Below are 115,343 nucleotides of genomic sequence, written 5' to 3' on the forward strand. Positions count from 1 at the left end.
TAGCGCGGTGGTCCCACCTGACCCCATGCCGAACTCAGAAGTGAAACGCCGTAGCGCCGATGGTAGTGTGGGGTCTCCCCATGTGAGAGTAGGGAACTGCCAGGCATCAATCAAGAAGAACCCCGTACCGTAAGGTGCGGGGTTTTTTGCTTTGGATTCCGGAAACGCTGGCCTTTCTCTTAATCCCTTATCCTGCTAATAAAATGTGTGATCCCTGTCTCAATGTTATTTATAACAAAATTATAACATTTCATTTACGAGGTAATTGAGTCTGCTAGCTCAATACGCCGCTGTATATGGCAGGAGCATAATCACAATGACAGAAAGCATTGCATCAAACGGGACGCTGGCTAACAGCGATACCCGAAGAAGGGTATGGGCAATCGTCAGTGCCTCTTCAGGGAACCTGGTAGAATGGTTCGACTTTTACGTCTACTCATTCTGTTCACTCTACTTCGCACATATTTTCTTCCCCTCCGGCAACACCACGACGCAGCTTCTACAAACGGCAGGAGTATTTGCCGCAGGATTCTTAATGCGCCCCATCGGTGGCTGGCTGTTTGGCCGCATTGCGGATCGCCGCGGGCGTAAGGCCTCCATGCTGATCTCCGTGTGTATGATGTGCTTTGGTTCTCTGGTGATCGCCTGTTTACCGGGATATGAATCGATTGGCACCTGGGCTCCGGCGCTACTTTTGCTGGCCCGCTTATTTCAGGGGCTATCGGTCGGTGGCGAATACGGCACCAGTGCGACCTATATGAGTGAAATTGCGCTGGAAGGCCGTAAAGGCTTTTACGCCTCATTCCAGTATGTAACGCTTATTGGTGGACAACTGCTGGCGATTCTCGTGGTGGTGATCCTGCAGCAAATCCTGACAGATGAACAACTCCACGCCTGGGGATGGCGAATTCCTTTTGCGATGGGGGCCGTGCTGGCAGTAGTTGCACTTTGGCTACGTCGTCAGCTGGATGAAACCTCGCAGAAAGAGGTCAGAACGCTGAAGGAGGCGGGAACCTTTAAAGGGTTATGGCGTAACCGCAAGGCTTTCCTGATGGTGCTGGGCTTTACTGCGGGCGGCTCCCTCAGCTTTTACACATTCACCACCTATATGCAGAAGTACCTGGTGAACACCACCGGGATGCACGCAAATGTCGCCAGCGTTATTATGACTGTGGCGCTATTTGTCTTTATGCTCATCCAACCGATTATCGGAGCGCTTTCGGATAAAATTGGCCGACGTACGTCAATGCTGATCTTTGGCGGGCTGTCGGCGTTGTGTACCGTGCCTGTTCTGTCTGCGCTCCAGCACGTATCATCGCCATATGCCGCATTTGCGCTGGTCATGCTGGCGATGGTGATTGTCAGTTTCTATACCTCTATCAGCGGGATACTGAAAGCCGAAATGTTCCCGGCACAGGTGCGTGCGCTGGGGGTTGGGCTTTCTTATGCAGTAGCCAACGCGTTGTTTGGTGGTTCGGCGGAGTACGTTGCGCTGTCGCTTAAATCATGGGGAAGTGAAACGACATTCTTCTGGTACGTGACGGTAATGGGGGCGCTGGCCTTTGTTGTCTCCCTGATGCTGCATCGCAAAGGGAAAGGTATTCGTCTTTAATAATGCGCCATCTGCCACACGGCATAGCCGGTCGTTGCGCCGGCGACATCCCAGGCGAAATCTTTCCAGCTCCAGCCGCTCCCTGAGGGGCGGCTATCCCACAGTTCTTTTGATGCCCCAAGGCCCACAGAGAACATCAACCCTATCCCCGCGCTACGGTCACGGCTGTATCCCTGATGCTGCGCGTACTCATTACCCACTGCGGAAAGCATAGCGGAAGCGAGGAAATGCTGTGCTTTATCCTGACCGGACCAGCTATCGTTGGCCATATGACTGCAGCCACTCAGAAAGAGGACGCTCAGTAACAGGAGGATGCGCATTTTAGGGCTCCATAAAAAAGCCCTGCGGGTGGCAGGGCCTGGACATTACAGAATACGGCTGATAAGTCGATCAATACGGATACGACGCAAGCGGCGAATCAGCTTGCGGACTTTCACCGGATAATCGGCAATGCTCTGCAGCTCGCGGTAATGATTAACCACCGTGGTATGCGTGCGAATCAACTCCAGTTCACGCTCACGCTGTGCGGCTAACTCATGCTGAGGGTCATGGATCAGGATCGCGTTTTCCAGATCCAGTCGCCACGCGCGCGGGTTCAGATTGTTACCGGTCAGCAGCATCCACTCATCGTCAACCCATATGCCTTTCAGATGGTAACTGTTGTCTTCATCTTTCCAGAGACGTACAACCAGCTGGTCAGTGTTTACGTAATATTGTAAACGGCTCAGGAAACGGCGCAGGTTAATCTCATAAAGATAAGGCAGCGCGCCGATGATTTTGAACGGCTGATCTTCAGGAATGAAGAAGTCGTTTGCCGTTTTATCCCCGACGATAATTTCCACTTTTTTACCATCGCGCAGTAGCTGAATAATGTTACGTACCAGTACGGCGGGAAGGTTAAAGTACGGCGTGCAGATGGTAAGTTTCTGCTCCGCGCACGGCATCAGATGGAAGATCGTTTTATTCAGCAGGCTTGATTTGCCGAGCCCAACCAGCGGGGTAACGGATAACTCTTCGTTATTCGCATCGCCCTGAAAATGGTAGACCGCATCGCGCAGCTCCTGGCGGAAGGCGCGAACATCATTTTTGATCTCCGGGCTTTTAGGGCGCTCAGGATCGTCAAGGCGATTAACGCCACGGCCGTGTACCAGGTTTTTATCAACCCAGTTAAACATAATATCGGCCATCTGCGGATTACGGATCAGATGGTAACGATCGTAGCGATATTTATCGAGCTGATGAAGGTAAACGTCATTCAGACTTGCGCCGCTGTACAGGACGCTGTCATCAATGATAAACCCTTTAAAATGGAGAACGCCGAGCGCTTCACGGGTATTCACCGGTACGCCATAAACAGGCACATCGACGCCAGGATTTTCCTGCGCCGTGCGGCAATACCAGTCTGCATTGGTATTTGAAGCGGCCGCGCCAATACGGCCACGCTGGGCGCGATGCCAGTCAACCAGTACGCGAACATCCAGCTCTGGACGCTGACGCTTGGCTTCATAGAGCGCGTTCAGGATCGCGCGCCCGCCTTCATCTTGTTCAAGATACAGGGCCACAATGCAAATGCGTCGCGTGGCACTGGCAATCTTTTCCAGAAGCGTCTCCCGAAAATGAGCGGGAGCGTAAAAGAACTCTACATCATCAACTGACTGAGAAATCTTCGGTAGTTGAGCAAGGTGTTGTTGATGTTTATTACGCTTAAATTTTGACAACATCACAGTGCGTTTCTTCTCTGTTCATTGAAGGGTTGTCTGTACCATGCAAACAACATAAGCGGACAATGATACCACCAGTCCCGTCCAAAGTGGGTAACATTTCCAGTAGCTTACTCGGGTTTGTCTGCTGATGTTAGGCCGAGGGATAAGGCGACAATACCTTCGTCCAGCTGAATATCAACGTCAAATCCGAGTTTTCGCGCCAGGGTCACCATACCGCGATTGTTCGGCATAGTAATGCCATTCAGACGTAACAATCCGTGATCTCGCGTATAACTGATGAGTTTTTCCAGCAGCCGTCTGCCCAGACCCAGGCCTTTAAGATCGGAGCGTACCAGGACGGCAAACTCCGCGTCGACGTTATCCGGGTCAGAAATAGCGCGCGTCACGCCCAGGATCTCATCGCCCCGATCGGAACGCCGAACAGCGACAAATGCCATTTCTCGATCGTAGTCGATCTGGGTCATATTGGCTAAATCATCATGGGTAAATTCGTTGATTTCGCTAAAGTAGCGGTAATAAAGATCCTCTTTCGTGACCTGAGAGATAAAGGCCCGCAGCTGAGGTTCATCTTCCGGCAGAATAGGGCGGAACAAAGTGCGTTCCCCATTCTTCATCTCAACCCACTCTTCCAGCTGCAGAGGATACGGACGGATCGCCAGGCGGCTCTCTCTGTCCCCTTCGAATGGCGCGATATCCAGCGTCACGTCCAGCGCCGTAAATTCAGTGCCGGAAGCGAGCAGCGGATGGATATCCAGCCTCTGGATCTCCGCACAATCTACGATCAGGTTAGACACCAGCACCAGGAACTGACTCAACCCGGCAATATCGAGCGGACGCAGGGCACTGCGGCCTCGGATCTTTTTGCTTTTAATCGCCTGAATGATGAGATAGCGCGCCAGATTCATGTTCAGCGGTGGTAATGCCACCGCGGCCTGCTCTTCCGGACGCCACTCAACGCCGCCTTCTCCCAGCATAATGAGCGGGCCAAAGACGGGATCGTGTTCAACCACTACCCGCAGTTCCTGAGCGCCCGCGCGGTTAGCCATGCTCTGCACCAGCAGCCCGTGGATCCGCGCCTGCGGCCAGGCCATTTTGACGCGATCGAAAATGGCATCGGCTGCCTGCTGCACCTCCGTTGCCGTACGCAGGTACAGCATGACTCCCTGAACGTCCGACTTATGCGGAATATCGGGGGAACGCAGCTTAAGTGCGACCGGGTAGCCAATTTGTTCGGCTATATGTACGGCCTCAGCGCTGTCGCTGGCGATCCAGGTTGGCAGAGTTTGCATCCCGTAGCTGCCCAGAATGGGCTGCACTTCATGCGTATCAAGCGAGGTCGCGCCTTCTTCGATAGCTTGCTGCAACAGCCGGTGAACGTCGACGGTGTTCGCCGTCAGATTACCCGGCAAAGCCGGCGTCTCACGCAGCTGTTTCTGGTTGCGTCGATATTCCACCATATGCATAAATGCCGTGATGGTGCCTTCCGGCGTGCGGTAGGTTGGCAGTCCGGCTTCACTGAACAGGCGTCGTGCCTCCTGAGAGGAAAACTCACCGCACCAGTTGGTCAGTAGGGTGACGTATTTGCCGCGCGGATGGTTTCGTACTGCCTCAATCATCGCCCGCGCGCTTTCACTGCCCGGCGCGACCGCACTAGGGGAGTGGATAATCATCAGCGCATCGAAATCCTGGCTGTCCAACAAAATGGAGATTGCCCTGATATAGCGATCGCTGCTGGCGTCATCGCGCAAATCAAGCGGATTGTCGGGCGTCACGCTTGCGGGAAGCGCCTCTCTGAGGCGTTGCAGCGTCTCTTCACCCAACGTGGCCAGTTTGCCGTTACGCAGCCAAAGCTCATCCAGCGCGAGTGCGGCAGGGGCGGCACCATTACTGACGATCATCAACTTCTCACCGCGCAGCGGTCGCATATGGCTTAGCGTCTCAACGGCGGAAAAAAGTTCATGCGTATCCTGCACCCGCAGTAACCCCGCGCGCTGAATGGCGGCATCCCAGGCGGGATCCATGCCGGAATGGGACTGCAGCAGACGCTGAGCCGCAGGACTGCGACCGCTTTTGATAACGAGGATCGGCTTATTGCGGGAAGCACTTCGTGAAGCCGATACAAAACGACGGGCGTCGCTCAGATGCTCAAGGTAAAGGAGGATTGCGCTGGTTTTGCTGTCTCTCGCCAGGAAATCCAGCAGCTCGTCAACGTCGATATCCATGCTGTCGCCCAGGGCAATGAAGTAGGAAAATCCCATCTCACGCTGCTGAGCCCAGTCGAGGATAGTGTTCGATACGGCTGCCGACTGCGAGATAAAGGCGAGTTTGCCTTTGCGAATTGGCACCGGGGAGAAGCTGGCGTTCAGCCCCTGCCAGGGTGCGAGCAGACCCAGGCTGTTCGGCCCAAGAATGCGCATCTGATAACGGCTGGCGCAGGCCAGCAGTTCGGGTTGCTGTTCAGGCGGCGACGAGAGAATAATGCAGGTTTTACACCCTTTCTTGCCGAGTGACTCCAGCAGTTCCGGATTGCGTTTGGCGTTTGTACACAGAACGGCGAGATCCGGTACGAAAGGCAGGCTCTCCACGTCCGGCCACGCAAGCACGCCCTGAACGGCCTTATAAGCCGGCGTGACGGGCATAACGGGACCGTTGAATCCCCCGGCCAGCAGGTTACGCATCATCAGATAGCCTGCACGATCGGGTTTCATTGATGCGCCGATGACGGCAATGGATTTAGGTCGGAGTAGCGCTTCTAACCCTCTTTGGCTCATGCAGGCCTCCTGTAAATGCAAGCGACCTGATGATTTTAAACGCTTTCTGTCTCCGTTGCTGTGATGCTGCCCTTATGAACGGTTTTTCCCGCCAGATAGCGCTCCCGGAAACATGAGAAATGGTTGCCCAGGGCGCCGGCCGCTGCGGTATCTCCTGCTAAATCCAGCAGCGCAATGGCCACTTCGGCGGTGCAGTATTGGCCGTCAGCATGGGCTTCGCGCAGGCGGTAGGCCGAGACGCGGGAAAGATCGACAGAAATCACCGGCAGCGCGTCAAGATAGGGGCTTTTGCGAAACATTTTCCGCGCTTCGGTCCAGGTTCCGTCCAGCATAATAAACAGTGGCGGTTTCCCGGATGGCGGCGCGGTAAGGACCTGACGCTGTTCTCCCGCATAAGACGCCGGGAAAACCACCATCGGCTGGTAGTTCGGGCTTGCCACCAGGTCGAGCAGAGCCTGAGGCGGTGCCGTACGGGACCACTGAAACGCGGCGGTATCCGGCAGAATATCGGCGATAAGACGCCCCGTATTGCTGGGTTTCATCGGCTCGGTATCGAACATGACCAGACAAAAGCGGCTCTCCGCCGAACTCGGGGCCAGCGTCTCGCACAGACAAACCTTCAGCGGCAGCAGGCAGCGCTGACAGCGGCGAATACGGTTGCCGCGGGCGAGGAACGGTCGGGTAGCGCGCGCAAGGCGCTCGGCGCGTAATGTAAGGACAGCGTTATCAGTCATGGGCGAAATGGAGGAAAAACCCTATTTTCGCAGAGGCGGGAACGGGGCACAAGATGTGCCCCGGGAATGTTACAGCGATTCGTTTAACCAGCTGTCAAAGGGGGCTTTTGGAACCGCACCGTTGAGCATATCGATCACTTCACCATTTTTGAAAATCATGATGGTCGGGATACTGCGAATACGAAAACGTGCGCTCAGCTCGCGTTCGGCTTCGGTATTGACCTTCACGAACCGCATTTTCCCGCTGCGCTCTTCGGCCACATCTTCGAAGATTGGCGCAAAGCTGCGGCACGGACCGCACCAGGGCGCCCAGAAATCGACCACCACCGGGAGATCGTCCTTGAGGAGTTTGTCCAGCGTAGCACCCGTCGCGTTAATGACATCGCCATCAAACAATTCATGGCCACAACGTCCGCATTTCGCACCATCTTCAATCCGATCGTCCGGAATGCGATTAAGAGCCTGACAGTTGGCACATACGGTATTCATAACTAACCTCTGATAGAGCCGTGGGACAGCGGCAGAACGCCGATAATGTTTCTAATATGTTACATATTATCAATGAGCCTGTTTGAAACAACAATGCGTTTTATTCAATGAGAACAATAGTCACAGGCTTTTGTACGAAATTATGGCTATGCGCTGGCACATCGGGTAATCTGCGCGCTTCGCGCAGCGCTGGTGGAGAAAAGCATGAACGACGAAATGAAAAACAAAAGCGGCAAGGTCAAAGTGATGTATGTCCGCAGTGATGATGACTCTGATAAACGCACCCAAAATCCGCGTACCGGAAAAGGGGGCGGGCGTCCGGCGTCCTCTCGTGCAGACGGTGGCCGTCGCCCCGCCCGCGATGACAAAAATACCCGCGGTGATGACCGCAAACGTGACGATCGCAAACGCGATGACCGTCCGCGTTCCGACCGCCCACGCAGTGACCGTCCACGCGACGATCGTCCGCGTGATGACTTCTCACGCGATAACGCCTCACCGTGGCGCACCGTTTCTCGCGCCCCTGGCGATGAGACGCCGGAAAAACCAGATCACGGCGGTATCAGCGGTAAAAGCTTTATTGACCCGGAAGTACTGCGCCGTCAGCGCGCGGAAGAGACCCGCGTATATGGCGAGAACGCCTGCCAGGCGCTGTTCCAGAGCCGTCCTGAGTGTATCGTCCGCGCCTGGTTCATCCAGAGCGTGACCCCGCGCTTTAAAGAAGCGCTGCGCTGGATGGCCGCGAACCGCAAAGCCTACCACGTTGTGGATGATGCAGAGCTGACCAAAGCCTCCGGTACTGAACACCACGGTGGCGTCTGCTTCCTGATCAAAAAACGTAACGGCACGACCGTGCAGCAGTGGGTCAGCCAGGCGGATGCCGATGACTGCGTGCTGGCGCTGGAAGACGTGGGCAACCCGCATAATCTGGGCGCAATGATGCGCAGCTGCGCGCACTTTGGCGTGAAAGGCGTGCTGCTGCAGGATGCCGCGCTACTGGAATCCGGCGCCGCGATCCGTACTGCGGAAGGCGGGGCCGAGCACGTACAGCCTATCACCGGCGACAGCGTTCTGGATGCCCTTGAGCAGTTCCGTAAAGCGGGCTATTCCATCGTAACCACATCGAGCCATGCCGGCACGCCGCTGTTTAAAGCGACGCTGCCGCGTAAAATGGTGCTGGTATTAGGTCAGGAACGCGATGGTCTGTCTGACGCGGCGCTCTCCAGTGCAGATCTGAGCGTCTCTATCGACGGAACAGGCAATGTGGAAAGTCTGAACGTATCCGTTGCGACCGGCGTGCTGCTAGCCGAGTGGTGGCGTCAGAACAAGGCATAAGCCTCTTAATGTGCCGGGCCTGACCCGGCACATTCAAATCCTACTCGCTCTCTGCCGGTAACACAGGCATCCAGTCAATTGGCGTTTCGCCACGTTTTTCCAGCCATTCATTTGCCAGAACAAAATGATTACTCCCAAAGAAGCCGCGATGCGCAGACAGCGGTGACGGGTGCGGTGCTTTCAACACGTGATGACGCTGACGATCGATAATCGCACCTTTCTTCTGCGCATGCGATCCCCAGAGTAAAAACACGACCCCTTCACGATGCTCGTTGATAAGGCTGATGACTTTATCGGTAAAGGTTTCCCACCCAAGGCTGGCGTGCGAATGCGCCTGACCTGCCCGTACGGTGAGCACCGTATTCAGTAACAGCACGCCCTGGCGCGCCCAGCTTTCCAGATAACCGTGGTTGGGGCGGGTAAACCCGGGCACGGTTCCCTCAAGCTCTTTATACATGTTGAGCAGAGAAGGGGGGATAGCCACGCCCGGACGAACGGAAAACGCCAGCCCGTGCGCCTGCCCAGGGCCGTGATAGGGATCCTGGCCCAGTATGACCACTTTCACATCGCTCAGCTCGGTATAGCGAAACGCGTTGAACACATCTTTTTGCGGCGGATAAATCGTCTGCCCGGACTGACGCTCAGCGGCAACGGTGCTGAGCGTGTTGATAAAATAAGGCTGCTGCTTTTCTTCTGCCAGCACGTCATGCCAGGTTAAAGGTGTCGTCATGTCGCTCTCCTGCGAATCTCAATCTGTGACTAGCTTACCTGTTTAACTCCGGTGAGCAAAATTACGCGCTGAAATGCGTGCTAAGCAATTAAATTTATTTTGAAATGATGCAGGTTAAGTTTAATTGGCAGGGGTGTGAAATTGATCTTAAACAATAAATTCAAACCACACTCTTTATGTGGTTGGTGTTTTTGTTGATTTAAATCAATAAATCACCGAGGTGTGAATGATATATATACACACAAGAAACAATGGTTTTACCAATTGGCCGCGTAAGGCCAGCATCAGTTAATGTAGCCTAAGGGAGGCAACACATGATTACAGGTATCCAGATTACCAAAGCGGCAAATGACGATCTGCTCAACTCTTTCTGGCTGCTGGACAGCGAGAAAAATGAAGCGCGCTGTGTAGTAGCGAAAGCGGGTTTTGCTGAAGATGAAATCGTACCGGTGAACAAACTGGGCGAAATCGAATACCGTGAAATCCCAATGGAAGTGCAGCCGGAAGTGCGCGTTGAAGGGGGTCAGCACCTGAACGTTAACGTGCTGCGCCGCGAAACGCTGATGGATGCCGTTGAGCACCCAGAAAAATACCCGCAGCTGACTATCCGTGTGTCTGGCTACGCGGTTCGCTTTAACTCACTGACTCCAGAACAGCAGCGCGACGTTATCGCCCGTACCTTTACTGAAAGCCTGTAAGGTTTCAGCCACGGGGGTGGAATAAAAAAGCCGGGAAATGTCCCGGCTTTTTTTACTCTTCAGTTTTGGTCTCTGGCGCAGCAGAGCTTGGCTTACGGCGCTTACCAATGTTTTTGGTGTCGCGGTGGCGTTGCTTCACGCGCGGCTTCTCTTTTTCTTTCTCTTTTCTCTCAGCACGTTTCGCCAGCGCTTTCTTGGACGGTTTACCCGTCATTTTTTCACTCGGCGCACGTGTGGTTGGGCGCAATCCATCAATAACGCGCGCTTTCAGCGGCTCGTCAACATAGCGGCCAATTTTCTGCAGCAGCAGGTGGTCATGCGCTTCAACCAGTGAAATCGCAATCCCTTTGCGGCCCGCGCGACCGGTACGGCCAATGCGGTGCAGATAGGTATCTCCGCTACGCGGCATATCGAAGTTAATGACATGGCTTACGTCAGGGATGTCGATCCCGCGTGCGGCAACGTCTGTTGCGACCAGCACGTTAACGCGGCCATCGGTCAGACGCTTAATGCCTTCGGTACGCTTGATCTGCGCCATCTCACCTTCAAGATAGCAGTTGTTGATCCCGGCGTTACGCAGCATTTCAGCCAGCTCGTGCACGCGCTCGCGCTTACGCACAAACACGATGGTGCGGGTGGCGTCTTCCTGCTTAAGCAGGTGCTTGAGCAGCTCAACCTTGTGCTCAAGATTGTCCGCACGGTAATACCACTGGTGGATCTTCTTACGCTCTCGCGTGGACGGCGTCGCAGAGACTTCCACCGGATCTTCCAGCAGACGCTCTGCGAAGTCCTTGATCGCATCCCCTTCAAGGGTGGCAGAGAACAGCATCGTCTGGTTACGCCAGCGCGTTTCACCTGCAATATGCTCGATATCCTGCGCAAAGCCCATGTCCAGCATGCGGTCGGCTTCGTCGAGGATCAGCGTCTCTACCGCGCGGCAGTCGAAGTTCTCTTCTTTAATGTACTGCAGCAGGCGGCCCGTCGTCGCGACGACGATGTCCTGGTTTTCGCTGAACACTTCGGCGTGGTTCATATACGCAACGCCGCCGGTGATGGTGGCAATATCCAGATGTGTATTCGCCGCGAGTTCACGCGCGTGATCGGCAACCTGCATAGCCAGTTCGCGCGTAGGCGTCAGGATCAAAATACGCGGCGGGCCAGATTTTTTACGTGGAAAGTCGAGCAGGTGCTGCAACACAGGCAGCAAATAGGCTGCTGTCTTCCCCGTGCCGGTTGGCGCAGAACCGAGCACATCGCGGCCCTCAAGCGCAGGCGGAATGGCCGCTGCCTGAATGGCGGTCGGGCGTGTAAAGCCTTTGCTCTCAAGTGCATTGAGCAGGCTTTCATCGAGTTCAAGTTCGGAAAAAGTCGTTACAGTCATGTTCTACCTCTGTGTGGGGCGCTGATTATAGACGTTACGGCTGTAATCTTCATCTGTTTGTATGGATATCGCTTTGCGGCCACTTCGCTTTCCCCTATGCTACTCCAGTTTCACTTAGAAGGTTGTCCTGACATGTCTCAACTCAAAGCGCAGCTGCGCCGCGATGGTTTTACGTTTAAACAATTTTTTGTCGCCCACGATCGCTGTGCCATGAAAGTCGGTACAGACGGCATTTTACTGGGAGCATGGGCACCTGTCGCAGGCGTTAAGCGTATTCTTGATATCGGTACCGGCAGCGGGCTGGTGGCGTTGATGCTTGCGCAGCGTACGGAAGAACATGTCACCATTGATGCCGTCGAACTGGATGCGCAGGCCGCAGAGCAGGCGAGTGACAATATGGCCGAATCTCCCTGGGCAGCCCGAATGAAAGTGGAATGCGCAGATGTGCTCGCCTGGGCGCCTGAACAAACCGCGCGTTACGATCTGATTGTCAGCAACCCTCCCTACTACGAGCCCGGCGTTGAGTGCGGGACACCCGAGCGTGAACAGGCGCGTTATACCGGCTCCCTCGATCATAAAGCGCTGCTCACCAGTGCGGCAGAACTCATCTCCGAAGAAGGTTTTTTCTGTGTGGTCCTGCCCGAGAGTACCGGCAACACGTTCATTGGTATCGCGCAGGAGATCGGCTGGACGTTACGTCTGCGAACTGACATCTCTGATACGGAAGGCCGGTTGCCGCACCGCGTGCTGCTGGCGCTCTCGCCAAAAGAGGGTGAATGCTTTAATGACCGAATGGTGATCCGTGGGCCAGACCAGCGTTATTCCGAAGATTACACGGCTCTGACCCAGGCGTTTTATCTGTTTATGTAAACCTGCGGGGCGAGTATCGACGGGCCGGACTCAGGAAGCTGATCCGGGTAGTCGAGGGTGTAGTGCAGCCCGCGGCTCTCTTTACGCATCATCGCGCAACGAACAATAAGCTCGGCAACCTGCACCAGATTGCGCAGCTCCAGCAGATTATTGGAAACGCGGAAATGGGCATAATATTCATCAATTTCCTGTTGCAGCATCGTAATGCGGCGCAACGCCCGTTCCAGACGTTTCGTGGTGCGCACAATCCCAACGTAGTCCCACATAAATAGCCGTAGCTCGTGCCAGTTGTGCTGGATCACGACCCGCTCGTCCGGGTTATCCACGCGGCTTTCATCCCAGGCAGGCAACTGCTCTGTCTCGCGGGCGTAAGGCATTCGCCTGGTGATGTCTTCCGCTGCTGACCAGCCGTACACCAGACATTCAAGCAACGAGTTAGAGGCCATACGGTTCGCGCCGTGAAGTCCGGTATAGCTGACCTCACCAATAGCATACAGTCCGTCTACGTCAGTGCGTCCATGATCGTCAACCATGACGCCACCGCAGGTATAGTGTGCCGCAGGCACAATGGGCACTGGATCGCGGGTCAAATCAATCCCCAGGCTCAGCAGTTTTTCGTAAATCATCGGAAAATGCTGGCGAATGAACTCTGCTGGCTTATGGCTGATATCAAGATACATGCAGTCCACGCCAAGACGCTTCATTTCATGGTCGATGGCGCGCGCGACGATATCGCGCGGGGCCAGCTCACCCCGGGCGTCGAAGTCGGGCATAAAGCGGGAGCCATCAGGGCGTTTCAAATAAGCGCCTTCGCCACGCAGGGCTTCCGTCAGCAGGAAGTTGCGCGCCTGAGGATGGAACAGGGCGGTGGGGTGAAACTGATTAAATTCGAGATTTGCCACGCGGCAGCCGGCGCGCCAGGCCATGGCGATACCGTCCCCGGAAGCGATATCCGGGTTCGTGGTGTACTGGTACACCTTGGAGGCGCCACCTGTAGCCAGCACGACGGCCTTTGCCTGACAGGTTTCCACCTTCTCTTTATTACGGTTCCAGACCCACGCCCCCACCACGCGACGCGTGCCGGGCAAGCCAATCTTGTCGGAAATGATCAGATCAACGGCGTTGCTCCGCTCAAGGACACGGATATTAGGATGGTTCAGCGCTTTGCTGACCAGCGTGGTTTCCACTTCTTTTCCGGTAGCATCCGCGGCGTGCAGGATGCGGCGGTGGCTGTGGCCGCCTTCACGGGTCAGGTGGTAGCTCTCTTCACCGTTAGGCTGAACCTGGGTATCAAATAATACGCCCTGATCGATGAGCCACTGAACGCAATGGCGGGCATTGCTTGCGACAAACTCTGCGGCGTGCGCATCCACGATCCCGGCTCCGGCAATCAGCGTATCTTCCACATGCGACGCAATGCTGTCGGTCTCGTCAAACACCGCGGCAATACCGCCCTGGGCATAAAATGTTGAGCCTTCACTTATCGGACCTTTGCTCAGGACAATAACGTTCTGATGTTCGGCCAGACGAAGCGCCAGAGAAAGACCGGCAGCACCGCTGCCGATGATCAGTACATCACAATGAAGTTCAGGTGTTGTGTTCATGATTTTTTGTTTAATTTACTAAACAGTGTTTGGGCAGAATAGCACCTGAATGCGAGATATCGCACGTTTTTTTTAGTGGGTGTTGCAATTGCTAAACGCGTAAGCAGGGGTAAACGAGAGGTAAATGAATGAAATTATTTTGCGAAGCAGATCGTTAGCGTCAGATTTTGTGATGAAATAAAGCCCGTGTTGCGTTACTCTTCTGGCGGGAAAAAGATGTTTCTTGTCAGAAAGTGGTGCGTATCGTGAACAGACTTATAATGAGAGAAAATGAACGGTCTGCGGCGCGATGAACAAAAACAAAGGCGTTACGGAACTTATTGAAGATCAAACACTCTAAGCTGGTGCTTGCTCAAAGTGCGGTAGTTGTAGAGTGGCGTTTCGATAACGCGTGGAATTTAGGTTTGGGGAGACATTACCTCGGATGAGCGAGCAGTTAACGGACCAGGTCCTGGTTGAACGGGTCCAGAAGGGAGATCAGAAAGCCTTTAACTTACTGGTGGTGCGCTACCAGCATAAGGTGGCGAGTCTGGTGTCCCGTTATGTACCGTCAGGTGATGTACCTGACGTGGTGCAAGAGTCTTTTATTAAGGCCTATCGCGCGCTGGATTCGTTCCGGGGAGATAGTGCTTTTTATACCTGGCTGTACCGTATTGCTGTCAATACGGCAAAGAATTATCTGGTTGCTCAGGGCCGTCGTCCGCCGTCCAGTGATGTAGACGCTATCGACGCCGAAAACTTCGAAAGTGGCGGTGCGCTGAAAGAAATTTCGAACCCTGAGAACTTAATGTTGTCAGAAGAACTGAGACAAATTGTTTTTCGCACGATCGAGTCGCTCCCGGAAGATTTACGCATGGCAATTACGTTACGGGAGCTTGATGGTCTGAGCTATGAAGAGATAGCCGCTATCATGGATTGCCCGGTCGGCACGGTGCGTTCACGAATTTTCCGTGCGCGAGAAGCTATTGATAATAAAGTTCAACCGCTTATCAGGCGTTGACGATAGCGGGATACTGGAAAAGGTATTAGGCATGCAGAAAGAAAAACTTTCCGCTTTAATGGATGGTGAGACGCTGGATAGTGAGCTGCTCAACGAGCTGTCTCATTCTCCCGAAATGCAAGAGACCTGGGAGAGTTACCATCTCATCCGTGACACGCTGCGCGGTGATACCGGAGAGGTTCTCCATTTCGATATCTCAGCCCGCGTGATGGCGGCCATCGAGAATGAGCCTGTTCATCAGACCACTCCGCTGATTCCTGAAGCTCAACCTGCGCCTCACCAGTGGCAGAAAATGCCGTTCTGGCAAAAGGTGCGTCCATGGGCCAGCCAGCTCACCCAAATGGGGGTGGCTGCATGCGTATCGCTTGCAGTTATCGTTGGCGTCCAGCACTATAATACTCAGTCTGAAACTAATCAGCAGCCAGAAGCGCCAGTGTTCAACACACTGCCGATGATGGGCAAAGCCAGCCCGGTAAGTCTGGGCGTACCGGCTGATGCCTCCGCCAGCGGCGGTCAGCAACAGCAGGTGCAGGAGCAGCGCCGTCGCATTAATGCGATGTTGCAGGATTACGAGTTGCAGCGTCGTCTGCACTCTGAACAGCTTCAGTTTGAGCAGGCCCAAACTCAGCAAGCTGCTGTGCAGGTGCCCGGAAACCAAACTTTAGGAACGCAATCGCAGTAATGAAGCAACTTTGGTTCGCCATGTCTCTGATGGCGGGTAGCCTGTTCTTCTCTGCTAACGCCTCGGCTGATGTTTCATCCGGGGCGTTGTTGCAGCAAATGAATCTGGCCAGCCAGTCACTCAATTACGAGTTGGCATTTATCAGCATCAACAAGCAGGGCGTCGAGTCGTTACGCTATCGCCATGCCCGTCTTGATAACCAGCCGCTCGCCCAGCTTTTACAGATGGATGGTCCGCGTCGGGAAGTTGTCCAGCGTGGCAACGAAATCAGCTATTTCGAACCCGGTCTGGAGCCTTTCACGCTGAATGGCGACTATATCGTTGATTCTCTGCCGTCGCTTATCTATACCGACTTCAAACGGCTTGCCCCTTACTATGATTTTATTTCGGTAGGGCGTACCCGTATTGCAGACAGACTGTGTGAAGTGATTCGCGTGGTTGCGCGCGATGGCACGCGCTACAGCTATATCGTCTGGATTGATGCGGAAACCAAGCTGCCGATGCGTGTGGATCTGCTCGACCGCGACGGTGAGACGCTTGAACAGTTCCGCGTCATCTCCTTCAGCGTGAACAATCAGGTTGGCAACAGCATGCAGAATCTGGCGAAGGCCAGCCTGCCGCCGCTGCTTTCTGTTCCGGCAGGGGACTCCGCTAATTTCAACTGGGTTCCTTCATGGATCCCGCAAGGCTTTAGCGAAGTGTCCAGCAGCCGCCGTCAGTTGCCCACTATTGATACGCCAGTTGAATCACGCCTCTATTCCGATGGCTTGTTCAGCTTCTCGGTGAACATCAACCGCGCAACGGCAAATAGCGCTGAACAAATGCTTCGTACCGGGCGTCGTACGGTCAGCACAACGGTACGCGATAACGCAGAGATCACGATTGTGGGGGAATTACCTCCGCAGACGGCGAAGCGCATTTCAGACAGCATTAAATTCAGGGCCGCACAATGATTAAAGAGTGGGCTACCGTCGTCTCATGGCAGAATGGTATTGCGCTGGTCAGCTGTGATGTTAAAGCCTCATGCAATAGCTGTGCATCCCGAGCCGGTTGTGGCAGCCGCGTGCTGAATAAGTTAGGGCCACAGACATCGCATACGATTTCCGTGCCGAGCGAACAGCCGCTGGTGGCGGGTCAGAAGGTGGAACTGGGGATTGCGGAAGGTAGCCTGCTCAGTTCCGCGATGCTGGTCTATCTCTCTCCGCTGGTGGGGCTGTTTGTCATGGGAGGCCTTTTTCAGATGCTGTTTGGTACCGACGTGGCCGCCATGTGCGGTGCCGCGCTGGGGGGCGTGGGAGGATTTTGGCTTGCCAAAGGTCTCTCGCCGAAGCTCGCCGCGCGCGAAGAGTGGCAGCCTGTCATTCTCAGCGTCGGGCTTGCGCCAGACCAGCTTCGTGTTGAGACGCTCTCTTCTGAGGCCCGGTGATCCATCGGGCTTTATCATTTTTTACGACCTAATACAGAAAACGCCCTCTCTTCACGCTATACCTGTCTCTAAGTGCATTTCCAGGTAGCGAGGATGTAGTGTAGAATGCTGCGTTTTCGCACTGAAAAACGTCAGGCTAAGAACAGCGGCCTCCAGGAATTCGTAAGGCATAATTATTTAACTATATGAAGAACATACGTAACTTTTCGATCATTGCTCACATTGACCACGGTAAGTCGACGCTGTCTGACCGTATTATCCAGATTTGCGGTGGCCTGTCTGATCGTGAAATGGAAGCCCAGGTTCTGGACTCCATGGACCTGGAACGCGAACGCGGTATTACCATTAAGGCGCAAAGCGTTACGCTGGATTACAAAGCGGCTGATGGTGAAACCTATCAACTGAACTTTATCGACACCCCAGGCCACGTTGACTTCTCCTATGAAGTATCACGCTCGCTGGCGGCCTGTGAAGGCGCGCTGCTGGTTGTCGATGCCGGGCAGGGCGTTGAAGCCCAGACCCTGGCAAACTGCTATACCGCGATGGAGATGGATCTCGAGGTTGTGCCGGTTCTGAATAAGATCGACCTGCCGGCCGCCGATCCTGAGCGCGTCGCGGAAGAGATTGAAGACATTGTCGGCATTGACGCGACCGACGCCGTCCGCTGCTCTGCCAAAACCGGTGTGGGCGTGACCGACGTGCTGGAACGCCTGGTACGTGATATTCCGGCACCTGAAGGTGACCCGGATGGTCCGCTGCAGGCGCTGATCATCGACTCCTGGTTCGATAACTACCTGGGCGTTGTTTCACTGGTGCGTATTAAAAATGGCACCATGCGTAAAGGCGACAAAATCAAGGTCATGAGTACCGGGCAGGTCTACAACGCAGACCGTCTGGGTATCTTTACGCCAAAACAGGTTGACCGTACCGAACTTAAATGCGGCGAGGTAGGTTGGCTGGTCTGCGCCATTAAAGACATCCTCGGCGCGCCAGTGGGCGATACCCTGACCGGCGCGCGTAACCCGGCAGACAAAGCGCTGCCAGGCTTTAAAAAGGTGAAACCGCAGGTTTACGCGGGCCTGTTCCCGGTCAGCTCTGACGACTACGAAAACTTCCGTGATGCGCTTGGCAAACTGAGCCTGAACGATGCCTCCCTGTTCTACGAGCCAGAAAGCTCAACGGCGCTGGGCTTCGGCTTCCGCTGCGGCTTCCTCGGCCTGCTGCACATGGAGATCATTCAGGAACGTCTGGAGCGTGAATACGATCTGGATCTGATCACTACCGCACCGACCGTAGTCTACGAAGTGGAAACCACCTCGAAAGAAGTGATCTACGTCGACAGCCCGTCTAAGCTGCCGCCGCTGAACAATATTCACGAGCTGCGCGAGCCTATCGCAGAGTGTCACATGCTGCTGCCGCAGGAGTTCCTGGGCAACGTTATCACGCTCTGTATTGAGAAGCGTGGCGTGCAGACCAACATGGTTTATCACGGTAACCAGGTGGCGCTGACCTATGAAATCCCGATGGCGGAAGTGGTACTCGACTTCTTCGACCGTCTGAAGTCTACCTCCCGTGGCTATGCGTCACTGGATTACAACTTCAAACGTTTCCAGGCCTCCAACATGGTCCGTGTAGACGTGCTGATCAACGGCGAGCGTGTGGACGCGCTGGCGCTGATCACCCACAACGACAATGCGCCGTACCGTGGCCGCGAGCTGGTTGAGAAGATGAAAGATTTAATCCCGCGTCAGCAGTTCGACATTGCGATTCAGGCAGCGATTGGCAACCACATCATCGCGCGTTCTACAGTGAAACAGCTGCGTAAAAACGTTCTGGCGAAGTGCTACGGCGGTGACGTCAGCCGTAAGAAAAAGCTGCTGCAGAAGCAGAAAGAGGGTAAGAAGCGTATGAAGCAGGTCGGTAACGTTGAGCTGCCGCAGGAAGCATTCCTTGCCATTCTTCATGTTGGTAAAGACGGCAAATAACCTTTAAGGAGTTGGCATGGCGAACATGTTTGCCCTGATCCTGGTCATCGCTACGCTGGTGACAGGTCTGCTGTGGTGTCTGGATAAGTTTATCTTCGCCCCAAAACGCCGTGAACGTCAGGCTGCCGCGCAGGCGGCCACTGGCGACCAGCTGGATGCGAAAACCCTCAAGAAAGTTGGCCCGAAACCGGGCTGGCTGGAAACGGGCGCGTCGGTATTCCCGGTGCTGGCGATTGTGCTGGTGGTACGTTCGTTTATTTACGAGCCGTTCCAGATCCCATCAGGTTCAATGATGCCAACGCTGCTGATTGGTGATTTTATTCTGGTGGAGAAATTTGCCTACGGCATTAAAGATCCTATCTACCAGAAAACGTTGATTGAAACCGGTCATCCAAAACGTGGCGACATTGTGGTGTTTAAATATCCGGAAGATCCGCGTCTGGACTACATCAAGCGTGCGGTAGGCCTGCCGGGTGATAAGGTGACCTACGATCCGGTTGCGAAGGAAGTCACCGTTCAGCCGGGCTGCAGCTCCGGTACCGCCTGTGAAAACGCGCTGCCAATCACCTACTCCAACGTCGAGCCAAGTGATTTTGTGCAGACCTTTGCCCGTCGTAACGGCGGTGAGGCGACCAGCGGGTTCTTCCAGGTGCCGAAAGGCGAAACCAAAGAGAACGGTATCCGCCTGGTCGAGCGTAAAGAGACGCTGGGTGACGTGACGCACCGCATTCTGACCGTGCCAATCGCGCAGGATCAGGTGGGGATGTATTACAAACAGCCGGGTCAGCAGCTGGCCAGTTGGATCGTACCGCCGGGACACTACTTCATGATGGGTGATAACCGCGATAACTCCGCGGACAGCCGTTACTGGGGCTTTGTGCCGGAAGCGAATCTGGTGGGTAAAGCAACTGCGATCTGGATGAGTTTTGAGAAGCAGGAAGGCGAATGGCCGACCGGCGTACGCCTGAATCGTATTGGCGGAATCCATTAATTCTCAGGAAAAGAACACGTAGCCGCGTTATTTCGCGGCTACGTGAATTATTTCCTCGATAAATCTCTTTGAACTAACGACATCCCCTGTCGTTGTGTATAGAATATTCCCCCGAAGTTTAAGGTTGGCCCTGCAAGGGTGCCACGGCACACGAAACCGCGTTGGTTTTCTCAGGTCGGTTTCGTGTGCTGCATTTTTGACGCATTCATTTATTGGTATCGCATGAACCCCATCGTAATTAATCGGCTTCAACGGAAGCTGGGCTACACTTTTCATCATCAGGAGTTGTTGCAACAGGCATTAACCCACCGCAGTGCCAGCAGCAAACATAATGAGCGTCTCGAGTTTCTGGGTGACTCTATTTTAAGTTTCGTGATTGCGAATGCGCTTTATCATCGTTTCCCGCGCGTGGACGAAGGTGATATGAGCCGCATGCGTGCCACGCTGGTTCGGGGTAATACCCTTGCGGAAATCGCGCGCGAATTTGAACTGGGCGAATGTCTGCGTCTTGGGCCGGGTGAACTGAAAAGCGGCGGCTTCCGTCGTGAATCTATTCTTGCCGATACGGTCGAAGCATTAATTGGTGGCGTGTTCCTGGACAGCGATATCCAGACCGTAGAAAAGCTGATCCTTAACTGGTATCAGACCCGTCTGGACGAAATCAGCCCGGGCGATAAACAAAAAGATCCGAAAACGCGCCTGCAGGAATATCTGCAGGGTCGTCATCTGCCGCTGCCATCCTATCTGGTGGTGCAGGTCCGTGGCGAAGCGCACGATCAGGAATTTACCATCCATTGCCAGGTCAGTGGCCTGAGTGAACCGGTGGTGGGCACAGGTTCAAGCCGCCGTAAGGCTGAACAGGCTGCCGCCGAACAGGCGTTAAAAATGCTGGAGCTGGAATGAGCATCGACAAAACCTATTGCGGATTTATTGCCATCGTCGGACGTCCGAACGTTGGTAAATCCACCCTGCTGAATAATCTGCTCGGGCAGAAGATTTCTATCACCTCGCGTAAGGCGCAGACCACGCGTCACCGCATCGTCGGCATCCATACTGAAGGCGCGTATCAGGCGATCTACGTCGATACCCCGGGCCTGCACATGGAAGAGAAGCGCGCCATCAACCGCCTGATGAACAAGGCGGCGAGCAGCTCCATCGGCGACGTAGAGCTGGTGATTTTCGTTGTGGAAGGCACCCGCTGGACGCCGGACGACGAGATGGTGCTGAACAAGCTGCGTGACGGTAAAACGCCGGTCATCCTCGCGGTCAACAAAGTTGACAACGTGCAGGAAAAAGCTGACCTGCTGCCGCATCTGCAGTGGCTCGGTAGCCAGATGAACTTCCTCGACATCGTTCCGCTGTCTGCTGAGACCGGCCTGAACGTGGATACCATCGCGGGCATCGTGCGTAAGCATTTGCCGGAAGCGATTCATCACTTCCCGGAAGACTACATCACCGATCGCTCTCAGCGCTTTATGGCGTCTGAAATCATCCGTGAAAAGCTGATGCGTTTCCTGGGCGCTGAACTGCCGTACTCTGTGACGGTGGAGATCGAGCGTTTCCAGAGCAACGAGCGCGGTGGCTACGACATCAACGGCCTGATCCTCGTTGAGCGTGAAGGGCAGAAGAAGATGGTGATCGGCAACAAAGGCGCCAAGATCAAAACCATCGGTATCGAAGCTCGCAAAGACATGCAGGAGATGTTCGAAGCACCGGTTCACCTGGAGCTGTGGGTGAAGGTGAAATCTGGCTGGGCCGATGATGAGCGTGCTCTGCGCAGCCTCGGTTACGGCGAAGACCAGTAAACAAAGACGGCGAGTATATGGAAGGTTGGCAGCGCGCCTTCGTTCTGCATAGTCGTCCCTGGAGCGAAACCAGCCTGATGCTGGACGTCTTCACGGAAGAGTCCGGTCGCGTGCGCCTTGTTGCGAAAGGCGCACGTTCCAAACGTTCTAACCTGAAGGGTGCTCTACAGCCCTTCACGCCGCTGCTGGTCCGCTTTGGTGGGCGAGGGGAAGTCAAAACCCTGCGCAGTGCCGAAGCCGTTTCCCTGGCGCTTCCTCTTTCTGGTATCACTCTGTACAGCGGTCTGTACGTCAACGAACTTATCTCACGGGTTCTTGAACATGAGACTCGCTTCTCTGAACTTTTCTTTGATTATCTGCACTGTATCCAGGCCCTGGCTGGTGCGACCGGCACGCCCGAGCCCGCCCTGCGTCGTTTTGAACTGGCGCTGCTGGGGCACCTGGGTTACGGGGTTGATTTTCTGCACTGCGCGGGAAGCGGAGACGAGGTTGAAGACGCGATGACCTACCGCTATCGGGAAGAAAAAGGATTTATCGCCAGCGTCGTGATAGACAACAGTACCTTTACCGGGCGCCAGCTGCGGGCGCTATATGAGCGTGAGTTTCCCGATCGGGATACCCTGCGCGCAGCAAAACGCTTTACCCGGATTGCCCTCAAGCCGTATCTTGGCGGCAAGCCCTTAAAGAGCCGCGAATTATTCAGGCAGTTTATGCCGAAACGTTAGACCACAGAATCGAAAAGAAAACCGAGGATTGTCATGGCTGAATTACTGTTAGGCGTCAACATCGACCACATCGCCACGCTGCGTAATGCGCGCGGCACGGCGTATCCCGATCCGGTTCAGGCGGCGTTTATCGCTGAACAGGCTGGCGCCGACGGTATTACCGTGCACCTGCGTGAAGACCGCCGCCACATTACCGACCGCGACGTGCGCATTCTTCGCCAGACGCTGGACACCCGCATGAATCTGGAGATGGCGGTCACCGAAGAGATGCTGGCGATTGCCTGCGAGACCAAACCGCACTTCTGCTGTCTGGTGCCGGAAAAACGCCAGGAAGTGACCACCGAAGGCGGGCTGGACGTGGCGGGGCAGCAGGACAAAATGCGCGATGCCTGTAAACGCCTGGCGGATGCCGGTATCCTGGTTTCTCTGTTTATCGACGCCGATTTCGCCCAGATTAAAGCGGCGGCCGACGTGGGCGCGCCGTATATCGAAATCCACACCGGCTGCTATGCCGATGCCAAAAACGATGCCGAGCAGGCCAAAGAGCTGGAGCGTATCGCCAAAGCGGCCACCTACGCCGCAAGCCTGGGACTGAAGGTTAACGCCGGTCACGGCCTGACCTACCATAACGTGAAGGCCATTGCCGCCCTGCCAGAAATGCACGAGCTGAACATCGGCCACGCCATTATTGGCCGCGCGGTGATGAGCGGCCTGAAAGAGGCGGTTTCTGAGATGAAACGCCTGATGCTGGAAGCGCGTCAGTAATGGCCATTCTGGGCTTAGGCACCGATATCGTCGAAATAGCCCGCATAGAAGCGGTGATCGCCCGGAGCGGCGATCGCCTCGCAAGACGCGTGCTGAGCGATAACGAATGGGCCATCTGGGAAGCGCACCAGCAGCCGGTGCGTTTTCTGGCAAAGCGCTTTGCGGTAAAAGAGGCTGCGGCCAAAGCCTTCGGGACCGGCATTCGTAACGGCCTGGCATTTAACCAGTTTGAAGTATTTAACGATGAGCTGGGCAAACCGCGCCTGCGGTTATGGGGCGAGGCTGAAAAGCTGGCTGAGAAGCTGGGGGTGAATCACATGCACGTGACGATCGCGGATGAACGCCACTATGCCAGCGCGACGGTGATTATCGAAAGCTAAATTTTGTCCGCGTGATGCAGCAGGACAAATTTATCCCACAGCTGTTCTTCGCTCTCGACGTGTGCCGGATCCTTCAGGATAGTGTTGGGGATCGGGCACACCTTCTGGCAGGTCGGCGTTTCATAGTGGCCGATGCATTCCGTGCAGCGGTCGCTGTTAATCTCGTAAATGCTGTCGCCCATCGAAATCGCCTGGTTCGGGCATTCGGGTTCGCACATATCGCAATTGATGCATTTTTTGGTAATTAACAGCGCCATCAGGAAATTCTCAGAAACAACACAAACTGGGCGGGCATTATACGCGTCAAACCAGTTTCTTTACCAGTTCTTCGCTGTGACGAATGCGCTCGGGCGCGCGCTCCAGATCCTGCTGTACCAGCGCCATAAACAGCAGGTCCGTCAGCATCATTTGCGCGCTGGTGGACGAGATAGCCGCGCTGCGCGTGGCCTGCTCTTCGGCAATAGTATATAAACAGCGCGTTGCCCGCTGCTGCAGCGCATTTGGGGTGAATCCGGTAATGGCCAGAATTTTGCCGCCGACGCGCAGGGCTTCGTCGGTGGCCATATTGATCTCGCGGCGCTCGCCGGAATAGGAGATGGCCAGTAGCAGATCGTCAGGATCCATTGCCTGTACGGTCGCCAGCAGGGCATGCATATCCTGCTCGACAATAGCGTTAAAACCGATTTTAGTCAGCTTCCAGCCAAAATTACGCGCTACCAGACCGGACGCGCCAATACCTGTCAAAATAATACGCCGCGCCGCGCGCAGCATCGCCACGCTTTCCAGTAACTTCTCTTCGGTATTCACATCCAGCGTGGCGTGCATCGCCGCCACGTTCTCCTTGATCAGCTTTTCCCCGACCAGACGCATGGGATCATCGCCGCGGATCTGGTTATGCACCGGCATGGACTGCGGGTTTGGGTTACTCACCAGCGCTTCGCTGATCGCAAGCTTAAGGGCAGGGAAGCCTTTAAAGCCAATCTTCTGGGCAAACTTCACCACGCTTGACTGACTCACCCCGGCTTCGCTTGCCAGCTGCTGCGAGCTGAGATGACGGGCGCGGTCAGGTTGGGAAAGCAGAAAGTCCGCCAGCTTTTTGTCGCTTTGAGCAAAGCCGGCGTAGCGCTGGCGAATGCGAATTAAACAGTTCATAGGTACTCCCGGCGGAAATGTGATTGTCTGCGCAAATACGAATTTTGCTCGCCTGAATGAATTTTATATTCCATTATAGTGAGATTATTATGAATTAAAAATTCTTGAGGTACAAAAATGAATCTTGGCTCACTTGTTTCTGAAACGCGTAACCCGCAAACCATGGATCTGGATGCGCTCTCCACCCTGGAGCTGGTTAACCGCTTTAATCAACAGGATACGCTGGTCGCGCAGGCAGTGAAAGAGACATTGCCCGAGGTAGCGAAAGCGGTCGATGCGGCGGCGGCGGCCCTTAAGGCCGGCGGTCGCATTATCTATATGGGCGCCGGCACCAGCGGGCGTCTTGGCGTGCTGGATGCCTCGGAATGTCCGCCCACCTTTGGCGTTCCGCACGGCCTGGTCGTTGGCCTGATTGCGGGGGGACCCGGCGCGCTGCTGAAAGCTGTTGAAGGTGCGGAAGATAACAAACAGCTGGGCGAGGATGACCTGAAGGATCTGAACCTGACGGCGAACGATCTGGTGGTCGGCCTGGCGGCATCCGGGCGCACGCCGTACGTCATTGGTGGCCTGGAATACGCCAACCGGACCGGCTGCACGACGGTCGCCATCTCCTGCAACCCCGGCTCCCCGATTGCGCAGGTGGCCGCTATCGCTATCTCTCCGGTCGTTGGGCCGGAAGCGCTCACCGGCTCCACGCGCCTGAAATCCGGGACCGCGCAAAAGCTGGTACTCAATATGATCTCTACCGGCGCGATGGTGAAATTTGGCAAGGTCTACCAAAACCTGATGGTGGATATGCAGGCCACCAACGTCAAGCTGGTGGACAGAGCCTGCCGCATGGTGATGGAGGCGACAGGCGCAGGCCGTGAAGAGGCAGAAGCGGTACTCAAACAGACCGATCACGATGTTAAACCCGCCATTCTGATGATCTTAAGCGGGCTGGATGCGGCGGCCGCGCGAGCCAGGCTTGATGCGCATAACGGCTTCTTACGGGCGGCATTAGAAAACTAGCAGAGGCGTGTATGGACAAAACAGCAGCGCTCGCCAGCGATATCCTGCAGGGGATCGGCGGAGAAAAAAATATTCAGCGTCTGGAAAACTGCATGACGCGCGTGCGCGTCGAAGTGCATAACGACGACCAGCTTGACGTGCCGGGTCTGAAGAAGCTATCCGGCGTCAGCGGCTATGTGAAACAGGGGCAGCAGCACCAGCTGATCGTCGGGCCGGGCAAGGCGGCGCAGGTCGTCGATGCCATGCGTGCGCTGATGGGCGGCGAAGCGAGCGTGACGGTTGACGATGCTGAACGCACCAAAGCGCAGGCGAAGGCGAAATATAAAGCCCCCATGAGCGACGCGCTGCGACAGTTGGCAAACGTCTTTATCCCGCTGATCCCCGCGTTTATTGCCTCTGGCCTGATCACCGGGATCATCAACATCCTCAAGCGGCCGGATATCGTCGGGGACTTTGCCACGCAGTATCCGAACCTGCTGGGTATTCTCGCAATCTTTGGCAGCGCGGTGTTTGCCATCATGAACATTCTGGTCGGGGTCAATACCGCCAAAGTGTTTGGCGGCTCGCTGGCCATGGGTGGCGTAATGGCGGGGATCTTGTCCAGCCCGCAGCTGGCGCAAATCACGCTGTTTGGCGAGGCACTCCAGCCTGGTCGCGGCGGGGTAATTGCCGTGCTGCTGGTGGTTATTCTGATGTGCTGGATCGAGAAAAAGCTACGTACGGTTCTGCCCGGCTCGATTGAGCTTATCCTCAACCCGCTGCTGACCACCTTAATTACCGGTAGCGTCGCGATTGTGGTCCTTCAGCCGCTAGGCGGGTGGATCTCTGATGCCATCGCCCACGGCGCGTCTCTGGCTATTGACCGCGGCGGCCTGTTAGTGGGCGCGGTGCTGTCAGGCACCTTCCTGCCGCTGGTGCTGACCGGCCTGCACCAGGGGCTGGTACCTATTCACGTCGAGCTGGTGCAGGCGCACGGTTACAACGCGCTGCTGCCTATTCTCTCGATGGCGGGCGTCGGGCAGGTGGGGGCAGCGATTGCCGTCCTGATGAAAACCCGCAACGCGCGCCTGAAAAAAGTGATTAAAGGGGCGTTGCCGGTCGGGCTGTTGGGTATCGGCGAGCCGTTGATATTCGGCGTCACGCTGCCGCTGGGTAAACCGTTCCTCGCCGCCTGTCTGGGCGGCGCGGTGGGCGGGGCGCTCATCAGCTACTGGAAAGTCGCCACCGTTATCACCTTTGGTCTTTCTGGTTTACCGCTGGCGTTAACCATCGTGACCGGAAAAGTGATGCTCTATCTGTTAGGCTATTTAGTAGCGGTGATCGCCGGGTTCCTGTTTACCTGGCTGTTAGGATTCAACGACCCAGAGGAATAAGGTTTGGCCAATCACGAGCGTCGCGTTGTCTTTTTCGACCTGGATGGAACGCTGCATCAGCAGGATATGTTTGGTACGTTTATGCGCTACCTGCTGCGGCGTCAGCCTCTGAACGCGCTGCTCGTCTTACCGCTCTTACCCGTGATTGGCATTGCGCTGCTGGTAAAAGGCCGGGCGGCGCGCTGGCCGATGAGCCTGTTGCTCTGGGGATGCACCTTCGGTCACAGTGAAGCACGGCTCAAACAGCTCGAACAGGATTTCGCTGACTGGTTTCGCGGCCACGTTGCCGCGTTTCCCGTGGTGCAGGCGCGCCTCACCAGCTATCTTGATGCCAACGATGCCGACATCTGGTTGATTACCGGCTCGCCGCAGACGCTGGTGGAGCGGGTCTACTTTGATACACCCTGGCTGCCGCGCGTAAATCTTATCGCAACGCAAATTTCCCGCGGCTACGGCGGCTGGGTACTGACGATGCGCTGCCTGGGGCATGAAAAAGTGGTCCAGCTGGAAAAACGTATCGGCACGCCGCTGCGGCTGTACAGCGGCTACAGCGACAGCAAACAGGACAACCCGCTGCTCTACTTTTGCCAGCACCGCTGGCGCGTGACTCCCCTCGGCGAACTTCAGCAACTCGAATAGTCTTATCTATAAGGGCTGTGTATAATGCCGCCCGCTTTTCGACTGGAGTATCAACCCTTGTCCAACCCTGAATACAATCATGAATACTGGATGCGCCACGCGCTGACGTTGGCTCAACGTGCCTGGGACGAGGGCGAAGTGCCCGTGGGCGCGGTGTTGGTTCATAACAACCAGGTGATTGGCGAAGGGTGGAATCGTCCTATTGGCCGCCACGATCCTACCGCGCACGCCGAAATCATGGCGCTTCGTCAGGGCGGGCTGGTGCTGCAAAACTATCGCCTGCTTGATACCACCCTGTACGTCACCCTGGAACCGTGCGTGATGTGTTCCGGTGCGATGGTCCACAGCCGGATCGGGACGCTGGTGTTTGGTGCGCGGGATGAAAAAACCGGTGCGGCCGGTTCGCTGATGGACGTGCTGGGGCACCCGGGGATGAACCACCAGGTGCAGACTATCGGTGGGGTACTTGCACCAGAGTGTTCGGGGCTATTAAGCGATTTCTTTCGAATGCGCCGTCAGCAGAAAAAGCAACAAAAGGCAGAATTGAAGCTGTCGGATGATTAAGCTCGCCCGGCGCCACAACCGGATAACTTTCCGCCAGCTGTTTTGCCTCTGTTGCCTCTTTCTCTTTCTCCAGCAGATAGCCGACCAGGCTAATCTGATACTTACGAATATTTTCCACGTAGGCGTAGGCTTCATGTCCGCGCGCATAGCCGTACGTCAGCTTGTTATACCATGGCTTCTGGCTCAGCAGCGGCAGGCGCTGTTTGACGTCTGACCAGCTGTCCGGGTTCCCCTTCGTTTTCGCCGTCAGAGCCCGCGCGTCAAGCATGTGCGCATAGCCCATGTTGTAGGCCGCCAGTGCGAACCAGATCCGCTCTTCTTCCGGCACCGTTTCCGGCACTTTAGCCATCATATCCTGCAGGTAGCGCGCCCCGCCGCTGATGCTCTGTTCCGCATCGGTACGATCATTCACGCCCAGGCTCAGCGCGGTATTTTTGGTTAACATCATTAACCCACGCACACCCGTGGGGGAAGTCGCCTGGGTGTCCCAGTGGGACTCCTGGTACGAGATCGCCGCCAGCAGTTTCCAGTCAATTTCCTGGGCGTATTTTTCAAATAACGGCTGAAGGTCCGGCAGGACGCTGTCTACCGCGCGCAGGAAGCTGCGGGTATCAACGTAATCGAAGTCATCCCCGTGGCCGAGGTACTTCTCCTCAAGGCGCGCCAGCGTGCCGTCTTCATTAATGGTGTTATAGAAATCCAGCATGGCCGCAGAGAGGGTCTGATCGTCATCCAGATGGGTAAACCAGGTAACGGGCTGTTCGTCCGTCACGTCCAGCGCCACGGCGATTTCTGGATGCACCCGCTGGAAAAGGCTGATCGCCACCGAATCGGCAATGGTGTAGGGCAGTTTCTGATCTTTGACCTGCTCCAGCAGCGCCGTTGTGCCGAGTTTGGGATCGACCGTCCAGCTCAGATCGGGGTATTTCTTCTCCTTAAGCTCGCGCAGATCGTCAATCACCACATGGCCGGGCGCAATCGCCAGCTGTTGTGCGTTGATCGAGGCAAGCGTACGCGGGCGCAAGCTCCCGACGCGATAGACCAGCTGCTGGGAAACGGAGTAGTAGGTCGGGCCTGGCTGGTAGTTCTTGCTGCGCTCGCTGTTATAGACCAGACCGGCGGCAAGGATATCGGCATCGTCGTTATCGAGGTCGTCAAACAGCTGGTTGATGTTCTGACGAACGGTAATTTTAAGCTTCACGCCCAGATAATCGGCGAACTGCTGCGCCAGCTCATAATCCAGACCAATAATTTTGCCGTTAATGTCGCTGTAAATCAGCGGAGAGTTGAGGGTACTGACGCGCAGTTCCCCCCGCTCCTGAATGGCGGCGATACGGTTTTCGGCTTTGCCGAACCAGGGGATGGAAGGCCAGAGGGCCACTGCCAGCAGCAACGTTACAATGCCGATGAGCAGATAATTAATCTTTAATTTTTTCAATTAGTTAATTCTCTGCGACGCCGGATGCCTCAGTCTGCTGTAGCCATGTTAACAATAAGGTTTGCCATTGAATGAGCGGCATTTTGCGTAAACTTGCGCCACTTGGCAACCAATTAGAGAGACAGGTCACATCTATTGCTAAACATCTTCGCAAATTTTATTTCGACGCAAACGGTTTCGTCGACGCTCAGGATTCTCTATAATGACGCCCGTTTTCCCCCCTTGCGCACACTGTAAGCGCCCCGGCGCTTCGAAGACGAGAGACTTATGATGGAAATTCTGCGTGGTTCGCCTGCACTGTCTGCCTTCCGTATTACCAAACTGCTGGCACGTTTTCAGGCGGCCGACCTTCCGGTAAGCAATATTTACGCTGAGTATGTCCATTTTGCTGACCTGAATGCCCCCCTGAATGCAGAGGAGCGCGTACAGCTGGAACGCCTGCTCAAGTATGGTCCAAATCTGAGCAGCCATACGCCAACCGGCAAACTGATCCTTGCGACGCCGCGTCCGGGTACCATCTCCCCCTGGTCTTCCAAAGCTACCGACATCGCCCACAACTGCGGCCTGAGCCAGATTAACCGTCTGGAGCGCGGCGTGGCGTACTATGTTGAAGCCTCTACCCTGAGCGACGCGCAGTGGCTGGCGGTTGCGGCTGAACTGCACGATCGCATGATGGAGAGCGTGTTTGCCTCTCTCGATGACGCGCAGAAGCTTTTCTCCCACCATCAGCCTGCGCCGGTACAGAGCGTGGATCTGCTGGGGCAGGGCCGTCAGGCGCTGATTGACGCCAACCTGCGTCTCGGCCTGGCGCTGGCAGAAGACGAAATCGACTACCTGCAGGATGCGTTCATTAAGCTCAACCGTAACCCGAACGATATCGAACTCTATATGTTCGCGCAGGCTAACTCTGAGCACTGCCGCCACAAAATTTTCAACGCCGACTGGATTATTGACGGCGAACAGCAGCCGAAGTCGCTGTTCAAAATGATCAAAAACACCATGGAGCAAACCCCTGACCACGTGCTGTCTGCCTACAAAGACAACGCCGCGGTGATGGAAGGTTCCGAGGTGGGCCGCTTCTTCGCCGATCGCGAAGCAGGGCGCTATGACTTCCACCAGGAGCCTGCGCATATCCTGATGAAAGTGGAAACCCACAACCACCCGACCGCAATCTCTCCGTGGCCGGGGGCGGCGACCGGCTCCGGCGGTGAAATCCGTGACGAAGGGGCGACCGGTCGTGGTGCAAAACCCAAAGCGGGTCTGGTCGGTTTCTCCGTATCCAACCTGCGTATCCCGGGCTTTGAACAGCCGTGGGAAGAAGATTTCGGCAAGCCAGAGCGCATTGTCACCGCGCTGGATATCATGACCGAAGGCCCGCTGGGCGGGGCAGCGTTCAACAACGAATTTGGCCGTCCGGCGCTGAACGGTTACTTCCGTACCTATGAAGAGAAAGTGGACAGCCACAACGGCGAAGAGCTGCGCGGCTACCACAAACCGATCATGCTGGCGGGCGGGATCGGCAACATCCGTGCCGATCACGTGCAGAAAGGCGAGATCGTCGTCGGCGCGAAGCTGATCGTGCTGGGCGGCCCGGCCATGAACATCGGTCTGGGCGGCGGCGCGGCCTCCTCTATGGCCTCCGGCCAGTCTGACGCGGATCTCGATTTCGCGTCCGTGCAGCGCGACAACCCTGAAATGGAGCGTCGCTGCCAGGAAGTGATCGACCGCTGCTGGCAGCTGGGCGATGCCAACCCGATTCTGTTCATCCATGACGTGGGCGCGGGCGGTTTGTCCAACGCCATGCCTGAGCTGGTGAGCGACGGCGGCCGCGGCGGACGCTTCAACCTGCGCGATATCCTGAGCGATGAGCCGGGCATGAGCCCGCTGGAAATCTGGTGTAACGAATCCCAGGAGCGCTACGTGCTGGCGGTTGCTGCGGATCAGCTGCCGCTGTTTGACGAGCTGTGCCGCCGAGAGCGCGCGCCATATGCCGTCATCGGTGAAGCGACCGAAGAGCAGCACCTTTCCTTAAGCGACACCCACTTTGACAACCAGCCGATCGATCTGCCGCTCGACGTGCTGCTCGGTAAAACGCCGAAGATGACCCGCGACGTAACAACCCGCAAAGCGGCGGGCAAAGCGCTGGATCGTCAGGGCATCACCGTGGCAGAAGCGGTCAACCGCGTGCTGCACCTGCCTGCTGTGGCGGAGAAAACCTTCCTGGTGACCATCGGTGACCGTACCGTGACCGGTATGGTCTCCCGCGACCAGATGGTCGGCCCGTGGCAGATCCCGGTCGCTAACTGCGCCGTGACCACTGCGAGCCTCGACAGCTACTACGGAGAAGCGATGGCCCTGGGCGAACGCACCCCGGTGGCGCTGCTGGACTTCGCCGCCTCTGCCCGTCTGGCGGTGGGTGAAGCGCTGACCAACATTGCCGCGACGCAGATTGGCGACATCAAACGTATCAAGCTTTCCGCGAACTGGATGGCCGCTGCCGGCCACCCTGGCGAAGACGCGGGCCTGTATGAAGCCGTGAAAGCGGTGGGTGAGGAGCTGTGTCCAGCCCTCGGCCTGACCATTCCGGTGGGTAAAGACTCCATGTCGATGAAAACCCGCTGGCAGGAAGGTAACGAGCAGCGCGAGATGACCTCTCCGCTGTCGCTGGTGATCACCGCGTTTGCCCGCGTGGAAGACGTGCGCCACACCGTTACGCCGCAACTGGCCACTGAAGACAACGCCCTGCTGCTGATTGACCTGGGCAAAGGCCACAATGCGCTGGGCGCCACCGCGCTGGCGCAGGTTTACCGTCAGCTCGGCGACAAGCCAGCCGACGTGCGCGACGTGGCGCAACTGAAAGGCTTCTACGACGCGATTCAGGCGCTGGTGGCGCAGCGCAAGCTGCTGGCCTACCACGACCGCTCCGACGGCGGCCTGCTGGTGACGCTGGCAGAGATGGCCTTCACCGGCCACTGCGGCGTGGAAGCGAACATTGCCACGCTTGGCGAAGACCGCCTGGCGGCGCTGTTTAACGAAGAGCTGGGCGCGGTGATTCAGGTTCGTGCGGCAGACCGCGATGCGGTTGAAGCGCTGCTGGCTCAGTATGGCCTGGCTGACTGCGTGCACTATCTGGGTAAAGCCGTTCAGGGTGACCGCTTCGTCATTGAAGCTGACGGTCACGCCGTGTTCAGCGAAAGCCGCACCACGCTGCGCATGTGGTGGGCGGAAACCACCTGGCAGATGCAGCGCCTGCGTGATAACCCGGAATGTGCCGATCAGGAGCACAATGCGAAGGCTAACGACAACGATCCTGGCCTGAACGTGAAGCTCTCCTTCGACATCAATGAAGACATTGCCGCGCCGTACATTGCGACCGGCGCGCGTCCGAAAGTGGCCGTTCTGCGCGAGCAGGGCGTTAACTCCCACGTTGAGATGGCGGCAGCCTTCCACCGCGCGGGCTTTGACGCTATCGACGTCCACATGAGCGACCTGCTGGCCGGACGTACCGGTCTGGAAGATTTCCATGCGCTGGTGGCGTGCGGCGGTTTCTCCTACGGGGACGTGCTGGGCGCGGGTGAAGGCTGGGCGAAGTCCATTCTGTTCAACAGCCGCGTGCGCGATGAGTTCGAAACCTTCTTCCACCGTCCGCAAACGCTGGCGCTGGGCGTGTGCAACGGCTGCCAGATGATGTCTAACCTGCGCGAACTGATCCCTGGCAGCGAAGCCTGGCCGCGCTTTGTGCGTAACCAGTCAGACCGCTTTGAGGCGCGCTTCAGCCTGGTAGAAGTGACTCAGAGCCCGTCTCTGCTGCTGCAGGGGATGGTCGGGTCGCAGATGCCAATCGCCGTTTCTCACGGTGAAGGTCAGGTGGAAGTGCGCGATGCGGCGCATCTGGCTCAGCTGGAGAGCAAAGGCCTGGTTGCGCTGCGCTTTGTCGATAACTTCGGCAAGGTCACAGAAACCTATCCGGCTAACCCGAACGGCTCCGTCAACGGTATTACGGCGGTGACCAGCGAAAGCGGCCGCGCGACTATTATGATGCCGCACCCGGAGCGCGTGTTCCGTACCGTGAGCAACTCCTGGCATCCGGAAAACTGGGGCGAGGACAGCCCGTGGATGCGCATCTTCCGCAACGCGCGTAAACAGCTGGGTTAAGAAGTAAAGCAGGTACTTTGCAGGCCCGGTAAGCGGTAGCGCCACCGGGCTTTTTTATGCGTGTCGCAAAATTGCGACAAAGAGGGTACATGACTGTCTCTAAATGGAGACATATAACTCATTGATTTATATATGGCAGTAAATGTTCCCATTAAGGTGTTGCTTAATAGCGACACTTAGCCTGGAAATCATTCAACACACAATGAACCGGTTAAGTGAGTAAAAATTATATATTTCAATGTGTTAATATTTTGTTTTGCATTCTGGCATGGGTGTTGCATAATATTAACCAGTGGCTCATTCACCTTCTTATGTCAGCCCCTTCGGGACGTGCTACATAAACTTCGAATGACGCACAAAAAGGTGCCTGCCGTCCAACTACTGATCATAGCGATGCTTTATCAGGCCAGGGCGAAACGTCGAGTTAGGCACCGCCTTATTCCATGACAAAGCCGGGTTTTTACCCGGCTTTGTTGTATCTGAAGGGCAGACTCAGTTACGCTCTCCGTAAACCCCATGAAGAGAGTAATGCGTTGAAACGCTGGCCCGTTTTTCCCCGCTCCCTGCGACAGCTCGTGATGATGGCCTTCCTGCTGATCCTGCTGCCATTGCTGATCCTCGCCTGGCAGGCGTGGCAGAGCCTGAATGCGCTGAGTGCCCAGGCGGCACTGACGAACCGCACCACGCTTATCGACGCCAGACGCAGTGAAGCGATGACCAACGCCGCGCTGGAGATGGAGCGTAGCTATCGCCAGTACTGCGTGCTCGACGATCGGACACTGGAGAAGGTGTACCAGAGCCAGCGCAAGCGCTACAGCGAAATGCTGGACGCCCACGCGGGCGTGCTGCCGGACGACAGGCTCTATCAGGCACTACGTCAGGATCTGAACGATCTCGCGCAGCTGCAGTGCCATAACAGCGGCCCGGATGCGGCTGCCGCCGCGCGCCTTGAAGCCTTTGCTGCCGCCAATACCGAAATGGTGCAATCCACGCGGACGGTGATTTTCTCTCGCGGCCAGCAGCTACAGCAGGAGATTGCCGAGCGCGGCCAGTTCTTCGGCTGGCAGGCGCTGGTGCTGTTCCTGGTGAGCCTCGGGCTGGTGCTGCTCTTTACCCGCATGATCATCGGCCCGGTGAAGGGTATTCAGCGTATGATCAACCGCCTGGGGGAGGGGAAATCGCTCGGGGATACGGTTGCCTTTAAAGGTCCTCGGGAGCTGCGATCCGTCGGCCAGCGCATTATCTGGCTATCCGAGCGCCTGGCGTGGCTGGAATCCCAGCGCCACCAGTTCCTGCGCCATATCTCTCATGAGTTGAAAACCCCGCTGGCCAGCATGCGTGAAGGAACGGAGCTGCTGGCGGACGAGGTGGCAGGACCGCTTACGCCGGAGCAGAAAGAGATTGTCGAGATTCTGGACGCCAGCAGCCGCAACCTGCAAAAGCTCATTGAGCAGCTTCTGGATTACAACCGCAAGCTGGCTGATGGGGCGGTCGTGCTGGAAGAGGTGGAAATTGAGCCGCTGGTGGATATGGTGATCTCCGCCCACAGCTTGCCGGCAAGAGCTAAAATGATGCATACCGGGGTAGAGCTGAATGCACCGACCTGTCTCGCTGAACCCATGCTATTAATGAGCGTTCTGGACAATCTTTACTCCAATGCGGTGCACTATGGTACTGAATCCGGTAACATTTATATCCGAAGTTTTACGAAGGGTTCCCGGGTGTTTATTGACGTCGCAAACACCGGCACCCCGATCCCCGATGACGAAAAAACCATGATCTTCGAACCCTTTTTCCAGGGGAGTCATCAGCGGAAAGGTGCGGTAAAAGGAAGCGGTCTGGGCTTAAGCATCGCCCGGGACTGCATACGACGCATGCAGGGTGAGCTAAACATTGCCACGGACGAACGTTCAGATGTTTGCTTCCGTATTGAACTGCCCCTGAGCCGGAAAAATTAATAAAATGAATCTATATCTGGTGAGTATGTCACACGTCTTTTTCCGCGCCATACGCGCGGTGTTTTCCAGCAAAGCGGGTCGCCTGAGTCTGCCCTGTTTAGTTCTGGCTGGGTGCGTTTCCCATGCGCCGCAAAGTGCGATAAGCGGTAAACAAGAAGATAAATGGCCCGATAACCAGCTGGCGGATTTCCTCTCTACCCGCTGTGACGATATCTGGAATCTGTCAGGGCATGACGTCGAAAATAATCCGCTGTTCTGGCTGCGCGGAATAGATTGCGCCCAGCGGCTTGCGCCGGTAGACGCCCGCTCTAAGGCGGCCATGCTGGATGAGGACACCTGGCAGGACGCTTTCAAGCGTGGGATTTTACTGGCCGATGCGAAAATTACCCCCGTTGAACGTCGGGCCAACGTGACCCGGCTGGACACGTTTGTGATCAATCTTCCCGCACAGGTGCGCCCGGTCTACCAGCTCTGGCGGGACGGGCAGACGTTACAGTTGCAGCTATCTGAAGAGCGCTCCCGCTACAGCAAGCTGCAACAGTCAACCGACAGCGAGCTTGATACGCTGCGCCAACAGCAGCAACATTTACGTAGCCAGCTGGATACCACGACGCGCAAGCTGGAAAACCTGACCGATATCGAAAGGCAGCTCTCGTCGCGTAAATATCAGCCAGGTAGTTCATCTGCTGCACCGGACAGCGATATGCCGAAACAAGAGGATGTGAAGCATGACGAGCCGTAAACCAGCCCATCTCTTACTGGTGGATGACGATCCCGGCCTGTTAAAGCTGCTGGGGATGCGTCTGGTGAGTGAAGGCTACACCGTGGTGACCGCGGAAAGCGGGCAGGAGGGGCTGAAGGTCCTCAGCCGCGAGAAGATTGACCTGGTGATCAGCGACCTGCGGATGGACGAAATGGATGGCATGCAGCTGTTCGCCGAAATCCAGAAGCAGCAGCCGGGCATGCCGGTGATTATCCTGACGGCGCACGGGTCAATCCCTGATGCCGTTGCCGCAACCCAGCAGGGCGTATTCAGCTTCCTCACCAAGCCGGTAGATAAAGACGCGCTTTACAAAGCTATAGACAGCGCGCTGGAGCACGCCGCGCCCTCCGGCGACGACGCATGGCGTGAATCTATCGTCACCCGCAGCCCGATAATGCTGCGTCTGCTTGAGCAGGCGCGAATGGTCGCACAGTCAGACGTTAGCGTGCTGATTAATGGTCAAAGTGGAACCGGGAAAGAGATCCTGGCGCAGGCGATCCACAACGCCAGCCCGCGCAGCAAAAACGCCTTCATCGCCATTAACTGCGGTGCCCTGCCAGAGCAGCTTCTTGAATCTGAACTTTTTGGCCATGCCCGCGGCGCATTTACCGGCGCGGTGAGCAGCCGGGAAGGGCTGTTCCAGGCTGCAGAAGGGGGCACGCTGTTCCTGGACGAGATCGGCGACATGCCCGCGCCGCTGCAGGTCAAACTGCTGCGCGTGCTTCAGGAGCGCAAAGTGCGCCCGCTGGGCAGCAATCGCGATATTGATATTAACGTGCGAATCATTTCCGCCACCCACCGCGACTTGCCAAAAGTGATGGCCCGCAACGAGTTCCGAGAAGATCTCTACTACCGCCTGAACGTGGTGAACCTGAAGATACCGGCGCTGGCGGAGCGTGCGGAAGATATTCCGCTGCTGGCGAATCACCTTCTGCGCCAGGCGGCCGATCGCCATAAACCGTTCGTGCGCGCCTTTTCGACGGATGCGATGAAGCGGCTGATGGCCGCAAGCTGGCCGGGTAACGTGCGCCAGCTGGTGAATGTGATTGAGCAGTGCGTGGCGCTGACCTCCTCACCGGTTATCAGCGACGCGCTGGTGGAGCAGGCGCTGGAAGGGGAAAACACGGCCTTGCCGACGTTTGCCGAAGCGCGGAATCAGTTCGAACTGAACTATCTGCGCAAGCTGCTGCAGATAACCAAAGGCAACGTGACCCACGCGGCGCGGATGGCCGGACGCAACCGTACAGAGTTCTATAAGCTGCTCTCACGCCACGAGCTGGAAGCAAACGATTTTAAAGAGTAGTGCCGTATGGTACTGTGAGCAACCGATTACGAAGCAGCTTACAGGCAAGAGTTTAAGGACCCACCATGAAAAAGATTGATGCGATTATTAAACCTTTCAAACTGGATGATGTACGTGAAGCGCTGGCGGAAGTCGGCATCACCGGGATGACCGTGACGGAAGTGAAAGGTTTTGGTCGTCAGAAGGGCCACACCGAGCTTTATCGTGGCGCAGAGTACATGGTCGACTTTCTGCCGAAAGTGAAAATTGAAATCGTGGTCAGCGACGATATCGTCGATACCTGCGTGGATACCATTATCCGCACGGCGCAGACGGGCAAAATTGGCGACGGGAAAATCTTTGTCTTTGACGTGGCGCGCGTGATCCGTATCCGTACCGGTGAAGAAGACGACGCGGCGATTTAAAAAAGATTTGCCATGCCGGGTAAGGCACAGCCGCTACCCGGCGAAAAAAAGCCCCTCGTTCGAGGGGCTTTTTCATTACAGCACCTTATGCGGCCCGAAACATTCGTAATGAATGTGGTCTTTATTTACGCCCAGCTCAACCAGCTGCTTCGCGGCATACTGCATAAACGCCACCGGCCCACAGACGTAGAACTGCATGTCCGGCGCGCTAAACGCCCCTTCCATCTGGCTTAAGTTCATCAGACCTTCGCTGTCAAACCGTGCGGCTGCGCGGTCTGCTTCCGTCGGCAGGCGATACCAGGTATTTGCGGTGAAACGCGGCAGGGACGCCCCCAGCGCATTCACTTCATCCGCAAAGGCGTGCACGTCGCCGTTTTCCGCAGCATGGAACCAGTTGACCTGCGCACCGTGGTTTGCTTTCGCCAGCGTGTCGAGCATTGCCAGCATTGGCGTCTGTCCGACACCCGCAGAGATCAGCGTAACCGGAGTATTCGCCTCAACGGCCATAAAGAAATCGCCCGCCGGCGCGGCCAGATGAACCACGTCGCCCACGTTGGCTTCGTTGTGCAGCCAGTTGGAAACCTGACCGCCGTCCTCGCGCTTCACCGCAATGCGGTAGCCTTTGCCGTTTGGCTTGCGGGTCAGAGAGTACTGGCGGATCTCCTGGTGCGGGAAGCCTTCAGGCTTCAGCCATACGCCCAGATACTGGCCCGGCTGGTAATCGGCCACCGGCTGTCCGTCCACCGGCTCAAATTCAAAGCTGGTGATTAATGCGCTGCGCGGCGTTTTCTCGACGATGCGGAAGGCGCGAGTGCCTTCCCAGCCGCCGTTCTTGCTGGCGTTTTCGCTGTAGATCTGCGCTTCACGGTTGATAAATACGTTTGCCAGTACGCCATAGGCTTTACCCCACGCGTCCAGCACCTCCTGGCCCGGGCTGAACATTTCGTCCAGCGTCGCCAGCAGGTGGCCGCCGACGATGTTGTACTGCTCGGGTTGGATCTGGAAGCTGGTGTGTTTCTGCGCGATTTTTTCCACCGCGGGCAGCAACGCCGCCAGGTTTTCGATATTGCTGGCGTAGGCCGCGATGGCGTTGAAAAGCGCTTCACGCTGATCGCCGTTACGCTGGTTGCTCATATTGAAAATCTCTTTGAGCTCCGGGTTGTGCGTAAACATGCGATCGTAGAAATGGGCGGTAAGTTTAGGGCCGGTTTCCACCAGCAGGGGAATGGTGGCTTTAACGGTAGCGATGGTTTGAGCGTCGAGCATGGCAGCTTCCTTCTGATGTCACTTTAATGATGTATTTTAAATGCATCTTATAAAAAATACCCATGCTTTGTAAATGGTTCTTTGCAAGATGAAAAATATGCATCACAAACCTGAAAAGAAATCCGCTGGAAATAGCGAGATCTTTATTCCTCAAACCCTTGCGTGGCGTGAAGGGAAACGTTTGCGTAAAATCGTTTGTCAAGACCTGTTATCACAGAACTATTCAGTTATACTGTTGCCCGTCGTCCAACAGGACTGCCTTTTCAGGCCAAAATTTACTTGTTAGCTGAGTCAGGAGATGCGGATGTTAAAGCGTGAAATGAACATTGCCGATTATGATGCCGAACTGTGGCAGGCTATGGAGCAGGAAAAAGTACGTCAGGAAGAGCACATCGAACTGATCGCCTCCGAAAACTACACCAGCCCGCGCGTGATGCAGGCGCAGGGCTCTCAGCTGACCAACAAATACGCTGAAGGTTATCCGGGCAAGCGCTACTACGGCGGTTGCGAGTACGTTGATGTCGTAGAGCAGCTGGCAATCGACCGTGCGAAAGCACTCTTTGGCGCTGACTACGCAAACGTCCAGCCGCACTCCGGCTCCCAGGCTAACTTCGCGGTTTACACCGCACTGCTGCAGCCGGGCGATACCGTTTTAGGTATGAACCTGGCGCAGGGCGGCCACCTGACTCACGGCTCCCCGGTTAACTTCTCCGGCAAACTGTACAACATCATCCCTTACGGTATTGATGAGTCCGGTAAAATTGACTACGAAGACATGGCGAAGCAGGCTAAAGAGCACAAGCCGAAGATGATCATCGGCGGCTTCTCCGCTTACTCCGGTATCGTTGACTGGGCAAAAATGCGTGAAATCGCAGACAGCATCGGCGCGTACCTGTTCGTTGACATGGCGCACGTTGCGGGCCTGATTGCCGCAGGCGTTTACCCGAACCCGGTTCCACACGCTCACGTTGTGACCACCACCACCCACAAAACCCTGGCGGGTCCACGCGGTGGCCTTATCCTGGCGAAAGGCGGTGACGAAGAGCTGTACAAAAAACTGAACTCCGCCGTGTTCCCAAGCGCGCAGGGCGGCCCGCTGATGCACGTTATCGCGGCAAAAGCGGTAGCGCTGAAAGAAGCGATGGAGCCAGAGTTCAAGGTTTACCAGCAGCAGGTTGCTAAGAACGCTAAAGCGATGGTGGAAGTTTTCCTGAACCGTGGCTACAAAGTGGTTTCCGGCGGGACTGAAAACCACCTGTTCCTGCTGGATCTGGTTGATAAAAACCTGACCGGTAAAGAAGCTGACGCCGCTCTGGGCCGCGCCAACATCACCGTGAACAAAAACAGCGTGCCAAACGATCCGAAGAGCCCGTTCGTGACCTCCGGTATCCGTATCGGTTCTCCGGCTGTCACTCGCCGCGGCTTTAAAGAAGCGGAAGTGAAAGAGCTGGCTGGCTGGATGTGTGACGTTCTGGACAACATCAATGACGAAGCGGTAATCGAGCGCGTTAAAGGTAAAGTTCTGGATATCTGCGCACGCTTCCCGGTATACGCATAATTCCTCTGCTTTGCAGAAATAAAAAAGGCCGCGCTTGCGGCCTTTTTTTTGGCTTAACGCCGATCCAGAGAAATGGCCCCAGGCCCGACTATCGCCAGCAAAATAAAGGCGCCAGCAATACTGACGTTCTTGTAGAAATTAATCATATTCGGCACAACCGCATCACCGGTCATATCCCAGTAGTGGTGACCGATGATCGCCGTGCCCAGCGTATAGAAGACAAAGAGAACCGCAAGAGGGCGGGTGAAAAAGCCCAGCACGATCAGGATGGCGGCAGGCACTTCCATCACCACCGCAATAATGGCCGCCAGCATGGGCATCGGCGTACCCAGCGAGGTCATATACTGTACGGTGCCGCTAAATCCTGTCAGTTTCGGGTAACCAAAGATAATAAACAGTACGACAAGTGCGATACGCCCAATCAACAGCAGCAGGTGACGCGACTGACCAAAGTCGAGATAACGTAGTGAGTTCATGGCAGAAATACCTCTGCAAGTGGAGTAATTTAAACGTAATACACATTTTCATTCCCTGCCATAAGCCAGACGACTGCTCAAAATGTTAATTTTTCGTTAATTTATAGCAGGCTATCTACTTGCTTAATTTTTATATTCTCGCCAGACTATGGCCTCCATTTCGGGAGGGATTCATGGTCTTGCATTCCACGCGCTGGCTGGCGCTCAGCTACTTCACCTACTTTTTTAGCTACGGTATTTTTCTGCCTTTCTGGAGCGTCTGGCTCAAGGGAATTGGTTTGACCCCAGAAACCATCGGTATCCTGCTGGGCGCGGGGCTGGTGGCTCGTTTCCTTGGTAGCCTGCTGATTGCACCCCGCGTCAGCGATCCCTCCCTACTAATAAAAGCGGTGCGTATTCTGGCGCTGCTAACGCTGGTCTTTGCGGCCTGCTTCTGGGTCAGCCACCAGTTTGCCTGGCTGATGGTGGTGATGGTCGGCTTTAACCTGTTCTTCTCACCGCTGGTACCCCTGACGGATGCCCTGGCGAACACCTGGCAAAAGCAGATCACCATGGACTATGGGCGCGTGCGCCTGTGGGGCTCGATTGCCTTCGTGATCGGCTCGGCGCTGGTGGGGAAACTGGTCAGCCTTTACGACTACCGTGCGATTCTGGCTTTGCTCAGTATCGGGATAGCCTCGATGCTGCTTGGGATGCTGCTGCGCCCGTCGGTGATGCCGCAAGGGGAGAGTCGCCATCAGGAGAGCGCCGGCTGGCCCGCCTGGCGGAGCCTGGTGGCACAGAGCTGGCGTTTTCTGGCGTGCGTCTGTCTGCTTCAGGGGGCGCATGCGGCGTATTATGGCTTCAGCGCTATCTACTGGCAGGGGGCGGGCTACTCTGCCTCTGCGGTCGGTTACCTGTGGTCGCTGGGCGTGGTGGCAGAAGTCATTATTTTCGCCCTGAGCAAGAAGCTGTTCCGCCGCTTTGGCGCGCGCGACCTGCTGCTGCTTTCCGCGGTGTGCGGCGTGGCTCGCTGGGGCATTATGGGCTGGACAACGGAACTGCCGTGGCTGATTGTGGCGCAGATTCTTCACTGCGGCACGTTCACCGTGTGTCATCTGGCGGCGATGCGCTATATCGCTGCGCGTGAGGGCGGGGACGTGATTCGTCTTCAGGCGGTCTATTCTGCGGTGGCGATGGGCGGCAGCATTGCAGTGATGACGGTCTTTGCGGGCTTCCTCTACCAGCATCTTGGACACGGCGTGTTCTGGGTCATGGCGCTGGTGGCGCTCCCGGCGATGTTTGTTCGACCAAAAGTGGCCGCGCGGACGTAACTACGATTCCAGCATGGCGCGAATATGCTCTTGCTGCTGCGCGTTCAGTGATTCAACCGCGTGGATCAGCGGCGGCGAGAACAGCGGCAGGGCCGTAGGGTAGGGGGTGATAACCAGCGCGGCTTCGCGCGGCGCGCCCTCTTTCTGAAACGCCTGCAGGGTCAGATAGCGAATATTGAGCGGCAGCAGCGTCAACTCGCGCAGCTGCTGTTCAATTATCTCCTCGCAGGATTTATCCTCCCCGGTCAGCAACACCACCTGTTTTTCATGCAGATCGGACTCCTGCATCAGCCAGGCGCCAAAAATGACCGCCACGAGCGCCATTTCTTCATCGGAAAAACGCAGGCCAAACTCCGCCTCCAGCTCAAACAGCGCCTCTTTCGTTGTGCGCAACAGCCGGGGGTAGAGGCGGTGGATCTCCTCGGGCAGGCTATTGTCGATGCCGATCTCAAACAGGGAGCGGTCCAGTGCCTGAGCCAGATGAATATATAGCTGATCGGTCAGCCCCTGCTCGTCGCTGAAGTTCATCCCGGTCTGGGAGCGAAAGCGGGCCACCATACGCACGATGGCTCGGCGCAAACGCTGATCCTGCTGGTGTTTATCGAGCACCGGATCGGGCGTGCGGAGCATCATAAACAGCAGCGCCAGAAACAGTTGCTCATCCACGTGCGCGCCCTGCGGCACGCGCCGCTTCCAGTGGCGGACAATCTCCTGTGCCGTAAAATACTCTCCCCGCGACTGGGTCCAGCTGCGCTGGGCATGCGAAAACTGCGGCGTGTTTCCTAAGTGATGCTGGATGAGGCAGTATTGTAAATAGAGCTGTAAGAACTGGACGTCCCGGCATTCAAACTGGCGCTGAAGCTTGCGGGAGCAGAAGCCGATCAGCGCCCGCAGGTTTGCATCGTCGTAAAGCGGCCGCGCGATACCGTGCTGTTTAAGCGCGGTTTTTAAGGCTGGGGTAAACTGGTGCGAGACAAACTGCGGGCAAAGGCGGAGCGCCCTGCGCAGCCAGTGCAGCAGGCACAAACGCTGATTCAGGGCAGTGCCTTCAATTCGGTAGCTGCCGTCGTGGTGCGTGACGATATCCAGCCGGTGATAGCGCTGGATTTCATCGCGCGTCTCGGCTATATCTTGCCGTGCCATGACGTCGTCCACGCCGTTGGCAGCGATTATGCTCTGTGCGGTGACGGCAGCATCGGGCAGGTAAAGCATTAAAAGCACCTGGCAGCGGCGCTGCGAACTGGAAAGCACAGATGGAATTTCAAGCGTCGTCATCATCTGTCGGGTATCCAGTGTGAATGTTTGATAAGAATAGCTAAAGGATGGGCGCTGAAAAGCGCGCCGGCAGGCCTTTCACTCAGGATTGCTGGGGAACATCACAGAATTTTTGACGTGAGGAATTGATGCAGACAGTTAAACAAAATGCGATGGCGTTATTTTTGGCGGTTATCACCTTCACCGCCAGCGCACATCCTCACAGTTTTATCAGCCTGAAAACCGAGCTGGTCACCGATGGCACGCAATTGAGCGGCCTGAAAATGCGCTGGACGATGGATGAAATCACCTCGGCGGATCTGCTTTATGATGCGGGCAACGCGAAGCCCGGCGACGAAATCTGGAAAAAGCTGGCGGCGGAAGTGATGGCCAACGTGCTGGGTCAGCACTACTTCACCGAGTTCTGGCATAACGGACAAAAGGTGAAGTTCCTCAATCGCCCGACAGAATACGGCATGTCCCGCGACGGGCATCAGGCGGTGCTGACGTTCGTGCTCCCGCTGGCGCACCCGCAGCCGCTGGCAGGACAAACCTATACGTTTTCCACCTTTGACCCAACGTACTACGTCGACATGAGCTATGCCGAAGAGCGCGACGTTCAGCTTCCGGCATCGTTGCAAAAAACCTGCAAAATTTCGGTTCATACCCCGAAGCCCAGCGAAGAGATGCTGAATTTTGCGGTCTCTCTCGATAAGGAAGATGCGCCGCCGGAGGACATGGAACTGGGTAAACAGTTCGCACAGAAGGTAACGTTACAATGTCAGTGATCTCCTCTCCGGTACGAAAACCGCGCCGCTGGTTACACCTCTGGCCGCTGGCGCTCTTTTTACTGTTTGCCTTCGGCGGTTCGCTCTGGCTGTGGCAGGCCTGGCCGCAGGTGATGATGAAAAGCATCATCTGGCAGCGTGAGGTCAACCAGCAGATGAGCGGGCTGCTGAAGGCGGTGGCGGAGAATCCGACCAGGGCGGGCGGTTCTCTGCTGGCGTTCAGCTTCATCTACGGCGTGCTGCACGCGCTGGGCCCGGGGCATGGAAAAATCGTCATCACCACCTGGCTTGCGACCCATCCGTCGAAGCTGAAATCGAGCATTGGCCTGACGCTGGCCTCTTCGCTGCTTCAGGGGGGCGTGGCGATAGCGCTGGTGGTGGTTGTGCTTTCGCTATTACAGCTTCCCGCGCGCCAGTTGCACATGAGCAGCTTCTGGCTGGAGAAGGGCAGCTATGCGCTGGTGGGCGTGCTGGGGCTGATCCTCTGCTGGCGGGCGCTGAAAAAGCTGCGCGCGCTGCTGCAAAAGCCCAAATTCAAAACCTTTACGCCGCACCACGTTCATGATGAACACTGCGGCTGCGGGCATCAGCACCTGCCGACGCAGGATCAATTACAGAGCGGTGACGACTGGCGCGCGCGGCTGATGATAGTTCTCTCTATGGGGATGCGCCCGTGCTCGGGGGCCATCATGGTGCTGCTGTTCAGTAAAGTGATTGGTGTGTTCGGCTGGGGCATGCTCTCGGCGCTGGCGATGGCGGCAGGGACGTCTCTCACCATTTCGTCTTTAGCGCTGCTGGTACACAGCTTCCGTCAGCTGGCGGTCAAACTCAGCGGCAATAAAACGCCGGTGCTGTGGCGGCAGGTAGGATGGACAACGCTCGCGCTGGCGGGCGGGGTGATTCTGCTGGTGGCGGCGGTGACGATGTGGGTGAGTACGGTGCCGTTTAACACCCTCTCCCCTTTGGGGAGAGGGCTGGGGTGAGGGGATTAACGCTTCAGCGCATCGCTCAGCTCGTCACGCATGTTGGCCAGCATGGCTTTAACAACGCGTGGGTTACCCGCAACGATGTTGCCGGTGGTCATGTAGTTGTGGCCGCCGGTAAAGTCGCACACGATGGCGCCTGCTTCACGTGCGATCAGCTCGCCCGCCGCGAAGTCCCACGGCTTCAGTGACAGTTCGAAGTAACCGTCAACGCGGCCGGTGGCAACGTAGGCCAGATCCAGCGCAGCAGAGCCGGTGCGACGGAAGTCCGCGCATTCGGTGAACAGCTTGCCCAGGATATTCATATAGGTGGTCGCGTGCTGTTTCGCCTTGAACGGGAAGCCGGTCGCCAGAATGGTGCCGTCCAGGTCGCGTGCGTTGCTGCAGCGCAGACGGTAGCCGTTCAGCTGTGCGCCTTGGCCGCGGGTAGCGGTGAACAGTTCGTTACGCATTGGATCATAAACAACGGCGACTTCAGTACGGCCTTTAATGCGTACTGCAATAGACACAGAGAAGTGTGGCAGGCGTTTAACGAAGTTGGTGGTGCCATCCAGTGGATCGATAACCCATTGAACATCCTGATCGGTACCTTCATGTTCACCGCTTTCTTCGGTGATGATGGTGTGCTGCGGGTAAGATTTGCGGATCGTTTCGATAATAATCGCTTCTGCGGCTTTATCGACGTTAGTCACGAAATCATTGCTGCCTTTCTGGCTGGTTTCTACGGAGTCTGGCGTTTCGTAGTGTTTGGCAATTACGTTACCCGCCTTGCGCGCTGCGCGCACGGCGATGGTCAGCATCGGATGCATCGGTCTCTCTCACTGGATGTTAAAGAACAGGAAAATCGGCGCAGAGTATAGCAGCGGGATCGGATTATGTCTCCCGTTTATGATAATATGCCCGAATATTCTTCAGACACTGAATCCAGACATCTAAAAATTATGCTGCAAAACATTCGAATCGTGCTGGTCGAAACATCGCACACCGGCAACATGGGCTCCGTTGCCCGCGCTATGAAAACCATGGGCTTAACGAACCTCTGGCTGGTTAACCCGCTGGTGAAGCCCGACTCTCAGGCTATCGCTCTGGCGGCCGGGGCAAGCGACGTGATCGGCAACGCCCAGATCGTCGATACCCTCGACGAAGCGCTGGCCGGCTGTAGCCTCGTTGTCGGTACCAGCGCGCGCTCCCGCACGCTGCCGTGGCCGATGCTGGACCCACGCGAATGCGGCCTGAAAAGTGTCTCAGAAGCAGAACAGGCGCCGGTTGCGCTGGTGTTTGGCCGCGAGCGCGTTGGCCTGACCAACGACGAACTGCAGAAGTGCCACTACCACGTTGCGATTGCCGCCAACCCGGAATACAGCTCGCTGAACCTGGCGATGGCGGTGCAGGTTATCGCCTACGAAGTGCGTATGGCATGGCTGGCGACGCAGGAAAAGCAGGCAGAACCGAAAGAAGAGACGGCCTATCCGCTGGTGGACGACCTTGAGCGTTTCTACGGCCACCTGGAGCAGACGCTGCTCTCTACCGGTTTCATCCGTGAAGGCCACCCGGGTCAGGTGATGAACAAGCTGCGCCGTATGTTCACCCGCGCGCGCCCGGAAAGCCAGGAGCTGAACATCCTGCGCGGAATTCTGGCGTCGATTGAGCAGAAAAATAAAGAGTAGTGCCGGTTTGTTTTCTCCCTCTCCCCGTGGGAGAGGGCCGGGGTGAAGGCATCAGGCCGAACCCAGGCAATACGGCACGGAAGGTTAAATACCTGACTAAAACAGTCAAGTAAATAGTTGACCATTTTAGTCAGGAATGTCAGACTTGGCCCTGCTATGCAATACCCCCATTTTACAATAAAAAACCCCGGGCAGGGGCGAGTTTGAGGTTAAGTAAGACATGAGACTGACATCTAAAGGGCGTTATGCCGTGACCGCGATGCTGGACGTTGCGCTCAACTCCGAAGCGGGCCCGGTTCCGTTGGCTGATATTTCTGAACGACAAGGGATCTCCCTCTCTTACCTGGAACAGCTGTTCTCCAGACTGCGTAAAAATGGACTGGTTTCCAGCGTTCGTGGCCCGGGCGGCGGTTATCTGCTGGGTAAAGACGCGGGCAGTATTGCGGTTGGTGAAGTGATTAGCGCCGTTGACGAATCCGTGGACGCGACCCGTTGCCAGGGTAAAGGCGGCTGCCAGGGCGGCGATAAGTGCCTGACCCACGCGCTGTGGCGCGATCTGAGCGACCGTCTGACGGGCTTCCTGAACAATATCACCCTCGGTGAACTGGTGAATAACCAGGAAGTTCTGGACGTATCAGGCCGTCAGCACAGCCATGATTCACAACGCAGCACCCGCGCGCAGGACGCTATCGACGTCAAATTACGCGCGTAATAAAACGATAAGTATTTCAGAATCAGGCCGGGGCGGTCACGCCCCGCGTACTCGGTCGTACATCCAGCCGGTTGCCTGATTCCTTGCATTGAAGCGATGTACGGAGTTTAAAGAGCAATGAAATTACCGATTTATCTCGATTACTCCGCAACCACGCCGGTGGACCCGCGTGTTGCCGAGAAAATGATGCAGTGTCTGACCCTGGACGGAAACTTTGGTAACCCAGCTTCCCGTTCACACCGTTTTGGCTGGCATGCTGAAGAGGCGGTGGATATCGCCCGTAATCAGATTGCTGACCTGGTGGGTGCCGACCCGCGTGAGATTGTTTTCACCTCCGGTGCGACCGAATCCGACAACCTGGCGATCAAAGGTGCAGCCAACTTTTATCAGAAAAAAGGCAAGCACATCATCACCAGCAAAACCGAACACAAAGCCGTGCTGGACACCTGCCGTCAGCTGGAGCGTGAAGGGTTCGACGTGACTTACCTGGCGCCGCAGAGCAACGGGATCATCGACCTGAAAGAGCTCGAAGCGGCCATGCGTGATGACACCATTCTGGTCTCCATCATGCACGTTAACAACGAAATCGGCGTCGTTCAGGACATCGCGACCATCGGCGAAATGTGCCGCGCGCGCGGTATCATCTACCACGTGGATGCGACCCAGAGCGTGGGCAAACTGCCTATCGACCTGAGCCAGCTGAAAGTAGACCTGATGTCCTTCTCCGGCCACAAAATCTATGGCCCGAAAGGGATCGGCGCGCTGTACGTTCGTCGTAAGCCACGTATCCGCATCGAAGCACAGATGCACGGCGGCGGTCACGAGCGCGGCATGCGTTCCGGCACGCTGCCTGTTCACCAGATCGTGGGCATGGGCGAAGCGTACCGCATTGCAAAAGAAGAGATGGAAACCGAGATGGCGCGCCTGCGCACGCTGCGTAACCGTCTGTGGGACGGCGTGAAAGATATGGAAGAAGTGTATCTGAACGGCGATCTCGAGCAGGGCGCACCAAACATTCTCAACGTTAGCTTCAACTATGTTGAAGGCGAATCGCTGATTATGGCACTGAAAGACCTGGCCGTTTCTTCCGGTTCTGCCTGTACGTCTGCAAGCCTGGAGCCATCCTACGTGCTGCGCGCGCTGGGCATGACCGACGAGCTGGCACACAGCTCTATCCGTTTCTCTTTAGGTCGTTTCACTACCGAAGAAGAGATTGACTACACCATCAAGCTGGTTCGCAACTCCATTGGCCGTCTGCGCGACCTTTCTCCACTGTGGGAAATGTTCAAGCAGGGCGTGGATCTGAACAGCATTGAATGGTCACATCACTAATCGGTACATAAGGAGAATTCAATCATGGCATACAGCGAAAAAGTCATCGATCATTACGAGAACCCGCGCAACGTTGGCTCTTTTGACAACAGCGACGAATCTGTCGGTAGCGGCATGGTTGGCGCACCGGCGTGTGGCGACGTGATGAAGTTGCAGATTAAAGTCAACAATGAAGGTATCATTGAAGACGCGCGCTTCAAGACCTACGGCTGCGGTTCTGCAATTGCGTCCAGCTCCCTGGTCACCGAATGGGTGAAGGGCAAGTCTCTGGACGAAGCACAGGCAATCAAGAACACGGATATTGCTGAAGAACTCGAACTGCCGCCGGTGAAAATTCACTGTTCTATTCTGGCAGAAGACGCGATCAAAGCCGCCATTGCGGATTATAAAAGCAAACGTGAAGCAAAATAATTGAGGTTTGAGTATGTCGATTACCCTTAGCGACAGCGCTGCCGCGCGAGTAAGCTCTTTTCTGGCGAACCGTGGTAAAGGCTTTGGCCTGCGACTGGGCGTACGTACCTCCGGCTGTTCTGGTATGGCTTACGTACTGGAGTTTGTTGACGAGCCGGCGTCTGACGACACCGTGTTTGAAGACAAGGGCGTGAAGGTGGTGGTCGATGGCAAAAGCCTGCAATTCCTCAACGGCACTCAGCTGGACTTCGTTAAAGAAGGCCTGAACGAAGGGTTCAAATTCACGAACCCGAACGTCAAAGACGAGTGTGGTTGCGGCGAAAGCTTCCACGTTTAACCGCGCGTCATCCGAAACCCCACCGCAGGATCTCTGCGCGTGGGGTTTGTTCTAACAGGCTACCCCTGAGATTGTTATGGATTACTTCACTCTCTTCGGACTACCCGCTCAATACCCGATCGATCTCCAGTCGCTGACGATCCGTTTTCAGGATCTGCAGCGTCAGTATCATCCGGATAAATTCGCCAGCGGGACGCAGGCAGAACAGCTGGCTGCGGTTTCCCACTCTGCCACCATCAATCAGGCCTGGCAGACGCTTCGCCATCCGCTGGCGCGCGCTGAGTATCTGCTCTCGCTCCACGGTTTCGACCTGGCGAGCGAGCAGCACACCGTGCGCGACACGGCGTTTCTGATGGAGCAGCTGGAGCTGCGCGAAGAGCTGGATGAGATTGAACAGGCCAAAGACGAAGCGCGTCTGGAAAGCTTCATTAAGCGCGTGAAGGGCATGTTCGATACCCGCCATCAGCAGATGGTGGAGCAACTGAACAACGAGACCTGGGATGTAGCGGCAGACACTGTGCGCAAACTCCGTTTTCTCGATAAACTGCGAAGCAGTGCTGAACAACTCGAAGAAAAGCTGCTCGATTTTTAATTTCGGAAGCAATTATGGCCTTATTACAAATTAGTGAGCCTGGCTTAAGTGCCGCACCGCACCAGCGTCGTCTGGCGGTGGGTATTGATCTCGGCACCACCAATTCCCTCGTGGCAACCGTGCGCAGCGGCCAGGCGGAAACGCTGGCCGACGAGCAGGGCCGCCATCTGCTGCCTTCCGTGGTCCACTACCAGCAGCAGGGTCACGCGGTCGGCTATGACGCCCGCGCCAACGCCGCGCGCGATCCGGCCAACACTATCAGCTCCGTAAAGCGCATGATGGGCCGCTCGCTGACCGATATTCAGACCCGCTATCCGCATCTGCCGTATCAGCTGCAGGCAAGTGAAAACGGCCTGCCGATGATTGCGACCGCGACCGGTCTGCTGAACCCGATTCGTGTTTCCTCCGACATCCTCAAAGCGCTGGCGGCACGCGCGACGGCGACGCTCGGCGGCGATCTGGACGGTGTAGTCATTACCGTTCCGGCCTATTTTGACGATGCACAGCGTCAGGGCACCAAAGACGCGGCGCGTCTGGCGGGCCTGCACGTACTGCGCCTGCTGAACGAACCGACGGCGGCGGCGATTGCCTACGGCCTCGACTCCGGTCAGGAAGGGGTCATTGCGGTTTACGATCTCGGTGGCGGCACCTTTGATATCTCGATCCTGCGCTTAAGCCGCGGGGTGTTTGAAGTGCTGGCGACAGGCGGGGATTCCGCGCTGGGCGGCGATGACTTCGACCATCTGCTGGCGGACTACATCCGCGAGCAGGCGGGCATCAGCGATCGCAGCGATGCGCGCGTACAGCGTGAACTGCTGGATGCGGCTATCGACGCCAAAATCGCCCTGAGCGATGCGCAGACGGTTACCGTAAACGTTGCGGGCTGGCAGGGTGACATTACCCGCGACCAGTTCGACGACCTGATTGCCCCGCTGGTAAAACGCACCCTGATGGCCTGTCGTCGCGCGCTGAAAGATGCGGGCGTTGAGGCCAGCGAGGTGCTGGAAGTGGTCATGGTGGGCGGTTCGACCCGCGTGCCGCTGGTGCGCGAGCGCGTGGGCGAATTCTTTGGCCGCACGCCGCTGACCTCCATCGACCCGGACAAAGTGGTTGCCGTGGGCGCCGCAATCCAGGCCGATATTCTGGTCGGCAACAAGCCGGACAGCGAAATGCTGCTGCTGGACGTCATCCCGCTGTCCCTTGGTTTAGAAACCATGGGCGGTCTGGTGGAGAAAGTGATCCCGCGTAACACCACCATTCCGGTGGCGCGTGCGCAGGAGTTCACCACCTTCAAAGACGGCCAGACCGCAATGTCCATCCACGTGATGCAGGGCGAGCGCGAGCTGGTGCAGGACTGCCGCTCTCTGGCGCGCTTTGCGCTGCGCGGCATTCCGGCGCTACCGGCGGGCGGGGCGCATATTCGCGTCACCTTCCAGGTAGATGCGGACGGCCTGCTGAGCGTCACGGCGATGGAAAAATCGACCGGCGTGGAATCGTCCATTCAGGTGAAGCCGTCCTACGGCCTGACCGATGGCGAAATCGCCTCCATGATTCAGGACTCAATGAGCTACGCCGAGCAGGATGTGAAGGCGCGTATGCTGGCTGAACAAAAAGTTGAAGCCGCCCGCGTGCTGGAGAGCCTGAACGGCGCGCTCGCTGCCGATGCCGCGCTGTTAAGCGCCGCTGAGCGCCAGGTGATTGACGACGCTGCCGCGCGCTTAAGCGCTGCCGCAGTTGGCGATGACGCTGACGCAATAGAAGAAGCCATTAAAAACGTTGATAAACAAACCCAGGACTTCGCTGCTCGCCGCATGGACAAATCTGTCCGCGTCGCGCTGAAAGGCCAGTCCGTGGACGAGGTTTAATATGCCAAAGATTGTTATTTTGCCTCATGCGGACCTCTGTCCGGATGGCGCTGTTCTGGAAGCGAAGACCGGTGAAACCATTCTCGATGTAGCCCTGCGTGCAGGTATCGAAGTGGAACACGCCTGTGAAAAATCCTGTGCCTGCACCACCTGCCACTGCATCGTGCGTGAAGGTTTCGACTCTCTCGCCGAGAGCACCGAAGACGAAGACGACATGCTGGATAAAGCATGGGGTCTGGAGCCAGACAGCCGCCTGAGCTGCCAGGCCGCGGTGACCGATGAAGATCTGGTCGTGGAATTCCCACGCTACACCATCAACCACGCACGCGAGCATTAATATGGGACTAAAGTGGACAGACAGCCGTGAAATCGGCGAAGCGCTCTACGACGCGAACCCGGATCTCGATCCGAAGACCGTACGATTCACCGACATGCATCAGTGGATCTGCGATTTAGAGGATTTCGACGACGATCCAAACGCATCCAATGAAAAAATTCTGGAGGCGATTCTGTTAGTCTGGTTAGATGAAGCAGAATAATTTCCACGTCATGCTTCACGTTGCCGATGCGTTGGCTGCGCTTGTTCACCCCAGTCACAGAGTTATCTCTGCTCCTGGGGATTCACTCGCTTGCCGCCTTCCTGCAACGCGAATCATTTAGTGGAAAGAGACTCTATGGGCTGCCTTCAGGCGGCCCGTTTGCTAATAAGGATAAATAAAATGACCGAAGCGATGAAGATTACGCTCTCTACGCAGCCAGCCGATGCGCGCTGGGGCGAGAAAGCCAGCTACAGCATCAACAACGACGGTATTACCCTGCACCTGACGGGCAAAGATGATCTGGGCCTGATCCAGCGCGCCGCGCGGAAAATTGACGGCCTGGGTATTAAGCATGTGTCCCTGGAAGGTGAAGGCTGGGATACCGACCGCAGCTGGGCATTCTGGGCGGGCTACAAAGGCCCAAAAGGCACCCGCAAAATTGAGTGGGCGAACCTCGACGAAGCCGGTCAGAAAGAGCTGGAAAGCCGCCTGCAAATTATCGACTGGGTGCGCGACACCATTAACGCTCCGGCGGAAGAGCTCGGTCCGGAGCAGCTGGCGCAGCGCGCGGTTGACCTGCTGTGCGGCGTGGCGGGCGACAAGATGTCCTACCGCATCACCAAAGGTGAAGACCTGCGCGAGCAGAACTACATGGGTATCCACACCGTGGGCCGAGGTTCTGAGCGACCTCCGGTCCTGCTGGCGCTGGATTACAACCCAACCGGCGATAAAGAAGCGCCGGTCTTTGCCTGCCTGGTCGGGAAAGGCATCACTTTTGATACCGGCGGCTACAGCCTGAAGCAGAGCGCGTTCATGGATTCCATGAAGTCCGACATGGGCGGCGCGGCAACCATCACCGGCGCGCTGGCGTTCGCCATCACCCGCGGTCTGAACAAGCGCGTGAAGCTCTACCTGTGCTGCGCGGACAACATGGTCAGCGGCAACGCCTTCAAGCTGGGCGACATCATTCGCTACCGCAACGGCAAAAACGTTGAGGTGATGAACACCGACGCGGAAGGCCGTCTGGTGCTGGCCGATGGCCTGATCGACGCCTCTGCCCAGAAACCAGAGCTGATTATCGATATGGCAACCCTGACCGGCGCGGCGAAAACCGCCCTGGGTAATGACTACCATGCGCTGTTCAGCTTCGATGACAAGCTGGCCGCTCGCCTGCTGGCAAGCGCCGCCGCGGAAAACGAACCGTTCTGGCGTCTGCCGCTGGCCGAGTTCCACCGCAGCCAACTGCCGTCCAACTTTGCCGAGCTGAACAACACCGCGAGCGCTGCATACCCGGCGGGGGCAAGCACCGCCGCAGGCTTCCTGTCTCACTTCGTTGAGAATTATCATGAAGGCTGGCTGCACATCGACTGCTCCGCAACCTACCGTAAAGCGGCGGTTGAGCAGTGGTCCGCGGGCGCGACCGGTCTGGGCGTGCGTACCGTGGCGAACCTGCTGACGGCTGAGTAATCATTGCCCCTCACCCCGACCCTCTCCCCAAAGGGGAGAGGGTGTTCAAATTCCCTCTCCCCTTTGGGGAGAGGGGTAGGGTGAGGGGAAATGCACCATCGGGAATAACTATGTCCGAAACCAAAAACGAATTAGAAACCCTGCTGGAGCAGGCGGCGACCGAGCCCGCACACCGTCCGGCATTTTTCCGCACGCTGCTGGAGTCCACCGTCTGGGTGCCGGGCACCGCGGCGAAAGGCGAGCAGGTTGTCGAAGACAGCGCGCTGGATCTGCTGCACTGGGAAAAAGACGACGGCTCTTCGGTGATCCCGTTCTTCACCTCGCTGGAAGCCCTGCAGGAAGCGGTAGAAGATGAACAGGCGTTCGTGGTAATGCCGGTGCGTACCCTGTTTGAAATGACGCTGGGCCAGACGCTGTTCCTCAACGCGAAGCTGCCAACCGGGAAAGAATTCACCCCGCGTGAAATCAGCCACCTGATCGGCGAAGAGGGTAACCCTCTCAGCACCCAGGAGGTACTGGAAGGGGGCGAAACGCTGCTGCTGTCTGAGGTGGCCGAGCCGCCTGCGCAGATGATAGATTCCCTGACCACGCTCTTCAAAACCCTGAAACCAGTAAGACGCGCGTTCCTCTGCTCTATCAAAGAGAGCGCTGACGAAAAGCCTGTTTTGCTGATTGGCATTGAAGCCGACGGCGATATCGACGACATCATTCAGGCGGCGGGAAGCGTGGCGACCGACACGCTTCCGGGCGACGAGCCGATCGATATCTGTCAGGTGACGAAAGGTGAGAAGGGCATCAGCCACTTTATCACCGAGCACATCACCCCGTTCTACGAGCGTCGCTGGGGAGGCTTCCTGCGCGATCTAAAAACAAACCGCATTATCTGATTACGGCGGGGTGAGTGTCACCCCGTTGCTTCCAGCAGCAGTAAATCCATCAGCAGCACCAGATTCGACTCAAACGACGTCACTCCTGCGGCTTCGGCGGCGAAGTGTACCGCTTCGTCATAGAGGGCAAAGTGCACGTCCGCCATCCCCGCCAGCGTATTGGCCGAGGCGCGGGTAAACGCGACGATGGTCATGCCGACGTTTTTGGCAATCCGCGCTTTGTCCAGCACCTGCTCCGTTTCGCCGCTGCGCGAGACGGCAATAAACACCTGATAGCGCGCGGCGTTGCTGAGAAATATATTACGGCTGTCCCCCGGCCCGGAGATGAACGCCGTTTTGCCCAGTACCTGTAATTTCTTGGTCAGGTACTCGGCAAAGAGATAGGAAAAACCGGCGCCGTAGAGAAAGAAGCTCTCTTTCTGGCGCAGGAGGTCGGCAAACTGCTGGCGCTTCTCCTGCGTGACCCACTGGAAGGTGTGTTGATAGTTGGCGATAAACTGATTAAACAGCGCCGGGAGTTCAGGAAGGGATTGCGCCTCGGCTGCTATATGCGGCGTGTCGGAGAGCAGTTGCTTGCAGTGCCAGATAAATTCGCTAAAGCCGCTGAACCCCAGCTTCTGACACAGCCGCATAATGGTGGCGGTCGAAACAAACGTCGCCTGCGCCAGCTCGCGCACCGTGATATTGCCTACCAGCAGCGGATGCTCCGTGAGGTGGGCGAGGACGCGATACTCCGCGCGGGTCAATGACGCTCCGCGCGTTAACAGCGTGGCCAGGCGGTTATCCATTATTTCGCGGGTTCGACAGGCAGATCTTCCCGCGCACCCCATTCGCTCCAGGCGCCGTCGTAGAGCGTGACGTCGCTTACGCCGAGCGTGGCAAGCGCCAGAATCACTACGCAGGCCGTTACGCCGGAGCCGCAGCTGGCAATAATCGGACGATGTAAATCCACGCCAGCACGGTCAAAAATGGCGCGCAGCTCGTCGGTGGTTTTCAGCTCGCCTTCAAACACCAGGTCGCCCCACGGCACGTTCAGCGCGCCCGGAATATGTCCACGCTTCAGCCCCGGACGCGGCTCGTCCGCTTCGGCATTAAAGCGAGGCGCAGGTCGGGCATCGACGATTTGCGCCGTTTTTTCATGGCTCGCGACCAGGACGTCGGTCAGGCGTTTCACCACGTTAGCGTCGAACGTCGCGTCGAATTCCCCTTCCGGCAGCGTTACGTCGCCCTGCTGGAGCGGCAGCTCGTCGCGCTTCCAGCCCGCCAGCCCGCCCGCCAGAATCGAGACTTTTTCCACGCCAGACTGTTTCAGCATCCACCACGCGCGCGGCGCGGAGAAGAGATTACCTTCATCGTAAACAACAAGATGTTTGTCTTTGCTGACGCCCAGCTCGCGCATCGCCACGGAAAACGCTTCCGGGCGCGGCAGCATGTGCGGCAGGGGAGAGGTGTGATCGGAGAGAGCTTCGATATCAAAAAATACCGCGCCAGGCAGATGCCCTTCGCGGTATTCACCTGGAACGTCACGATGTTCCTGGCCCGGAGGGGCCATACGCGCGTCAATAATCTGGACTTCCGGATCGTCGCCGTGCTCAATCAGCCAGTCGGCGGCGACAAAATATGAGGTGGACATGGGTTGCCTCCATTCTTTTCCGTAAAAAAGGATTGTCGGTGTTTTTTCTGACACCGACAAGCAAACCTCGTTCAACTCGCGAGCAAGCCCCTATTTTTTCACCGGTTCGCCGTCCTGCCAGGCTTTTTGCAGCGCAGGCCAGTAGTCGCGGTTGGCCTCGATCATCTCATCCAGAATCGCTTTCGCATGTTCCATGGTCGGCACGGTGCGGTTGAGGGTGAACGCCTGCAGGGCTTTCTCATAGCTGCCCTCGATGGTCGCCTCCACCAGAAGCTGTTCCGAGGCGAGCTGCTGTTGCAGCAGAGTCTGATGAAACAGCGGCACCTGCCCCACGCGCACAGGCTCCGGCCCTTCGGAGGTGATATAGGCGGGCACCTCCACCACCGCATCGTACGGCAGATTGGTTATCGCCCCGCGATTTTCCACCATCACCAGATGTCGTTGGCGCAGGTTAAAGGCCAGCGAGCAGGCGACATCGACGATAAACTCGCCGTGAACGCCCACGTGGAAGGCATCTGATAAAATCCCGGTGCGCTTGTACTCTTCGGCAGCAGCAAAAAGTTTTTTCTCACGCCCGTTCATCACTTCGTTAGCACGGGTATAGTCCGGGTTCTGATGCTCCACAATCTGGTTCGGCATCAGGTAGTACTGCAGGTACGGGTTCGGCAGGTACTCCGGGAAGTTATCCATAATCGGCTTGATGTTGCGCCAGGTTTTAACCCACGACGGATCGGAGTGCTGCGGATCGGTTTTGGCCGCATCTTCCGTCAGCAGGCCAAACTTCGCGATATGCTTACGCAGCGCCGGCAGCTTGTCCTCGCCGTCCACCAGCACGCGGGTAAACCAACCGAAGTGGTTCAGGCCGAAGTAGTCCACTTCCAGCTTGCGGCGGTCGACACCCAGAATCGCTCCCATATTGCGCATGGCAGCCACCGGCATATCGCAGATGTTCAACACCCGCGCGTTAGGGCGCAGGCGGCGCACACCTTCCGCGACGATCGCCGCCGGGTTGGAGTAGTTCACGATCCAGGCCTTCTCATGCGCGTAGCGATCCACCAGATCGATAAGCTCGACCATCGGCAGGATCGTGCGCAGTCCGTAGGCCAGCCCGCCGGGGCCGCAGGTCTCCTGGCCGACCACGCCGTGACGCAGCGGGATCTTCTCATCCTGCTCGCGCATTTTATACTGGCCGACGCGCATCTGGGCGAAGACGAAATGCGCGCCGCTGAAGGCCACTTCCGGGTCACTGGTGACGGTAAATTTGATGCTCTGGCTGTGGTCGCGAATGACCTTTTCGACGACGGGCGCAATGGTGTTCTGACGCGTCTCGTCGATGTCATAGAGGCGAATTTCGGCCAGCGGGAAATCCTGCAGGCGCACCATCAGGCTTTTTACAATACCCGGCGTGTAGGTGCTGCCGCCGCCGGCAATCGACAGAATAAATGGGGGTGTAAACATCTTTAGCTCCTTTCAGAGAAACGTCTCAACGGCTTCTCGCATTTTTTTGACATGCAGCCCGTAGACCACCTGAACGTTGTTACCTTGTTTGATAACCCCTTTCGCGCCGGTCGCCTTCAGGCGAGGCTCGTCGATGATGGCGACGTCCTTCACCGTGACGCGTAAGCGGGTGTAGCAGTTATCCACAACCTCAATATTTTCCCGGCCGCCCAGGCCCACCACGATGGACTCGCCCAGTCCGTCGTTGTTGCCTTTCGCCTGGTACTCCTGCTTGCTGTAAAGGCGTGTCTCCTGATCTTCATCCTCACGGCCCGGCGTTTTCATGTTGAAGCGCAGGATCAGGAAGCGGAACACCACGAAGTAGAGGGCAAACACGATCAGCCCGACCACGATGTACATCGGCCAGTTGGACTTCTCCGTGCCGAGCGGCAGGTTGTAGAGGATGAAGTCGATAATCCCGTTGGCGCCGATGGCGTGAACGCCCAGCAGCGAGAACAGCATCATGCCGATGCCGGTCAGCACCGCATGCACCACGAACAGCAGCGGGGCGACGAACAGAAAGGAGAACTCAATCGGCTCGGTCACGCCGACCAGCAGTGAGGTCAGCGCCGCCGGGATCAGAATCGCTTTCGCAATGGCTTTACGCTCGGGCTTCGCGGTCATGTACATTGCCAGCGCGGCGGCGGGCAGCCCGAACATCTTGCTGATGCCGCGCGCGTCCCACACTACCGTGCTGCTGAGCTGCTTCACGTCCGGGCAGGCCATCTCGGCGAAGTAGATATTGCGCGCGCCCTGATAGGTTGCGCCGCACACCTCCTGCGTACCGCCCAGTTCGGTATAGAGGAACGGCGTATAAACCAGATGATGCAGGCCTGTCGGCACAAGAATGCGCTCAAGGAAACCGTAAATGGCTACGCCGAGCGGGCCGGAGCCTTTAATAGCCAGCGCCAGCGCGCTAATGCCGTGCTGAGCGTACGGCCAGAGTTCGCTCATTACCACGCCGAGCAGCATAGAGACGGGCAACATGACAATCGCCACAAAGCAGTGTCCGGAGTAAATCGCCATCGCGCCGTTAAACTGTACGCCGGAGTATTTGTTATACAGATAACCGGATAGCGCCCCGGTCAGGATCCCGGCGAACACGCCCATCTCCAGCACCTGCACGCCCAGCACCATGCTTTGACCCGCGGCTTTCATCTGCTCAGCAGGGGCCAACTCGCCCTGTAGCTGCAGCGTGACGTTCATGGCATTGATAAACACCACGAAGGTCACCAGCCCAATCAGCGCCGCGTAGCCTTTATCGCGCGTCGCCAGACCAATCGGGATCCCGACGGCAAACACCAGCGCCAGGTTGACCAGCACCGACACGGCAGACTTGGCGATCAGTTGGCCAATATTCTGAATAAGGGGATGCCCGAGAAAAGGCAGGTATTCTGCGAGGTTACCGTTACCCAGCACGTTACCAAAGGCGATAAACAGACCGACGATCGGTAAGATAAGTACCGGTCCGTACAATGATTTTCCGAAATTTTGTAGGGCGTTCACGGCTCGTTTCATAGCTTTCTCTCTTTTTGAACCGCGCACTCGGGGTGCGTCATGGTCATAAAGCTAGCAGTCTTCAGGCGAGCTTATCCAGCTATCTTCTTGTTTTAAAAACAAATGACGTGAAAGGTAACATGTGACGTTATGTGCTGTGATCGCGGTTTCATCCCGGTGTAACGGGGGAATGCCATTCTGCGAGGCGCTTTCCAGATTCTAAAATTGGACTTTTTGTATTAACGAAACTTGCGGATAATACTTATTCGGACGACGACCAACAGGCCCCCTCTCAGGCCAGGGACAAAGGATGAAACCGTTTCGCTTAGCCGCGATCTCTCTCGCGCTGCTCACCACGTTTACACTTGTCGGCTGTGATAACAGCGATGATAAGCCTCAGGCTGCTGCGCCAGCAGCGTCTACTGCATCAACACCGAAAGCCGCAGAAAAGCCCGATGCTGAAACGCTGGCTAAAATGGCCGCCCAGAGTCAGGGAAAAGCGCTGACCCTGCTTGATGCCTCGGAAGTTCAGCTCGACGGTGCCGCCACGCTGGTGCTGACCTTCTCTGTACCGCTGGATCCGAATCAGGATTTCGCCAAAACGGTGCATGTCGTGGATAAGAAAAGCGGCAAGGTTGACGGGGCGTGGGAACTTGCGCCTGGCCTGAAAGAGCTTCGCCTGCGTCATCTGGAGCCTAACCGAAACCTGGTCATCACCGTGGATCGTGGCCTGGTGGCGCTGAACAAAGCGACCTTCGGCATTGATTATGAAAAAGCCCTGACCACCCGGGATGTAGAACCGACGGTCGGTTTTGCCAGCCGCGGCTCGCTGCTGCCGGGCAAGGTAGTGGAAGGTCTGCCGGTGATGGCGCTTAACGTCAACAATGTGGACGTTAATTTCTACCGGGTGAAGCCGGAATCGCTGGCCTCCTTTGTCAGCCAGTGGGAATACCGTAACTCGCTGACCAACTGGGAATCCGACAATCTGCTGAAGATGGCGGAGCTGGTCTATACCGGTCGCTTTGACCTCAATCCGGCGCGCAACACGCGCGAAAAACTGCTCCTGCCGCTTAAAGATATCAAGCCGCTTCAGCAGTCCGGCGTCTATATTGCCGTTATGAACCAGGCCGGGCATTACAGCTACAGCAATGCCGCAACGCTCTTTACCCTGAGCGATATCGGTTTGTCCGCTCACCGCTATCATAACCGGCTGGACATTTTCACCCAGAGCCTGGAAAACGGTGCGGCGCAGTCCGGTGTCACCGTCACGCTGTTAAATGATAAAGGGCAGACGCTTGCCGAGGCGAACAGCGACGCCGACGGTCATGCGAAGCTTGAAACCGATAAAGAAGCCGCGCTTATTCTGGCCAGCAAAGACGGCCAGACCACGCTGCTTGACCTCAAGCTTCCGGCGCTGGATCTGGCGGAGTTCGATATTGCCGGTAACCCGGGTTACAGCAAGCAATTCTTTATGTTTGGCCCGCGCGATCTCTATCGTCCGGGTGAAACGGTGATCCTCAACGGCTTACTGCGCGACAGCGACGGAAAACCGCTTCCCGACCAGCCCGTGAAGCTTGACGTGCTGCGCCCGGACGGCCAGGTGGCACGTACGATCGTTGTTCAGCCTGAAAACGGCCTCTACCGCTTCAATTACCCGCTGGATAGCGGCGCGCAGACCGGCATGTGGCATATTCGTGCCAACACGGGCGATAATCTGCAGCGCATGTGGGACTTCCACGTTGAAGATTTTATGCCTGAGCGTATGGCGCTGAACCTGACGGGACAAAAAGCACCGGTTTCCCCGCAGGATAACGTGGACTTTAACGTTGTGGGCTATTACCTCTATGGCGCACCGGCCAACGGCAACTCGCTGCAGGGCCAGCTTTTCCTGCGTCCGCTGCGCGAGGCGGTTGCTGCGCTGCCGGGCTTCCAGTTCGGTGATATTGCTGAGGAAAACCTGAGCCGCAGCCTGGATGAAGTACAGCTTACGCTGGATGAACAGGGGCGCGGGCAGGTGACCACCGAAAGCCAGTGGAAAGAGGTACACTCGCCGCTGCAGCTGATTCTGCAAGCCAGCCTGCTGGAGTCAGGCGGACGTCCGGTAACGCGTCGCGCTGAGCAGGCCATCTGGCCGGCGGCGGAGCTGCCGGGGATCCGCCCGCAATTCGCCAGTAAAGCGGTTTACGACTACCGTACCGATACCACCGTCAACCAGCCGATTGTCGATGAAAACGGCAACGCCAGCTTTGATATTGTTTATGCCGATGCCAGCGGCGCGAAAAAAGCGGTTTCCGGCTTGCAGGTTCGCCTAATCCGCGAGCGCCGTGACTACTTCTGGAACTGGTCTGAGAGCGAAGGCTGGCAGTCTCAGTTTGATCAGAAAGACCTGGTCGAAGGCGAGCAGGCGCTTAGCCTTAAGGCCGATGAAACCGGAAAAGTCACCTTCCCGGTGGAGTGGGGCTCATATCGTCTGGAAGTGAAAGCGCCTGATGAAATGGTCAGCAGCGTGCGCTTCTGGGCGGGCTACAGCTGGCAGGATAACAGCGACGGCACGGGAGCAGCACGCCCTGACCGCGTGACGCTGAAACTGGATAAACCGGCCTATCAGCCAGGCGATACCATCCAGCTACACATTGCAGCGCCGGCCGCAGGCAAGGGCTATGCCATGATTGAGTCCAGCGAAGGGCCGCTGTGGTGGAAAGAGATCGACGTACCGGCAAACGGTCTGGATCTCTCCATTCCTGTGGATAAGGCCTGGAAACGGCACGATCTCTACCTCAGCGCGCTGGTGGTGCGTCCTGGCGATAAATCCAAATCCGCTACGCCGAAGCGCGCGGTTGGACTGCTGCATCTGCCGATGGGCGACGAAAATCGTCGCCTGAACATAGCGCTGGATAACCCGCAGAAAATGCGTCCAAACCAGACGCTCTCCGTGAAGGTGAAGGCCAGCGTGAAAGAGGGGGCAGTTCCGCAGAAAGTGAACGTGCTGGTCTCGGCGGTGGACAGCGGCGTGCTGAACATTACCGATTACGTCACGCCGGATCCGTGGCAGGCTTTCTTTGGCCAGAAACGCTACGGCGCGGATATCTACGATATCTACGGCCAGGTCATTGAAGGGCAGGGCCGTATGGCCGCGCTGCGTTTCGGTGGTGACGGCGATGAACTCAAGCGCGGCGGCAAACCGCCGGTGAACCACGTCACTATTATTGCCCAGCAGGCTCAGCCGGTTACGCTGGATGCCAACGGGGAAGACACCGTTACGCTGCCGATTGGTGATTTCAACGGCGAGCTGCGCCTGATGGCGCAGGCCTGGACGGAAGATGACTTCGGCAGCAGCGAAAGCAAGGTTGTGGTGGCCGCGCCGGTTATTACCGAGCTTAATACGCCGCGCTTCCTGGCTAGTGGAGATACCTCACGGCTGACGCTGGATCTCACCAACCTGACCGACAAACCGCAAACGCTGAAGGTTGCCCTGAGCGCGACAGGCAAGCTGTCACTGGAAGGCGCACAGCCGCAGCCGGTTCAGTTGCCTCCGGGCGCGCGCAGCACCCTGTTTATTCCGGTGCGTGCACTGGAGGGGTATGGCGACGGTGAGGTGACGGCACAGGTTACCGGTCTGGAGCTTCCTGGCGAAACCTTTGCCCCGCAGCAGAAGAGCTGGAAAATCGGCATTCGTCCGGCGTTCCCGGCGCAGACGGTCAATACCGGTGCCATGCTGAACCCTGGCGAGTCCTGGACCGTGCCGGCACAGCATAGCAATGGATTATCTCCTGCCACTCTGCAGGGGCAACTGCTGCTGAGCGGTAAACCACCGCTCAACCTGGCGCGCTACATCCGCGAACTGCAGGCGTATCCGTATGGCTGCCTGGAACAAACCACCAGCGGCCTGTTCCCGTCTCTCTATACCAACGCGGCGCAGCTTACCGCGCTTGGCATCAAAGGAGATACCGATGACAAGCGCCGTGCTGCCATTGATGTCGGGATCTCCCGTCTGCTGCAGATGCAGCGTGATGATGGCGGTTTTGCCTTGTGGGATAAAAACGGCCCGGAAGAGTACTGGCTGACCGCCTATGTGACTGACTTCCTGGTGCGCGCGGGTGAGCAGGGCTATAGCGTACCTGCCGATGCGGTGAACAATGCCAACAACCGTCTGCTGCGCTACCTGCAGGATCCGGGCATGATGTCCATTCGCTACAGCGATGATACTCAGGCCAGCAAATTTGCCGTGCAGGCTTATGCCTCGCTGGTGCTGGCACGTCAGCAAAAAGCGCCGCTCGGTGCGCTGCGTGAAATCAGGGAGCGTCACGCTCAGGCCGCCTCCGGGCTGCCGCTGATGCAGCTAGGTATGGCGCTTAAACTGATGGGCGATGCGCCGCGCAGCCAGCAGGCTCTGGATCTGGCACTTAAAACGCCGCGCAACGACAGTAAAAACTGGATGGCCGATTACGGCAGTCAGTTGCGCGATAATGCCCTGATGCTCTCCCTGCTGGAAGAGTACAAGCTGCTGCCGGATGCGCAAAATACGCTGCTGAATGCGTTGTCTGAACAGGCTTTCAGCCAGCGCTGGCTGTCTACTCAGGAAAGCAACGCGCTGTTCCTGGCCGGACGTTCGCTGCAAACCTTGTCAGGTGCCTGGCAGGCGAAAACCTCCCTGTCTGATACCGCATCAGGCGGGGATAAGGCGCAGGTACAAAACGTGAGCGGCGACCAGCTTGGTGCGCTGCAGGTAACCAATACCGGCACGGCACCGCTGTGGGTACGTCTGGACAGCACCGGCTATCCGGAATATGCCCCTCAGCCGAGCGCTAACGTGCTGCAGGTTGAACGTCATATCCTGGCAACCGATGGCAGCAGCAAATCGCTCTCTTCGCTGAAGAGCGGTGAGCTGGTGCTGGTCTGGCTTGAAGTGAAAGCCAGCCAGAACGTGCCGGATGCGCTGGTGGTGGATCTCCTCCCGGCAGGTCTGGAGCTGGAAAACCAGAATCTGGCGAGCAGCAGCGCCAGCCTGCAGGATAGCGGTAGCGAAGTGCAGAACCTGCTCAGCCAGATGCAACAGGCGGATATTCAGCATATGGAGTTCCGCGACGACCGCTTTGTGGCTGCCGTGCCGGTAAACGAAGGTCAGCCGGTCACACTGGTCTATCTGGCACGCGCCGTGACGCCGGGAACCTACCAGGTACCGGTTCCGATGGTGGAGTCTATGTACGTTCCGCAGTGGCGGGCAACGGGTGCGGCCAGCGGCCCGCTGATTGTTGTTCCGTAACATGCCGGGAGCACGTCTGACACGCTCCCGCTGGCTCTGGCTGGCGGGAGCGCTTCTCGTTTTATGGGGGCTGATTATCGCCGCCGACCGCCTGTGGCCGTTGCCTCTGAAAGAGGTTAACCCTGCACGAGTCGTGGTGGACGAGAAGGACGCACCGCTCTGGCGTTTTGCCGATAGCGACGGTATCTGGCGCTATCCGGTTACCATTGAAGACGTTTCTCCGCGCTACCTTGAGGCTCTGATCCAGTACGAAGATCGCTGGTTCTGGGATCATCCTGGCGTAAACCCGCTCTCTGTCCTGCGCGCCGCCTGGCAGGATCTCACCTCCGGAAGAGTAGTTTCGGGAGGAAGCACGCTTACCATGCAGGTTGCGCGCCTGCTGGATCCGCATCCGCGCACCTTTGGCGGCAAAATTCGCCAGCTATGGCGGGCGATGCAGCTGGAGTGGCATCTCTCTAAACGTGACATTCTTACGCTCTATCTCAACCGCGCCCCGTTTGGCGGCACGCTGCAGGGCGTGGGGGCGGCGAGCTGGACCTATCTTGGGAAACCCCCTTCGCAGCTGAGCTACTCCGACGCGGCGTTGCTGGCGGTACTGCCGCAGGCGCCAAGCCGCCTGCGCCCGGACCGCTGGCCGGAGCGGGCCGAAGCGGCACGCAACAAAGTGCTCGACCGCATGATGACCCAGGGCGTCTGGTCAGCAAAGCAGGTGAAAGAGTCCCGTGAAGAGCCGGTATGGCTGGCTCCCCGGCAGATGCCGCAGCTGGCGCCGCTCTTTGCACGCATGATGCTTGGCAAAAGTCGCGACACAAAGATTGTCACCACGCTGGATGCCGGACTGCAACGGCAGCTGGAAGAGCTGGCGATGAACTGGAAATCCCGCCTGCCGGCACGCAGCTCGCTGGCGATGATCGTAGTCGATCATACCGACATGAAGGTTCGCGGCTGGGTTGGCTCGGTAGATATCACCGACGACACGCGTTTTAGCCACGTGGATATGGTTAACGCGATCCGATCTCCGGGATCGGTATTAAAGCCCTTTATCTACGGTATGGCGCTGGACGATGGCCTGATCCATCCCGCCTCGCTGCTTCAGGACGTGCCCAGAAAAACCGGCGATTATCGCCCGGGAAATTTTGACAGCGGGTTTCACGGGCCGGTCAGCATGAGTGAAGCGCTGGTGCGTTCGCTCAACCTGCCAGCCGTACAGGTGCTGGAAGCCTACGGGCCAAAACGCTTTGCCGGGATGCTGAGCAATGCCGGGCTGCCGCTGATCCTGCCTGCCGGAGCGCAGCCGAATCTGTCGCTGATCCTGGGCGGCGCAGGCGCGAGGCTGGCGGATATCGCCGCCGCGTACAGCGCCTTTGCAAGGCATGGCAAGGCGGGGCGGCTGCGCTTACAGCCGGGCGACCCGCTGACTGAACGCCCGCTGTTATCGCCGGGCTCGGCGTGGATTATTCGCCGTATTCTGGCGAACGAGGCGCAGCCGCTGCCGGACAGCGCGCTGCCGCAAATCGCGCCGCTGGCGTGGAAAACGGGCACCAGCTACGGCTACCGTGATGCCTGGGCCATCGGTCTGAATGCCCGTTACGTAATAGGTATCTGGACAGGACGACCGGACGGCACGCCCGTAGCGGGGCAGTTTGGTTTTGCCAGCGCGGTTCCGCTATTAAACCAGGTGAATAACCTGCTTCAGTCACGCTCGACCATAGACGAGGCCCGCCTGCCGCGCGATCCGCGCCCGGAAAGCGTCGGGCGGGGCGTGATCTGTTGGCCTGGCGGTCAGTCGCTGCCGGAAGGGAGTGAAAACTGTCGGCGTCGTCTGTCGACCTGGCTGCTGGAAGGGAGTGAACCCCCTACGCTGCTATTGCCCGAACAGGAAGGCATTCGCGGCATTCGTTTCCCGGTCTGGGTGGATAAAACGGGCAAGCGTGTGGCGGCAGATTGCCCTGATGCAACGGAAAAAGTCCTCGATGTCTGGCCGCTGCCGCTGGAGCCGTGGCTGCCTGCGACCGAGCGTCGTGCGGTACGGGTCCCGACTTCATCAACAATCTGTCCTCCGCTCTCGCAGGATGCACCTGCGCCACTCATCCTGACCGGCGTGCGCGAAGGGGCCGTCATAAAACGTCTGCCGGGGGAGTCCCGCGTTTCGCTGCCGCTTCAGGCGATCGGCAACAGCGGCGAGCGCTGGTGGTTTTTGAACGGTGAACCGCTGAGTGTGAAAGGACGGGTTTACACATTACAGCTTGATAAACCGGGCGATTATCAGTTACTCGTTATGGATGAGACCGGGCAGGTTGCGACGGTGAATTTTACGCTGCAGTGACCTTAAAACAGCGTTCAGATGTGAGCTGTTGCTAAAACTCGTCTTATTTTAAAAAAATGTTACCTGAATCCATAGGCAATGGCGCTATTGCTCATTATAATCCGCGCCACACCATACTCCGGTATGCAAAACAACAGAACATTGACAGAGGTTATCATGGCTATTGAACGTACTTTTTCCATCATCAAACCAAACGCGGTGGCAAAAAACGTTATTGGCAGCATCTTCGCTCGCTTTGAATCAGCAGGGTTTAAGATCGTTGGCACCAAAATGCTGCACCTGACCGTTGAGCAGGCTCGTGGTTTCTACGCTGAGCACGAAGGTCGTCCATTCTTTGATGGCCTGGTTGAGTTCATGACCTCCGGTCCAATCGTGGTATCCGTGCTGGAAGGCGAAAACGCAGTACAGCGTCACCGCGATCTGCTGGGTGCAACCAACCCGGACAACGCGCTGGCGGGTACCCTGCGCGCTGACTACGCGGACAGCTTCACCGAGAACGGCACCCACGGTTCCGATTCCGTTGAATCTGCTGCGCGCGAAATCGCGTTCTTCTTCGCTGAAGGCGAAGTGTGTCCACGTACCCGTTAATATAACGGTTTCGTTTACACATTATTTTCGTAAATGCCACGTCCAGACGTGGCATCCCTGCGCCAGACTTTGTACAATGCAACGCCCCGGACGAGCAGACCGCTTTCCGGGGCGTTTCTATTCAACCCTCCATGGGCCATAACGTGTAACAACGAGGCCGGAAAAAATTATGTCTGAACTAGTGAATACCTCCGAAGTCGCCATTCCTGCGGTTCCCAATAAAAATGGAAAAATTAACCTGCTGGACCTGAACCGTCAGCAGATGCGCGAGTTCTTTAAAGATATGGGTGAGAAGCCGTTTCGTGCCGATCAGGTCATGAAGTGGATGTACCACTACTGCAGCGACAACTTTGATGAGATGACTGACATCAACAAAGTGCTGCGCAACAAGCTCAAAGAAGTGGCTGAAATCCGCGCACCGGAAGTGGTGGAAGAGCAGCGCTCGGCGGACGGCACCATCAAATGGGCGATTGCGGTAGGCGATCAGCGCGTTGAAACCGTCTACATCCCGGAAGAAGATCGCGCCACGCTGTGCGTCTCTTCTCAGGTGGGTTGTGCGCTGGAGTGCAAATTCTGCTCTACCGCTCAGCAAGGGTTTAACCGTAACCTGCGCGTGTCTGAAATCATCGGTCAGGTCTGGCGTGCCGCGAAGATCGTTGGCGCAGCGAAAGTGACCGGCACGCGTCCGATCACCAACGTGGTGATGATGGGGATGGGTGAACCGCTGCTGAACCTGACCAACGTGGTGCCGGCGATGGAGATCATGCTGGATGACTTCGGTTTTGGCCTGTCCAAGCGCCGCGTGACGCTGTCTACCTCAGGCGTTGTGCCTGCGCTGGACAAGCTCGGTGACATGATTGACGTTGCGCTGGCTATCTCCCTGCACGCGCCAAACGATGAAATCCGTGACGAAATTGTACCGATTAACAAAAAGTACAATATCGAAACCTTCCTCGCTGCCGTGCGTCGCTACCTGGAGAAATCCAACGCAAACCAGGGCCGCGTTACCATCGAGTACGTGATGCTTGACCACGTCAACGACGGTACCGAACACGCGCATCAGTTGGCTGAGCTGCTGAAAGATACGCCATGCAAAATCAACCTGATTCCGTGGAACCCGTTCCCGGGCGCACCGTATGGCCGTAGCTCGAACAGCCGTATCGACCGTTTCTCCAAGGTGCTGATGGAGTATGGTTTCACCACCATCGTCCGTAAAACCCGTGGTGATGATATTGATGCTGCGTGCGGACAGCTGGCAGGCGACGTCATTGACCGTACCAAACGTACCCTGCGTAAACGCATGCAGGGCGAGACGATTGCGGTCAAAGCTGTTTGATTATTATGCACTCACGGCGCATTATCTGCGCCGTGATGCTTAATCTTATTGAATAATCAGTCAGATTCGTGATGACTGATCAATAATTACGGTGCGTTTCATCCGACTTTCGGGCAGTATGTAACGACGTAACAACAGTTTAGCCGTTCGGGCAGGGCTGTACTGTCATCTCCGGGCTGACAGTCTTATACTGTCTGTTCAAGGTTAACTGACCTGAAGTTTCGCGGTGCGGGTGGCATTGTGACTCACCGGCACCTGAACCCTTTTTTTCACGTACCAGTAGTTGTAGCGAATGAATACTGAAGCCACTCACGACCAACATGAAGCACTCTCCACTGGCGTTCGTCTTCGCAACGCCCGTGAACAACTCGGACTCAGCCAGCAAGCCGTTGCAGAACGCTTGTGCCTGAAGGTTTCCACGGTTCGCGATATTGAAGAAGATAAGGCGCCTGCCGATCTGGCTTCAACATTTCTGCGCGGTTATATCCGCTCTTACGCAAAGCTGGTGCACATCCCCGAAAACGAATTACTGCCAATGATGGAGAAGCAGGCACCGGTTCGTGCAGCAAAAGTTGCCCCGATGCAAAGCTTCTCCCTGGGGAAACGCCGTAAAAAACGTGATGGCTGGCTGATGAGCTTTACCTGGCTGGTGCTGTTTGTGGTTGTCGGTCTGACCGGCGCGTGGTGGTGGCAGAACCACAAGGCGCAGCAGGAAGAGATCACCACCATGGCCGATCAATCCTCCGCCGAACTCAATCAGGCGAGCAACGGTGGCGCCCAGAGCGTCCCGCTGAACACCGAGGGTGCAGCGACCTCAAGCGAGCCGCAAACAACGGCTCCGGCGACCGAAGCAGCACAGACTCCGGCCGCAACGGCTAACACCGCTGCGCCGCAGGCCCAGGATCAAAACGCGGTCGTCGCGCCTTCTCAGGCAAATGTCGATACTGCGATGAACGCCCCGGCAGCGACTCAGCCTGCGGACAATACCGCGGCGTCCCTGCCGACCGACCCGGCGGCAACAGCCGCGCCAGCCGCCGATCCAAACGCGCTGGTGATGAACTTCACGGCTGACTGCTGGCTGGAAGTGACTGACGCGACAGGTAAAAAACTCTTCAGCGGCCTGCAGCGTAAAGATGGCAATTTAAATCTGGTCGGTCAGGCTCCTTATAAGCTTAAAATTGGCGCTCCGGCAGCGGTACAGATCCAGTATCAAGGAAAACCTGTCGACCTGAGCCGCTTTATCAGAACTAACCAGGTTGCACGTCTTACCGTTAATGCCGAACAATCAGCAGCACAGTAACAGACGGGCAACGCGGGAGATTTTTCATGCATAACCAGGCTCCGATTCAACGTAGAAAATCGAAACGGATTTACGTTGGGAATGTGCCAGTCGGCGATGGGGCACCTATCGCCGTCCAGTCGATGACCAATACGCGCACCACGGACGTGGAAGCGACGGTCAACCAAATCAAAGCATTAGAGCGTGTAGGCGCGGACATTGTTCGCGTCTCCGTGCCCACTATGGATGCCGCTGAGGCGTTCAAACTGATCAAACAGCAGGTCAGCGTTCCGCTGGTTGCAGACATCCACTTCGACTACCGTATCGCGCTGAAAGTCGCCGAATACGGCGTTGATTGCCTGCGTATTAACCCGGGCAACATCGGTAACGAAGAGCGTATCCGCATGGTCGTGGACTGCGCCCGCGACAAAAATATTCCTATCCGTATCGGCGTAAACGCCGGTTCCCTGGAAAAAGATCTGCAGGAAAAATACGGCGAGCCTACGCCTCAGGCGCTGCTCGAATCCGCGATGCGCCACGTCGATCATCTCGATCGTCTTAACTTCGATCAGTTTAAAGTCAGCGTAAAAGCGTCCGACGTGTTCCTCGCAGTGGAATCTTACCGCCTGCTGGCAAAACAGATCGAGCAGCCTCTGCACCTCGGGATCACCGAAGCGGGCGGCCTGCGTAGCGGTTCTGTAAAATCGGCGATCGGCCTGGGGCTGCTGCTCTCTGAAGGGATCGGCGACACCCTGCGCGTCTCGCTGGCGGCCGATCCGGTCGAAGAGATCAAGGTCGGTTTTGATATCCTGAAGTCACTGCGCATTCGTTCGCGTGGGATCAACTTCATTGCCTGCCCAACATGCTCACGTCAGGAATTTGACGTGATCGGCACGGTGAATGCCCTGGAGCAGCGTCTGGAAGACATCATCACCCCAATGGACGTTTCCATCATCGGCTGCGTGGTGAACGGTCCGGGTGAAGCGCTGGTGTCAACCCTGGGCGTAACTGGCGGTAACAAGAAAAGTGGTCTCTATGAAGATGGCGTTCGTAAAGATCGTCTGGATAATAGCGACATGATCGACCAGCTTGAAGCCCGCATCCGCGCCAAAGCCGCGATGATGGACGAAACACAGCGTATCAGCGTTCAGCAGGTTGAAAAATAACGTGATGGGAAGCATGCCGCTTCCCATGTATGATTGAACCCATTCTTTGGGTTTTTTTTGTATATAGAAAGAGAATAAACGTGGCAAAAAACATTCAAGCCATCCGCGGCATGAACGATTACCTGCCTGGCGAAACCGCCATCTGGCAGCGCATTGAAGGCACGCTGAAGCAGGTGCTCGGCAGCTACGGTTACAGCGAAATCCGTTTGCCGATTGTAGAGCAGACCCCGTTATTCAAACGCGCGATCGGTGAAGTGACCGACGTGGTTGAAAAAGAGATGTACACCTTTGAGGACCGCAACGGCGACAGCCTGACCCTGCGTCCGGAAGGTACGGCGGGCTGCGTTCGCGCCGGCATCGAACATGGTCTTCTGTACAATCAGGAGCAGCGCCTGTGGTATATCGGCCCGATGTTCCGCCACGAACGTCCGCAGAAAGGTCGTTATCGCCAGTTCAACCAGCTGGGCGTGGAAGTCTTTGGCCTGCAGGGCCCGGACATCGACGCCGAACTGATTATGCTGACCGCCCGCTGGTGGCGCGCGCTCGGTATCGCCGATCATGTCTCCCTGGAACTGAACTCAATCGGTTCTCTGGAAGCGCGAGCTAACTACCGCGATGCGCTGGTGGCGTTCCTGGAACAGCACAAAGAGAAGCTGGACGAAGACTGCAAACGTCGCATGTACAGCAACCCGCTGCGCGTGCTGGATTCCAAAAACCCTGATGTCCAGGCGCTGCTGAACGATGCCCCTGCGCTGGGTGACTACCTGGACGACGAGTCTCGCGAACACTTTACCGGTCTGTGCAAGCTGCTCGAAGCGGCGGGCATTGCCTACAGCGTGAACCAGCGTCTGGTGCGCGGTCTGGATTATTACAACCGCACCGTGTTTGAGTGGGTAACCACCAGCCTCGGTTCGCAGGGTACCGTATGTGCCGGCGGCCGTTATGACGGTCTGGTTGAGCAACTGGGTGGCCGTGCGGCCCCTGCGGTTGGCTTCGCGATGGGTCTTGAACGACTTGTTTTGCTGGTTCAGGCAGTTAATCCGGAATTTAAAGCAGATTCCGTTGTCGATATATACCTGGTGGCTTCAGGCGCGGAAACGCAATCTGCGGCGATGCAGCTTGCCGAACGCGTGCGTGATGCACTGCCGGGCGTTAAGCTAATGACCAACCATGGCGGCGGCAACTTCAAAAAACAGTTTGCTCGTGCCGATAAGTGGGGCGCAAGTATTGCACTGGTGCTGGGCGAGTCCGAAGTGGCTAACGGCGAAGTGGTAGTAAAAGACCTGCGCTCTGGTGAGCAGACAACGGTAACGCAGGACGGCGTTGCGGCGCACTTGCGCACTCTATTGGGCTAAGGAGAAAGACGGCGTGGAAATGTACGAGAACGAACACGATCAGGTCGACGCGATTAAACGCTTCTTTGCTGAAAACGGCAAAGCGCTGGTTGTTGGGGTAATTTTAGGTGTGGGTGCGCTGGTTGGCTGGCGTTACTGGAACAATCATCAGGCGGATTCCGCGCGCGGCGCGTCTCTGTCCTATGAAAATACCGTTAGCGCGCTTCGGGCCGATCAGCCGCAAACGCTGGTTGCGGCAGAGAAATTTGCCGCCGACAACAAAAACACCTACGGTGCGCTGGCTGCACTGGAAGTGGCTCAGCAGTATGTTGATAAGAACGAACTGGATAAAGCCGCTGCTCAGCTGTCTCAGGGCCTTGCTGCTGCCAGCGATGAAAATCTGAAGGCAGTGATCAATCTGCGCCTGGCACGTATTCAGGTTCAGCAGAAAAAAGCTGACGACGCGCTGAAAACGCTCGATACCATCAAAGGCGAAGGTTTTGCTGCCATCGTTGCCGATCTGCGCGGTGAAGCACTGCTGAGCAAAGGTGACAAAGCGGGCGCGCGTAAAGCGTGGCAAGCTGGCGTAGAGAGCAAAGCGTCACCTGCGCTGAGCGAAATGATGCAGATGAAAATAAATAATTTGTCCGTCTGAGAGGGACCCGATGCAATTGCGTAAATTACTTCTGCCAGGACTGCTTTCTGTTACGTTATTGAGTGGTTGTTCACTGTTCAGTGGCGAAGAAGACGTTGTGAAAATGTCCCCACTGCCGACGGTTGAAAACCAGTTTACCCCATCCACCGCGTGGGATGTCTCCGTGGGCAGTGGGATTGGTGATTTTTATTCCAACCTTCATCCGGCCTATGCCGACAGCGTTGTCTATGCCGCTGACCGTAAAGGTACCGTGAAAGCGGTCAACGCCGATGATGGAAAAGAAGTCTGGTCCGTTAACCTGGCGGAAAAAGACGGCTGGTTCTCCCGTAAACCTGCATTGCTGTCTGGCGGTCTGACCGTTTCCGGTGGTCATGTGTACGTGGGCAGCGAAAAGGCGCAGGTGTATGCGCTGAACAGCAGCGACGGTTCCATTGCCTGGCAAACGACCGTTGCCGGTGAGTCTCTGTCTCGCCCGGTGGTGAGCGACGGCCTGGTGCTGATTCATACCAGCAACGGCCAGCTGCAGGCGCTGAACGAAGCGGACGGTCTGGTGAAATGGACCGTTAACCTGGATATGCCAGCGCTCTCTCTGCGCGGTGAATCTGCGCCGGCTACCGCATTTGGCGCTGCCATTGTGGGCGGTGACAACGGTCGCGTGAGCGCCGTGCTGATGCAGCAGGGCCAGATGATCTGGCAGCAGCGCATCTCTCAGGCCACTGGCTCAACGGAAATTGACCGTCTGAGCGACGTAGACACCACGCCGGTTATCGTTGACGGTGTGGTTTACGCGCTGGCCTATAACGGCAACCTGACCGCGCTGGACCTGCGCAGCGGCCAGATCATGTGGAAACGCGAGCTGGGCTCTGTGAATGATTTCATCGTGGACGGTAACCGCATCTATATGGTTGACCAGAACGACCGCCTGCTGGCGCTGAGCACCGAAGGCGGCGTGACGCTGTGGACACAGAGCGACCTGCTGCATCGTCTGCTGACCGCTCCGGTACTGTATAACGGCAGCCTGGTGGTAGGCGACAGCGAAGGCTATATGCACTGGATCGATCCAGAGAATGGCCGCTTCGTGGCACAGCAGAAAGTGGACGGTTCAGGCTTCCTGACCGACCCGGTTGTGGCTGACGGCAAACTGCTGATTCAGGCAAAAGACGGCACGCTGTACGCGATCACGCGTTAATTACCCGGCGGTTGTAGTATACTAAACGGCTCCTGTTCACTCAGGAGCCGTTTTGACATTTTTAAAAACGCCGCGAAAGCGACGTTTATTTGAATTTTATGAGGCTTCAAACATGGTACCTGTGGTCGCGCTTGTCGGGCGCCCTAACGTTGGAAAATCCACTCTTTTTAACCGTTTAACACGCACCCGTGATGCGCTGGTTGCGGATTTCCCGGGGCTGACGCGTGACCGTAAGTACGGTCGTGCAGAGGTGGAAGGACGCGAGTTCATCTGTATTGATACCGGCGGTATCGATGGCACAGAAGACGGCGTTGAAACCCGTATGGCGGAACAGTCATTGCTGGCGATTGAAGAAGCGGACGTGGTGCTGTTCATGGTGGATGCACGCGCTGGCCTGATGCCGGCGGACTCTGCAATCGCTAAACACCTGCGTTCACGCGAAAAGCCAACTTTCCTGGTGGCGAACAAAACTGACGGCATCGATGCCGATCAGGCTATCGCGGACTTCTGGTCTCTGGGCATGGGGGAGATCCACCCGATTGCGGCATCGCATGGCCGCGGTGTGACCAGCCTGCTGGAAACCGTTCTGCTGCCGTGGGTGGACGAAGTGAACCCACCGGAAGAGGTGGACGAAGACGCCGCATACTGGGCGCAGTTCGAAGACGGTGAAGAGGGCGAAGAAGAAGCGCCTGAGGATGACTTCAACCCGCAGGATCTGCCGATCAAGCTGGCTATCGTCGGCCGTCCAAACGTAGGTAAGTCTACACTTACTAACCGTATTCTGGGCGAAGAGCGCGTGGTGGTTTACGACATGCCGGGCACAACGCGTGACAGCATCTATATTCCGATGCAGCGCGATGAACGTGAATATGTCCTCATCGACACCGCCGGGGTACGTAAGCGCGGAAAAATCACCGACGTGGTGGAAAAATTCTCCGTTATCAAAACCCTGCAGGCAATTGAAGATGCCAACGTGGTGCTGCTCGTTATCGACGCGCGCGAAGGTATCTCCGATCAGGATCTCTCACTGCTCGGCTTTATCCTCAATAGTGGGCGCTCACTGGTTATCGTGGTCAACAAGTGGGACGGCCTGAGCAATGAAGTACGCGAGCAGGTGAAAGAGACCCTGGACTTCCGTCTGGGCTTTATCGACTTTGCCCGCGTGCACTTTATTTCTGCGCTGCACGGCAGCGGCGTCGGTAACCTGTTCGAATCCGTGCGTGAAGCCTATGACAGCTCCACTCGTCGTCAGAGCACCGCCATGCTGACCCGCATCATGAATATGGCTGCGGAAGACCACCAGCCGCCGCTGGTTCGCGGTCGTCGCGTGAAGCTGAAATATGCCCACGCCGGTGGCTATAACCCGCCAATCGTGGTGATCCACGGCAACCAGGTGAAAGACCTGCCGGATTCCTACAAGCGCTATCTGATGAACTACTTCCGTAAATCGCTGGACGTGATGGGCACGCCTATCCGCATCCAGTTTAAGGAAGGGGAAAACCCGTTCGCCAACAAGCGCAACACCCTGACGCCAAACCAGATGCGTAAGCGTAAGCGTTTGATTAAGCACATTAAGAAAAGCAAATAATCATTGCCGATCTCACGAAGGCCCGCGTTTATCGCGGGCTTTTTTTTTTGCCTGACCATACCGCCAGTTTTCTCTGTGTGATGTCAATCACTATTCATTTTCAACCACGTTTAAATCTAAGAAAGTAGACAATCGTCGAATTTTCATCTTAAAGTCCAGGGTCCGGTACTAGACAAAACTAGCGACTGGTTATCAAATGGTTAACTAACTTTTCGCCGCATGTAAAAAATCGGTCAGATACGTAACTGGCCGGCGTACCTGCTGGTGTTTACAAGCACGACACATACCTTTCGGGAGAATTATGCAATCCTCTGTTAATCAAAAAGAGAGCCGAACGTTCTTCGGCCATCCGTATCCGCTCGGTTCGCTGTTCTTTACCGAGATGTGGGAGCGTTTCTCGTTTTACGGCATTCGCCCGCTGCTGATCCTGTTTATGGCCGCCACCGTCTATGACGGCGGAATGGGCCTGGCGCGCGAAAACGCCTCGGCGATTGTCGGTATCTTTGCCGGCACCATGTACCTCGCCGCGCTGCCGGGCGGCTGGCTGGCTGATAACTGGCTCGGCCAGCAGAGAGCTGTCTGGTACGGTTCGATTCTGATCGCGCTCGGCCATCTGTCGATCGCGCTGTCGGCCATCATGGGCAATAACCTGTTCTTTATCGGCTTGATGTTCATCGTGCTCGGCTCTGGCCTGTTCAAAACCTGCATCTCGGTGATGGTCGGAACCCTGTATAAAAAAGGCGATGCGCGTCGTGACGGCGGTTTCTCGCTGTTCTACATGGGCATCAACATGGGCTCGTTCATCGCCCCGCTGATTTCCGGCTGGCTGATTAAAACCCACGGCTGGCACTGGGGCTTTGGTATTGGCGGCATCGGGATGCTGGTAGCGCTGATTATCTTCCGCGTATTTGCCGTTCCGGCGATGAAGCGCTACGACAGCGAAGTCGGTCTGGACTCGACATGGAACAGCCCGGTGGTGAAGCGCAACGGCGTGGGTGTCTGGCTGCTGGCGCTGGCGGCAGGGGTGGCAACGCTCGTGACGCTGATTGCGCAGGGCGTGATTGTCATTAACCCGGTCGCGGTAGCCAGCGTGCTGGTCTACGTGATTGCGGCGTCTGTTGCCCTCTACTTTATCTACCTGTTCATTTTCGCGGGCCTGAGCCGCAAAGAGCGCGCCAGGCTGCTGGTCTGCTTTATTCTGCTGGTCTCAGCCGCGTTCTTCTGGTCCGCGTTTGAGCAGAAGCCAACCTCGTTCAACCTGTTTGCCAACGACTACACTAACCGCATGATTGGTGATTTTGAAATTCCGGCGGTGTGGTTCCAGTCGATCAACGCCCTGTTCATCATCCTGCTGGCCCCGGTGTTCAGCTGGGCATGGCCGAAGCTCGCGAGCATGAACATTCGCCCGAGCAGCATCACCAAGTTTGTAATTGGTATTCTGTGTGCGGCAGGGGGCTTTGGTCTGATGATGCTGGCGGCACAGAACGTGCTGAGCAACGGCGGGGCGGGCGTGTCGCCGTTCTGGCTGGTGGGCAGTATCCTGATGCTGACGCTCGGTGAGCTGTGCCTGAGCCCGATCGGTCTGGCGACCATGACCCTGTTGGCACCGGAGAGAATGCGCGGCCAGATGATGGGGCTGTGGTTCTGCGCCAGCGCGCTGGGTAACCTGGCGGCGGGCCTGATTGGCGGCCACGTGAAGGCCGACCAGCTGGATATGCTGCCGGATCTCTTTGCGCGCTGCTCCATGGCGCTGCTGATTTGTGCCGCAGTGCTGATCGTCCTCATTGTTCCGGTGCGCCGCATGCTGGAAAATGTGCAGACTAAACCGGCAGTTAGCGCCTCATAAACCTCGGTGTGCCGGGGCAGGCGTTACGCCCCGGCACGGTATTTTCTGAGGTGAAACTATGCAGTTAGGATTTGTTGGTCTTGGCGCGGTAGTGGAAACAGCGTATCTGCCCGCATTGCGTAACCTGTTCGATGACGCTGTTCGTTGTTTCGGCTTCGATGTTCTCCCCGCTAAGCACCCCGAAGGCGTTACGCGCAGCGCCTCGCTTGCGGAGCTTTTAGCCACCCCGCTGGATACCCTTTTTATCACCACCGCATCGCTGCACCATCTTGCAGTGCTTGAGCAGGCGATTGCCTCGCCTGTACCGCGGATTGTGATTGAAAAACCGATTGTCGCCACGCTTTCTCAAATCAAAAAACTCAACGCGCTGCTGGCAACGCCCGATGTGGCATCCCGCGTGCTGGCGCTCGACCACTGGATGGCGCGCACCGAAACGGTGAAGCATTCACTGGTCGGCCATGTTTCTGACATCGTTCGCATCGAAGGCTTTTTGCAGGAGCCGAGTGGGTATAACGCCGCCGGGGAACCTGTCGCGCTCAATTTCGCGACCGGTGAACCGGATACGAGAACGCTTCGCCACCCGGACGGCGTGATTCTGGATATCGGTACGCACGTGCTGGCGATGCTGCGTGAAACGGTGCGCTATCTTGGCGGCCATGAGGATATGACGCTGCAGGTCGTCACGGCCAAAGATCGCCTGGGCCGCAATATTGCAAAAGGCGACCTGACCACGGCGGAAGGTGAGGCGCACTTGCAGGGAAGCATCAGCGGTGTGCCAGTGGAGATCTGGCTTAACAAATACGCGGGGCCTGCAGGTGGACAAAAGGGCTTACGAGTGTATTTACGCGACGGGCGCATCATCAACCACGACCGACGCGGCGCTGAAGATGTGCTGGAGCTGATTGAGGGTAAGGATATTCAGCGCTGGCATATCCCCGGTACGATCTATGAACGCTGTCTTGCCGAACACATTATTGGCGCAAAGAGCCTGTTTGAACGCGATCCGCAGGAGGTGAGCCGCACGACGCGCCGCAGAATCGAGGAGGTGGCGCTGCTGCTGACCTTGCAGCAACAGTTGCGTGGCCCGCACTGAAGACGTGGTAAAATTATCGCAGACCAGAACGCCCTGAAGGAGACATCATGACCATTACCTGCCCGGATTGCCAGGCACCGCTTGAACCCCTGAACGGGGTGGCGCACTGCGACAGCTGTAATAAAGATATTGCGCTCGAAGCCCGCTGCCCGGAGTGTCATCAGCCACTCCAGGTCTTAAAAGCCTGCGGGGCGGTGGATTATTTCTGCCAGAACGGCCACGGTCTTATCTCTAAAAAACGCGTGGAGTTTGTTCGGGACGAAAGTTAATCGCACACGCAGCCTTCGCCTTTCTTCCACAGCTCGATCAGCGACTCGGGCGCTTCCTGCTCCGGCACCAGCACGATGATATCGGCGTAGTGCGCCTGATTTTGTCCGGTCCAGATAATCTGGATGCGGAAATAGCGCTGATCCCCGCTGCCGGGGGAAGAGACTTGTCCGGGCGGCTGGCCGCGCGGGAAGGCCTGCTCGAGTATGCTCACCAGACGCTGGCGCTGGGCCTCATTGAGCGAGGAGAGCGCGATGGTGCGCTGGCCGCTCAGCTTAGGAATAAAAGCGACGCCGCCTTCCCGGGCCAGCTCAACCACGGCGTCATCCGTCAGTTCCGGAACCTGCATTTACAGCACTCCCACCTGTTCCCAGGCTTGTTTTATTGCCGCCCCAACGTCGCTACCGGAGCGTTTCTCTCCGTGCGCTATCGTCAGTTTTGCAAAGGCATCAAAATCTGCATCCTGCGCCAGATTGCGATCGCAAACCGTGTCGTACCAGGCATAACCCGCTTTTTCCCACGCATAGCCGCCGATTGCGGTCGCGGCCAGATAAAACGCCCGGTTAGGGATGCCGGAGTTAAGATGTACGCCGCCGTTATCCTCGCGCGTTTTGATGAAATCTTTCATATGCGCGGGCTGGGGGTCTTTGCCTAGCAGAGGATCGTCGTAGGCGGTGCCGGGGTCAGACATGGAGCGCAGCCCTTTGCCGTTAATGCCCGCGGCCAGCAGCCCTTCACCAATCAGCCAGTCTGCTTTATCGGCGGTTTGCTTCAGATGATACTGTTTCACCAGCGAGCCAAACACGTCTGACAGGGACTCGTTCAGCGCGCCCGATTGCTCAAAATAGATGAGCCCGGCTTCGGTCTCGGTTACGCCGTGGCTCAGCTCGTGCGCCACCACGTCGATGGCAATCGTAAAGCGGTTAAAGATTTCCCCGTCGCCGTCACCGAATACCATCTGCTGCCCATTCCAGAAGGCGTTCTGATATTCCCGACCGTAATGCACGGTGCCGGTCAAAATAAGCCCCTTATTATCGAGCGAATCACGCTGATATTCTTTCCAGAAGAAATCATGGGTGATACCTAAATAGTTATAGGCTTCATCCACCGCCACATCGCCGTTGGAGGGTTGTCCCTCATAACGCACCTGCCTACCCGGCAGCTCCTGGGTCTGTTTCGCATCGTAGATATCGCGCTCCAGCTGGCCGACTTTATTCACGTGCGGCGCGGCGGGTTTGCCCGGCATATGCGCCATCAGGGTCTGGACGTGGGTTAAGGTCTGGCGGGCACAGCGCTGCTGCGGCTCGGAACCGCTTTCGATAATACGACGAAGAATATAAGGGGGAATAACGCTACGAAGATGGGACATGCTGCTCTCCTTATTAAAAAAGGGAATAGCAGCAGTATAGTAAGTAACCGGCGAAGAATTATCCGGTTTTGCGCTGACGCGTCTTTTTCACCGGTTTAATTGATTTCACTTCGCTTTCTACCCAGCCGTCAGACAGCCGGGTGGTAAGAACATCACCGGTATTCACCTGTTTTGCTTGCTTCAGCACTTTGCCGTCCGCTGCCGTCGTCACGCTATAGCCGCGCGCCAGCGTGGAGAGGGGGCTCACGGCTTCCAGATGGGTCACCGCATTGCCAAAACGTTCGCGGGTGGTGCTCAGACGCGCCCGGAGAGTCTCCGCCAGACGATACTCCAGCTGCTGAATGCGCGTTTGCGCGCGATAAATTTTCGGCTGCGGGTTCTGCTGGTTCAGGCGCTGCGTAACACGCTGCTGGCGCGCTACCGCGCGCTTAAGCTGCGCGTCCACCGCAACGTTCATGCGCTGACGCAGGCGTTCCAGCACGGTCTGCTGACGCGCCAGACGCAGCTGCGGGTGCTGCTGCTGAAGACGATGATGAAGCTGAGTAAAGCGGCGGGTACGGTTGGCAAGGAAGTAGTCCATTGCCATCTCAAGACGCTGCTGGCCGTTCTGAATCTGGCGCAGCAACTCCAGCTGGTTACGGCTCACCACTTCCGCCGCCGCGGACGGCGTAGGCGCGCGCAGATCCGCGACAAAATCGGCAATCGTCACGTCCGTTTCGTGCCCGACGGCGCTCACCACGGGGATAACGCTTGCAAAGATTGCCCGCGCCACGCGCTCGTCGTTAAAGCTCCACAAATCCTCCAGCGAGCCGCCGCCGCGCCCGACGATTAAGACGTCGCACTCCTGACGGGCGTTCGCCAGCTCAATGGCGCGAACTATCTGTCCTGGCGCATCGTCACCCTGCACGGCGGTGGGGTAGATGATGACGGGCAGGGAAGGGTCGCGACGCTTCAGCACGTGCAAAATATCGTGCAGAGCGGCACCGGTTTTCGAGGTAATCACCCCCACGCAGTGGGCAGGCGATGGCAGCGGCTTTTTGAACTGCTGGTCGAACAATCCTTCGGCAGAGAGCCTGGCTTTTAACTGTTCATACTTCTGCTGCAGAAGGCCTTCGCCCGCAGGCTGCATGCTCTCGACGATAATTTGATAATCACCGCGCGGTTCATACAGGGTGATATTGGCGCGCACCAGAACCTGCTGGCCGTGCTGAGGGCGGAACGTGACGCGGCGGTTGCTGTTGCGGAACATCGCGCAGCGCACCTGGGCGGTATCGTCTTTTAGCGTAAAGTACCAGTGGCCGGAGGACGGCTGCGTGAAGTTAGAGATCTCACCGCTGATCCAGACCTGCCCCATTTCCTGCTCAAGCAGCAAACGCACCGTCTGATTAAGGCGGCTAACGGTATAAATTGAGGGGGATTGAGAGGATAACATGTGAGCGGGATCAAATTCTAAATCAGCAAGTTATTCAGTCGATAGTAACCTGCTGAGAGGCAATCGCAAGCTTTTTTATAAAAAAGTGTAGATGCAATCGGTTACGCTCTGTATAATGCCACGGCAATATTTAACCACCCAGGTCAGAGATATTGCCCATGCTACGTATCGCTAAAGAAGCACTGACGTTTGACGACGTCCTCCTCGTTCCCGCTCATTCCACCGTTCTGCCGAATACTGCCGACCTCAGCACGCAGTTGACGAAAACCATTCGTCTGAACATTCCTATGCTCTCCGCGGCAATGGACACCGTGACGGAAGCGCGCCTGGCAATCGCCCTGGCACAGGAAGGCGGCATTGGCTTTATCCATAAAAACATGTCTATCGAGCGTCAGGCGGAAGAAGTTCGCCGCGTGAAGAAGCATGAATCCGGCATCGTGTCCGATCCTCAGACCGTTCTGCCAACCACCACCCTGCACGAAGTGAAAGCCCTGACCGAACGTAACGGCTTCGCCGGTTACCCGGTTGTGACCGAAGACAACGAACTGGTCGGTATCATCACCGGTCGTGACGTACGTTTCGTGACTGACCTGAACCAGCCTGTCAGCGTGTACATGACGCCAAAAGAGCGTCTGGTGACCGTACGCGAAGGTGAAACCCGCGACGTGGTGCTGGCAAAAATGCACGAAAAACGCGTTGAGAAAGCGCTGGTGGTGGATGCGAACTTCCACCTGCGCGGCATGATCACCGTTAAAGATTTCCAGAAAGCTGAACGTAAACCGAACGCCTGTAAAGACGAGCATGGCCGTCTGCGCGTTGGCGCTGCGGTTGGCGCGGGTGCCGGTAACGAAGAGCGCGTTGACGCGCTGGTTGCTGCGGGCGTTGACGTCCTGCTGATTGACTCCTCTCACGGCCACTCCGAAGGCGTTCTGCAACGTATTCGTGATACCCGTGCCAAATACCCTGACCTGCAGATCATCGGCGGTAACGTGGCCACTGGCGCAGGCGCTCGCGCGCTGGCTGACGCTGGCTGCAGCGCGGTGAAAGTGGGTATCGGCCCAGGCTCTATCTGTACCACGCGTATCGTGACCGGCGTGGGCGTTCCACAGATCACCGCCGTGTCTGACGCGGTTGAAGCGCTGGAAGGCACCGGTATTCCGGTTATCGCTGACGGCGGTATCCGCTTCTCTGGCGACATCGCTAAAGCCATCGCCGCTGGCGCAGCTGCCGTGATGGTAGGCTCCATGCTGGCCGGTACCGAAGAATCCCCGGGTGAAATCGAACTCTACCAGGGCCGTTCTTACAAATCCTACCGCGGCATGGGCTCCCTGGGCGCGATGTCCAAAGGTTCCTCCGACCGTTACTTCCAGACCGATAACGCCGCTGACAAACTGGTACCGGAAGGTATCGAAGGTCGCGTTGCCTATAAAGGCCGTCTGAAAGAGATCATTCACCAGCAGATGGGCGGCCTGCGCTCCTGTATGGGTCTGACCGGCTGTGGTACCATTGACCTGCTGCGTACTAAAGCGGAATTCGTACGCATCAGCGGTGCGGGTATCCAGGAGAGCCACGTTCACGACGTGACGATCACCAAAGAGTCCCCGAACTACCGTCTGGGCTCCTGATAAGTTTCCGCGCCCGGCTTCTGCCGGGCGCTCTGTTTTTGTTTCACTTGCCTCGGAATTAGCGTCAATGACGGAAAACATTCATAAACATCGCATTCTCATCCTGGACTTTGGTTCTCAGTACACTCAGCTGGTGGCGCGTCGCGTGCGTGAACTGGGCGTTTACTGTGAGCTGTGGGCGTGGGATGTCACGGAAGCACAGATTCGCGAATTCAATCCAAGCGGCATCATCCTGTCCGGCGGCCCGGAAAGCACCACCGAAGAGAACAGCCCGCGCGCGCCGCAGTATGTGTTCGAAGCTGGCGTGCCGGTATTCGGCGTCTGCTACGGTATGCAGACCATGGCAATGCAGCTGGGTGGCCACGTTGAAGGTTCTAACGAGCGTGAGTTCGGCTATGCACAGGTAGAAGTCGTCACCGACAGCGCGCTGGTGCGCGGTATCGAAGACTCCCTGACCGCAGACGGCAAACCGCTGCTGGACGTGTGGATGAGCCACGGCGACAAAGTTACCGCCATCCCGTCTGACTTCGTGACCGTTGCCAGCACCGAAAGCTGCCCGTTCGCCATCATGGCGAACGAAGAAAAACGCTTCTACGGCGTACAGTTCCACCCGGAAGTGACTCACACCCGTCAGGGTATGCGCATGCTGGAGCGCTTCGTACGTGACATCTGCCAGTGTGAAGCCCTGTGGACCCCGGCAAAAATCATCGACGACGCCGTTGAGCGTATCCGCCAGCAGGTTGGCGATGACAAAGTGATCCTCGGCCTCTCCGGCGGCGTGGACTCCTCCGTGACCGCGATGCTGCTGCACCGCGCTATCGGCAAAAACCTGACCTGCGTGTTCGTGGATAACGGCCTGCTGCGTCTGAACGAAGCTAAGCAGGTTATGGACATGTTCGGCGACCACTTCGGTCTGAACATCGTTCACGTGGAAGGTGAGCAGCGCTTCCTGGACGCGCTGAAAGGCGAGAACGATCCGGAAGCCAAGCGTAAGATCATCGGCCGCGTCTTCGTGGAAGTGTTCGACGAAGAAGCGCTGAAGCTGGAAGACGTGAAGTGGCTGGCGCAGGGCACCATCTACCCTGACGTGATCGAATCTGCGGCTTCCGCCACCGGTAAAGCGCACGTCATCAAATCTCACCACAACGTGGGCGGCCTGCCGAAAGAGATGAAGATGGGTCTGGTTGAGCCGCTGCGCGAGCTGTTCAAAGACGAAGTGCGCAAGATCGGTCTGGAACTGGGTCTGCCGTATGACATGCTCTACCGTCACCCGTTCCCGGGCCCGGGTCTTGGCGTGCGCGTGCTGGGTGAAGTGAAGAAAGAGTACTGCGACCTGCTGCGTCGCGCGGACGCGATCTTCATCGAAGAGCTGCACAAAGCTGACCTGTACAACAAAGTGAGCCAGGCGTTCACCGTGTTCCTGCCGGTTCGCTCCGTCGGCGTAATGGGCGATGGCCGTAAGTACGACTGGGTTGTTTCCCTGCGTGCGGTGGAAACCATTGACTTCATGACCGCGCACTGGGCGCACTTGCCGTATGACTTCTTAGGCCGCGTGTCTAACAGAATAATTAATGAAGTCAATGGCATATCGCGGGTCGTATATGACATCAGCGGTAAGCCACCGGCTACGATTGAATGGGAATGATTTCCTAACAGGAAATGTCTGGTACTAACAGGTTCTAAATTATCTCTAAGCCCGCGGATTGCGGGCTTTTTTTTGGCCATGGCTGGCAACACCATGTCAGGTTAGTGCCAGAAGCGGACGATGTGACAGGAAAAGTATCAGTACTGCCAATAGGTTATGTTAGAAGTCCGTATATCCTCAAGATGACGTGCTGACAAAATTAGATCTGGGCTCTTACTCGTTCATTATAGGAAGCTTTTTAAGAAACTCTTTAAGATTCCAGGCATCCCATGGCAGATGTTCGGTAATACCTATAATCACAATTTCTGTTTCAGCAGAGACATCACGGATGATTCTGAGCATCTGTGCAAGATTCAGTTTTCCTACCGGATACACTGCCTGCCAGTCAAACTCAGGTTCAGGCTCTGCGAACAGCAGTGAACGAAAAACCTCCGGGTTAAGGACGTCCAGGTCCAGATGCACTGCCAGTTTGCGGATGTTCTGTTCTTTTATCCAGAGAGTGATCCTGTCACTGTTCTCATAAAGTTCTTCAGGCCGGGCGATCTGCAGACCAAGATCGCTGATAACGGACGATTCCTGCTCGGTCAGCCCTTCTTCAATCAGACCGGCATACATGACGCGCGAGGGTGCTACCGGAGTTTTCACTTTTGAAGCAAACTCCGTATCGCCGCCGCCTAAAAGATTGCCCAGTACCATGGTATGACCATTGGTAAAATCGCGCGGGGTCTTCACATCGGGGTGTGAATCGATCCACAGTACGCCCATTTCACCATTGTGCCTGGCGTTCATCCAGGCAAACGGAGCCTGGTCTACAAGGCAGTCACCGCCGAACACCACGATATGATCCGGTTCTTCTTTTTCCAGCACTGCCCAGGCTTCATCATGCTGGCTGAATAACTGCCGGCGATAAAGCAGACCCTCTTCAGGCTCAGGCGTGTCCGGGTTAAATTCCGGCACGCTGATAGTATGCAGAGGGGAGCGTGACTCCGGAGAGAGCCAGTGCAGCAACCGGGCACCAAACCCGTAGAGCTCCTGGTTGCCACCCTGCCACTGTGGAAATAAGATCCTGATGGTTTTTTTCGACTTGTCAGTCATGTTAACTCCCTAGTTTCAGCACAGCTGGTGATAACAATTAAAAACGCTCTTTTTCCTTAATGTCCGCAACCGGCGAAAGAATATCGCCAGGAAGTTCGTGGAGTGGCAGGCCGCTGCCGACTTTTCGTGGCCAGTCAGGATTGGCAAGCGCAGCCTTGCCAATGGAAACAAAGTCTGCCCCCATACCCAGAAGCTTTTCTGCCGTTTCACCGTCATCCAGCCCACCGTTAGCAATTATGATGGTCTCCGGAGCGGCTTCACGGGCAAGCTCAACAAGGCTCTTGTCGCTGTTTTCGAATGCAGGTAGCCAGGATTTGTATTCGGTCACATGGATATAGTCCACGCCAGCATCGGCGAGCAGACCGAAGATTTTCCTGGCACCGGCCTCACCTTCTTTCCATTTATGATGAAAATCGTTTACTTTTCCCTGCGAAATCCTTACGCCCAGCGTCTTTTCTGCGCCAATTTTGCCGCGTACGGCACGGATAACTTCCAGCGTAATGGCCAGCCGGTTTTCTAGGGAACCACCCCATCCATCGGTACGCTGGTTGGTATAATCTGTCAGGAACTGGTCAAGCAGGTACCCGTTCGCCGCATGGATCTCAACCCCGTCAAATTTTGCATCACTGACGGCGCGCTCCGCGCTGTCGGCAAAACTGGAGATGATATCGCGGATCTGCTCTTCATTGAGTGCCCGGGGAGTGCTGTATTCTCCGGAACCATAGTAGAACTCAAGCTGCTGCCCTTTAGGTTTTACGGGGGAAGGACCGGCAGAGTCCGGACGGTAAATATTTTTCTGAGACAATGCGCCGGCATGAATGAGCTGGGCTATGACCCGTGCACCGCGCTGATGCGCTTTTTCGACAATATTTTTCCAGCCGCAGATCTGTTCTTCATTCACGATGCCTGGCTGAAACGCATAGGTCTGTGACCACGCCTGATCAATGTAGATCCCCTCGGTGATGATGGCGCCGAAACCTCCCCGGGCAAAGCGGGAGTAATAATCCTGCATCTTTTCCCCCGGTACGCCGGTTTCAGACGCGGAGATACGCGTCATAGGGGCAACCATGATGCGATTGCGGTACAGAGTGCGGTTAATAAATGTGGCTTCGAATAATGATGCGTGGCGCATGGTGACTCCTCGGTAACAATTATAATAAAAATAATTATAATGCCGTTGTCAGGAACGTTATACTGGTAAGAAATGCATCGCTGTATAACGGAAATGGATATAATGAATCTCCGGGACGTCGAACTGTTCACCGTTCTTGCGGAAACCTGCAATCTTTCTCAGGCCGCACGCAGACTTGGCATGAGCGCGATGAGCGTGTCGCGACATCTCGCCCAGCTGGAAAAGGATTTAGGTGCGCGTCTGTTTCAACGCACGACACGCGCGGTGTCGCTGACAAGTGAGGGCGAAGAGTTTCTTCCCTATGCCAGAACCATGATGGAAGCAGAGCAGGGCGCGCGGATTATGTTCAGCGAGGACGCTGGCGGGGCAACAGGTCTCTTGAGGATCACGGCACCCTCCGGCATCGGTCGCCGTTACATACTTCCCCTGCTGCCTGAACTCATGGAACGGAATCCGAAGATGAAAATCGACCTCAACCTCAGCGATGACGTGGTGGATATCGTGGGTCAGGGATACGATGTGGCCATCAGGGTTGCCCCGCTCAGGGATTCGAACCTGATTGCCCACAGACTCAGCAGCAACCCCCGGGTCCTCTGTGCCTCACCTGCTTATCTGTCCCAGCACGGGATTCCCACCACTCTGGCAGAACTGACCAATCATCAGTGTTTGAGAACGGCAATGGTGTCTCAGTGGACATTTGTAAAAGATGGGCACCTACTCAGTCATTTATTTGAGCCACGGTTCATTTGTAACAATGTAGAAGGTGTCCGAAGTATGTGTAAGGCCGGAGCGGGCCTGGCACAACTAACAAAAGCAGATATTCACTCTGAACTGGCAACCGGAGAACTCGTCGAAATAACACTTAGTGATGCGGAATGCCACATGCTGGCAATATGGGCGCTGTTTCCGACAAAGCGCTACCTGCCATGCCGCGTTACTGTCTTTCTAGATGCTTTAAAGTCTTCGCTGAAGAGACTTATGTCATGAATGTTAAGTTCAACTTTTGCAGAGAGTGATAAGGTCATAATGTCCGCTCTTCGCTCATAGCGGACCTTCAGCTCAGTCAGTTTGTCAGCTTAGTGCCAGAAGCGGACATTACCTAACACATTAGTAACCTTATCAGATTTACGCGTTCTGCATAGTAAGCGTCGCATCTGATGAGTTATAATGTTTTAAAATATCCAACTGATAAATCCACCCGAATACTTTTCACTAATTTGGATTGCAAAAAGGTCATGAAGACTTAGAAATAAATCATTATCTTCTTTAAAAATTAACTCCTCATACTCTGCCATTATCAAACTATGCTGCGTTGTTAGTTTAGATATGTTATCCATTTCACTGGCAAGCATGGATTTGTTTGCATTGGTGGATAGATCCATAGCAATAAATTTCCGCATCAATGGTATTAGTTGATTAGGGTCTATATTTTTTGTATTTTCCTTGGCTTTTCTTTGTCTTTCTGAATAGATGGTGTTAATCGTATTTGTATAATTTTTCGCCAAACCCCTAAACTCTGGATATGAACCAGTAACTAATGCAAGCTCTTCGTACTTGAGGAATAAATCGGCCTTGCATTTTTTTACCGTCATTTCAAGCTCTTCAACTCCTTTTTTTAACTCTGCATTTGCTTTAATAATAGATATTGGGAGAGCTTCATAATGCTGGCCTAATTTTGAATCAGGTGTCATTGTCATATGTACTATTTCGTTAGACATGAGCTGATAAGAACCAGATAACTCTCCATACTTTAGGAATAGTTCATTATGTGAAGATGAACAAGAACTTTGTAATTCCATCATTGGCCTGAAGTAATCCTTTATAAGTTCTTCCTGAAGACCTTGGTCTTTTTTGTAACTCTCTAGAATTCCAGCAAAAAGAAATGACCCTAAAGATATAGAGATTATGGCAATTAGTAATTGACTAAGAAGTGATTGTGCTCCATTACTCATGAATTATCCTTAAAACATAATACGGAAAAAAAGTGGCACCTGATAGGGGAAGCGACGGATCGGAAACAAACTTAACTGATGGGTTAGCCATAGTCCAGAACCTTGTTTAAACACTTAGTATGACTATATGCATCTTAGAAATTTGTGCCAGTAACATTTGAAGCCTTATAATTCATTTAAATCGAAGTCAGTTACTCGCTCAGAGCGGACCCGTCCCACAAGCCCACTTCTTTTAGAGCATAGTGGCTCAGGGCTCTAAAATTGCATGATTCACCGGGATAGGGCCCTTACAATTGCCTCCGAACTGAACTTTCGACGACGTTTCAGTCGACGAAAAGCCATACAGGGCGTTTCCTGCTGAAACTCAGTACCACCCAGGATATTACACCCCTTATGAATGGTTCCACCGCGCCGGGTGCAAAGCCGACACTCATTAACCAACGGAGATTATCATCTTGAACAAGTCAATACTCGCATGCTCTGTGGCCGCGCTGCTGGCCGTGTCCGCCATGTCCGCCCAGGCCAGGACCCCCGCCAGGCTCAAGTCGCCAGCATCGGGCGTGCTCTGCGACCGATATGTATGCGCCAATGACAAGGGATTATCCCGCGAGTTGACAGAGACGCATCTCGGTAAGAAGGCTGCTGCAAACGAGGTGTTCACGTCGAGCAATGTCAATCTGACTGAATTCACCTTTGCCAACGGTATTTTCTGCGATGTGAAGGAACGACTGTGCCGTGAAAATCGCTATTATGGCGCGAACGGACAGCGCTCCGGGGCCGTATCTAAAAAGTACACAAAGCTGCTCTTTGGCGAATAATGGTGATGAAAAGAGGCCACAGCAAGAGACTACGTTATAAAGATATAAATTATATTTTGCAGTATATATTATTAATAATGATGTGGTTATCAAAATTAAATTTCTCATTAAAGGTTGCATTGAGGAATATTACTCTGTTACTACCCTTTAGCTGAGCGTAACAGTGAAGCGGTCTGGTTACGTGAATTCCCATTCACTACCATGAGCGAATAAAGGAATGAAAAACCGCATAATGATTGTCGGCGGCGGCACGGGAGGAACCATTGTTGCCAACCTGCTGGCCAGAAAATTACGACGTGAAATTGCTGCCGGTCAGGTAGAGCTGGTACTGATTTCCGAATCACCGGTGCATTACTACAAACCCGCGTTTATGTATGTCGCGTTTAATCTCTTCCATCATCATGAGCTGGCCCGGCCTGAACGGCAGTTACTGAGTCCGGAAATTCGATTTATTACCGATAAGATTGAATCCTTCGATTTTAAACAGCGTCGACTGTACGGTGCCAGTAAGCAATATTACGACTGGGATCTGCTGGTTATCGCAACCGGCTGCTCGCCTTTCCCGCAAAAAATCCCTGGCCTTGCCGAAGCGGGCGACCATTTTTATCAATACGCGGCGGCAAGACAATTAGCGCATAAGCTCTCCACCATTAAAAAGGGGCGAATATTTATTACCGTCTCTTTCCCGGAAACGCCGAATGTTCCCCATCAGTGCGGCATCGCCCCTATTGAAACCACGCTTATGGTTGACGACTATCTTCGCCAGCGCGGTGTACGTAATCAGGTTGAGATTGTTTATACCTATCCGACCGTCGCGCAGCTGCTGCGAAACTGCCTGTTCCTGCAGCGTCCGGTTGGGGAGGAGCTGGGCGATATTTTTGCTGCCAAAGGAATACAGCACCAGCGCGGTTTTACGTTAAGCCATGTCGATCCTGACAGCAAAATTGCCTATTCCGCCGAGGGCGACTCGCAGAACTTCGACATCCTGATGGCAACGCCTCCCATCAGGGCGGTCGACGCGGTGCGTAATACGGGACTCAGTGAGGTTCAGAACGGTGAAGGCTGGCTGCCGACGGATCACCAGACGCTGGGCGTCTACGGTTTAGAAGGCGTATATGTGATCGGCGATACCGTCGATCTGCCGATCAGTAAAGCGGGAGGGTCGTGCCACAACCAGGCGCCCGTCATTGCTGACAACATTGTGGCGGAGCTCTACGGCAGACCGCCCGGAAGCGGTAACCATTATGATGGACGGGTTCAGGCCGTCGCGCAGATGGGGCTCTGGGCCGGCATGCCGTTGGTATATGACTATCGCAATGACGTGACCCCCATGCCGGCGACAAAACTCGGCGGCATGCTGCGAAACGGTTTTAACCGTGGTCTCTATTGGGGCGTCGTGAGGGGGATGTTCTGATGAGTGACCAGGTACAGTTACTAAAAAGCCTTGCCCCACTTATGGCGGGCAATCGCCTGAATAATCTGGTTGATCTGCTTGCCGTCGTCGCAGACCTGCTGGAAATGGCCGATAACGCGATGGTCGAAAAACTGGCTGGCGTTTTTGACGATGTCGTGACCGTCGGCTGGGAAGGGGGAACCGCGCTACGCATGGCGTGGGGGGAGCAGGTTAACCGGGAAGGGGATATTTCGCTTCGTCAGGTGTTTACTATGCTCAACGACCCTGATACCCGCCGCGGCATCATGCTTTTGCTGCGCGTGTTACAGATTACGGGGCAGCGTCTAAATGCCCTCGCTTCGGTCAGCTATCCTGAGTGTCCTGAGATCGAAAACCGCTAAGATCGGGCGGATGTTCACCGGAAACGGCGATTATGCCGGGTAGCGGGTTTATGTTACCCGGCCTGTTGAGCGGTACCGTGGGCTATTTATCCCCACCACCCAACCGGTACGCCAGCGCCACCACCAGCGACTGTACCAGGCACAGCGTTGCCGACTGTGACCGGAACGCATCCACCTGCGCCTCTTTCACCACAAAGCAGAGATCGCTGAACGTCGCCAGGGGGCTTATCTGGCTGTCCGTAATCACAATCTGCCGTGCGCCGACGCTGGCGGCGGTTTCGCTGACCATCACCGTCTCTTCCGCGTACGGCGAGAAGCTGATCGACACCACAATGTCCCGCGCCTTAATGCGGCTGATCTGCTCGCGCAGCATCCCGCCCATGCCGTCGAGCAGGATAGGGCGACACTCGAGGTGGCTCAGGGCGTAGGTCAGATACGCGGCAACGCTAAAGGAGCGGCGCAGTCCGGCGATGTAGATGGTGTCAGCATCTGCCAGCAGCTGTACCGCGCGCTCCAGCATCTCCGGCTCGGCGCGGGCGGCTAACTGCTGTAGCGCCTGCGCGTTCGAGCGGGCGAACTCCTGCAGGATATCGAGCGGCGTTTCCGGCACGGCCTCGCTCTCCATTTCGCGGAACAGCCGGGCGCGGTCGCTGTAGCTGGCGGTCTCCTCAACCAGGTTCATACGAAACAGCTGTTTCATTTCGTTGAAGCCGGTGAAGTCAAAGGCGTTGGCAAAGCGGATCAGCGTCGACGGCGGCACGTCGGCGCGCTCGGCAATGACGGCAACCGTATCAAAGGCCACGCTGTTGGTATTATCCAGCACGTAGCGGGACACCTGCTGCAGCCTCTTGCTCAGGCTATCGTAGCGATCGCGGATTTGCTGCTGCAGTTCGTTCAGGCTGGTTGCTGTCGTCATGTTATCCCCCAAATACAGTCTTATGATTCTAAACGCAAAACCGCGTCTTTTAAATGTCGGCCATCCATCTGGCAGCAAAAATGAAACAGAAGCTTCAGTCATTTCCTCGCCCGAAATCCCTTAATAGCGCACGCGGCGTCAGTGTTGCTGGCTGTTAACATAAAAATCCATCCTTGATCACATTAATCATTATTTATTTTATTTCAACTTAAAATGGAATATTTGTTTCATATATAGTGTTCAGTACACAGCGTTCAGGTAACAGTCACGTATCAACAGCGAGAGGTTAAGGATGGAGACGGTAGCGAATTTTATTCACGGCGAATGTGTCACCGGTTCAGGCCAGCGCGTTCAGGCGATCTTCAACCCGGCCACCGGCGAGCAAATCCGCCAGGTGGTGATGAGTACGGCGCGGGAAACCGAACAGGCGATTGCCGCCGCGCAGCAGGCGTTTCCTGCGTGGGCGCGCCAGGCTCCGCTTAAGCGCGCGCGCGTGATGTTCCGCTTCAAGGCGCTGCTGGAGGAGAACATGGAGCGCCTGGCCCGCATCATCAGCGAAGAGCACGGCAAGGTCTTCTCCGACGCGGTGGGTGAACTGACCCGCGGTCTGGAAGTGGTGGAATTTGCCTGCGGTATCCCGCATCTGCAAAAGGGTGAACACTCGGCGAATGTCGGTACCGGCGTCGACAGCCACTCGCTGATGCAGCCGCTCGGCGTCTGCGCCGGGATCACGCCGTTTAACTTCCCGGCGATGGTGCCGATGTGGATGTTCCCGATTGCGCTGGCGACCGGCAACACCTTCGTGCTGAAACCCTCTGAAAAAGATCCCTCTCTTGCGCTCGCGCTGGCCCAGCTGCTGAAAGAGGCTGGCCTGCCGGACGGCGTCTTCAACGTGGTGCAGGGAGATAAGGAATCCGTTGACGTGCTCCTGACCGACCCGCGCGTACAGGCGGTGAGCTTTGTCGGCTCCACGCCGATTGCGGAATACATTTACCAGACCGCGTCCGCCCACGGTAAGCGCTGTCAGGCGCTGGGCGGCGCGAAAAACCACTGCATTCTCATGCCGGATGCCGACATGGAGATGGCGGCCAACGCCATTATGGGCGCGGCCTACGGCGCGGCGGGGGAACGCTGCATGGCGCTCTCGGTGGTACTGGTTGTGGGGGATAAAACCGCCGATGACCTCTGCGCCCGGCTGGAAAAACAGATTGCCGCGCTGCGCGTCGGGCCGGGCCTGGACCAGACGCCGGAAAACGAAATGGGGCCGCTTATCTCCTCCGCGCACCGCAGCAAGGTGCTGGGCTACATCGACAGCGGCGAGTCGCAGGGGGCAAAACTTCGCGTGGACGGTCGCGGCTTCAGCGTGAAGGGGCACGAGCAGGGCTACTTCGTCGGGCCGACGCTGTTCGATAACGTCACCCCGGAGATGACCATCTATAAAGAAGAAATTTTCGGCCCGGTACTTTCTGTGGTGCGCGTAGCAGATTACGCCAGCGCGGTGGATCTGATTAACCGCCATGAATATGGTAATGGCTCAGCGATTTTCACCCGCGACGGCGGCTGCGCTCGCCGCTTCTGCGAAGAGGTGCAGGCGGGCATGGTGGGAGTCAACGTGCCGATCCCGGTGCCGATGGCGTTCCACAGCTTCGGCGGCTGGAAGCGCTCGATTTTTGGCGCGCTCAACGTCCACGGCAGCGACGGCGTGCGCTTCTACACCCGAATGAAAACCATCACCGCGCGCTGGCCGGAAATGCAGCAGGAGACAAGCGCTGCGTTCTCCATGCCGACGCTGGGCTGACAGGAGGCGTTATGCAAACCGAACGTATGACCATGGCCCAGGCGCTGGTCCGGTTCCTTAATCAACAGTACGTCAGCGTGGATGGCAATGAAACGCCCTTTGTCGAGGGCGTGGCGACCATCTTTGGGCACGGCAACGTGCTGGGTATCGGCCAGGCGCTGGAGCAGGAGCCCGGTCATCTGAAAATCATGCAGGGGTGCAACGAGCAGGGTATCGCTCACATGGCGACGGGATTCGCCAAACAGCACCGCCGCCAGCGCATTTTTGCCGTCACCTCCTCGGTCGGGCCGGGCGCCGCCAATATGGTGACCGCCGCGGCAACCGCCACCGCGAACCGCATCCCGCTTTTACTGCTGCCGGGCGATATCTACGCCAGCCGACAGCCGGACCCAGTGCTGCAGCAGATCGAGCAGTATCACGATCTCAGCATCAGCACCAACGACTGCTTCCGTCCGGTCTCCCGCTACTGGGACCGCATTAACCGCCCCGAGCAGCTGATGAGCGCCATGCTAAGCGCGATGCGAACGCTTACTGACCCCGCCAATACCGGGGCGGTGACCATCTGCCTGCCGCAGGACGTGCAGGGAGAAGCCTGGGATTACCCGCTGAGCTTCTTCGCGCGTCGCGTGCACCACATTGAGCGTCGTCCGCCTGACCCGCAGCGTCTGGCGCAGGCGCGGGCGCTGATCGCCCGCAAACGTCGTCCGCTGGTGGTGTGCGGCGGCGGTGTGCGCTATTCCGGCGCGCATGAGGCGTTTCGCGAATTTGTCGAGACGCTGCAGCTGCCGTTTGCCGAAACCCAGGCCGGAAAGGGGGCGCTGGTAAGTGACCACCCACTTAATCTGGGCGGCGTAGGGGTAACGGGGGGAATGGCCGCTAACCAGCTTGCGCCACAGGCTGACCTGGTGATCGGCATCGGCACCCGCCTGACCGATTTTACCACCGGCTCTAAGGCGCTCTTTTCCCACCCGGACGTTGAATTCCTGCTGCTGAACGTGGCCGAGTTTGACGCCCTGAAGCTGGACGCCACCGCGCTGATTGCCGATGCCCAAACCGGACTCCAGGCATTAACCCACGCGCTCAGGGATTACCGCAGCGGCTGGGGAGAAACGATCGCCCAGGCGAAATCCGCCTGGCGCGACGAGTGCCGCCGCCTGTGGGATCGCCAGTGGCGCCCTGACGACGCGCCTGAAGTGGCGGGGCACATGGATGCGCAGCTGGCGGAATACGGCGAGACGCTCAACACCCGCCTGACCCAGACGCGGGTGCTGGGGCTGATCAACCAGCATGTTGAAGATAACGCCGTTGTGGTGGGCGCGGCCGGTTCGCTGCCGGGCGATTTACAGCGCCTCTGGCAGGTCAAAACGCCGGACAGCTATCACCTGGAGTACGGCTACTCCTGCATGGGCTACGAGATTGCGGCGGCCATCGGCGCGAAGCTCGCCAGACCCGGGCTGCCGGTGTACGCCATGGTGGGGGATGGCTCCTACATGATGCTGCACTCCGAGCTGCAAACCGCCGTGCAGGAGGGGATTAAGGTCACCGTTTTGCTGTTTGATAACGCCAGCTTCGGCTGCATCAACAACCTGCAGATGGGGCACGGGATGGGCAGCTTTGGCACGGAAAACCGCCAGCGCAACCCGGAAACCGGGCGGCTCGACGGGCCGCTGGTGAAGGTCGATTTCGCGCAAAACGCGGAGAGCTACGGCTGCCGCGCGTGGCGGGTAAACGATGAGCAAAGCCTGCTGGCAGCGCTGGAGGCGTCCCGGGCGCATCCGGGCCCGACGCTGCTGGACATCAAGGTGCTGCCGAAGACCATGACCCACGATTACGCCTCCTGGTGGCGAACCGGTGACGCGCAGGTGGCAGAGTCGTCTGCCGTGCGTGAGGCCGCGGAGCACACCCAGGCGCAGGTGAAAAAAGCCCGCCAGTATTGAGATTTCTCTTCGTAACGAAATTTTCATTTCATTTTGTTTTCCCCCTCACCCCGGCCCTCTCCCCAGAGGGGCGAGGGGGAAAAGCCCGCACTCAACCGTCCTCTCTCCCCTCTGGGGAGAGGGTTAGGGTGAGGGGCATCCCTTCCTCAATGTTGTGAGATTGATAACAAAATTTATCTCATTCATCTCAAAAATGTTAACCCGCACTCAAAAACATAATTTTCACTATTTATAAAAATGAAATAAATGTTTTATTTATGGGGTCGTTAGTTCACAGCATTCACCAACACCGGGAGCCGTTATGTTTAACATTGCTTTACTGGGCGCTGGCCGAATTGGCCAGGTACATGCAGCTAACATCGCCAGCCACGGCGCGACCACGCTCTGGTCCGTGGTTGACCCGAATCAGGAATTTGCCACCCGCATCGCCACCCAATATCAGGCCCGCCAGCAGAGCCTCATTGAGGCGATGACCGACCCTGACGTTCATGCCGTGCTGATCGCCTCCGCCACCGATACCCACGCGGATCTGATTGAAATGGCCGCCCGCCACGGTAAGGCCATCTTCTGCGAAAAGCCGGTACACCTTGACCTCGCCCGCGTGCGCGACTGCCTGAAGGTGGTTAAAGAGTACGACGTGCCGCTGTTCATCGGCTTTAACCGCCGCTTTGACCCGCAGTTCCGCCGCGTGAAAACCGACGCCCAGGCCGGGCGCATCGGCAAACCGGAATCGCTGCTCATCATCTCCCGCGATCCGTCTCCGCCGCCCGCAGAGTACGTGCGCGTCTCCGGCGGCATGTTTCGCGATATGACCATTCACGACTTCGACATGGCCCGCTTCATCATGGGCGAAGAGCCGGTGTCGGTGTATGCCCAGGGCAGCAACCTGGTGGATCCGGCGATTGGCGAGGCGGGGGATATCGACACCGCGTTTATCGTTCTGAAATACGCCTCCGGCGCAATGGCGACCATCGTCAACAGCCGCCGCTCATCTTACGGCTACGACCAGCGCCTGGAGCTGCACGGCTCCGAAGGGCTGCTGTGCGCGGGCAATATCCTGGAAAACCAGGTGCAGCACTATGGCAAACAGGGCTGCACCAGCGCGCTGCCGGAACACTTCTTCCTGCAGCGCTACAAATCCGCTTACGCCGCGGAATGGGAACACTTTGTTGCGGTATTACGCGGCGAAGCGGTGCCTGACTGCAGCGGCGATGATGGTGAACGTGCGCTGTACCTTGCGGATAAAGCGCTGGAGTCGCTGCGTAGCCAGCGCGAGATCGTCCTCTAAACACACCAACCCTACACAGAGAGACATAATAATGAAAAAACTGATCTTAGCCGCCCTCATCGCCATGACATCCGGGGCCGCCCTCGCCGAAAACGAGCAGATTGTTTTCAGTACGCCAAACCTGGCGATGCCGTTTGAAGTTCACATGCAGCGCACGGCGGTGAAAGCCGCAAAAGAGATGGGCGTGAAGCTTCAGGTACTGGACGGGCAGGGCAGTTCACCGAAGCAGGTGGCTGACCTGGAAAACGCCATCACCCGCGGGGCGCAGGGCTTTATCGTCTCCCCGAACGACGTGAACGCGGTCTCCAGCGCGGTGGATGAAATTCAGGATGCGAAGCTGCCGGTGGTCACCCTTGACCGCTCCGTCGACAGCCAGAAGAAAGTGCCGCACTTTGGCGCCAACAACTACAAAGGCGGCCAGGCGATTGGCGACTTCGTTAAAACCAAATTCCCCGACGGCGCGGAGATCATTCTGCTGACCGGCCAGCCGGGCTCCTCCTCCAATATTGAACGCACTAAGGGGATCCGCGACAGCCTGAAGGCGGGCGGGGATAAGTACAAGATCGTCGCCGATCAGACCGGCAACTGGATGCGTTCCGAAGGGATGCGCATCGTTGAAAGCGTGCTGCCCTCGCTGCCGAAACGCCCGCAGGTGATCCTCTCCGCCAACGACGACATGGCGCTGGGGGCGATTGAAGCGCTGCAAAGCCAGGGCGTGAAGCCGGGTGAGATCCTCGTAACCGGGTTTGATGCGGTGCCGGAAGCGCTGGCCCGCGTGCGCGACGGCTGGCTGGCGGTAACGGCGGATCAGCGTCCGGGCTTTGCGGTGCAGACGGCGATGAGCCAGCTGGTGGCCAATGTACGCGAGAAGAAAGCCATCACCGGGGCCGACTACCCGCCGACGCTGATCACCAAAGAGAACCTGCAGCAGGCTGAGCGTATCGGTGAGGCCGGTAACTGATATGTCCCGAGCCGCCTTTGGCGGCTCATCATGAGGAGGAGCAGACCGATGTCGCAACCCTTACTGAAAGTGACCGACCTGGCAAAAAGCTTTTCCGGCGTCTGGGCGCTGAGCAGCGCCCAACTGACCGTCGGCGCGGGGGAGATCCACGCCCTGCTGGGGGAAAACGGGGCGGGAAAATCCACGCTACTGAAGGCGCTCGCGGGCGCGCAGCCGCAAACCCGCGGGGATATCTGGTTCAACGGCGAAACGCTGCCGGTGGACGACTCCCCGGTGGAACGCCAGAACAAGGGCATTATCACCATCTATCAGGAATTCAACCTGCTGCCCAACATGACCGTCGCGGAAAACATGTTTCTCGGGCGCGAGCCGCGCAGGCGTAACCTGATCGTCGACGAAAAGGCGGTCAACCAGGAGGCGCAGGTTATTCTCGATTACCTGCAACTGAACGTTGCGCCGACTACCCCTGTCGCCCGTCTGAGCGTCGCCCAGCAGCAGATGGTGGAGATCGCCAGGGCGCTGACCCTCAACGCCCGCTTGATCATCATGGACGAGCCCTCCGCCGCGCTGAGCGACAGCGAGGTGGAAAGCCTGCACCGCGTGGTGCGGGAGCTTAAAAACCGCGGCGTGAGCATTATTTACGTTACCCACCGCCTGCACGAAGTTTTCCAGCTCTGCGATCGCTTCACCGTTTTCCAGGACGGCCGTTTCACCGGCACCGGCGCGGTGGCGGAGACTAACGTCGAACAGCTGATCCGACTGATGGTCGGGCGCGACGTGGCCTTTAACCGCCGCCCCGCCAGTGAAACCCATCATGAAGACAAACCCGTCCGCCTGGCGGTGAAGGGGCTGAGCCGCGAAAAGCCGCCGCTGGATCCGCACGGTATCGCCCTGCACGACATCAGCTTCCACGTCCACGCCGGGGAAGTCTTAGGCATTGCCGGGCTGGTGGGGGCGGGACGTACCGAGGTGGCCCGCTGCCTGTTTGGCGCAGACGCGTTTACCTCGGGGAGCTTTGAGCTGGACGGCGTGCCGTACCAGCCGCGCGACCCGCTGTATGCCCTCGATCAGGGCGTGGCGCTGGTGCCGGAAGATCGCAAAAAAGAGGGGGCGGTGCTGGGGCTGTCCATTCGCGACAACCTGTCGCTCTCCTGTCTCTCCTCGCTGCTGCAGTGGCGCTGGTTCGTGAACACCCGCAAAGAGGACGATCTGATTGAGTCCTACCGCCAGGCGCTGCAGATCAAAATGGTCAACAGCGCGCAGGAGGTGCGCAAGCTCTCCGGCGGCAACCAGCAAAAGGTGATCCTCGCGCGCTGCATGGCGCTTAACCCGCGGGTGCTGATCGTCGATGAGCCGACGCGCGGCATCGACGTGGGGACCAAATCGGAAGTGCACCAGGTGCTGTTTGACATGGCGAAAAAGGGCGTGGCGGTGATCGTGATCTCCTCCGATCTGCCTGAAGTGATGGCGGTGTCTGACCGGATCATCACCCTCAGCGAAGGCCGGGTGACCGGCGAGATCCACGGTGACGACGCTAACGAAGAACGGCTGATGACAATGATGGCCATCAACCACAACGCCCTGAACGCGGCATAACGGAGTTTCTCATGACGCAGATGATTTCTAAAACGCAGGCCCCGGTCAAACGCGCCGGACGCATCGATCCCATCGCCTTCTTCGAGCGCTTCGGGGTGCTGATTTTCATGATCCTGCTGCTGATCTTCTTCCAGTCGCAGAACAGCAACTTTTTCTCTGAACGCAATATTTTCAACATCCTGACCGAAGTCTCCATCTACGGGATCATGGCCGTGGGGATGACGTTCGTCATTCTGACCGCCGGGATCGACCTCTCCGTGGGCTCCATTCTGGCGGTGTGCGCAATGACCGCAGCGTACGTGATCAAGGGTGATAACTTCACCACCGTAGACCCGAATGCATGGGGCGGCATGAGCTGGCTGATCGGGCTGGGGATATGTCTGGCGATGGGCACGGCGATTGGCTTCCTGCACGGCCTGGGCGTCACCCGCCTGCGCCTGCCGCCGTTCATCGTCACCCTCGGCGGGATGACCATCTGGCGCGGCCTGACGCTGGTGATTAACGACGGCGCGCCGATCGCCGGTTTCGATCAGGGCTACCGCTGGTGGGGGCGCGGGGAGCTACTCGGCATCTCCATTCCGATCTGGATCTTTGCCATCGTCGCCGTCGGCGGCTATCTGGCGCTGCACAAAACCCGCTGGGGCCGCTTCGTCTACGCCATCGGCGGCAACCCGGAGGCGGCGCGTCTGGCGGGGGTCAACGTCAAGCGCGTGCTGGTCAGCGTCTACGTGCTGATCGGCTGTCTGGCGGGGCTGGCGGGCTTCATCCTGAGCGCGCGTCTGGGGAGCGCCGAGGCGGTGGCCGGGATCTCCTTTGAGCTGCGCGTCATCGCCTCGGTGGTGATTGGCGGTACCTCGTTGATGGGCGGCTACGGGCGCATCGGCGGCACCATTATCGGCTCCATCATCATGGGCATTCTGATTAACGGCCTGGTGCTGATGAACGTCTCGGCCTACTACCAGCAGATTATCACCGGATTAATTATCGTTCTGGCGGTGGCATTCGATACCTATGCCAAAAGCCGTCGCGGCGCACTGTGAGGAACACGATGAAAGAGGTTCGTATTGGATTAATTGGCACCGGGTATATCGGCAGGGCGCACGCTATCGCCTATGCCCAGGCCCCGACGGTGTTCAACCTGCGCGGCAGGCTGGTGCGCGAGATGGTAGCGGAAGTCACGCCGGAGCTGGCGGCAGAGCGCGCGCGGGCGTTTGGCTTCAACCGTTCCACGGGCGACTGGCGGGCGCTGGTGGCCGACCCGGCCATTGACGTGGTGGATATTTGCTCACCTAACCACCTGCATAAGGAGATGGCGCTGGAGGCGATCCGCCACGGCAAGCACGTCTACTCGGAGAAGCCGCTGGCGCTTAACGCCCACGACGCGCGCGAGATGGTCGACGCCGCGAAGCGGGCCGGTGTGAAAACGCTGGTGGGGTTCAACTACATGAAGAACCCGACGGCGCAGCTGGCGAAGGAGATTATTGCCCGCGGCGAGATTGGCGAAGTGATCCACTTCTACGGCACCCACAACGAAGACTATATGGCCGACCCGCGCGCTCCCATTCACTGGCACTGCTTTAAAGAGACCGCCGGGCTGGGCGCACTGGGCGACCTCGCGGCGCATATCGTCAATATGGCCCAGTACCTGGTGGGTGATATCGAGCAGGTCTGCGGCGATCTGAAGATCGTGGTCCCTGAACGCCCGGCAAAGGCCGGATCGTCAGATATGATTGCCGTTGAAAACGAGGATCAGGCCCACGCGATGGTGCGTTTTGCGGGCGGGGCGCAGGGCGTGATTGAAACCTCCCGCGTTGCCTGCGGCCGCAAGATGGGGCTGTCGTACGTCATCACCGGGACGAAGGGCGCCATCAGCTTCACCCAGGAGCGCATGGCCGAGCTGAAGCTCTATCTGCATGACGATCCGGTGAACCGTCAGGGGTTCCGCACGCTGCTCGTCGGCCCGGCGCACCCGGACTACGCCGCGTTCTGCATGGGCGCGGGCCACGGGATTGGCTTTAACGATCAAAAAACGGTGGAGGTGCGCGACCTGGTGGACGGGATTGCCGCCGACGCGCCGATGTGGCCGGACTTCGAAGAGGGCTGGAAGGTGTCGCGCGTGCTGGACGCGATTGCGCTCTCGCACCGGGAAGGCCGCTGGCTGAACGTGAACGACATTGTCTGATGAGGTATCAACGTGGAAAAGCAGTTTGATGTGATATGCATGGGCCGCGTGGCGGTAGACCTCTACAGCCAGCAGATTGGTGCCCGCCTGGAAGATGTGTCGAGCTTCGCCAAATACCTCGGAGGATCCTCCGGCAACGTGGCGTACGGCACCGCGCGCCAGGGCCTGCGCTCGTCGATGCTGGCGCGCGTTGGCGATGAACATATGGGCCGCTTCCTGCGGGAAGAGCTCAGCCAGGTGGGCTGCGATACCAGCCATCTGATTACCGATAAACAACGCCTCACGGCGCTGGTGCTACTTGGCATTAAAGACCGGGACACCTTTCCCTTAATTTTTTATCGCGATAACTGCGCGGATATGGCCATTACGGCCAGCGATGTGGACGAAAGCTACATTGCCTCCGCACGTTGTCTTGCCATCACCGGGACTCACCTTTCTCATCCGCAGACCCGCGAGGCGGTGCTGACGGCGCTGGGCTATGCCCGCCGTCACGGCGTGCGCACGGTGCTGGACATCGACTACCGTCCGGTGCTGTGGGGGCTCACCTCCTTAGGCGACGGCGAAACGCGCTTTATCGCCGCCGATAAGGTCACCCGCGAGCTGCAGGAGGTGCTGCACCTCTTCGACGTCATTGTCGGCACCGAAGAGGAGTTTCACATTGCAGGCGGCAGCAAGGATACCCTGCAGGCGCTGGGGCAGGTGCGCGCCGTCAGTCAAGCCACGCTGGTCTGCAAGCGCGGCGCGCTTGGCTGCTCGGTCTATACCGACGCCATTCCGCCCCGGCTGGACGACGGCCTGACGGTCACCGGCGTGCGCGTGGAGGTGCTGAACGTCCTCGGCGCGGGGGACGCGTTTATGTCCGGCCTGCTGCGCGGCTACCTGAACGACGAGGGCTGGGAGCAGGCGTGCCGCTATGCCAACGCCTGTGGCGCGCTGGTGGTCTCGCGCCACGGCTGTGCCCCGGCGATGCCGAGCAAAATCGAGCTGGATGACTATCTTTCCCGCGCCGCGAACGTACCGCGCCCGGATCTCGACCCGCGTCTTAACCATCTCCACCGGGTGACCACCCGCCGCCGCGAATGGCCGGAGCTGTGCGTAATGGCGTTCGATCACCGCAGCCAGCTTGAGGATATGGCGATGCAGTGCGGCGCGTCGCTTAAGCGCATTCCGGCACTGAAGCAGCTGATCCTGCAGGCCAGCCGCGAGGCGGCGAGCCGCGCCGGGCTGGAGGGCAAAGCCGGTCTGCTGTGCGACGGCACCTTTGGTCAGGACGCGCTGAACGCGATCACCGGGGAAGGATGGTGGATTGGTCGCCCCATCGAGCTGCCGGGCTCCCGGCCGCTGGAGATGGAGCACGGCAACATCGGCACCCAGCTTATCAGCTGGCCGCAGGAGCACGTGGTGAAGTGTCTGGTCTTCTTCCATCCGGAAGATGCCCACGGCCTGCGCCTGGAACAGGAGCAGAAAATTGCCGAGGTGTACCACGCCTGCTGCCGGTCCGGGCACGAGCTGCTGCTGGAGGTGATCCTGCCTGCGACCATGCCGCGCAGCGACGAGCTCTACCTGCGCGCCATCTCCCGCTTCTACAACCTGGGCATCTACCCGGACTGGTGGAAGCTGCCGCCGCTTTCCGCCGACGGCTGGACGGCGCTCGGCGAGATTATAGACCGCCGGGACCCGCACTGCCGCGGGGTGGTGATCCTCGGCCTGGACGCCCCGGCAGAACAGCTGCGCGCCGGCTTCAAAGCCGCAGCGGGGCAGCCGCTGGTAAAAGGCTTCGCCGTGGGGCGCACGCTGTTTGGCGATGCCTCCCGCGCATGGCTGAAGCACGATATTGACGATGCGCAGCTGGTGGCGCGCATCCGGGACAATTACCTGCAGCTTATCGCCTGGTGGCGCGAGCGCGGACACGCATAATGGAGACGACAATGAGTGTGCAATTAGGCATTAACCCGCTGACGTGGACGAACGACGATCTGCCTTCCCTCGGCGCGGAGACGTCGCTGGAGACCTGTCTGAGCGAAGGGAAAGAGGCCGGTTTCGCCGGCTTCGAGCTGGGCAACAAATTCCCGCGCGAAGCGCGCCTGCTTGGCCCGATTTTGCAGCGCCACGACCTGCAACTGGTCTCCGGCTGGTACTCCGGTCGCCTGCTGGAGCGCAGCGTGGAGGAGGAGATTGCCGCCGTGCAGTCCCACCTGACGCTGCTGCGTGAGCTGGGGGCAAAGGTGCTGGTCTTTGCGGAGGTGAGCGGCTGCATTCACGGCGAGCAGCAGACGCCGGTGCATCTGCGCCCGCGCTTCCCGCATGAGCGCTGGAAGGAGTACGGCGAGAAGCTCACCGAATTTGCCCGCTACACCCAGCAGCAGGGGGTGCAGATTGCCTACCATCACCATATGGGCACGGTGATTGAGTCCGCCGAGGACGTGGACAACCTGATGGCCCACACCGGCGACGAGGTTGGACTGCTGCTGGATACCGGCCACCTGACCTTTGCCGGGGCCGACCCGCTGGCGGTAGCGCAGCGCTGGGCGTCGCGCATCAACCACGTTCACTGCAAAGACGTGCGCGCCGACGTGCTGGCGGACGTCAAAAACCGCAAAACCAGCTTCCTCGATGCGGTGCTGAGCGGCGTGTTTACCGTGCCGGGCGACGGCTGCGTCGATTACCCGCCGATTATGCGGCTGCTGAAGGCGCAGGATTATCACGGCTGGCTGGTAGTCGAGGCGGAGCAGGATCCGGCGATCGCCCATCCGCTGACCTACGCCCGTCTGGGGTACAACAACCTGAGCCGCCTGGCGCGCGACGCCGGACTGATTTGAGGAGGGGACATGTCACGTCTGTTATCACGCTGGCAACAGCCGAACGCAGAGGGGCGAACCCAGTCCGTGACGCCGGAAAGCGCGGGGTGGGGCTACGTCGGGTTTGAGGCGTATGAGCTGCTGGAGGGGCAGACGCTGACGCTGCCCGCCGTCAGGGAAGAACGCTGCCTGGTGCTGGTCGCCGGGCGCGCCTCTATCACCACTCCTTCCGCGCAGTTTAACGATATCGGCGAGCGGATGAGCCCCTTCGAGCGCATCAAACCGTGGGCGGTGTACGTCACTCCGCAGGAAACGGTGCAGGTGAAGGCGCTGACGAAGCTTGAGCTGGCGGTCTGCGCCGCGCCGGGCAAGGGCACGTATCCGACGCGGCTGATAGCCCCGCAGGACATCGACGCCGAGGCGCGCGGCAAGGGCCACAACCAGCGCTACGTGCACAACATTCTGCCGGAAGACAAACCGGCTGACAGCCTGCTGGTGGTGGAGGTATGGACTAACGAGGGCTGCACCAGCTCGTACCCGAGCCACAAGCACGACACGGATAACCCGCCTCAGGAGACATATCTGGAGGAGACCTACTACCATCGCCTCAATCCGGAACAGGGGTTCTGCATGCAGCGGGTCTACACCGACGACAGAACGCTGGATGAGTGTATGGCGGTCTACAATCGCGACGTGGTGATGGTTCCGAAGGGCTATCACCCGGTGGCGACGATGGCCGGGTATGACAGTTACTACCTTAATGTGATGGCCGGCCCGGTGCGCAAATGGATGTTTACGTGGGAAAAGGACCACGCGTGGATTAATCATGATTATCCCGCGGATGGCGGGGGTTGAGACGGCCTTTTTTGTCGGGCGGCGCTGCGCTTACCCGACCTACGAAATCGTAGGCCCGTGCAAGCGTAGCGCCGCCGGGCGAATTGTCCTCAGTGCATCCGCCTCGCCTGCTCAATCGTCCGGGCGATGGCCTCCGGTTGGCTTACCATCGACACGTGGCTCGCCGCCACCTCGGCGGTTTTCGCATGGATCGTCTTCGCCATGGCGCGCTCAAGCTCCGGGTTGATCATTCGGTCATTCTTGCTGACCACAAACCAGCTTGGTTTATCATGCCACGCCGCGTGGGTGACCTTTTCACCAAACGCATCGGCCTTAATTGGCCCCTGCGTGGCCGCGATAGCGTTTTGTTCTTCTGGCTTCACATCCGGCGCGAAGTCCTTCCTGACGGCTCCTGTCGGCAGGAATAAATAGCCGTCAGCCGTTTTGGCAATGCCCGCGCTGCCCGGTGGTGCAGGGTAGCTTCCTGCCAGATCTGCCGTCGACTGGCCGGAATCCGGCGCGAATGCCGCCACATACACCAGCGTTTTTACCCGCGCATCGTTACCCGCCTCGCTAATCACGGTGCCACCCCAGGAGTGGCCCACCAGAACCACGTCACCCTGCGCACGGGCGATGGCCCGCTTTGTGGCCGCAACGTCATCCTTAAGCGAGGTGAGCGGGAGCTGGACGGCAATCACCTCATCGTGCTGCTTCTGCAGCAGGGCGATCACCTTATTCCAGCTGCTGCCGTCGGCAAACGCGCCGTGCACCAGCACAACGCTGGTTTTACTTTGTGCAAAGGCGCTGGCGGAAAAGGCCAGCAGGCCCGCCGTCACTACAGACAGTGCTTTCATCTTCAGACTCCTTAAAAATGGTGGACCGCCGCGTGGGGCGGAACGGTGAATTCAATGGTTTTGTGATCGAGCGGCTTGTGCGTCGGGTCGGCCAGGATAATCGTTACCTTGTGCTTGCCGGCGGGCAGTCCCACCAGGATCACCGGCTCGCCGCTGGCGTCAGCCCAGTGCCACGGCGCGCCGTCCACCACCACGTGAATGTGTCCGATACGCGGGGTTACCTTGAGCGCCTCGGGGCCGAACACCGGTTCGATGCGCAGGTTTTCGGCCCGGTACTGAATAAACACCGCGCCTTTGCTCAGCGGGCCAGCGAGCGGGGGATCGACGATCAGCCTGGCGGGCGGCTGCGGGTGTTCCAGCGGCGCAACGGCGGCAGGGCCGTTAACGTCGGCGGCGCTGAGGCCGCTCAGGGGGGCAGCGCAGACGGAAGACGTCAGGGCGAGCACAGGAAGTAACAGATGCTTGCGAATCATTTCGGTATCTCCTCGTGGGTAATGTCACGAGAGACAGCAGACCATTTTTATGTATCGCGTCTGTTTGCTTATGCGGGATTTTTGTATCGACGCGTAAGCCTGGTGGGAGAGATACAGTGCGATACATTCTGCCCGGGCACAGCAGGACGTTTGCTGGCATGGTGTCTCCAGGCGCATCCATCGGGTGCGGAAACTAACCGGAGAAAACATGATGAATAGTCAAAAAGTCGCTTTGGTTTTCGGCGGGGCGCGTGGTATTGGCGCGGCTATTGCGGCGCGGCTGGCGAAGGAAGGGTATCGCGTTGCCGTGACGTGGGTATCAGGCCCGGATCGGGCTAATGCGCTTGTCTCATCCATTGCTGATGCGGGCGGGCAGGCGCTGGCAATTAACGCGGATAGCGCGGATGCTGCCGCTATACAGGCTGCGGTTGATACCACAGTTAGACATTACGGCAGGCTGGATGTCGCCGTAGTGAACGCAGGCGTACTGCGGCTGGGGATGCTTGAGGAATACTCGCTGGAAGATCTGGATGCCACGCTGTCGGTGAACGTGCGCGGCGTTTTCCTCTCCATTCAGGCGGCGGTAAAAGGGATGGCGGAAGGCGGAAGAGTGATCACCATTGGCAGCAACACCGCAGTGCGGACCGGGCATGCGGGAAGCAGCGTTTACGCAATGAGTAAAGCCGCGGTGGCTGCGATGGTGCAGAACCTGGCGCTGGATCTGGCACCTAAGCGGATCACTATTAACAATATCCAGCCCGGCCCCATCGCCACGGATATGACGGCCGGAATGGCGGAGCAGATCGTGGCGCATATCCCTTTGCAGCGCATCGGGCAGCCGGACGAGATCGCATCGCTTGCCGCATGGCTTGCTGGCGAGGAGTCCGGATATATGACGGGGGCGAGCCTGACAATTGACGGTGGCTTTGTGCTCTAGTCGCTCAGGGCTGGGAGGCCCTGTTGCTGTTGCGATCTCAACATACTTACGGCCAGGCCCGCGATAATTAACGTCAGGCTCATCGAAAACCACAATGTGCCCGTAATACCCAGCGTTTTATTCAGCCATGCAAAGGCAAACGGAGAAGCTGCGGCCATCAGCTGCCCCGGGATGAGAAGCATTCCTGTACGGCTGGCGTAACGTTCCGCGCTGAACAGCTCCAGCGGCAGGGTCGCTTTGATAATGGTTACCAGCCCGTTAATTGCGCCATAGCCCAGCACAAATCCGGCGGCACACCAGACAAACAGGGTGCTGCTCAGCCCGATGAGAAAACAAAGCGGCATGGCAATGGCAGTAAAAAGCGTAAGTTTTAAAGGGGTTAAGCGTGCTCCCGCCAGCACCTCCATAAAGCGTGCGCCCGTCTGGCCGATCCCCCACAGCATGCCGACCGCGACCGGCAGGCCGAAACTGGCGATAAACTCGGGGAGGTGGGTAGAGGTCCCGCTTGAGACAAAGGTAATGAGCGCAATAAAGGTCGCATACAGCCAGCTGTTACGCCTGTCTTGGGGCGAGACCGGCGCGCTCGCTTTTGGCTTCACCACAAAGCGCTGACGCGGGAAGTGGCGAAGAAGCAGGGCGCTCAGTAATCCGGACAGGGCGTAGATCTTCAGCGCGTCCTGCCATGCCATCACATTGAGTAAAGCCTCTCCCAGCGGCCAGAAGACGGCGGACGCCAGCCCGCCCATCAGCGTAATACGTGAGATGGTCCCGCGTGCCTGCTGGCCGTAAAGGTTAACCAGCGCGGCGAACAGTGCGTCATACAGCGACAGGCGCATCCCGAGGCCGCACAGTAGCCAGGCGCAGTACCAGCCAGACAGCGTCCGGGTATACGCCATACCGGCGCAGCTTGCAGCAATCAGCAGCGTTCCGCCCATCACCACCCTCTGTCCGCCAAAGCGCGCCAGCAGACGGGCGACGTAAGGGGAGACCGCCGCCATCACCAGCATCGCCAGCGTCAGGCCGAGGTAAATCTGCGGTGCTGACCAACCCCGGTCGGCTGAAATCGCCCGCGCAAATGTGCCGGGCATATAAAATGAGATCCCCCAGTTGAGGAGTTGATGACATCCGGCAGTGAGGGCAAGGCGACGAGGCAGGGCAGGTGTTTCCATTGTTTTTCATTCCGTTATGCAGTTGTCCTGAGCATAGCGAGCGCGGTATTGTGCTGGCAGGCCTGCAACCTTATGCGCTGTATAAGAGAAACTTTGAATGACGACGCTTAACCTCGGCTATCTCGCGACGTTCCGCCTGGCGATCCAGCGCGGCAGCTTTTCGGCGGCGGCGGATCTGCTGGGCATTTCCCAGCCCGCGGTCAGCATGCAAATACGCCAGCTGGAGCAGTTTCTGCAAACGCGGCTGGTGGAACGTACCGGGCGGGGCATTAAGGCCACGGCGGCCGGAGAGGCATTGCTGGCGCACGGGGAGCGCATTCAGCAGGTCGTGGACGAAACCCTCCTGTCCGTGAGCGCGTTCAGCCACGATGTCAGCGGGACCATTACCCTTGGCACGGGGGCGACGGCCTGCATCCATCTTCTACCGCCCCTGCTGGAACAGCTGCGCCGCGACTATCCGCTCCTGCGGGTGGGCGTAACAACGGGCAACACCCTCGATATCGTCAGGGCCATCGAAGAGAACCGTCTTGATATGGGGCTGGTGACGCTGCCGGTGAGCGGCAGAGCGCTGGACGTTATGCCGGTGATGGACGAGGAGTTTGTTTTTATCGCGGCGCAGGAGCAGCAGGATGCTTTCCGGGAATTAACCCCACAGGCGCTCCATGCTCAGCCGCTGATTGTCTTTGAGTCAGGCAGCAGTACGCGGGCGCTGATTGATGGCTGGTTTGCGGCCAATGGGTTAGCGATCGCGCCGGTGATGCAGCTTGGCAGCATTGAGGCGATTAAGCGTATGGTTCGCGTGGGGCTGGGCTACAGTATCGTTCCGCGAATGGCGGTTGAGCATGACGCTGACCGTGAAGGGCTCTGCGTCATGTCGCTCACGCCCATGCTGCAGCGGCAGCTGGCCATCGTGATGCGGCAGGATAAGATCCTCAGCAAAGGGATTGCCGGGATTATTCGGCTGGTGCAAGACACTGCGGCGGGCTAGCGGTCAGCGGCGTCGACGTTCAGGCTGGACTGCTGTGACTGGGTTTTGTCCTGATGGTGATACCAGGCGCCGATGGAAGAGTAAACGAAGCGGCCAAAGAAAAACAGAAAGCTGATGAGCAGTATGATGCGGGTCATTCGGGTGTTAAAACGGTGTCGTTTGCGCATACGCGTGGCCTGACTCACTCTCTTTTTTCCTGGGCATGCCCTTTTGGGCGACGGTGATATTAAGGCACAGCGGAAAGAGAGGGTCAATTCCGCCATGTGTAAATAACCGTCAACGTATACATTAATTATTGTTATTGAAATTAATAATTGCATTTACCATATTGATAATATGAAGAAAATTATTTCAAAAAAACGCTGTGCAAGGCTTATTTGCGTAAAATAGTTTGATTTATGTCAACGGATTCCCGGCCCTGATATTTAAAATCCCTCCTCCATACCGTTCGCCCTGCATGTCGTCGGGCGGCGCCAGGTCAGGTTGGATGCCTGTCTTTATTTTCCCTCTGGAGAAAAAGGGGTTTAACCGGGCATCTATGAATATTTTCGCTTTCCTGAAAAACAATAAACACCGCTGGTGGGCATTGCCGCTTATTTTACCGGTGGTTTTACTTCCCGTACTGAGCGTGGCGAATACGTTCACGCAGCTGGGCGACGGGATAGTGGCACTTTATTATTTACCGCTCTCGTTTTTGCTTTCGCTGATGATGTTTTTTGGTCCTGGAGCTCTTCCCGGGATCGTGTTGTCGCTGTTTATCCGCTATTACCCGTCGGTCGGGATGTTTGAAACCGTTGCAGGCGTGCTCCATTTTATCGTCCCTTTAGTGCTGAGCTGGGGCGGCTACCGGGTGTTTGCGCCCAGACGCAATATGACGGCGTACGGCGACGTACGGTTGATGGCGCAGCGCATCTTCTGGCAGGCCTTCTGTCCCGCGACGCTGTTTCTGGTGCTGTTCCAGTTTGCGGTGTATCTGGGCGTATATGAGAGCCGCCAGAGCCTGGCGGGGCTTAACCCCCTCAATATTCGCACGCTGATCAACTATCAGGCCTTGCTGGTCAGCGGCCTGACGGGCGTGCCGTTAAGTTATCTGCTGATCCGCCTGATTCGTCATCCGCGCTATCTCAAAAGCCTCGTCTCGCAGATCCGTACCCAGATAGACAAAAAGGTGACGTTCGCTGAGTTTCTGATTTGGGCCATTGCGCTTGGCGGGCTGCTTTCGCTGCTGCTGCTCCCGATGAATGAAAACAGTTCGATTTTCACCACTAACTACACCCTGTCGCTGCTGATGCCGGTGATGCTCTGGGGCGCGATGCGTTTTGGCTATAAGCTGATTTCGATTATCTGGATCCCGATCCTGCTGGTCTCTATTCACTATTTTTACCGCTATATCCCTGTGAACCAGGGGTACGACATTCAGCTGGCGATCACCTCTTCCAGCTATCTGGTCTTCTCGTTTGTGGTGATTTACATGTCGATGCTGGCGACCCGGCAGCGAGCGGTGAACAAACGCGCCCGCAGGCTGGCGCTGCTCGACCCGGTCCTGCATATGCCTAACCTGCGCGCGCTCTCGCGCGCTCTGGCGAAAAACCCCTGGTCGGCGCTCTGTTTACTCCGCGTTCCGGAGCTGGAAATCCTGGGCCGTAACTATGGCGTGTTACTGCGTATTCAGTACAAACAGCAGCTGGCGCAATGGATTAATGGCACGCTCCAGCCCAATGAGCAGGTCTATCACCTGACGGGCTGTGACATGGCGGTTCGCCTTAACGCCGAATCGCACCAGCAGCGGATTGAAACCCTGGACGAGCACATCAAGCAGTTTCGCTTTGTCTGGGACGGCATGCCGCTGCAGCCGCAGGTGGGCGTGAGCTACTGCTATGTGCGTTCGCCGGTTAACCACCTCTATCTGGTGCTGGGTGAGCTGGGCGTGGTTGCCGATCTGTCGCTCTCCTCTAACCACCCGGAAAATCTTCAGCAGCGCGGAGCCGTGCATATGCAGCGCAGCCTGAAGGATAAAGTCGCGGTGATGAGTCGCCTGCAGCGTGCGCTGGATAGCAACGCATTCACGCTGCTCGTTCAGCCCGTGCGCGGCCTGCGTGGCGATAGCTATCACGAGGTCCTGCTGCGGATGACAGACGCAAACGGACTGTTGATCTCCCCTGAACAATTTCTGCCGATAGCCCAGGAGTTTGGCCTCTCTTCGCGGGTGGATTTGTGGGTGCTGGAGCATACGCTGCGCTTCCTTGCCGCGCATCGCGAACGGCTGCCCGGCCAGCGCTTTGCCATTAATCTGGCCCCTTCAACGGTGTGTCGGGTGCAGTTCCCGCTTGAGGTGAGCCGCCTGCTGGTGAAATATGCCATTGAGCCGTGGCAGCTGATCTTTGAAGTCACGGAGTGCAGCACCTTCTGCAACGCGGAGCAGGGGCTCCACATTCTCCGGCAACTGCAGAACATGGGGGTGCGCATTGCGATTGATGATTTCGGTACCGGGTATGCGAGCTACGCGCGGCTGAAAAGCGTGGATGCGGACATTCTCAAAATAGACGGCGACTTCATCCGTAATATCGTCAACAACAGTCTGGATTACCAGATTGTGGCGTCTATCTGCCATCTGGCGCGCATGAAGAAGATGCTGGTGGTGGCGGAATATGTCGAGACCGAAGAGATACGTAGCGCGGTTCACGCGCTAGGTATCGATTATGTGCAGGGCTATCTGATTGGCAGACCGGCACCGCTTGAGTCACTACTGGAAGCTGAGGCGTCCACCGCGGACGCCTGAGCCGTTACGCGGCGACGTCGGCGCTCTCTTCCTCGATTTTGAGCATCCAGCCGGTGACAGCTTCCCAGTACTGCTGCTCTTTTTCCAGGTCCAGCAGGACCAGCGCGTTCTGGCTAAACCAGTCGTGCGGGAAGCTCAGCGTCCAGTGGTGATCGTCGGTTTTCAGCTTCAGCGTCGGCGGCGTGGTGGTCGCCTGCCGCTGATTATTCAGCAGCACGCCCAGACGCAGAAGCTGAATTAACGGCAGGAACTGCTTTTTCTTAAACAGCGTGAAGCGCGGCAGATCGTCGAGCTTGATGGCTTTGCGGTGATAGCGCACCAGGGTTGCCATCATGCTTTGCTGCTCCTGGTTGAAGCCGGGCAGATCGCTGTTTTGCAGAATATAGGCCGAGTGGCGGTGCATCCCGCTGTGGTTGATGTTCAGCCCCACTTCGTGCAGCATCGCGGCCCATTTCAGCAGGGCGGCAAGCTGCGGGTGCGCGAGCTTGGGGTTCTGCTCC

At 57.2% G+C, this 115,343-nt stretch carries 103 protein-coding genes and 1 rRNA gene (1 of these 104 running past the window's edge); 73 read left to right on the forward strand and 31 right to left on the reverse strand.

The window, feature by feature from the left end; all coding sequences use genetic code 11:
• Together rrf and URZ40_RS05185 are read left to right on the forward strand one after the other, a co-directional pair.
• Window positions 1-105, forward strand: a 5S ribosomal RNA gene (rrf, locus tag URZ40_RS05180); the annotation flags it as partial.
• Window positions 106-316: 211 nt separating this feature from the next.
• Window positions 317-1,612: an MFS transporter gene (locus URZ40_RS05185; protein WP_163330604.1), complete on the forward strand. Its 1,296-nt coding sequence runs from the start codon at window positions 317-319 to the stop codon at window positions 1,610-1,612.
• Here URZ40_RS05185 and URZ40_RS05190 read toward each other — a convergent pair.
• From URZ40_RS05190 to trxC, 5 genes are all read right to left on the reverse strand, one after another.
• Entirely contained in the window at window positions 1,609-1,932 is a 324-nt protein-coding gene (locus URZ40_RS05190; RefSeq protein ID WP_320719952.1) for a YfiM family lipoprotein, read from the reverse strand. The two genes, URZ40_RS05185 and URZ40_RS05190, sit on opposite strands and share 4 nt — an antisense overlap.
• 45 nt (window positions 1,933-1,977) lie before the next feature.
• A complete protein-coding gene (gene pssA, locus URZ40_RS05195; RefSeq protein ID WP_116343332.1) occupies window positions 1,978-3,333 on the reverse strand; it encodes a CDP-diacylglycerol--serine O-phosphatidyltransferase in 1,356 nt (451 codons plus the stop codon).
• Window positions 3,334-3,443: 110 nt separating this feature from the next.
• Window positions 3,444-6,107, reverse strand: a complete 2,664-nt coding sequence (pat, locus tag URZ40_RS05205) for a GNAT family N-acetyltransferase (protein ID WP_320719954.1) — start codon at window positions 6,105-6,107, stop codon at window positions 3,444-3,446.
• 35 nt (window positions 6,108-6,142) lie between these two features.
• Complete coding sequence (gene tapT, locus URZ40_RS05210; protein WP_116343330.1) at window positions 6,143-6,841, reverse strand: tRNA-uridine aminocarboxypropyltransferase; 699 nt, start codon at window positions 6,839-6,841, stop codon at window positions 6,143-6,145.
• A 69-nt stretch (window positions 6,842-6,910) separates the two neighbouring features.
• Window positions 6,911-7,330: a thioredoxin TrxC gene (gene trxC, locus URZ40_RS05215; RefSeq protein WP_061097357.1), complete on the reverse strand. Its 420-nt coding sequence runs from the start codon at window positions 7,328-7,330 to the stop codon at window positions 6,911-6,913.
• Between the two features lie 204 nt (window positions 7,331-7,534).
• Between trxC and URZ40_RS05220 the strand changes: the two genes are divergently transcribed.
• On the forward strand, window positions 7,535-8,665 hold the full coding sequence (locus URZ40_RS05220; protein WP_316380677.1) for a tRNA/rRNA methyltransferase: 1,131 nt from the start codon (window positions 7,535-7,537) through the stop codon (window positions 8,663-8,665).
• Between the two features lie 40 nt (window positions 8,666-8,705).
• On the opposite strand, the gene ung is transcribed toward URZ40_RS05220, so the two are convergent.
• Window positions 8,706-9,395: a uracil-DNA glycosylase gene (gene ung / locus URZ40_RS05225; RefSeq protein ID WP_023333064.1), complete on the reverse strand. Its 690-nt coding sequence runs from the start codon at window positions 9,393-9,395 to the stop codon at window positions 8,706-8,708.
• Between the two features lie 314 nt (window positions 9,396-9,709).
• On the opposite strand from ung, the gene grcA reads away from it, so the two are divergent.
• Window positions 9,710-10,093: an autonomous glycyl radical cofactor GrcA gene (grcA, locus tag URZ40_RS05230; RefSeq protein ID WP_006176733.1), complete on the forward strand. Its 384-nt coding sequence runs from the start codon at window positions 9,710-9,712 to the stop codon at window positions 10,091-10,093.
• Between the two features lie 52 nt (window positions 10,094-10,145).
• Here the strand turns inward: grcA and srmB are convergent, their stop codons facing one another.
• The gene (gene srmB / locus URZ40_RS05235; protein WP_116343327.1) at window positions 10,146-11,474 is read right to left on the reverse strand and encodes an ATP-dependent RNA helicase SrmB; all 1,329 of its coding nucleotides are present in this window, start codon (window positions 11,472-11,474) and stop codon (window positions 10,146-10,148) included.
• A gap of 132 nt (window positions 11,475-11,606) precedes the next feature.
• Between srmB and URZ40_RS05240 the strand changes: the two genes are divergently transcribed.
• Entirely contained in the window at window positions 11,607-12,344 is a 738-nt protein-coding gene (locus URZ40_RS05240) for a tRNA(1)(Val) (adenine(37)-N(6))-methyltransferase TrmN (protein ID WP_023344703.1), read from the forward strand.
• Here URZ40_RS05240 and nadB read toward each other — a convergent pair.
• Window positions 12,329-13,948 (reverse strand): L-aspartate oxidase, encoded by a 1,620-nt coding sequence (nadB, locus tag URZ40_RS05245; RefSeq protein ID WP_116343324.1) that lies wholly within the window; start codon window positions 13,946-13,948, stop codon window positions 12,329-12,331. The two genes, URZ40_RS05240 and nadB, sit on opposite strands and share 16 nt — an antisense overlap.
• A gap of 344 nt (window positions 13,949-14,292) precedes the next feature.
• Here nadB and rseD point away from each other — a divergent pair, with 344 nt between their 5' ends.
• The 12 genes from rseD to acpS all read left to right on the forward strand — a co-directional run bounded on the left by rseD (window position 14,293) and on the right by acpS (window position 23,707).
• Window positions 14,293-14,376 (forward strand): rpoE leader peptide RseD, encoded by an 84-nt coding sequence (gene rseD / locus URZ40_RS23165; protein ID WP_233002681.1) that lies wholly within the window; start codon window positions 14,293-14,295, stop codon window positions 14,374-14,376.
• Window positions 14,373-14,948 carry an RNA polymerase sigma factor RpoE gene (rpoE, locus tag URZ40_RS05250; protein ID WP_006176728.1) on the forward strand — a complete coding sequence of 192 codons (576 nt, stop codon included), beginning with the start codon at window positions 14,373-14,375 and terminating at the stop codon, window positions 14,946-14,948. The genes rseD and rpoE overlap by 4 nt, the downstream gene beginning before the upstream one ends.
• 31 nt (window positions 14,949-14,979) lie before the next feature.
• Window positions 14,980-15,630, forward strand: coding sequence for an anti-sigma-E factor RseA (gene rseA, locus URZ40_RS05255; RefSeq protein WP_014832926.1), 651 nt, complete (start codon window positions 14,980-14,982; stop codon window positions 15,628-15,630).
• Window positions 15,630-16,583 carry a sigma-E factor regulatory protein RseB gene (gene rseB, locus URZ40_RS05260; protein WP_041908666.1) on the forward strand — a complete coding sequence of 318 codons (954 nt, stop codon included), beginning with the start codon at window positions 15,630-15,632 and terminating at the stop codon, window positions 16,581-16,583. The genes rseA and rseB overlap by 1 nt, the downstream gene beginning before the upstream one ends.
• Window positions 16,580-17,056, forward strand: coding sequence for a SoxR-reducing system protein RseC (rseC, locus tag URZ40_RS05265; RefSeq protein WP_116343322.1), 477 nt, complete (start codon window positions 16,580-16,582; stop codon window positions 17,054-17,056). Before rseB ends, rseC begins: the two co-directional genes overlap by 4 nt.
• Window positions 17,057-17,241: 185 nt before the next feature.
• Window positions 17,242-19,041 carry a translation elongation factor 4 gene (gene lepA, locus URZ40_RS05270; RefSeq protein WP_014884847.1) on the forward strand — a complete coding sequence of 600 codons (1,800 nt, stop codon included), beginning with the start codon at window positions 17,242-17,244 and terminating at the stop codon, window positions 19,039-19,041.
• Between the two features lie 16 nt (window positions 19,042-19,057).
• Window positions 19,058-20,032 carry a signal peptidase I gene (gene lepB / locus URZ40_RS05275; RefSeq protein WP_116343320.1) on the forward strand — a complete coding sequence of 325 codons (975 nt, stop codon included), beginning with the start codon at window positions 19,058-19,060 and terminating at the stop codon, window positions 20,030-20,032.
• A 222-nt stretch (window positions 20,033-20,254) separates the two neighbouring features.
• Entirely contained in the window at window positions 20,255-20,935 is a 681-nt protein-coding gene (gene rnc, locus URZ40_RS05280; protein ID WP_003860711.1) for a ribonuclease III, read from the forward strand.
• Window positions 20,932-21,837: a GTPase Era gene (gene era, locus URZ40_RS05285; RefSeq protein ID WP_025757643.1), complete on the forward strand. Its 906-nt coding sequence runs from the start codon at window positions 20,932-20,934 to the stop codon at window positions 21,835-21,837. Before rnc ends, era begins: the two co-directional genes overlap by 4 nt.
• A 17-nt stretch (window positions 21,838-21,854) precedes the next feature.
• Window positions 21,855-22,562 (forward strand): DNA repair protein RecO, encoded by a 708-nt coding sequence (gene recO / locus URZ40_RS05290; protein WP_061097368.1) that lies wholly within the window; start codon window positions 21,855-21,857, stop codon window positions 22,560-22,562.
• A 33-nt stretch (window positions 22,563-22,595) separates the two neighbouring features.
• Complete coding sequence (pdxJ, locus tag URZ40_RS05295; RefSeq protein WP_116343315.1) at window positions 22,596-23,327, forward strand: pyridoxine 5'-phosphate synthase; 732 nt, start codon at window positions 22,596-22,598, stop codon at window positions 23,325-23,327.
• Window positions 23,327-23,707, forward strand: coding sequence for a holo-ACP synthase (acpS, locus tag URZ40_RS05300; RefSeq protein ID WP_163330599.1), 381 nt, complete (start codon window positions 23,327-23,329; stop codon window positions 23,705-23,707). Before pdxJ ends, acpS begins: the two co-directional genes overlap by 1 nt.
• Here the strand turns inward: acpS and URZ40_RS05305 are convergent.
• Window positions 23,704-23,964 carry a YfhL family 4Fe-4S dicluster ferredoxin gene (locus tag URZ40_RS05305; protein WP_163330598.1) on the reverse strand — a complete coding sequence of 87 codons (261 nt, stop codon included), beginning with the start codon at window positions 23,962-23,964 and terminating at the stop codon, window positions 23,704-23,706. The two genes, acpS and URZ40_RS05305, sit on opposite strands and share 4 nt — an antisense overlap.
• A gap of 46 nt (window positions 23,965-24,010) precedes the next feature.
• Window positions 24,011-24,859 (reverse strand): MurR/RpiR family transcriptional regulator, encoded by an 849-nt coding sequence (locus URZ40_RS05310; RefSeq protein ID WP_028014092.1) that lies wholly within the window; start codon window positions 24,857-24,859, stop codon window positions 24,011-24,013.
• 117 nt (window positions 24,860-24,976) lie between these two features.
• Here URZ40_RS05310 and murQ point away from each other — a divergent pair, with 117 nt between their 5' ends.
• The 4 genes from murQ to tadA are packed head-to-tail and all read left to right on the forward strand — an operon-like array spanning window position 24,977 to window position 28,446.
• Window positions 24,977-25,870, forward strand: a complete 894-nt coding sequence (gene murQ, locus URZ40_RS05315; protein ID WP_116343308.1) for an N-acetylmuramic acid 6-phosphate etherase — start codon at window positions 24,977-24,979, stop codon at window positions 25,868-25,870.
• Between the two features lie 11 nt (window positions 25,871-25,881).
• The gene (locus URZ40_RS05320) at window positions 25,882-27,243 is read left to right on the forward strand and encodes a PTS transporter subunit EIIC (RefSeq protein WP_163330595.1); all 1,362 of its coding nucleotides are present in this window, start codon (window positions 25,882-25,884) and stop codon (window positions 27,241-27,243) included.
• Between the two features lie 3 nt (window positions 27,244-27,246).
• Complete coding sequence (yfhb, locus tag URZ40_RS05325; protein ID WP_116343304.1) at window positions 27,247-27,882, forward strand: phosphatidylglycerophosphatase C; 636 nt, start codon at window positions 27,247-27,249, stop codon at window positions 27,880-27,882.
• Window positions 27,883-27,906: 24 nt separating this feature from the next.
• Window positions 27,907-28,446: a tRNA adenosine(34) deaminase TadA gene (gene tadA, locus URZ40_RS05330; protein ID WP_116343302.1), complete on the forward strand. Its 540-nt coding sequence runs from the start codon at window positions 27,907-27,909 to the stop codon at window positions 28,444-28,446.
• On the opposite strand, the gene mltF is transcribed toward tadA, so the two are convergent.
• Window positions 28,334-29,884: a membrane-bound lytic murein transglycosylase MltF gene (gene mltF / locus URZ40_RS05335; protein ID WP_116343300.1), complete on the reverse strand. Its 1,551-nt coding sequence runs from the start codon at window positions 29,882-29,884 to the stop codon at window positions 28,334-28,336. The genes tadA and mltF overlap by 113 nt on opposite strands.
• 267 nt (window positions 29,885-30,151) lie before the next feature.
• On the opposite strand from mltF, the gene purL reads away from it, so the two are divergent.
• The 5 genes from purL (at window position 30,152) to glnB (ending at window position 38,467) form a co-directional block, all read left to right on the forward strand.
• Window positions 30,152-34,039, forward strand: coding sequence for a phosphoribosylformylglycinamidine synthase (gene purL, locus URZ40_RS05340; protein WP_233002491.1), 3,888 nt, complete (start codon window positions 30,152-30,154; stop codon window positions 34,037-34,039).
• A 533-nt stretch (window positions 34,040-34,572) separates the two neighbouring features.
• Window positions 34,573-35,997, forward strand: a complete 1,425-nt coding sequence (gene qseE, locus URZ40_RS05345; protein WP_320719960.1) for a two component system sensor histidine kinase QseE/GlrK — start codon at window positions 34,573-34,575, stop codon at window positions 35,995-35,997.
• Between the two features lie 4 nt (window positions 35,998-36,001).
• Window positions 36,002-36,739, forward strand: coding sequence for a two-component system QseEF-associated lipoprotein QseG (qseG, locus tag URZ40_RS05350; RefSeq protein ID WP_116343293.1), 738 nt, complete (start codon window positions 36,002-36,004; stop codon window positions 36,737-36,739).
• Entirely contained in the window at window positions 36,726-38,063 is a 1,338-nt protein-coding gene (gene glrR, locus URZ40_RS05355; RefSeq protein ID WP_028014084.1) for a two-component system response regulator GlrR, read from the forward strand. Before qseG ends, glrR begins: the two co-directional genes overlap by 14 nt.
• A 65-nt stretch (window positions 38,064-38,128) precedes the next feature.
• Complete coding sequence (gene glnB / locus URZ40_RS05360) at window positions 38,129-38,467, forward strand: nitrogen regulatory protein P-II (protein ID WP_003860685.1); 339 nt, start codon at window positions 38,129-38,131, stop codon at window positions 38,465-38,467.
• A gap of 75 nt (window positions 38,468-38,542) precedes the next feature.
• Here the strand turns inward: glnB and hmpA are convergent, their stop codons facing one another.
• Window positions 38,543-39,733, reverse strand: coding sequence for an NO-inducible flavohemoprotein (gene hmpA, locus URZ40_RS05365; RefSeq protein WP_320719961.1), 1,191 nt, complete (start codon window positions 39,731-39,733; stop codon window positions 38,543-38,545).
• Between the two features lie 304 nt (window positions 39,734-40,037).
• Between hmpA and glyA the strand changes: the two genes are divergently transcribed.
• Complete coding sequence (glyA, locus tag URZ40_RS05370) at window positions 40,038-41,291, forward strand: serine hydroxymethyltransferase (protein WP_320719962.1); 1,254 nt, start codon at window positions 40,038-40,040, stop codon at window positions 41,289-41,291.
• A 53-nt stretch (window positions 41,292-41,344) separates the two neighbouring features.
• On the opposite strand, the gene URZ40_RS05375 is transcribed toward glyA, so the two are convergent.
• A complete protein-coding gene (locus tag URZ40_RS05375; RefSeq protein ID WP_023615984.1) occupies window positions 41,345-41,767 on the reverse strand; it encodes a DoxX family protein in 423 nt (140 codons plus the stop codon).
• Window positions 41,768-41,940: 173 nt separating this feature from the next.
• Here URZ40_RS05375 and URZ40_RS05380 point away from each other — a divergent pair, with 173 nt between their 5' ends.
• Complete coding sequence (locus URZ40_RS05380) at window positions 41,941-43,080, forward strand: 3-phenylpropionate MFS transporter (protein WP_163330591.1); 1,140 nt, start codon at window positions 41,941-41,943, stop codon at window positions 43,078-43,080.
• Here URZ40_RS05380 and csiE read toward each other — a convergent pair whose 3' ends face one another.
• Window positions 43,081-44,358 carry a stationary phase inducible protein CsiE gene (csiE, locus tag URZ40_RS05385; protein ID WP_316380671.1) on the reverse strand — a complete coding sequence of 426 codons (1,278 nt, stop codon included), beginning with the start codon at window positions 44,356-44,358 and terminating at the stop codon, window positions 43,081-43,083.
• 125 nt (window positions 44,359-44,483) lie between these two features.
• On the opposite strand from csiE, the gene URZ40_RS05390 reads away from it, so the two are divergent.
• Window positions 44,484-45,122 (forward strand): DUF1007 family protein, encoded by a 639-nt coding sequence (locus tag URZ40_RS05390; RefSeq protein WP_320719964.1) that lies wholly within the window; start codon window positions 44,484-44,486, stop codon window positions 45,120-45,122.
• Complete coding sequence (locus URZ40_RS05395; RefSeq protein ID WP_116343283.1) at window positions 45,113-46,105, forward strand: nickel/cobalt transporter; 993 nt, start codon at window positions 45,113-45,115, stop codon at window positions 46,103-46,105. The genes URZ40_RS05390 and URZ40_RS05395 overlap by 10 nt, the downstream gene beginning before the upstream one ends.
• A gap of 5 nt (window positions 46,106-46,110) precedes the next feature.
• Here the strand turns inward: URZ40_RS05395 and suhB are convergent, their stop codons facing one another.
• A complete protein-coding gene (suhB, locus tag URZ40_RS05400) occupies window positions 46,111-46,914 on the reverse strand; it encodes an inositol-1-monophosphatase (RefSeq protein ID WP_028014077.1) in 804 nt (267 codons plus the stop codon).
• Between the two features lie 132 nt (window positions 46,915-47,046).
• Between suhB and trmJ the strand changes: the two genes are divergently transcribed.
• The 11 genes from trmJ (at window position 47,047) to sseB (ending at window position 55,914) form a co-directional block, all read left to right on the forward strand.
• Window positions 47,047-47,772: a tRNA (cytosine(32)/uridine(32)-2'-O)-methyltransferase TrmJ gene (gene trmJ, locus URZ40_RS05405; RefSeq protein WP_047652688.1), complete on the forward strand. Its 726-nt coding sequence runs from the start codon at window positions 47,047-47,049 to the stop codon at window positions 47,770-47,772.
• Window positions 47,773-47,992: 220 nt separating this feature from the next.
• A complete protein-coding gene (iscR, locus tag URZ40_RS05410) occupies window positions 47,993-48,484 on the forward strand; it encodes a Fe-S cluster assembly transcriptional regulator IscR (protein ID WP_008502158.1) in 492 nt (163 codons plus the stop codon).
• A gap of 117 nt (window positions 48,485-48,601) precedes the next feature.
• Window positions 48,602-49,816 (forward strand): cysteine desulfurase, encoded by a 1,215-nt coding sequence (iscS, locus tag URZ40_RS05415; RefSeq protein WP_020883022.1) that lies wholly within the window; start codon window positions 48,602-48,604, stop codon window positions 49,814-49,816.
• 24 nt (window positions 49,817-49,840) lie between these two features.
• Window positions 49,841-50,227 (forward strand): Fe-S cluster assembly scaffold IscU, encoded by a 387-nt coding sequence (gene iscU / locus URZ40_RS05420; protein ID WP_003860661.1) that lies wholly within the window; start codon window positions 49,841-49,843, stop codon window positions 50,225-50,227.
• Between the two features lie 13 nt (window positions 50,228-50,240).
• Entirely contained in the window at window positions 50,241-50,564 is a 324-nt protein-coding gene (iscA, locus tag URZ40_RS05425; RefSeq protein ID WP_003860659.1) for an iron-sulfur cluster assembly protein IscA, read from the forward strand.
• 76 nt (window positions 50,565-50,640) lie between these two features.
• On the forward strand, window positions 50,641-51,156 hold the full coding sequence (gene hscB, locus URZ40_RS05430) for a co-chaperone HscB (protein WP_116343281.1): 516 nt from the start codon (window positions 50,641-50,643) through the stop codon (window positions 51,154-51,156).
• Between the two features lie 14 nt (window positions 51,157-51,170).
• On the forward strand, window positions 51,171-53,021 hold the full coding sequence (gene hscA / locus URZ40_RS05435) for a Fe-S protein assembly chaperone HscA (RefSeq protein WP_320719965.1): 1,851 nt from the start codon (window positions 51,171-51,173) through the stop codon (window positions 53,019-53,021).
• A 1-nt stretch (window position 53,022) separates the two neighbouring features.
• Window positions 53,023-53,358 (forward strand): ISC system 2Fe-2S type ferredoxin, encoded by a 336-nt coding sequence (gene fdx / locus URZ40_RS05440; protein WP_003860652.1) that lies wholly within the window; start codon window positions 53,023-53,025, stop codon window positions 53,356-53,358.
• Window position 53,359: 1 nt separating this feature from the next.
• Window positions 53,360-53,560 carry a Fe-S cluster assembly protein IscX gene (gene iscX / locus URZ40_RS05445; protein WP_003860650.1) on the forward strand — a complete coding sequence of 67 codons (201 nt, stop codon included), beginning with the start codon at window positions 53,360-53,362 and terminating at the stop codon, window positions 53,558-53,560.
• Between the two features lie 180 nt (window positions 53,561-53,740).
• The gene (pepB, locus tag URZ40_RS05450) at window positions 53,741-55,027 is read left to right on the forward strand and encodes an aminopeptidase PepB (RefSeq protein ID WP_116343277.1); all 1,287 of its coding nucleotides are present in this window, start codon (window positions 53,741-53,743) and stop codon (window positions 55,025-55,027) included.
• Between the two features lie 110 nt (window positions 55,028-55,137).
• The gene (sseB, locus tag URZ40_RS05455) at window positions 55,138-55,914 is read left to right on the forward strand and encodes an enhanced serine sensitivity protein SseB (RefSeq protein WP_320719966.1); all 777 of its coding nucleotides are present in this window, start codon (window positions 55,138-55,140) and stop codon (window positions 55,912-55,914) included.
• A gap of 17 nt (window positions 55,915-55,931) precedes the next feature.
• Here the strand turns inward: sseB and URZ40_RS05460 are convergent, their stop codons facing one another.
• The 4 genes from URZ40_RS05460 to URZ40_RS05475 all read right to left on the reverse strand — a co-directional run bounded on the left by URZ40_RS05460 (window position 55,932) and on the right by URZ40_RS05475 (window position 60,562).
• A complete protein-coding gene (locus tag URZ40_RS05460) occupies window positions 55,932-56,702 on the reverse strand; it encodes a MurR/RpiR family transcriptional regulator (protein ID WP_116343273.1) in 771 nt (256 codons plus the stop codon).
• A complete protein-coding gene (sseA, locus tag URZ40_RS05465; protein WP_320719967.1) occupies window positions 56,702-57,547 on the reverse strand; it encodes a 3-mercaptopyruvate sulfurtransferase in 846 nt (281 codons plus the stop codon). The genes URZ40_RS05460 and sseA overlap by 1 nt, the downstream gene beginning before the upstream one ends.
• A gap of 90 nt (window positions 57,548-57,637) precedes the next feature.
• Window positions 57,638-59,005, reverse strand: a complete 1,368-nt coding sequence (locus tag URZ40_RS05470; protein ID WP_316380667.1) for a 6-phospho-alpha-glucosidase — start codon at window positions 59,003-59,005, stop codon at window positions 57,638-57,640.
• A 12-nt stretch (window positions 59,006-59,017) separates the two neighbouring features.
• A complete protein-coding gene (locus URZ40_RS05475) occupies window positions 59,018-60,562 on the reverse strand; it encodes a PTS transporter subunit EIIC (RefSeq protein WP_163330584.1) in 1,545 nt (514 codons plus the stop codon).
• Window positions 60,563-60,851: 289 nt separating this feature from the next.
• Here URZ40_RS05475 and URZ40_RS05480 point away from each other — a divergent pair, with 289 nt between their 5' ends.
• The 13 genes from URZ40_RS05480 to URZ40_RS05540 all read left to right on the forward strand — a co-directional run bounded on the left by URZ40_RS05480 (window position 60,852) and on the right by URZ40_RS05540 (window position 80,473).
• A complete protein-coding gene (locus tag URZ40_RS05480; protein ID WP_320719969.1) occupies window positions 60,852-65,804 on the forward strand; it encodes an alpha-2-macroglobulin in 4,953 nt (1,650 codons plus the stop codon).
• A 1-nt stretch (window position 65,805) separates the two neighbouring features.
• Complete coding sequence (gene pbpC / locus URZ40_RS05485; RefSeq protein ID WP_320719971.1) at window positions 65,806-68,130, forward strand: peptidoglycan glycosyltransferase PbpC; 2,325 nt, start codon at window positions 65,806-65,808, stop codon at window positions 68,128-68,130.
• A gap of 156 nt (window positions 68,131-68,286) precedes the next feature.
• Entirely contained in the window at window positions 68,287-68,718 is a 432-nt protein-coding gene (ndk, locus tag URZ40_RS05490; protein ID WP_003860625.1) for a nucleoside-diphosphate kinase, read from the forward strand.
• Between the two features lie 169 nt (window positions 68,719-68,887).
• Window positions 68,888-70,054 carry a bifunctional tRNA (adenosine(37)-C2)-methyltransferase TrmG/ribosomal RNA large subunit methyltransferase RlmN gene (locus URZ40_RS05495; protein WP_014884812.1) on the forward strand — a complete coding sequence of 389 codons (1,167 nt, stop codon included), beginning with the start codon at window positions 68,888-68,890 and terminating at the stop codon, window positions 70,052-70,054.
• Between the two features lie 292 nt (window positions 70,055-70,346).
• Window positions 70,347-71,354 (forward strand): cytoskeleton protein RodZ, encoded by a 1,008-nt coding sequence (gene rodZ / locus URZ40_RS05500; protein WP_320719973.1) that lies wholly within the window; start codon window positions 70,347-70,349, stop codon window positions 71,352-71,354.
• 26 nt (window positions 71,355-71,380) lie between these two features.
• Window positions 71,381-72,499 carry a flavodoxin-dependent (E)-4-hydroxy-3-methylbut-2-enyl-diphosphate synthase gene (gene ispG / locus URZ40_RS05505; protein ID WP_116343256.1) on the forward strand — a complete coding sequence of 373 codons (1,119 nt, stop codon included), beginning with the start codon at window positions 71,381-71,383 and terminating at the stop codon, window positions 72,497-72,499.
• 80 nt (window positions 72,500-72,579) lie between these two features.
• Window positions 72,580-73,854, forward strand: a complete 1,275-nt coding sequence (gene hisS, locus URZ40_RS05510; protein ID WP_320719975.1) for a histidine--tRNA ligase — start codon at window positions 72,580-72,582, stop codon at window positions 73,852-73,854.
• A gap of 13 nt (window positions 73,855-73,867) precedes the next feature.
• Window positions 73,868-74,488, forward strand: coding sequence for a YfgM family protein (locus tag URZ40_RS05515; RefSeq protein ID WP_061097402.1), 621 nt, complete (start codon window positions 73,868-73,870; stop codon window positions 74,486-74,488).
• Between the two features lie 10 nt (window positions 74,489-74,498).
• A complete protein-coding gene (gene bamB, locus URZ40_RS05520; RefSeq protein ID WP_116343253.1) occupies window positions 74,499-75,677 on the forward strand; it encodes an outer membrane protein assembly factor BamB in 1,179 nt (392 codons plus the stop codon).
• Window positions 75,678-75,789: 112 nt separating this feature from the next.
• Entirely contained in the window at window positions 75,790-77,265 is a 1,476-nt protein-coding gene (gene der / locus URZ40_RS05525) for a ribosome biogenesis GTPase Der (RefSeq protein ID WP_233002501.1), read from the forward strand.
• A gap of 301 nt (window positions 77,266-77,566) precedes the next feature.
• Window positions 77,567-79,111: a peptide MFS transporter gene (locus URZ40_RS05530; protein ID WP_166712060.1), complete on the forward strand. Its 1,545-nt coding sequence runs from the start codon at window positions 77,567-77,569 to the stop codon at window positions 79,109-79,111.
• Window positions 79,112-79,169: 58 nt separating this feature from the next.
• Window positions 79,170-80,204, forward strand: a complete 1,035-nt coding sequence (locus tag URZ40_RS05535; RefSeq protein ID WP_320719979.1) for a Gfo/Idh/MocA family oxidoreductase — start codon at window positions 79,170-79,172, stop codon at window positions 80,202-80,204.
• Window positions 80,205-80,251: 47 nt separating this feature from the next.
• Complete coding sequence (locus URZ40_RS05540) at window positions 80,252-80,473, forward strand: zinc ribbon domain-containing protein (RefSeq protein ID WP_320719980.1); 222 nt, start codon at window positions 80,252-80,254, stop codon at window positions 80,471-80,473.
• Here the strand turns inward: URZ40_RS05540 and URZ40_RS05545 are convergent.
• From URZ40_RS05545 to xseA, 3 genes are read right to left on the reverse strand one after another with little or no spacing between them, the layout of a single operon-like run.
• Complete coding sequence (locus URZ40_RS05545) at window positions 80,470-80,820, reverse strand: protealysin inhibitor emfourin (RefSeq protein ID WP_320719982.1); 351 nt, start codon at window positions 80,818-80,820, stop codon at window positions 80,470-80,472. The genes URZ40_RS05540 and URZ40_RS05545 overlap by 4 nt on opposite strands.
• Entirely contained in the window at window positions 80,821-81,840 is a 1,020-nt protein-coding gene (locus URZ40_RS05550; RefSeq protein ID WP_320719983.1) for a M4 family metallopeptidase, read from the reverse strand.
• Between the two features lie 58 nt (window positions 81,841-81,898).
• On the reverse strand, window positions 81,899-83,272 hold the full coding sequence (gene xseA, locus URZ40_RS05555; RefSeq protein ID WP_192983569.1) for an exodeoxyribonuclease VII large subunit: 1,374 nt from the start codon (window positions 83,270-83,272) through the stop codon (window positions 81,899-81,901).
• 158 nt (window positions 83,273-83,430) lie between these two features.
• Between xseA and guaB the strand changes: the two genes are divergently transcribed.
• Together guaB and guaA are read left to right on the forward strand one after the other, a co-directional pair.
• On the forward strand, window positions 83,431-84,897 hold the full coding sequence (gene guaB / locus URZ40_RS05560; protein WP_014884799.1) for an IMP dehydrogenase: 1,467 nt from the start codon (window positions 83,431-83,433) through the stop codon (window positions 84,895-84,897).
• A 67-nt stretch (window positions 84,898-84,964) separates the two neighbouring features.
• Complete coding sequence (guaA, locus tag URZ40_RS05565; RefSeq protein WP_003860599.1) at window positions 84,965-86,542, forward strand: glutamine-hydrolyzing GMP synthase; 1,578 nt, start codon at window positions 84,965-84,967, stop codon at window positions 86,540-86,542.
• A gap of 213 nt (window positions 86,543-86,755) precedes the next feature.
• Here guaA and URZ40_RS05570 read toward each other — a convergent pair whose 3' ends face one another.
• Together URZ40_RS05570 and URZ40_RS05575 are read right to left on the reverse strand one after the other, a co-directional pair.
• Complete coding sequence (locus URZ40_RS05570; RefSeq protein ID WP_320719985.1) at window positions 86,756-87,637, reverse strand: arginase family protein; 882 nt, start codon at window positions 87,635-87,637, stop codon at window positions 86,756-86,758.
• 37 nt (window positions 87,638-87,674) lie between these two features.
• Window positions 87,675-88,769: an NADH:flavin oxidoreductase gene (locus URZ40_RS05575; protein ID WP_320719986.1), complete on the reverse strand. Its 1,095-nt coding sequence runs from the start codon at window positions 88,767-88,769 to the stop codon at window positions 87,675-87,677.
• 93 nt (window positions 88,770-88,862) lie between these two features.
• On the opposite strand from URZ40_RS05575, the gene URZ40_RS05580 reads away from it, so the two are divergent.
• Window positions 88,863-89,756 carry a LysR family transcriptional regulator gene (locus URZ40_RS05580; RefSeq protein ID WP_320719988.1) on the forward strand — a complete coding sequence of 298 codons (894 nt, stop codon included), beginning with the start codon at window positions 88,863-88,865 and terminating at the stop codon, window positions 89,754-89,756.
• Window positions 89,757-89,941: 185 nt separating this feature from the next.
• Here the strand turns inward: URZ40_RS05580 and URZ40_RS05585 are convergent, their stop codons facing one another.
• Complete coding sequence (locus URZ40_RS05585) at window positions 89,942-90,721, reverse strand: hypothetical protein (RefSeq protein ID WP_320719989.1); 780 nt, start codon at window positions 90,719-90,721, stop codon at window positions 89,942-89,944.
• Between the two features lie 482 nt (window positions 90,722-91,203).
• On the opposite strand from URZ40_RS05585, the gene URZ40_RS05590 reads away from it, so the two are divergent.
• From URZ40_RS05590 to URZ40_RS05600, 3 genes are all read left to right on the forward strand, one after another.
• Window positions 91,204-91,539: a YcgJ family protein gene (locus tag URZ40_RS05590; protein WP_239508653.1), complete on the forward strand. Its 336-nt coding sequence runs from the start codon at window positions 91,204-91,206 to the stop codon at window positions 91,537-91,539.
• 217 nt (window positions 91,540-91,756) lie between these two features.
• Complete coding sequence (locus tag URZ40_RS05595) at window positions 91,757-92,953, forward strand: FAD/NAD(P)-binding oxidoreductase (protein ID WP_163330575.1); 1,197 nt, start codon at window positions 91,757-91,759, stop codon at window positions 92,951-92,953.
• A complete protein-coding gene (locus URZ40_RS05600; RefSeq protein WP_320719990.1) occupies window positions 92,953-93,333 on the forward strand; it encodes a DUF1641 domain-containing protein in 381 nt (126 codons plus the stop codon). Before URZ40_RS05595 ends, URZ40_RS05600 begins: the two co-directional genes overlap by 1 nt.
• 82 nt (window positions 93,334-93,415) lie before the next feature.
• Here the strand turns inward: URZ40_RS05600 and URZ40_RS05605 are convergent, their stop codons facing one another.
• Window positions 93,416-94,249, reverse strand: coding sequence for a MurR/RpiR family transcriptional regulator (locus URZ40_RS05605; protein WP_023344667.1), 834 nt, complete (start codon window positions 94,247-94,249; stop codon window positions 93,416-93,418).
• A gap of 292 nt (window positions 94,250-94,541) precedes the next feature.
• Between URZ40_RS05605 and URZ40_RS05610 the strand changes: the two genes are divergently transcribed.
• From URZ40_RS05610 to iolB, 10 genes are all read left to right on the forward strand, one after another.
• Window positions 94,542-96,047 carry a CoA-acylating methylmalonate-semialdehyde dehydrogenase gene (locus URZ40_RS05610; protein WP_163330574.1) on the forward strand — a complete coding sequence of 502 codons (1,506 nt, stop codon included), beginning with the start codon at window positions 94,542-94,544 and terminating at the stop codon, window positions 96,045-96,047.
• 11 nt (window positions 96,048-96,058) lie between these two features.
• Window positions 96,059-97,984, forward strand: coding sequence for a 3D-(3,5/4)-trihydroxycyclohexane-1,2-dione acylhydrolase (decyclizing) (gene iolD / locus URZ40_RS05615; RefSeq protein ID WP_320719991.1), 1,926 nt, complete (start codon window positions 96,059-96,061; stop codon window positions 97,982-97,984).
• Between the two features lie 301 nt (window positions 97,985-98,285).
• The gene (gene iolG, locus URZ40_RS05620) at window positions 98,286-99,272 is read left to right on the forward strand and encodes an inositol 2-dehydrogenase (RefSeq protein WP_063452892.1); all 987 of its coding nucleotides are present in this window, start codon (window positions 98,286-98,288) and stop codon (window positions 99,270-99,272) included.
• Window positions 99,273-99,303: 31 nt separating this feature from the next.
• The gene (locus tag URZ40_RS05625) at window positions 99,304-100,233 is read left to right on the forward strand and encodes a sugar ABC transporter substrate-binding protein (protein ID WP_041908742.1); all 930 of its coding nucleotides are present in this window, start codon (window positions 99,304-99,306) and stop codon (window positions 100,231-100,233) included.
• 48 nt (window positions 100,234-100,281) lie between these two features.
• Complete coding sequence (locus tag URZ40_RS05630; RefSeq protein ID WP_166711966.1) at window positions 100,282-101,829, forward strand: sugar ABC transporter ATP-binding protein; 1,548 nt, start codon at window positions 100,282-100,284, stop codon at window positions 101,827-101,829.
• Between the two features lie 11 nt (window positions 101,830-101,840).
• A complete protein-coding gene (locus URZ40_RS05635; RefSeq protein WP_013098254.1) occupies window positions 101,841-102,869 on the forward strand; it encodes an ABC transporter permease in 1,029 nt (342 codons plus the stop codon).
• An 8-nt stretch (window positions 102,870-102,877) separates the two neighbouring features.
• Window positions 102,878-104,011, forward strand: coding sequence for a Gfo/Idh/MocA family oxidoreductase (locus URZ40_RS05640; protein WP_320719993.1), 1,134 nt, complete (start codon window positions 102,878-102,880; stop codon window positions 104,009-104,011).
• Window positions 104,012-104,023: 12 nt separating this feature from the next.
• Window positions 104,024-105,928, forward strand: a complete 1,905-nt coding sequence (iolC, locus tag URZ40_RS05645) for a 5-dehydro-2-deoxygluconokinase (protein WP_320719994.1) — start codon at window positions 104,024-104,026, stop codon at window positions 105,926-105,928.
• Window positions 105,929-105,939: 11 nt separating this feature from the next.
• The gene (gene iolE, locus URZ40_RS05650) at window positions 105,940-106,830 is read left to right on the forward strand and encodes a myo-inosose-2 dehydratase (RefSeq protein ID WP_320719995.1); all 891 of its coding nucleotides are present in this window, start codon (window positions 105,940-105,942) and stop codon (window positions 106,828-106,830) included.
• A 9-nt stretch (window positions 106,831-106,839) separates the two neighbouring features.
• On the forward strand, window positions 106,840-107,664 hold the full coding sequence (gene iolB, locus URZ40_RS05655) for a 5-deoxy-glucuronate isomerase (protein WP_320719997.1): 825 nt from the start codon (window positions 106,840-106,842) through the stop codon (window positions 107,662-107,664).
• 89 nt (window positions 107,665-107,753) lie between these two features.
• On the opposite strand, the gene URZ40_RS05660 is transcribed toward iolB, so the two are convergent.
• Together URZ40_RS05660 and URZ40_RS05665 are read right to left on the reverse strand one after the other, a co-directional pair.
• Complete coding sequence (locus URZ40_RS05660; protein WP_320719999.1) at window positions 107,754-108,497, reverse strand: alpha/beta hydrolase; 744 nt, start codon at window positions 108,495-108,497, stop codon at window positions 107,754-107,756.
• 11 nt (window positions 108,498-108,508) lie between these two features.
• The gene (locus URZ40_RS05665) at window positions 108,509-108,970 is read right to left on the reverse strand and encodes a DUF6130 family protein (RefSeq protein ID WP_320720000.1); all 462 of its coding nucleotides are present in this window, start codon (window positions 108,968-108,970) and stop codon (window positions 108,509-108,511) included.
• A gap of 211 nt (window positions 108,971-109,181) precedes the next feature.
• Here URZ40_RS05665 and URZ40_RS05670 point away from each other — a divergent pair, with 211 nt between their 5' ends.
• Window positions 109,182-109,907, forward strand: coding sequence for an SDR family oxidoreductase (locus tag URZ40_RS05670; protein ID WP_316380681.1), 726 nt, complete (start codon window positions 109,182-109,184; stop codon window positions 109,905-109,907).
• Here the strand turns inward: URZ40_RS05670 and URZ40_RS05675 are convergent.
• Window positions 109,904-111,076 (reverse strand): MFS transporter, encoded by a 1,173-nt coding sequence (locus tag URZ40_RS05675; protein WP_320720001.1) that lies wholly within the window; start codon window positions 111,074-111,076, stop codon window positions 109,904-109,906. The genes URZ40_RS05670 and URZ40_RS05675 overlap by 4 nt on opposite strands.
• Window positions 111,077-111,173: 97 nt before the next feature.
• On the opposite strand from URZ40_RS05675, the gene URZ40_RS05680 reads away from it, so the two are divergent.
• Complete coding sequence (locus URZ40_RS05680; protein WP_320720002.1) at window positions 111,174-112,064, forward strand: LysR family transcriptional regulator; 891 nt, start codon at window positions 111,174-111,176, stop codon at window positions 112,062-112,064.
• Here the strand turns inward: URZ40_RS05680 and URZ40_RS05685 are convergent.
• Complete coding sequence (locus URZ40_RS05685) at window positions 112,061-112,231, reverse strand: YfgG family protein (protein WP_162874990.1); 171 nt, start codon at window positions 112,229-112,231, stop codon at window positions 112,061-112,063. The two genes, URZ40_RS05680 and URZ40_RS05685, sit on opposite strands and share 4 nt — an antisense overlap.
• A gap of 371 nt (window positions 112,232-112,602) precedes the next feature.
• On the opposite strand from URZ40_RS05685, the gene URZ40_RS05690 reads away from it, so the two are divergent.
• On the forward strand, window positions 112,603-114,843 hold the full coding sequence (locus URZ40_RS05690) for an EAL domain-containing protein (protein ID WP_320720003.1): 2,241 nt from the start codon (window positions 112,603-112,605) through the stop codon (window positions 114,841-114,843).
• Window positions 114,844-114,847: 4 nt separating this feature from the next.
• Here the strand turns inward: URZ40_RS05690 and ppx are convergent, their stop codons facing one another.
• On the reverse strand, window positions 114,848-115,343 hold the 3' portion of the coding sequence (ppx, locus tag URZ40_RS05695) for an exopolyphosphatase (protein ID WP_320720004.1). Its footprint extends 1,043 nt past the window's final position; 496 of the gene's 1,539 nt are visible here — the last part of the coding sequence; its start codon lies beyond the right edge, outside the window; the stop codon is at window positions 114,848-114,850.

This window comes from Enterobacter sp. 296B2 (genome assembly GCF_034106185.1).
GTDB classification, from domain to species: domain Bacteria; phylum Pseudomonadota; class Gammaproteobacteria; order Enterobacterales; family Enterobacteriaceae; genus Enterobacter; species Enterobacter cloacae_N.

Excerpts from the sequence above, each read along its gene's own strand:
- xseA (WP_192983569.1), bottom strand. The coding sequence starts at position 83,272 with ATGTTATCCTCTCAATCCCCCTCAATTTATACCGTTAGCCGCCTTAAT.
- csiE (WP_316380671.1), bottom strand. The coding sequence starts at position 44,358 with ATGATGACGACGCTTGAAATTCCATCTGTGCTTTCCAGTTCGCAGCGC.
- URZ40_RS05680 (WP_320720002.1), top strand. The coding sequence starts at position 111,174 with ATGACGACGCTTAACCTCGGCTATCTCGCGACGTTCCGCCTGGCGATC.
- URZ40_RS05190 (WP_320719952.1), bottom strand. The coding sequence starts at position 1,932 with ATGCGCATCCTCCTGTTACTGAGCGTCCTCTTTCTGAGTGGCTGCAGT.
- iscA (WP_003860659.1), top strand. The coding sequence starts at position 50,241 with ATGTCGATTACCCTTAGCGACAGCGCTGCCGCGCGAGTAAGCTCTTTT.
- URZ40_RS05240 (WP_023344703.1), top strand. The coding sequence starts at position 11,607 with ATGTCTCAACTCAAAGCGCAGCTGCGCCGCGATGGTTTTACGTTTAAA.
- trmJ (WP_047652688.1), top strand. The coding sequence starts at position 47,047 with ATGCTGCAAAACATTCGAATCGTGCTGGTCGAAACATCGCACACCGGC.
- iscS (WP_020883022.1), top strand. The coding sequence starts at position 48,602 with ATGAAATTACCGATTTATCTCGATTACTCCGCAACCACGCCGGTGGAC.
- glrR (WP_028014084.1), top strand. The coding sequence starts at position 36,726 with ATGACGAGCCGTAAACCAGCCCATCTCTTACTGGTGGATGACGATCCC.
- pdxJ (WP_116343315.1), top strand. The coding sequence starts at position 22,596 with ATGGCTGAATTACTGTTAGGCGTCAACATCGACCACATCGCCACGCTG.
- URZ40_RS05545 (WP_320719982.1), bottom strand. The coding sequence starts at position 80,820 with ATGCAGGTTCCGGAACTGACGGATGACGCCGTGGTTGAGCTGGCCCGG.
- iolD (WP_320719991.1), top strand. The coding sequence starts at position 96,059 with ATGCAAACCGAACGTATGACCATGGCCCAGGCGCTGGTCCGGTTCCTT.
- URZ40_RS05675 (WP_320720001.1), bottom strand. The coding sequence starts at position 111,076 with ATGGAAACACCTGCCCTGCCTCGTCGCCTTGCCCTCACTGCCGGATGT.
- lepA (WP_014884847.1), top strand. The coding sequence starts at position 17,242 with ATGAAGAACATACGTAACTTTTCGATCATTGCTCACATTGACCACGGT.
- rseC (WP_116343322.1), top strand. The coding sequence starts at position 16,580 with ATGATTAAAGAGTGGGCTACCGTCGTCTCATGGCAGAATGGTATTGCG.
- URZ40_RS05480 (WP_320719969.1), top strand. The coding sequence starts at position 60,852 with ATGAAACCGTTTCGCTTAGCCGCGATCTCTCTCGCGCTGCTCACCACG.
- URZ40_RS05570 (WP_320719985.1), bottom strand. The coding sequence starts at position 87,637 with ATGACTGACAAGTCGAAAAAAACCATCAGGATCTTATTTCCACAGTGG.
- URZ40_RS05635 (WP_013098254.1), top strand. The coding sequence starts at position 101,841 with ATGACGCAGATGATTTCTAAAACGCAGGCCCCGGTCAAACGCGCCGGA.
- srmB (WP_116343327.1), bottom strand. The coding sequence starts at position 11,474 with ATGACTGTAACGACTTTTTCCGAACTTGAACTCGATGAAAGCCTGCTC.
- sseB (WP_320719966.1), top strand. The coding sequence starts at position 55,138 with ATGTCCGAAACCAAAAACGAATTAGAAACCCTGCTGGAGCAGGCGGCG.
- acpS (WP_163330599.1), top strand. The coding sequence starts at position 23,327 with ATGGCCATTCTGGGCTTAGGCACCGATATCGTCGAAATAGCCCGCATA.
- URZ40_RS05585 (WP_320719989.1), bottom strand. The coding sequence starts at position 90,721 with ATGAGTAATGGAGCACAATCACTTCTTAGTCAATTACTAATTGCCATA.
- iscX (WP_003860650.1), top strand. The coding sequence starts at position 53,360 with ATGGGACTAAAGTGGACAGACAGCCGTGAAATCGGCGAAGCGCTCTAC.
- URZ40_RS05580 (WP_320719988.1), top strand. The coding sequence starts at position 88,863 with ATGGATATAATGAATCTCCGGGACGTCGAACTGTTCACCGTTCTTGCG.
- iscU (WP_003860661.1), top strand. The coding sequence starts at position 49,841 with ATGGCATACAGCGAAAAAGTCATCGATCATTACGAGAACCCGCGCAAC.
- URZ40_RS05670 (WP_316380681.1), top strand. The coding sequence starts at position 109,182 with ATGAATAGTCAAAAAGTCGCTTTGGTTTTCGGCGGGGCGCGTGGTATT.
- iolB (WP_320719997.1), top strand. The coding sequence starts at position 106,840 with ATGTCACGTCTGTTATCACGCTGGCAACAGCCGAACGCAGAGGGGCGA.
- URZ40_RS05660 (WP_320719999.1), bottom strand. The coding sequence starts at position 108,497 with ATGAAAGCACTGTCTGTAGTGACGGCGGGCCTGCTGGCCTTTTCCGCC.
- era (WP_025757643.1), top strand. The coding sequence starts at position 20,932 with ATGAGCATCGACAAAACCTATTGCGGATTTATTGCCATCGTCGGACGT.
- rpoE (WP_006176728.1), top strand. The coding sequence starts at position 14,373 with ATGAGCGAGCAGTTAACGGACCAGGTCCTGGTTGAACGGGTCCAGAAG.
- guaA (WP_003860599.1), top strand. The coding sequence starts at position 84,965 with ATGACGGAAAACATTCATAAACATCGCATTCTCATCCTGGACTTTGGT.
- URZ40_RS05375 (WP_023615984.1), bottom strand. The coding sequence starts at position 41,767 with ATGAACTCACTACGTTATCTCGACTTTGGTCAGTCGCGTCACCTGCTG.
- URZ40_RS05550 (WP_320719983.1), bottom strand. The coding sequence starts at position 81,840 with ATGTCCCATCTTCGTAGCGTTATTCCCCCTTATATTCTTCGTCGTATT.
- URZ40_RS05535 (WP_320719979.1), top strand. The coding sequence starts at position 79,170 with ATGCAGTTAGGATTTGTTGGTCTTGGCGCGGTAGTGGAAACAGCGTAT.
- URZ40_RS05185 (WP_163330604.1), top strand. The coding sequence starts at position 317 with ATGACAGAAAGCATTGCATCAAACGGGACGCTGGCTAACAGCGATACC.
- nadB (WP_116343324.1), bottom strand. The coding sequence starts at position 13,948 with ATGAACACAACACCTGAACTTCATTGTGATGTACTGATCATCGGCAGC.
- hscA (WP_320719965.1), top strand. The coding sequence starts at position 51,171 with ATGGCCTTATTACAAATTAGTGAGCCTGGCTTAAGTGCCGCACCGCAC.
- URZ40_RS05380 (WP_163330591.1), top strand. The coding sequence starts at position 41,941 with ATGGTCTTGCATTCCACGCGCTGGCTGGCGCTCAGCTACTTCACCTAC.
- URZ40_RS05530 (WP_166712060.1), top strand. The coding sequence starts at position 77,567 with ATGCAATCCTCTGTTAATCAAAAAGAGAGCCGAACGTTCTTCGGCCAT.
- pat (WP_320719954.1), bottom strand. The coding sequence starts at position 6,107 with ATGAGCCAAAGAGGGTTAGAAGCGCTACTCCGACCTAAATCCATTGCC.
- tapT (WP_116343330.1), bottom strand. The coding sequence starts at position 6,841 with ATGACTGATAACGCTGTCCTTACATTACGCGCCGAGCGCCTTGCGCGC.
- URZ40_RS05220 (WP_316380677.1), top strand. The coding sequence starts at position 7,535 with ATGAACGACGAAATGAAAAACAAAAGCGGCAAGGTCAAAGTGATGTAT.
- rseA (WP_014832926.1), top strand. The coding sequence starts at position 14,980 with ATGCAGAAAGAAAAACTTTCCGCTTTAATGGATGGTGAGACGCTGGAT.
- URZ40_RS05640 (WP_320719993.1), top strand. The coding sequence starts at position 102,878 with ATGAAAGAGGTTCGTATTGGATTAATTGGCACCGGGTATATCGGCAGG.
- glnB (WP_003860685.1), top strand. The coding sequence starts at position 38,129 with ATGAAAAAGATTGATGCGATTATTAAACCTTTCAAACTGGATGATGTA.
- URZ40_RS05625 (WP_041908742.1), top strand. The coding sequence starts at position 99,304 with ATGAAAAAACTGATCTTAGCCGCCCTCATCGCCATGACATCCGGGGCC.
- URZ40_RS05605 (WP_023344667.1), bottom strand. The coding sequence starts at position 94,249 with ATGACGACAGCAACCAGCCTGAACGAACTGCAGCAGCAAATCCGCGAT.
- URZ40_RS05390 (WP_320719964.1), top strand. The coding sequence starts at position 44,484 with ATGCAGACAGTTAAACAAAATGCGATGGCGTTATTTTTGGCGGTTATC.
- URZ40_RS05575 (WP_320719986.1), bottom strand. The coding sequence starts at position 88,769 with ATGCGCCACGCATCATTATTCGAAGCCACATTTATTAACCGCACTCTG.
- URZ40_RS05665 (WP_320720000.1), bottom strand. The coding sequence starts at position 108,970 with ATGATTCGCAAGCATCTGTTACTTCCTGTGCTCGCCCTGACGTCTTCC.
- murQ (WP_116343308.1), top strand. The coding sequence starts at position 24,977 with ATGAATCTTGGCTCACTTGTTTCTGAAACGCGTAACCCGCAAACCATG.
- URZ40_RS05630 (WP_166711966.1), top strand. The coding sequence starts at position 100,282 with ATGTCGCAACCCTTACTGAAAGTGACCGACCTGGCAAAAAGCTTTTCC.
- rodZ (WP_320719973.1), top strand. The coding sequence starts at position 70,347 with ATGAATACTGAAGCCACTCACGACCAACATGAAGCACTCTCCACTGGC.
- URZ40_RS05685 (WP_162874990.1), bottom strand. The coding sequence starts at position 112,231 with ATGCGCAAACGACACCGTTTTAACACCCGAATGACCCGCATCATACTG.
- URZ40_RS05460 (WP_116343273.1), bottom strand. The coding sequence starts at position 56,702 with ATGGATAACCGCCTGGCCACGCTGTTAACGCGCGGAGCGTCATTGACC.
- lepB (WP_116343320.1), top strand. The coding sequence starts at position 19,058 with ATGGCGAACATGTTTGCCCTGATCCTGGTCATCGCTACGCTGGTGACA.
- trxC (WP_061097357.1), bottom strand. The coding sequence starts at position 7,330 with ATGAATACCGTATGTGCCAACTGTCAGGCTCTTAATCGCATTCCGGAC.
- URZ40_RS05540 (WP_320719980.1), top strand. The coding sequence starts at position 80,252 with ATGACCATTACCTGCCCGGATTGCCAGGCACCGCTTGAACCCCTGAAC.
- URZ40_RS05395 (WP_116343283.1), top strand. The coding sequence starts at position 45,113 with ATGTCAGTGATCTCCTCTCCGGTACGAAAACCGCGCCGCTGGTTACAC.
- ispG (WP_116343256.1), top strand. The coding sequence starts at position 71,381 with ATGCATAACCAGGCTCCGATTCAACGTAGAAAATCGAAACGGATTTAC.
- URZ40_RS05305 (WP_163330598.1), bottom strand. The coding sequence starts at position 23,964 with ATGGCGCTGTTAATTACCAAAAAATGCATCAATTGCGATATGTGCGAA.
- ung (WP_023333064.1), bottom strand. The coding sequence starts at position 9,395 with ATGACGACACCTTTAACCTGGCATGACGTGCTGGCAGAAGAAAAGCAG.
- der (WP_233002501.1), top strand. The coding sequence starts at position 75,790 with ATGGTACCTGTGGTCGCGCTTGTCGGGCGCCCTAACGTTGGAAAATCC.
- pepB (WP_116343277.1), top strand. The coding sequence starts at position 53,741 with ATGACCGAAGCGATGAAGATTACGCTCTCTACGCAGCCAGCCGATGCG.
- hscB (WP_116343281.1), top strand. The coding sequence starts at position 50,641 with ATGGATTACTTCACTCTCTTCGGACTACCCGCTCAATACCCGATCGAT.
- glyA (WP_320719962.1), top strand. The coding sequence starts at position 40,038 with ATGTTAAAGCGTGAAATGAACATTGCCGATTATGATGCCGAACTGTGG.
- suhB (WP_028014077.1), bottom strand. The coding sequence starts at position 46,914 with ATGCATCCGATGCTGACCATCGCCGTGCGCGCAGCGCGCAAGGCGGGT.
- bamB (WP_116343253.1), top strand. The coding sequence starts at position 74,499 with ATGCAATTGCGTAAATTACTTCTGCCAGGACTGCTTTCTGTTACGTTA.
- URZ40_RS05495 (WP_014884812.1), top strand. The coding sequence starts at position 68,888 with ATGTCTGAACTAGTGAATACCTCCGAAGTCGCCATTCCTGCGGTTCCC.
- URZ40_RS05470 (WP_316380667.1), bottom strand. The coding sequence starts at position 59,005 with ATGTTTACACCCCCATTTATTCTGTCGATTGCCGGCGGCGGCAGCACC.
- URZ40_RS05310 (WP_028014092.1), bottom strand. The coding sequence starts at position 24,859 with ATGAACTGTTTAATTCGCATTCGCCAGCGCTACGCCGGCTTTGCTCAA.
- sseA (WP_320719967.1), bottom strand. The coding sequence starts at position 57,547 with ATGTCCACCTCATATTTTGTCGCCGCCGACTGGCTGATTGAGCACGGC.
- rnc (WP_003860711.1), top strand. The coding sequence starts at position 20,255 with ATGAACCCCATCGTAATTAATCGGCTTCAACGGAAGCTGGGCTACACT.
- recO (WP_061097368.1), top strand. The coding sequence starts at position 21,855 with ATGGAAGGTTGGCAGCGCGCCTTCGTTCTGCATAGTCGTCCCTGGAGC.
- guaB (WP_014884799.1), top strand. The coding sequence starts at position 83,431 with ATGCTACGTATCGCTAAAGAAGCACTGACGTTTGACGACGTCCTCCTC.
- hmpA (WP_320719961.1), bottom strand. The coding sequence starts at position 39,733 with ATGCTCGACGCTCAAACCATCGCTACCGTTAAAGCCACCATTCCCCTG.
- URZ40_RS05475 (WP_163330584.1), bottom strand. The coding sequence starts at position 60,562 with ATGAAACGAGCCGTGAACGCCCTACAAAATTTCGGAAAATCATTGTAC.
- pbpC (WP_320719971.1), top strand. The coding sequence starts at position 65,806 with ATGCCGGGAGCACGTCTGACACGCTCCCGCTGGCTCTGGCTGGCGGGA.
- ndk (WP_003860625.1), top strand. The coding sequence starts at position 68,287 with ATGGCTATTGAACGTACTTTTTCCATCATCAAACCAAACGCGGTGGCA.
- rseB (WP_041908666.1), top strand. The coding sequence starts at position 15,630 with ATGAAGCAACTTTGGTTCGCCATGTCTCTGATGGCGGGTAGCCTGTTC.
- iolE (WP_320719995.1), top strand. The coding sequence starts at position 105,940 with ATGAGTGTGCAATTAGGCATTAACCCGCTGACGTGGACGAACGACGAT.
- pssA (WP_116343332.1), bottom strand. The coding sequence starts at position 3,333 with ATGTTGTCAAAATTTAAGCGTAATAAACATCAACAACACCTTGCTCAA.
- URZ40_RS05610 (WP_163330574.1), top strand. The coding sequence starts at position 94,542 with ATGGAGACGGTAGCGAATTTTATTCACGGCGAATGTGTCACCGGTTCA.
- fdx (WP_003860652.1), top strand. The coding sequence starts at position 53,023 with ATGCCAAAGATTGTTATTTTGCCTCATGCGGACCTCTGTCCGGATGGC.
- iscR (WP_008502158.1), top strand. The coding sequence starts at position 47,993 with ATGAGACTGACATCTAAAGGGCGTTATGCCGTGACCGCGATGCTGGAC.
- URZ40_RS05690 (WP_320720003.1), top strand. The coding sequence starts at position 112,603 with ATGAATATTTTCGCTTTCCTGAAAAACAATAAACACCGCTGGTGGGCA.
- URZ40_RS05595 (WP_163330575.1), top strand. The coding sequence starts at position 91,757 with ATGAAAAACCGCATAATGATTGTCGGCGGCGGCACGGGAGGAACCATT.
- iolG (WP_063452892.1), top strand. The coding sequence starts at position 98,286 with ATGTTTAACATTGCTTTACTGGGCGCTGGCCGAATTGGCCAGGTACAT.
- tadA (WP_116343302.1), top strand. The coding sequence starts at position 27,907 with ATGCCGCCCGCTTTTCGACTGGAGTATCAACCCTTGTCCAACCCTGAA.
- URZ40_RS05320 (WP_163330595.1), top strand. The coding sequence starts at position 25,882 with ATGGACAAAACAGCAGCGCTCGCCAGCGATATCCTGCAGGGGATCGGC.
- qseG (WP_116343293.1), top strand. The coding sequence starts at position 36,002 with ATGAATCTATATCTGGTGAGTATGTCACACGTCTTTTTCCGCGCCATA.
- URZ40_RS05600 (WP_320719990.1), top strand. The coding sequence starts at position 92,953 with ATGAGTGACCAGGTACAGTTACTAAAAAGCCTTGCCCCACTTATGGCG.
- grcA (WP_006176733.1), top strand. The coding sequence starts at position 9,710 with ATGATTACAGGTATCCAGATTACCAAAGCGGCAAATGACGATCTGCTC.
- purL (WP_233002491.1), top strand. The coding sequence starts at position 30,152 with ATGATGGAAATTCTGCGTGGTTCGCCTGCACTGTCTGCCTTCCGTATT.